The organism is Streptomyces sp. NPDC031064, from assembly GCF_055570965.1.
This window is the reverse complement of record NZ_JBVIGF010000005.1, coordinates 285,891-397,204: the sequence shown is the minus strand read 5'-3', so window position 1 is coordinate 397,204 and position 111,314 is coordinate 285,891. Positions and strand designations below refer to the sequence as shown.

At 73.2% G+C, this 111,314-nt stretch carries 104 protein-coding genes (2 of these 104 cut by a window edge); 59 read left to right on the top strand and 45 right to left on the bottom strand.

Annotated features, from left to right (window positions below):
• The 5 genes in view from ACZ46W_RS20645 to ACZ46W_RS20625 are tightly spaced (each overlapping or abutting the next) and all read right to left on the bottom strand, a layout consistent with a single transcriptional unit that may run on beyond the window.
• Positions 1–514, bottom strand: the beginning of a protein-coding gene (locus tag ACZ46W_RS20645; RefSeq protein ID WP_468339462.1) for a cytochrome P450. Its footprint begins 704 nt before the window's first position; 514 of the gene's 1,218 nt are visible here — the first part of the coding sequence; the start codon lies at positions 512–514; its stop codon lies off the left edge, out of view.
• Positions 511–1,110 (bottom strand): GTP-binding protein, encoded by a 600-nt coding sequence (locus ACZ46W_RS20640; protein ID WP_468339460.1) that lies wholly within the window; start codon positions 1,108–1,110, stop codon positions 511–513. Before ACZ46W_RS20640 ends, ACZ46W_RS20645 begins: the two co-directional genes overlap by 4 nt.
• Entirely contained in the window at positions 1,091–1,459 is a 369-nt protein-coding gene (locus ACZ46W_RS20635) for a DUF742 domain-containing protein (RefSeq protein ID WP_468339458.1), read from the bottom strand. The genes ACZ46W_RS20640 and ACZ46W_RS20635 overlap by 20 nt, the downstream gene beginning before the upstream one ends.
• Positions 1,456–1,869 (bottom strand): roadblock/LC7 domain-containing protein, encoded by a 414-nt coding sequence (locus ACZ46W_RS20630; RefSeq protein WP_468339456.1) that lies wholly within the window; start codon positions 1,867–1,869, stop codon positions 1,456–1,458. Before ACZ46W_RS20630 ends, ACZ46W_RS20635 begins: the two co-directional genes overlap by 4 nt.
• Positions 1,866–3,209 carry a sensor histidine kinase gene (locus tag ACZ46W_RS20625; RefSeq protein ID WP_468339454.1) on the bottom strand — a complete coding sequence of 448 codons (1,344 nt, stop codon included), beginning with the start codon at positions 3,207–3,209 and terminating at the stop codon, positions 1,866–1,868. The genes ACZ46W_RS20630 and ACZ46W_RS20625 overlap by 4 nt, the downstream gene beginning before the upstream one ends.
• Positions 3,210–3,381: 172 nt before the next feature.
• On the opposite strand from ACZ46W_RS20625, the gene ACZ46W_RS20620 reads away from it, so the two are divergent.
• The 10 genes from ACZ46W_RS20620 (at position 3,382) to ACZ46W_RS20575 (ending at position 17,311) form a co-directional block, all read left to right on the top strand.
• On the top strand, positions 3,382–6,177 hold the full coding sequence (locus ACZ46W_RS20620) for an FAD-binding and (Fe-S)-binding domain-containing protein (protein ID WP_468339452.1): 2,796 nt from the start codon (positions 3,382–3,384) through the stop codon (positions 6,175–6,177).
• 108 nt (positions 6,178–6,285) lie between these two features.
• A complete protein-coding gene (locus tag ACZ46W_RS20615) occupies positions 6,286–7,236 on the top strand; it encodes an EamA family transporter (protein WP_468339450.1) in 951 nt (316 codons plus the stop codon).
• A 78-nt stretch (positions 7,237–7,314) separates the two neighbouring features.
• Entirely contained in the window at positions 7,315–8,103 is a 789-nt protein-coding gene (locus ACZ46W_RS20610) for a TIGR03084 family metal-binding protein (protein ID WP_468339448.1), read from the top strand.
• Positions 8,100–9,773 carry an acyclic terpene utilization AtuA family protein gene (locus ACZ46W_RS20605; RefSeq protein WP_468339446.1) on the top strand — a complete coding sequence of 558 codons (1,674 nt, stop codon included), beginning with the start codon at positions 8,100–8,102 and terminating at the stop codon, positions 9,771–9,773. The genes ACZ46W_RS20610 and ACZ46W_RS20605 overlap by 4 nt, the downstream gene beginning before the upstream one ends.
• Positions 9,770–11,368 carry an acyl-CoA carboxylase subunit beta gene (locus tag ACZ46W_RS20600; protein WP_468339444.1) on the top strand — a complete coding sequence of 533 codons (1,599 nt, stop codon included), beginning with the start codon at positions 9,770–9,772 and terminating at the stop codon, positions 11,366–11,368. The genes ACZ46W_RS20605 and ACZ46W_RS20600 overlap by 4 nt, the downstream gene beginning before the upstream one ends.
• 7 nt (positions 11,369–11,375) lie before the next feature.
• A complete protein-coding gene (locus ACZ46W_RS20595; protein WP_468339442.1) occupies positions 11,376–13,277 on the top strand; it encodes an acetyl/propionyl/methylcrotonyl-CoA carboxylase subunit alpha in 1,902 nt (633 codons plus the stop codon).
• On the top strand, positions 13,274–14,407 hold the full coding sequence (locus ACZ46W_RS20590) for an acyl-CoA dehydrogenase family protein (protein WP_468339440.1): 1,134 nt from the start codon (positions 13,274–13,276) through the stop codon (positions 14,405–14,407). The genes ACZ46W_RS20595 and ACZ46W_RS20590 overlap by 4 nt, the downstream gene beginning before the upstream one ends.
• Positions 14,408–14,418: 11 nt before the next feature.
• Positions 14,419–15,996, top strand: coding sequence for a 4-coumarate--CoA ligase family protein (locus tag ACZ46W_RS20585; protein WP_468339438.1), 1,578 nt, complete (start codon positions 14,419–14,421; stop codon positions 15,994–15,996).
• Positions 15,993–16,730 carry an enoyl-CoA hydratase family protein gene (locus ACZ46W_RS20580; RefSeq protein WP_468339436.1) on the top strand — a complete coding sequence of 246 codons (738 nt, stop codon included), beginning with the start codon at positions 15,993–15,995 and terminating at the stop codon, positions 16,728–16,730. The genes ACZ46W_RS20585 and ACZ46W_RS20580 overlap by 4 nt, the downstream gene beginning before the upstream one ends.
• Positions 16,718–17,311 (top strand): TetR/AcrR family transcriptional regulator, encoded by a 594-nt coding sequence (locus ACZ46W_RS20575; protein ID WP_468339434.1) that lies wholly within the window; start codon positions 16,718–16,720, stop codon positions 17,309–17,311. Before ACZ46W_RS20580 ends, ACZ46W_RS20575 begins: the two co-directional genes overlap by 13 nt.
• Positions 17,312–17,375: 64 nt before the next feature.
• On the opposite strand, the gene ACZ46W_RS20570 is transcribed toward ACZ46W_RS20575, so the two are convergent.
• The gene (locus ACZ46W_RS20570) at positions 17,376–18,476 is read right to left on the bottom strand and encodes a citrate synthase 2 (protein ID WP_468339432.1); all 1,101 of its coding nucleotides are present in this window, start codon (positions 18,474–18,476) and stop codon (positions 17,376–17,378) included.
• A 218-nt stretch (positions 18,477–18,694) separates the two neighbouring features.
• Here ACZ46W_RS20570 and pdxH point away from each other — a divergent pair, with 218 nt between their 5' ends.
• On the top strand, positions 18,695–19,372 hold the full coding sequence (gene pdxH / locus ACZ46W_RS20565; RefSeq protein WP_468339430.1) for a pyridoxamine 5'-phosphate oxidase: 678 nt from the start codon (positions 18,695–18,697) through the stop codon (positions 19,370–19,372).
• 3 nt (positions 19,373–19,375) lie between these two features.
• On the opposite strand, the gene ACZ46W_RS20560 is transcribed toward pdxH, so the two are convergent.
• Positions 19,376–20,254, bottom strand: a complete 879-nt coding sequence (locus ACZ46W_RS20560; protein WP_468339428.1) for a winged helix-turn-helix transcriptional regulator — start codon at positions 20,252–20,254, stop codon at positions 19,376–19,378.
• 109 nt (positions 20,255–20,363) lie between these two features.
• Between ACZ46W_RS20560 and ACZ46W_RS20555 the strand changes: the two genes are divergently transcribed.
• Genes ACZ46W_RS20555 through ACZ46W_RS20545 form a run of 3 tightly spaced genes read left to right on the top strand, consistent with a single transcriptional unit; the run spans position 20,364 to position 23,046 of the window.
• Entirely contained in the window at positions 20,364–21,173 is an 810-nt protein-coding gene (locus tag ACZ46W_RS20555) for an ABC transporter permease (RefSeq protein ID WP_468339426.1), read from the top strand.
• A 2-nt stretch (positions 21,174–21,175) separates the two neighbouring features.
• Complete coding sequence (locus ACZ46W_RS20550; protein WP_468339424.1) at positions 21,176–22,216, top strand: ABC transporter ATP-binding protein; 1,041 nt, start codon at positions 21,176–21,178, stop codon at positions 22,214–22,216.
• Positions 22,213–23,046, top strand: a complete 834-nt coding sequence (locus ACZ46W_RS20545; RefSeq protein WP_468339422.1) for an ABC transporter permease — start codon at positions 22,213–22,215, stop codon at positions 23,044–23,046. The genes ACZ46W_RS20550 and ACZ46W_RS20545 overlap by 4 nt, the downstream gene beginning before the upstream one ends.
• Before the next feature lie 43 nt (positions 23,047–23,089).
• Here the strand turns inward: ACZ46W_RS20545 and ACZ46W_RS20540 are convergent, their stop codons facing one another.
• Positions 23,090–23,434 carry a hypothetical protein gene (locus tag ACZ46W_RS20540; RefSeq protein ID WP_468339420.1) on the bottom strand — a complete coding sequence of 115 codons (345 nt, stop codon included), beginning with the start codon at positions 23,432–23,434 and terminating at the stop codon, positions 23,090–23,092.
• Between the two features lie 438 nt (positions 23,435–23,872).
• Between ACZ46W_RS20540 and ACZ46W_RS20535 the strand changes: the two genes are divergently transcribed.
• Complete coding sequence (locus tag ACZ46W_RS20535) at positions 23,873–25,186, top strand: PAS domain-containing protein (protein ID WP_468339418.1); 1,314 nt, start codon at positions 23,873–23,875, stop codon at positions 25,184–25,186.
• 455 nt (positions 25,187–25,641) lie between these two features.
• Here ACZ46W_RS20535 and ACZ46W_RS20530 read toward each other — a convergent pair whose 3' ends face one another.
• From ACZ46W_RS20530 to ACZ46W_RS20515, 4 genes are read right to left on the bottom strand one after another with little or no spacing between them, the layout of a single operon-like run.
• Positions 25,642–26,841 carry an ABC transporter permease gene (locus ACZ46W_RS20530; RefSeq protein ID WP_468339416.1) on the bottom strand — a complete coding sequence of 400 codons (1,200 nt, stop codon included), beginning with the start codon at positions 26,839–26,841 and terminating at the stop codon, positions 25,642–25,644.
• Positions 26,841–27,518, bottom strand: a complete 678-nt coding sequence (locus ACZ46W_RS20525; RefSeq protein WP_468339415.1) for an ABC transporter ATP-binding protein — start codon at positions 27,516–27,518, stop codon at positions 26,841–26,843. Before ACZ46W_RS20525 ends, ACZ46W_RS20530 begins: the two co-directional genes overlap by 1 nt.
• On the bottom strand, positions 27,515–28,570 hold the full coding sequence (locus ACZ46W_RS20520; protein ID WP_468339413.1) for an efflux RND transporter periplasmic adaptor subunit: 1,056 nt from the start codon (positions 28,568–28,570) through the stop codon (positions 27,515–27,517). The genes ACZ46W_RS20525 and ACZ46W_RS20520 overlap by 4 nt, the downstream gene beginning before the upstream one ends.
• Entirely contained in the window at positions 28,567–29,037 is a 471-nt protein-coding gene (locus tag ACZ46W_RS20515) for a hypothetical protein (protein WP_468339411.1), read from the bottom strand. Before ACZ46W_RS20515 ends, ACZ46W_RS20520 begins: the two co-directional genes overlap by 4 nt.
• A 90-nt stretch (positions 29,038–29,127) precedes the next feature.
• Between ACZ46W_RS20515 and ACZ46W_RS20510 the strand changes: the two genes are divergently transcribed.
• Positions 29,128–29,787, top strand: coding sequence for a response regulator transcription factor (locus ACZ46W_RS20510; protein WP_468339409.1), 660 nt, complete (start codon positions 29,128–29,130; stop codon positions 29,785–29,787).
• Positions 29,784–30,983 (top strand): sensor histidine kinase, encoded by a 1,200-nt coding sequence (locus ACZ46W_RS20505; RefSeq protein ID WP_468339407.1) that lies wholly within the window; start codon positions 29,784–29,786, stop codon positions 30,981–30,983. Before ACZ46W_RS20510 ends, ACZ46W_RS20505 begins: the two co-directional genes overlap by 4 nt.
• Before the next feature lie 9 nt (positions 30,984–30,992).
• On the opposite strand, the gene ACZ46W_RS20500 is transcribed toward ACZ46W_RS20505, so the two are convergent.
• On the bottom strand, positions 30,993–31,748 hold the full coding sequence (locus ACZ46W_RS20500; RefSeq protein ID WP_468339856.1) for an SIS domain-containing protein: 756 nt from the start codon (positions 31,746–31,748) through the stop codon (positions 30,993–30,995).
• Positions 31,749–31,911: 163 nt separating this feature from the next.
• On the opposite strand from ACZ46W_RS20500, the gene ACZ46W_RS20495 reads away from it, so the two are divergent.
• Both ACZ46W_RS20495 and ACZ46W_RS20490 read left to right on the top strand, forming a co-directional pair.
• Positions 31,912–32,604: a metal-dependent transcriptional regulator gene (locus ACZ46W_RS20495; RefSeq protein ID WP_366128851.1), complete on the top strand. Its 693-nt coding sequence runs from the start codon at positions 31,912–31,914 to the stop codon at positions 32,602–32,604.
• A gap of 479 nt (positions 32,605–33,083) precedes the next feature.
• Positions 33,084–33,947: an alpha/beta fold hydrolase gene (locus ACZ46W_RS20490; RefSeq protein WP_468339405.1), complete on the top strand. Its 864-nt coding sequence runs from the start codon at positions 33,084–33,086 to the stop codon at positions 33,945–33,947.
• Here the strand turns inward: ACZ46W_RS20490 and ACZ46W_RS20485 are convergent.
• From ACZ46W_RS20485 to ACZ46W_RS20475, 3 genes are all read right to left on the bottom strand, one after another.
• Entirely contained in the window at positions 33,934–35,526 is a 1,593-nt protein-coding gene (locus ACZ46W_RS20485) for a transporter (RefSeq protein WP_468339403.1), read from the bottom strand. The two genes, ACZ46W_RS20490 and ACZ46W_RS20485, sit on opposite strands and share 14 nt — an antisense overlap.
• Positions 35,523–36,338 carry an ABC transporter ATP-binding protein gene (locus tag ACZ46W_RS20480; protein WP_468339401.1) on the bottom strand — a complete coding sequence of 272 codons (816 nt, stop codon included), beginning with the start codon at positions 36,336–36,338 and terminating at the stop codon, positions 35,523–35,525. Before ACZ46W_RS20480 ends, ACZ46W_RS20485 begins: the two co-directional genes overlap by 4 nt.
• A 93-nt stretch (positions 36,339–36,431) precedes the next feature.
• Positions 36,432–37,127: a bifunctional DNA primase/polymerase gene (locus ACZ46W_RS20475; RefSeq protein ID WP_468339854.1), complete on the bottom strand. Its 696-nt coding sequence runs from the start codon at positions 37,125–37,127 to the stop codon at positions 36,432–36,434.
• Positions 37,128–37,494: 367 nt separating this feature from the next.
• Here ACZ46W_RS20475 and ACZ46W_RS20470 point away from each other — a divergent pair, with 367 nt between their 5' ends.
• The gene (locus ACZ46W_RS20470; protein WP_366128846.1) at positions 37,495–38,877 is read left to right on the top strand and encodes a tetratricopeptide repeat protein; all 1,383 of its coding nucleotides are present in this window, start codon (positions 37,495–37,497) and stop codon (positions 38,875–38,877) included.
• Between the two features lie 172 nt (positions 38,878–39,049).
• The gene (locus tag ACZ46W_RS20465; RefSeq protein WP_468339398.1) at positions 39,050–40,399 is read left to right on the top strand and encodes a hypothetical protein; all 1,350 of its coding nucleotides are present in this window, start codon (positions 39,050–39,052) and stop codon (positions 40,397–40,399) included.
• Between the two features lie 19 nt (positions 40,400–40,418).
• Here the strand turns inward: ACZ46W_RS20465 and ACZ46W_RS20460 are convergent, their stop codons facing one another.
• Positions 40,419–41,690 (bottom strand): ABC transporter substrate-binding protein, encoded by a 1,272-nt coding sequence (locus ACZ46W_RS20460; RefSeq protein ID WP_468339852.1) that lies wholly within the window; start codon positions 41,688–41,690, stop codon positions 40,419–40,421.
• 169 nt (positions 41,691–41,859) lie between these two features.
• Here ACZ46W_RS20460 and ACZ46W_RS20455 point away from each other — a divergent pair, with 169 nt between their 5' ends.
• Both ACZ46W_RS20455 and purU read left to right on the top strand, forming a co-directional pair.
• Complete coding sequence (locus tag ACZ46W_RS20455; RefSeq protein ID WP_366129101.1) at positions 41,860–42,306, top strand: SCO4402 family protein; 447 nt, start codon at positions 41,860–41,862, stop codon at positions 42,304–42,306.
• A 46-nt stretch (positions 42,307–42,352) separates the two neighbouring features.
• Positions 42,353–43,204, top strand: a complete 852-nt coding sequence (purU, locus tag ACZ46W_RS20450; protein ID WP_366128842.1) for a formyltetrahydrofolate deformylase — start codon at positions 42,353–42,355, stop codon at positions 43,202–43,204.
• Between the two features lie 350 nt (positions 43,205–43,554).
• Here purU and ACZ46W_RS20445 read toward each other — a convergent pair whose 3' ends face one another.
• Positions 43,555–44,775: a zf-HC2 domain-containing protein gene (locus ACZ46W_RS20445; RefSeq protein ID WP_468339396.1), complete on the bottom strand. Its 1,221-nt coding sequence runs from the start codon at positions 44,773–44,775 to the stop codon at positions 43,555–43,557.
• Positions 44,772–45,335, bottom strand: a complete 564-nt coding sequence (locus tag ACZ46W_RS20440) for a sigma-70 family RNA polymerase sigma factor (protein WP_366128840.1) — start codon at positions 45,333–45,335, stop codon at positions 44,772–44,774. Before ACZ46W_RS20440 ends, ACZ46W_RS20445 begins: the two co-directional genes overlap by 4 nt.
• Positions 45,336–45,564: 229 nt before the next feature.
• Here ACZ46W_RS20440 and ACZ46W_RS20435 point away from each other — a divergent pair, with 229 nt between their 5' ends.
• Together ACZ46W_RS20435 and ACZ46W_RS20430 are read left to right on the top strand one after the other, a co-directional pair.
• Positions 45,565–45,939, top strand: a complete 375-nt coding sequence (locus tag ACZ46W_RS20435) for an STAS domain-containing protein (protein ID WP_468339394.1) — start codon at positions 45,565–45,567, stop codon at positions 45,937–45,939.
• Between the two features lie 31 nt (positions 45,940–45,970).
• On the top strand, positions 45,971–46,501 hold the full coding sequence (locus ACZ46W_RS20430) for an EF-hand domain-containing protein (protein ID WP_468339392.1): 531 nt from the start codon (positions 45,971–45,973) through the stop codon (positions 46,499–46,501).
• On the opposite strand, the gene ACZ46W_RS20425 is transcribed toward ACZ46W_RS20430, so the two are convergent.
• The gene (locus ACZ46W_RS20425; protein ID WP_468339390.1) at positions 46,486–47,988 is read right to left on the bottom strand and encodes a class I adenylate-forming enzyme family protein; all 1,503 of its coding nucleotides are present in this window, start codon (positions 47,986–47,988) and stop codon (positions 46,486–46,488) included. The two genes, ACZ46W_RS20430 and ACZ46W_RS20425, sit on opposite strands and share 16 nt — an antisense overlap.
• A gap of 133 nt (positions 47,989–48,121) precedes the next feature.
• On the opposite strand from ACZ46W_RS20425, the gene ACZ46W_RS20420 reads away from it, so the two are divergent.
• The 4 genes from ACZ46W_RS20420 to ACZ46W_RS20405 all read left to right on the top strand — a co-directional run bounded on the left by ACZ46W_RS20420 (position 48,122) and on the right by ACZ46W_RS20405 (position 52,235).
• Positions 48,122–49,312: an amidohydrolase family protein gene (locus tag ACZ46W_RS20420; protein WP_468339388.1), complete on the top strand. Its 1,191-nt coding sequence runs from the start codon at positions 48,122–48,124 to the stop codon at positions 49,310–49,312.
• Positions 49,312–50,445, top strand: a complete 1,134-nt coding sequence (locus ACZ46W_RS20415; RefSeq protein WP_468339386.1) for an acyl-CoA dehydrogenase family protein — start codon at positions 49,312–49,314, stop codon at positions 50,443–50,445. Before ACZ46W_RS20420 ends, ACZ46W_RS20415 begins: the two co-directional genes overlap by 1 nt.
• Positions 50,442–51,323, top strand: coding sequence for an acyl-CoA dehydrogenase family protein (locus ACZ46W_RS20410; protein ID WP_468339384.1), 882 nt, complete (start codon positions 50,442–50,444; stop codon positions 51,321–51,323). The genes ACZ46W_RS20415 and ACZ46W_RS20410 overlap by 4 nt, the downstream gene beginning before the upstream one ends.
• A 438-nt stretch (positions 51,324–51,761) precedes the next feature.
• Complete coding sequence (locus tag ACZ46W_RS20405; RefSeq protein WP_468339382.1) at positions 51,762–52,235, top strand: ATP-binding protein; 474 nt, start codon at positions 51,762–51,764, stop codon at positions 52,233–52,235.
• A 254-nt stretch (positions 52,236–52,489) separates the two neighbouring features.
• On the opposite strand, the gene ACZ46W_RS20400 is transcribed toward ACZ46W_RS20405, so the two are convergent.
• Positions 52,490–53,416, bottom strand: a complete 927-nt coding sequence (locus ACZ46W_RS20400; protein WP_468339380.1) for a cyclase family protein — start codon at positions 53,414–53,416, stop codon at positions 52,490–52,492.
• Positions 53,417–53,514: 98 nt separating this feature from the next.
• Here ACZ46W_RS20400 and ACZ46W_RS20395 point away from each other — a divergent pair, with 98 nt between their 5' ends.
• Genes ACZ46W_RS20395 through ACZ46W_RS20385 form a run of 3 tightly spaced genes read left to right on the top strand, consistent with a single transcriptional unit; the run spans position 53,515 to position 56,608 of the window.
• Positions 53,515–54,426, top strand: a complete 912-nt coding sequence (locus tag ACZ46W_RS20395) for an SDR family oxidoreductase (protein WP_468339378.1) — start codon at positions 53,515–53,517, stop codon at positions 54,424–54,426.
• Positions 54,427–54,434: 8 nt separating this feature from the next.
• On the top strand, positions 54,435–55,559 hold the full coding sequence (locus ACZ46W_RS20390; RefSeq protein WP_468339376.1) for an acyl-CoA dehydrogenase family protein: 1,125 nt from the start codon (positions 54,435–54,437) through the stop codon (positions 55,557–55,559).
• Complete coding sequence (locus ACZ46W_RS20385) at positions 55,556–56,608, top strand: alcohol dehydrogenase catalytic domain-containing protein (RefSeq protein WP_468339374.1); 1,053 nt, start codon at positions 55,556–55,558, stop codon at positions 56,606–56,608. Before ACZ46W_RS20390 ends, ACZ46W_RS20385 begins: the two co-directional genes overlap by 4 nt.
• 13 nt (positions 56,609–56,621) lie before the next feature.
• On the opposite strand, the gene ACZ46W_RS20380 is transcribed toward ACZ46W_RS20385, so the two are convergent.
• Positions 56,622–57,617 carry a GlxA family transcriptional regulator gene (locus ACZ46W_RS20380; RefSeq protein ID WP_468339372.1) on the bottom strand — a complete coding sequence of 332 codons (996 nt, stop codon included), beginning with the start codon at positions 57,615–57,617 and terminating at the stop codon, positions 56,622–56,624.
• Positions 57,618–57,676: 59 nt separating this feature from the next.
• Between ACZ46W_RS20380 and ACZ46W_RS20375 the strand changes: the two genes are divergently transcribed.
• The gene (locus ACZ46W_RS20375; protein WP_468339370.1) at positions 57,677–58,996 is read left to right on the top strand and encodes an MFS transporter; all 1,320 of its coding nucleotides are present in this window, start codon (positions 57,677–57,679) and stop codon (positions 58,994–58,996) included.
• Here the strand turns inward: ACZ46W_RS20375 and ACZ46W_RS20370 are convergent.
• From ACZ46W_RS20370 to ACZ46W_RS20355, 4 genes are all read right to left on the bottom strand, one after another.
• Complete coding sequence (locus ACZ46W_RS20370) at positions 58,986–59,570, bottom strand: flavin reductase family protein (RefSeq protein ID WP_468339850.1); 585 nt, start codon at positions 59,568–59,570, stop codon at positions 58,986–58,988. The two genes, ACZ46W_RS20375 and ACZ46W_RS20370, sit on opposite strands and share 11 nt — an antisense overlap.
• A gap of 19 nt (positions 59,571–59,589) precedes the next feature.
• Positions 59,590–60,423 carry an enoyl-CoA hydratase/isomerase family protein gene (locus ACZ46W_RS20365; protein WP_468339368.1) on the bottom strand — a complete coding sequence of 278 codons (834 nt, stop codon included), beginning with the start codon at positions 60,421–60,423 and terminating at the stop codon, positions 59,590–59,592.
• Positions 60,414–62,636 (bottom strand): acetate--CoA ligase family protein, encoded by a 2,223-nt coding sequence (locus ACZ46W_RS20360; RefSeq protein WP_468339366.1) that lies wholly within the window; start codon positions 62,634–62,636, stop codon positions 60,414–60,416. The genes ACZ46W_RS20365 and ACZ46W_RS20360 overlap by 10 nt, the downstream gene beginning before the upstream one ends.
• Before the next feature lie 91 nt (positions 62,637–62,727).
• Positions 62,728–63,273: a hypothetical protein gene (locus ACZ46W_RS20355; RefSeq protein WP_468339364.1), complete on the bottom strand. Its 546-nt coding sequence runs from the start codon at positions 63,271–63,273 to the stop codon at positions 62,728–62,730.
• Between the two features lie 117 nt (positions 63,274–63,390).
• Between ACZ46W_RS20355 and ACZ46W_RS20350 the strand changes: the two genes are divergently transcribed.
• Together ACZ46W_RS20350 and ACZ46W_RS20345 are read left to right on the top strand one after the other, a co-directional pair.
• Positions 63,391–63,846 (top strand): DoxX family protein, encoded by a 456-nt coding sequence (locus tag ACZ46W_RS20350; protein WP_468339362.1) that lies wholly within the window; start codon positions 63,391–63,393, stop codon positions 63,844–63,846.
• A complete protein-coding gene (locus ACZ46W_RS20345; protein ID WP_468339360.1) occupies positions 63,843–64,259 on the top strand; it encodes a Zn-ribbon domain-containing OB-fold protein in 417 nt (138 codons plus the stop codon). The genes ACZ46W_RS20350 and ACZ46W_RS20345 overlap by 4 nt, the downstream gene beginning before the upstream one ends.
• Here the strand turns inward: ACZ46W_RS20345 and ACZ46W_RS20340 are convergent.
• Positions 64,225–64,635, bottom strand: coding sequence for a hypothetical protein (locus ACZ46W_RS20340; RefSeq protein WP_468339358.1), 411 nt, complete (start codon positions 64,633–64,635; stop codon positions 64,225–64,227). The genes ACZ46W_RS20345 and ACZ46W_RS20340 overlap by 35 nt on opposite strands.
• A 123-nt stretch (positions 64,636–64,758) precedes the next feature.
• Here ACZ46W_RS20340 and ACZ46W_RS20335 point away from each other — a divergent pair, with 123 nt between their 5' ends.
• A complete protein-coding gene (locus tag ACZ46W_RS20335) occupies positions 64,759–65,535 on the top strand; it encodes a helix-turn-helix domain-containing protein (protein ID WP_468339356.1) in 777 nt (258 codons plus the stop codon).
• Positions 65,532–65,774: a DUF397 domain-containing protein gene (locus ACZ46W_RS20330; RefSeq protein ID WP_468339354.1), complete on the top strand. Its 243-nt coding sequence runs from the start codon at positions 65,532–65,534 to the stop codon at positions 65,772–65,774. Before ACZ46W_RS20335 ends, ACZ46W_RS20330 begins: the two co-directional genes overlap by 4 nt.
• A gap of 9 nt (positions 65,775–65,783) precedes the next feature.
• Here ACZ46W_RS20330 and ACZ46W_RS20325 read toward each other — a convergent pair whose 3' ends face one another.
• From ACZ46W_RS20325 to ACZ46W_RS20305, 5 genes are all read right to left on the bottom strand, one after another.
• A complete protein-coding gene (locus tag ACZ46W_RS20325) occupies positions 65,784–66,449 on the bottom strand; it encodes a hypothetical protein (protein ID WP_468339352.1) in 666 nt (221 codons plus the stop codon).
• A gap of 44 nt (positions 66,450–66,493) precedes the next feature.
• Entirely contained in the window at positions 66,494–66,817 is a 324-nt protein-coding gene (locus tag ACZ46W_RS20320) for a hypothetical protein (protein ID WP_468339350.1), read from the bottom strand.
• 180 nt (positions 66,818–66,997) lie between these two features.
• Positions 66,998–67,186 (bottom strand): hypothetical protein, encoded by a 189-nt coding sequence (locus ACZ46W_RS20315; RefSeq protein ID WP_468339348.1) that lies wholly within the window; start codon positions 67,184–67,186, stop codon positions 66,998–67,000.
• A 78-nt stretch (positions 67,187–67,264) separates the two neighbouring features.
• Complete coding sequence (locus tag ACZ46W_RS20310) at positions 67,265–67,927, bottom strand: GOLPH3/VPS74 family protein (RefSeq protein WP_468339346.1); 663 nt, start codon at positions 67,925–67,927, stop codon at positions 67,265–67,267.
• A 98-nt stretch (positions 67,928–68,025) separates the two neighbouring features.
• Positions 68,026–68,877, bottom strand: a complete 852-nt coding sequence (locus tag ACZ46W_RS20305; protein WP_468339344.1) for a helix-turn-helix domain-containing protein — start codon at positions 68,875–68,877, stop codon at positions 68,026–68,028.
• Positions 68,878–69,010: 133 nt separating this feature from the next.
• On the opposite strand from ACZ46W_RS20305, the gene ACZ46W_RS20300 reads away from it, so the two are divergent.
• The 3 genes from ACZ46W_RS20300 (at position 69,011) to ACZ46W_RS20290 (ending at position 70,936) form a co-directional block, all read left to right on the top strand.
• Entirely contained in the window at positions 69,011–69,619 is a 609-nt protein-coding gene (locus ACZ46W_RS20300) for an NADPH-dependent FMN reductase (RefSeq protein WP_468339342.1), read from the top strand.
• Between the two features lie 100 nt (positions 69,620–69,719).
• Complete coding sequence (locus ACZ46W_RS20295; protein WP_468339340.1) at positions 69,720–70,160, top strand: hypothetical protein; 441 nt, start codon at positions 69,720–69,722, stop codon at positions 70,158–70,160.
• Between the two features lie 53 nt (positions 70,161–70,213).
• Entirely contained in the window at positions 70,214–70,936 is a 723-nt protein-coding gene (locus ACZ46W_RS20290; RefSeq protein WP_468339338.1) for a hypothetical protein, read from the top strand.
• A 5-nt stretch (positions 70,937–70,941) separates the two neighbouring features.
• Here ACZ46W_RS20290 and ACZ46W_RS20285 read toward each other — a convergent pair whose 3' ends face one another.
• On the bottom strand, positions 70,942–71,595 hold the full coding sequence (locus ACZ46W_RS20285) for a pyridoxine/pyridoxamine 5'-phosphate oxidase (protein ID WP_468339336.1): 654 nt from the start codon (positions 71,593–71,595) through the stop codon (positions 70,942–70,944).
• A 7-nt stretch (positions 71,596–71,602) separates the two neighbouring features.
• On the bottom strand, positions 71,603–72,736 hold the full coding sequence (locus ACZ46W_RS20280; RefSeq protein ID WP_468339334.1) for a thiolase C-terminal domain-containing protein: 1,134 nt from the start codon (positions 72,734–72,736) through the stop codon (positions 71,603–71,605).
• Between the two features lie 85 nt (positions 72,737–72,821).
• Between ACZ46W_RS20280 and ACZ46W_RS20275 the strand changes: the two genes are divergently transcribed.
• On the top strand, positions 72,822–73,985 hold the full coding sequence (locus ACZ46W_RS20275) for an acyl-CoA dehydrogenase family protein (protein WP_468339332.1): 1,164 nt from the start codon (positions 72,822–72,824) through the stop codon (positions 73,983–73,985).
• Complete coding sequence (locus ACZ46W_RS20270; protein ID WP_468339330.1) at positions 73,982–74,470, top strand: nitroreductase family deazaflavin-dependent oxidoreductase; 489 nt, start codon at positions 73,982–73,984, stop codon at positions 74,468–74,470. The genes ACZ46W_RS20275 and ACZ46W_RS20270 overlap by 4 nt, the downstream gene beginning before the upstream one ends.
• Positions 74,471–74,550: 80 nt before the next feature.
• Here the strand turns inward: ACZ46W_RS20270 and ACZ46W_RS20265 are convergent, their stop codons facing one another.
• A complete protein-coding gene (locus tag ACZ46W_RS20265) occupies positions 74,551–75,198 on the bottom strand; it encodes a TetR family transcriptional regulator (protein WP_468339328.1) in 648 nt (215 codons plus the stop codon).
• Positions 75,199–75,587: 389 nt separating this feature from the next.
• Between ACZ46W_RS20265 and kbpA the strand changes: the two genes are divergently transcribed.
• Positions 75,588–76,370, top strand: a complete 783-nt coding sequence (kbpA, locus tag ACZ46W_RS20260; RefSeq protein WP_468339326.1) for an AfsK-binding protein KbpA — start codon at positions 75,588–75,590, stop codon at positions 76,368–76,370.
• Between the two features lie 138 nt (positions 76,371–76,508).
• Positions 76,509–78,944: a protein serine/threonine kinase AfsK gene (gene afsK / locus ACZ46W_RS20255; protein ID WP_468339324.1), complete on the top strand. Its 2,436-nt coding sequence runs from the start codon at positions 76,509–76,511 to the stop codon at positions 78,942–78,944.
• 504 nt (positions 78,945–79,448) lie between these two features.
• Here the strand turns inward: afsK and ACZ46W_RS20250 are convergent.
• On the bottom strand, positions 79,449–80,072 hold the full coding sequence (locus tag ACZ46W_RS20250) for a hypothetical protein (RefSeq protein ID WP_468339322.1): 624 nt from the start codon (positions 80,070–80,072) through the stop codon (positions 79,449–79,451).
• 137 nt (positions 80,073–80,209) lie between these two features.
• Here ACZ46W_RS20250 and ACZ46W_RS20245 point away from each other — a divergent pair, with 137 nt between their 5' ends.
• Positions 80,210–80,722 (top strand): hypothetical protein, encoded by a 513-nt coding sequence (locus ACZ46W_RS20245; protein WP_468339320.1) that lies wholly within the window; start codon positions 80,210–80,212, stop codon positions 80,720–80,722.
• A 2-nt stretch (positions 80,723–80,724) separates the two neighbouring features.
• On the opposite strand, the gene ACZ46W_RS20240 is transcribed toward ACZ46W_RS20245, so the two are convergent.
• From ACZ46W_RS20240 to ACZ46W_RS20230, 3 genes are read right to left on the bottom strand one after another with little or no spacing between them, the layout of a single operon-like run.
• The gene (locus ACZ46W_RS20240; RefSeq protein ID WP_468339318.1) at positions 80,725–81,495 is read right to left on the bottom strand and encodes an enoyl-CoA hydratase/isomerase family protein; all 771 of its coding nucleotides are present in this window, start codon (positions 81,493–81,495) and stop codon (positions 80,725–80,727) included.
• Positions 81,492–81,911, bottom strand: coding sequence for a Zn-ribbon domain-containing OB-fold protein (locus tag ACZ46W_RS20235; RefSeq protein WP_468339316.1), 420 nt, complete (start codon positions 81,909–81,911; stop codon positions 81,492–81,494). The genes ACZ46W_RS20240 and ACZ46W_RS20235 overlap by 4 nt, the downstream gene beginning before the upstream one ends.
• 1 nt (position 81,912) lies before the next feature.
• Positions 81,913–83,067, bottom strand: a complete 1,155-nt coding sequence (locus tag ACZ46W_RS20230) for a lipid-transfer protein (protein WP_468339314.1) — start codon at positions 83,065–83,067, stop codon at positions 81,913–81,915.
• Positions 83,068–83,121: 54 nt separating this feature from the next.
• Between ACZ46W_RS20230 and ACZ46W_RS20225 the strand changes: the two genes are divergently transcribed.
• Complete coding sequence (locus ACZ46W_RS20225; protein WP_468339312.1) at positions 83,122–84,681, top strand: FadD3 family acyl-CoA ligase; 1,560 nt, start codon at positions 83,122–83,124, stop codon at positions 84,679–84,681.
• 186 nt (positions 84,682–84,867) lie between these two features.
• Here ACZ46W_RS20225 and ACZ46W_RS20220 read toward each other — a convergent pair whose 3' ends face one another.
• Both ACZ46W_RS20220 and afsR read right to left on the bottom strand, forming a co-directional pair.
• Entirely contained in the window at positions 84,868–85,101 is a 234-nt protein-coding gene (locus tag ACZ46W_RS20220; protein WP_366128799.1) for a sigma-like protein, read from the bottom strand.
• Positions 85,102–85,275: 174 nt separating this feature from the next.
• Positions 85,276–88,317: an SARP-family global regulator AfsR gene (gene afsR, locus ACZ46W_RS20215; RefSeq protein ID WP_468339310.1), complete on the bottom strand. Its 3,042-nt coding sequence runs from the start codon at positions 88,315–88,317 to the stop codon at positions 85,276–85,278.
• Between the two features lie 143 nt (positions 88,318–88,460).
• Here afsR and ACZ46W_RS20210 point away from each other — a divergent pair, with 143 nt between their 5' ends.
• The 9 genes from ACZ46W_RS20210 (at position 88,461) to ACZ46W_RS20170 (ending at position 99,001) form a co-directional block, all read left to right on the top strand.
• Positions 88,461–89,678, top strand: coding sequence for an amidohydrolase family protein (locus tag ACZ46W_RS20210; protein ID WP_468339308.1), 1,218 nt, complete (start codon positions 88,461–88,463; stop codon positions 89,676–89,678).
• Between the two features lie 52 nt (positions 89,679–89,730).
• Positions 89,731–90,150, top strand: a complete 420-nt coding sequence (locus ACZ46W_RS20205; RefSeq protein ID WP_468339306.1) for a PaaI family thioesterase — start codon at positions 89,731–89,733, stop codon at positions 90,148–90,150.
• Positions 90,151–90,244: 94 nt separating this feature from the next.
• Complete coding sequence (locus tag ACZ46W_RS20200) at positions 90,245–91,150, top strand: LLM class F420-dependent oxidoreductase (protein WP_468339848.1); 906 nt, start codon at positions 90,245–90,247, stop codon at positions 91,148–91,150.
• 10 nt (positions 91,151–91,160) lie between these two features.
• Positions 91,161–91,922 (top strand): SDR family NAD(P)-dependent oxidoreductase, encoded by a 762-nt coding sequence (locus ACZ46W_RS20195; protein WP_468339304.1) that lies wholly within the window; start codon positions 91,161–91,163, stop codon positions 91,920–91,922.
• A gap of 103 nt (positions 91,923–92,025) precedes the next feature.
• Positions 92,026–93,156, top strand: a complete 1,131-nt coding sequence (locus ACZ46W_RS20190) for an LLM class flavin-dependent oxidoreductase (protein ID WP_468339302.1) — start codon at positions 92,026–92,028, stop codon at positions 93,154–93,156.
• Positions 93,157–93,639: 483 nt separating this feature from the next.
• Entirely contained in the window at positions 93,640–95,370 is a 1,731-nt protein-coding gene (locus ACZ46W_RS20185) for an N-acyl-D-amino-acid deacylase family protein (RefSeq protein ID WP_468339300.1), read from the top strand.
• On the top strand, positions 95,367–96,812 hold the full coding sequence (locus ACZ46W_RS20180; RefSeq protein ID WP_468339298.1) for an aldehyde dehydrogenase family protein: 1,446 nt from the start codon (positions 95,367–95,369) through the stop codon (positions 96,810–96,812). Before ACZ46W_RS20185 ends, ACZ46W_RS20180 begins: the two co-directional genes overlap by 4 nt.
• Positions 96,813–97,027: 215 nt before the next feature.
• The gene (locus ACZ46W_RS20175; protein ID WP_468339296.1) at positions 97,028–98,581 is read left to right on the top strand and encodes an APC family permease; all 1,554 of its coding nucleotides are present in this window, start codon (positions 97,028–97,030) and stop codon (positions 98,579–98,581) included.
• A gap of 102 nt (positions 98,582–98,683) precedes the next feature.
• Positions 98,684–99,001 carry a cupin domain-containing protein gene (locus tag ACZ46W_RS20170; RefSeq protein ID WP_126884967.1) on the top strand — a complete coding sequence of 106 codons (318 nt, stop codon included), beginning with the start codon at positions 98,684–98,686 and terminating at the stop codon, positions 98,999–99,001.
• 20 nt (positions 99,002–99,021) lie between these two features.
• Here ACZ46W_RS20170 and ACZ46W_RS20165 read toward each other — a convergent pair whose 3' ends face one another.
• The 3 genes from ACZ46W_RS20165 to ACZ46W_RS20155 are packed head-to-tail and all read right to left on the bottom strand — an operon-like array spanning position 99,022 to position 101,627.
• Positions 99,022–99,351, bottom strand: a complete 330-nt coding sequence (locus ACZ46W_RS20165) for a putative quinol monooxygenase (RefSeq protein ID WP_468339293.1) — start codon at positions 99,349–99,351, stop codon at positions 99,022–99,024.
• 37 nt (positions 99,352–99,388) lie between these two features.
• The gene (locus ACZ46W_RS20160) at positions 99,389–100,156 is read right to left on the bottom strand and encodes an IclR family transcriptional regulator (RefSeq protein WP_468339291.1); all 768 of its coding nucleotides are present in this window, start codon (positions 100,154–100,156) and stop codon (positions 99,389–99,391) included.
• Positions 100,157–100,166: 10 nt separating this feature from the next.
• On the bottom strand, positions 100,167–101,627 hold the full coding sequence (locus tag ACZ46W_RS20155) for a CehA/McbA family metallohydrolase (RefSeq protein WP_468339289.1): 1,461 nt from the start codon (positions 101,625–101,627) through the stop codon (positions 100,167–100,169).
• 91 nt (positions 101,628–101,718) lie between these two features.
• Between ACZ46W_RS20155 and ACZ46W_RS20150 the strand changes: the two genes are divergently transcribed.
• The 4 genes from ACZ46W_RS20150 (at position 101,719) to ACZ46W_RS20135 (ending at position 110,045) form a co-directional block, all read left to right on the top strand.
• Entirely contained in the window at positions 101,719–102,546 is an 828-nt protein-coding gene (locus ACZ46W_RS20150; RefSeq protein ID WP_468339287.1) for a TIGR03619 family F420-dependent LLM class oxidoreductase, read from the top strand.
• Between the two features lie 27 nt (positions 102,547–102,573).
• Positions 102,574–105,156 carry a bifunctional FO biosynthesis protein CofGH gene (locus ACZ46W_RS20145; RefSeq protein ID WP_468339285.1) on the top strand — a complete coding sequence of 861 codons (2,583 nt, stop codon included), beginning with the start codon at positions 102,574–102,576 and terminating at the stop codon, positions 105,154–105,156.
• Between the two features lie 4 nt (positions 105,157–105,160).
• A complete protein-coding gene (locus ACZ46W_RS20140; protein ID WP_468339283.1) occupies positions 105,161–108,781 on the top strand; it encodes a tetratricopeptide repeat protein in 3,621 nt (1,206 codons plus the stop codon).
• Positions 108,782–108,923: 142 nt separating this feature from the next.
• On the top strand, positions 108,924–110,045 hold the full coding sequence (locus tag ACZ46W_RS20135; RefSeq protein WP_468339281.1) for an ADP-ribosylglycohydrolase family protein: 1,122 nt from the start codon (positions 108,924–108,926) through the stop codon (positions 110,043–110,045).
• On the opposite strand, the gene ACZ46W_RS20130 is transcribed toward ACZ46W_RS20135, so the two are convergent.
• On the bottom strand, positions 110,030–111,314 hold the 3' portion of the coding sequence (locus ACZ46W_RS20130) for a sodium:solute symporter family protein (RefSeq protein ID WP_468339279.1). The gene runs 227 nt beyond the window's last position; the window shows 1,285 of its 1,512 coding nt (coding positions 228–1,512); the start codon falls outside the window, past its right edge — the gene reads right to left on this strand; its stop codon occupies positions 110,030–110,032. The genes ACZ46W_RS20135 and ACZ46W_RS20130 overlap by 16 nt on opposite strands.

Below are 111,314 nucleotides of genomic sequence, written 5' to 3'. Positions count from 1 at the left end.
TGAGCGCGGTGACCAGCCCGGGGCCCTGCTCGTCGGGCACGCCGTAGATCTTCACCAGCACGCGGACCGGCAGCAGCATGGCGTACTGGGCGACCAGCTCCGCCTCGCCCGCGCCGCAGAACGCGTCGATGAGCCCGTCCGCGTACCCCTCGGCGTACCGGCGCAGGGTGAAGGGGTCGACGGACTCCAGCGCGTCGCCGATCATCGCGGCGCGCTCGCGGTGCCGCTCGCCGACCGTGTAGAGGATGGACGGCTGCTTGCGGCCGATCATGGGCAGGAGCGGCCAGTCGCCGGGGATGCGGTCCCACTGGTTCCACAGCTCCGAGTCACGGCTGAAGAGCACCGGGTCGCTGGTGACCTGGTGCAGTTCCCGGTAGTCGAGCACCAGCCAGGCCGGGACTTCCCCGTCGAGCACGACCGGGGCGACGGCTCCGTGCTCGCGCCTCATCTCCCGGTACAGCTCGGCGGGTTCGGCCTGGAACCGGGGCCCGGACAGGGGCACGGGGGCGGTCATGTTCTGGTCTCCCGTTGGGCGTGCATGCGTTGGAGGTGGGTGACGAGGGTGATCAGCACGTACTTGCTGGACGAGCGGTCGCGGGCGTCGCACTCCACCAGCGGTACGTCGTCGGCCAGGTCGAGCGCCTCGCGGATCTCCCGCTCGGTGTGGGCCGGGCCGCCGAAGTCGTTGCAGGCGACGATGAACGGCATGCCGTGGTGCTCCAGGCGGTCGATCGCGTACCAGGAGTCGGCGAGGCGGCGGGTGTCGACGAGGACGACCGCGCCGAGGGTGCCGGAGAAGAGGCGGTCCCACAGGAACCAGAAGCGTTCCTGGCCCGGGGCGCCGAAGAGGTACAGGACGTTGTGCGCGTCGAGTGTGATGCGGCCGAAGTCGAAGGCGACGGTGGTGGACGTCTTGGTGTGGACCTGGGCGACGTCGTCGACGGCCTCGCCCGCGCTGGTCATCGTCTCCTCGGTGTTGAGGGGACGGATCTCGCTGACGGAGCGCACGAGGGTGGTCTTGCCGACACCGAAACCGCCGACGATCACGATCTTGAGACCGTTGTCGGCGGTGCTGGTGAGCGGTGTCCGTTCAGAGGTTGCGGAGTCCAACGAGCACCTGCTCCAGGATGTCGGGGTCGGGAAGGCGGTACGTGGAGCCCTGGCCGGCCGTGCGGGGGTGGCGGGCGCTGATCCGGCCCGTGCCGAGCAGGTCGGTCAGCAGGATGCGCACGATGCCGATGGGCAGGGCCAGTTCGGCCGCCACCTCGACGACGGCCGTGGGGCGCCGGCACGTCCGCAGGATCGCGGCGTGCTCGGACTGCATGCCGGGCACCGGCTCCGACTCCGCCACCACGAGGGTGACGAGGTCGAACGGGGCGTCCGGCGCGGACCGGGTACGGCCACCGGTGATGGTGTACAGCCGGTCCGGGGACTCGTCCCGGTGGCTGCCGGGGCTCACGGTGTGCGGGGCTCGGCGTGCAGGTGCTCGCCGAGCTGCTCGACGAGCTCGCTCATGTTGTGCCCGACGAGGCCGACGTCGGAGTCCTCGGCGGCGACCACCGCGAGGTGGGCGCCCTGCCCGGCCTCGACGATCAGCAGGATGCCGCCGTAGAACTCCGCCATCGCGGACCGTACGCCGCCGGTCCCGTCGCCGAACTCGACGGACGCGCCGTGCGACAGGCTCTGGATGCCCGCCGCTATGGCGGCCAGTTGGTCGGCCTGGTCGACGGAGAGCTCCGGCGTACGGCACAGCTTGAGGCCGTCCCGGGACAGCACGAGCGCGTGGCGTGCGCCGGGCGTGCGCCGGAGCAGGCTCTCCAGGAGCCAGGTGAGCTTGTCGTCGGTGGTGGTGCCGGTGCCGGTGGTCATCGGGGGGTGCCTTCCGTGGTGGTGCGTACCGCTTGGCGGAAGCTGCTGAATCGGGCCGCCGACCGGGTCCGGGAGGCGGTGTCGGAGCTTTCGGCGGGGGTGGTGGGAGTGCCTTCGGGGTGGGCGGCCGCGAGGGTCTGGCCCCGGCGGCGCTTGGGGAGCCGGGTGGGGGCGGGGTCCCCGGCGCTGGTGAACGGCGAGGCGGGACGCTCCCGGTGGCGGTCCTGGTGGCGCTCCTGGTGGCGCTCCTGGGTGGTGCGGGGTGCGGGTGCGGGTGGAGCCTCGGGGAGCGGGCGGACCTCGGCGCGCGGGCGGGTGATCAGCTCGTGCGGGATCATCATCAGCGCGCCGGTGCCGCCCCGGGCCGAGGGGCGGAACGACACGGTCAGCCCGTGCTTGCGGGCCAGGCGGCCGACGACGGCGAGGCCGAGGCGGGTGCCGGACAGGCCGGTCAGGTCGGTGCCCTCGGCGGTGACGGCCCGCTCGGCGCGGCGCAGTTGGACGTCGCTCATGACCAGGCCGCTGTCCTCCACGGTGACGACGAGCCCGGCCGGGACCTCCTCGACGTACACGTGGACCTCGGCGGTGGGCGGCGAGAAGTTCGCGGCGTTGTCGAGGAGTTCGGCGAGCGCGTGCATGACGCCTTCGGCGGCGTGGCCGGCGATCGCGGCGTCGCTGGTGGTGTGGAGCCGTACGCGCTGGTAGCCGCCGATGCGGCTCATCGCGCCGCGCAGGATGGACTCCATCACGATCGGCTTCGCCCAGCGGCGGCCGGAGCGGGCGCCGGTGAGGACGGCGATGGAGTCGGCGAGGCGGCCGGCCTGGGCGGTGCGGTGGTCGAGGTGGAGGAGGTCGGTGAGGACGTCCTCGTCGGTGTGCCGGTGCTCCATCTCGCGGAGGTCGGCGAGCATGCTGGTGGCCAGGGCCTGCATGCGCCCGGCGGCGTTGGCGCAGGCGGCCACGGCGGCGGCGCGGCCGGTCTCGCTGCGGGCGGCTTCGGCGCGGGCACGTTCCGCTTCGGCACGGGCCTGGGTGACCGCGCGTTCCGCTTCGGCGCGGGCCTGGGTGACCGCGCGTTCCGCTTCGGCACGGGCCTCGGCGGCGGCGCGTTCCGCTTCCGTTCTGGCGCCGGCCGTGCGGCGGGCCGTGCCGAGGGCGTACGCGGCGGTGGTGATCGCGGCGGTCAGCAGCACGGCGGCCGTGGCCGAGCCCCACGCCAGCGGAGCCCGTACGGAGCCGGGCGCGGCGGCCACCGCCCCCGCGCACAGGAGGCCGGTGACGGCCGCCGAGATCAGCAGGGTCGGCGCGACCGGCCTGAGTGACCGGAGGGAGGGGCGCAAATCGTCAGTCCTCTGGGCGTGGTGGGGGCATCTGGAGCCGTCAATTCCCGAGCAATTCCGGGTCACTATAAGAGAATTGACGATCACTTTGGGAAGTTTCTTGCGCGCTTTCTTGCGGAGGTCTCGGCGAGGGACCGGAGGTCACCGGCCCCGTCGGGGGCATGCTGGCCGCATGGGTGATCAGCGGCAGTCAGAGATCGCACGGGCGCTGCGCACCGCCGTGCGGGGCGAGGTGGACTTCGGCACGGCGGCCCGGGCGCTGCACACCATGGACGCGTCCAACTACCGCCGCGTCCCCGTCGGGGTCGTGGCCCCGCGCGACGCGGCCGACGTGGCAGCCGTACTGGAGGTGTGCCGGGAGCACGGCGTGCCGGTCGTGCCGCGCGGGGCGGGCACCTCGATCGCCGGGCAGGCGACCGGCACGGGCGTCGTGCTCGACCTCACCCGGCACATGCGGGACATCGTGTCGGTGGACCCCGAGGCGCGGACGGCCGTGGTCCGGCCCGGCGTGGTGCTGGACCGGCTGCGTGACGCGGCGCGCCCGTACGGGCTGACCTTCGGGCCCGATCCGTCCACGCACAGCCGCTGCACGCTCGGCGGGATGATCGGCAACAACGCGTGCGGGTCGCACTCGGTGGCGTGGGGGACGACCGCCGACAACGTCGTGGGCCTGTCGGTCGTGACGTACGGCGGCACCGAACGGCGCCTGGGGCGGCACGGCGAGGGCGCCCCCGACGGGCTGGCAGACCTGGTCGGCCGGCACCTGGCGGCCATCCGCACCGGCTTCCCGCCCGGCCTGCCCCGCCGCATCTCCGGCTACGCCCTGGACGCCCTCCTCCCCGAGCGCGGCACCGACCTCGCCCGCGCCTTCTGCGGCAGCGAGGGCACCCTGGGCGTGCTGACCGAGGCGACCGTACGGCTGGTCGAGTCGCCGGCCGCCCGCGCCCTCGCCGTCCTCGGGTACGCCGACGAGAGCGCGGCCGCCGAGGCGGCGCCCGGCCTCCTCCCGCACGCCCCGCTCACCGTCGAGGGCATGGCCGAGGACCTGGTGCGCGACCCGGCCGCCCGCACCACCCTGCCCCGGGGCGGCGCCTGGCTGTTCGCCGAGACCGGCGGTGCGACGCCCGCCGAGGCGCGCGCCCACGCCGAGGCCCTGCTGCGCGCCGCCGACGCCCTGGACGGCACCGTCGTCACCGACCCGGCCGCCCAGCGGGCCCTGTGGCGGGTCCGGGAGGACGCCGCCGGAACCGCCACGCGCACCGCCGACGGCGCCGAGGCCTGGCCCGGCTGGGAGGACTGCGCGGTCCCGCCCGCCCGCCTGGGCGCGTACCTCCGTGACTTCCGCGCCCTGCTCGCCGCGCACGGGCTGCGCGGCACGCCCTACGGCCACTTCGGCGACGGCTGCATCCACGTCCGTATCGACTTCGACCTCGTGTCGAAGGCGGGAGTGGGCCGCTTCCGGCGGTTCTCCGAGGACGTCGCCGACCTCGTCGTCGCCCACGGCGGCTCACTGTCCGGCGAACACGGCGACGGGCAGGCCCGGGCCGAGCTGCTGCCGAAGATGTACGGGAACGAGCTGGTCGCCCTCTTCGGCCGGTTCAAGGACCTGTGGGACCCGGACGGGGGCATGAACCCCGGCATGCTCGCCCGGCCCGCCCGCCTGGACGAGAACCTCCGCTTCGACGTGCTGCCGCGCGAGCGGGTGGACGTCGCCTTCGGCTACCCGCACGACGGCGGCGACTTCGCGACCGCCGTACGGCGCTGCGTCGGTGTCGCCAAGTGCCGGGTGGACGGCCCCGGCCAGGGCCCCGGCGTGATGTGCCCGTCCTTCCGGGCCACGGGGGAGGAGCGGCACTCCACGCGCGGCCGGGCCCGGCTGCTGCACGAGATGCTGGCGGGCGAGGTGGTGACGGAGGGGTGGCGGTCACCGGAGGTGCGGGACGCGCTGGACCTGTGCCTCTCGTGCAAGGGCTGCCGCAGCGACTGCCCGGTCGGGGTCGACATGGCCACGTACAAGGCGGAGTTCCTGCACCACCACTACGCGGGGCGGCCGCGTCCCGCCGCCCACTACGCGATGGGCCGCCTGCCGCAGTGGCTGCGCCTGGCGGCCCCCTTCGCCCGGGTCCTCAACGCCGCCGCACGGGTGCGCCCGCTCGCGGCGGCGGCCAAGCGGGTGGCGGGCATCGCGCCGGAGCGGGACATCCCGGAGCTGGCGCCGCGGACGTTCCGCGCCTGGTTCGCGCGGCGGGGCCCGGCGGCGGGGGCGGGCGACCTGCTCCTGTGGCCCGACACGTTCACCGACCACCTGTCCCCGTCCGTGGGTCGCGCGGCCGTCACGGTCCTGGAGGCGGCGGGCCTCCGCCCGGCCCTGCCTCCCGCGCGGGTGTGCTGCGGCCTCACGTACGTCTCCACCGGCCAGCTCGACCACGCCCGAACCGTCATGCGCCGCACGCTCGACGTCATGGAGCCCTTCACCAACGTGCCCTTGGTCGTCCTCGAACCGAGCTGCGCCGCCGCCCTGAAGACCGACCTGCCCGAGCTGCTCCCCGACGACCCCCGCGCCCGCCGCCTGGCCGGCTCCGTGCGCACCTTCGCCCAGGCCCTGGAGGAGTACGCCCCCGACTGGCAGCCCCCGCGCCTGGACCGCCCGGCCGCCGGCCAGACCCACTGCCACCAGCACGCCGTCCTCGGTGACGCCGCCGAACGCCGCCTCCGCGCCCGCGCGGGCCTGACCGGCGACCTGAGCGGCGGCTGTTGCGGCCTGGCCGGCAACTTCGGCTTCGAACGCGGCCACCACGACGTCTCGGTCGCCTGCGCCGAGGACCAGCTCCTCCCCGCTGTCCGCGCCGCCGCCCCCGGCACCGAACTCCTCGCGGACGGCTTCTCCTGCCGCACCCAGTTGGCCCAGCTCGCCGGCCGCCGCGCCAGGCACCTGGCGGAGGTGCTGGCGGAGGGGCTCGACGGCTAGGGGCGGCGCTTACCGTGGGTGGGTGGGCTTCCGGCGGCCGGTGCAGTACCTTGGTCTGGAAGTTCAATCCAATGTACTCACGAAGAGGAAGAAGTCGAGGTTACCCCGGTGAACGACACCGCACGTCCGGACGCGTCGGTCGTGGACGCATCCGCCGTCGCGCTCCCCGAGGCGTCCGCCGCGCATCCCCAGGAGGGCGTGAGGCGGCGCGGGTCGCTCGGGCCGGTCGCGCTGGTGGTGGCCGGCGGGTTGTCCGTGCAGTTCGGGGCCGCCGTCGCCGTGCTGCTCATGCCGCGCGCCGGGGCGGTCGGGGTCGTCACGTTGCGGCTGGTGCTGGCCGCCCTGGTGCTGCTGGCGCTGTGCCGGCCGAAGGTGCGCGGTTACACGCGGGCGGACTGGGGGACGGTCGTCGCCTTCGGTGCCGTCATGGCCGCGATGAACGTCCTCTTCTACCAGGCCGCCGACCGCATCCCGCTGGGTGCCGCCGTGACCCTGGAGGTGCTCGGGCCGCTCGCCCTGTCGGTGGTCGTCTCGCGGCGGCTGGTCAACGTCGTGTGGGCCGGGCTCGCGCTGGCCGGCGTGGTGCTGCTGAGCGGGGGCGGGTTCGACCGGCTGGACCCCGTGGGCGCGGCGTTCGCGCTGTCGGCGGGCGCGATGTGGGCGGCGTACATCGTCTTCAGCGCCCGCACCGGGCGGCGCTTCCCGCAGGCCGACGGGCTGGCGCTGGCGATGGCCGTCGGCGCGGTGCTCACCCTGCCGCTGGGCATCGCCGAGGCCGGGTCCAGGCTGCTGGTGCCCTCCACGATCGGGCTCGGCCTCGCCGTCGCCCTGCTGTCGTCGGTCCTGCCGTACACCCTCGAACTGCTCGCGCTGCGCCGCCTGCCCGCCCCCACCTTCGCCATCCTGATGAGCCTGGAGCCCGCCATCGCGGCCACGGCCGGGTTCCTCATCCTGCGCCAAGCGCTTTCCGTCACCGACGCGTTGGCGATCGCGCTGGTCATCGCGGCGAGCATGGGAGCGGTGCGGTCGCAGACGACGAAGCGGACGGCAGAAAAGTAAAGCAAGCATGCTTGCTTGTTTCCTCGGGCGCTGCCATGCTCCGGGGCACGCACTGCCGTGTCCCGGAGGGAGCGCACCGTGTCGGATGCCCTGCTGGCCGATCTGCGAGACGAGAGCGAGGAGGTCGACCGGCTCGTCGCGGGCCTGAGACCGGACGGCTGGGCCACGCCCACCCCCGCGCCCCGCTGGACCGTCGCGCACCAGATCGCCCACCTGGCCTGGACCGACGACGCGGCCCTGCTCGCCATCACGGACGCGGACCGGTTCGCCGCGCACGTCGAAGAGGCACTCAAGGCGCCCGAGACCTTCGTCGACGACGGCGCGGAGGCGGGCGCCGCCGCCCCGCCGGGGGAGCTCCTGGCCCGTTGGAGGGACGGCCGGGAACGGCTCCTGACCGCCCTGCACGCCGCCCCCGCGGGCGCCCGCTTCCCCTGGTACGGGCCGCCCATGAGCGCGGCGTCCATGGCGACCGCCCGCCTGATGGAGACCTGGGCACACGGCCAGGACATCGCCGACGCCCTCGGTGCCGTACGCGCGCCGACCGCCCGCCTCCGGCACGTCGCCTGGATCGGCGTACGGGCCCGGGACTACGCCTACGCGGTGCGAGGGCTGCCCGTCCCGGGTGAGCCCTTCCGCGTGGAGCTCACCGCTCCGGACGGCTCCGGCGTGTGGGCCTACGGCCCGGAGAACGCGGCGCAGCGCGTCACCGGCCCCGCCCTCGACTTCTGCCTCCTGGTCACCCAGCGCGCCCACCGCGCCGACCTCGCCGTACGCGCCGAGGGCGCCGACGCCGACCGGTGGCTCGACATCGCGCAGGCCTTCGCCGGACCGGCGGGCCCCGGCCGGGCGCCTGGGAGGACGGCATGAGCGTGCTGCGGATCGGGAACGCCTCCGGCTTCTACGGCGACCGCTTCGACGCCGTGCGCGAGATGCTCACCGGCGGCGAACTGGACGTCCTGACCGGCGACTACCTCGCCGAGCTGACCATGCTCATCCTCGGCCGGGACCGCCTGAAGGACCCGGGGCTCGGCTACGCCAAGACCTTCCTGCGCCAGATGGAGGAGGGCCTCGGGCTCGCCCACGAGCGCGGAGTGAAGATCGTGACCAACGCCGGCGGGCTCAACCCCGCCGGTCTCGCCGACGCGCTGCGCGCCCTCGCGGACCGCCTCGGACTCCCCGAGGTGCGCGTCGCCCACGTCGAGGGCGACCAGCTCCCGGTGCCGCAAGGGGCGCTGACGGCCAACGCGTACCTGGGCGGTGGCGGCATCACGGCGTGCCTGCGCGGCGGGGCGGACGTGGTGGTCACCGGGCGGGTCACGGACGCGGCGCTGGTCAGCGGGCCGGCGGCGTGGTGGTTCGGGTGGGGCCCGGAGGAGTACGACAGGCTGGCGGGGGCCGTGGTCGCCGGGCACGTCCTGGAGTGCGGGACGCAGGCGACGGGCGGCAACTACGCCTTCTTCGCCCGGCACGACGTCCGGCGGCCCGGATTCCCGGTCGCCGAGCTGCACGAGGACGGCAGCTCCGTCATCACCAAGCAGGACGGCACGGGCGGAGTCGTGGACCCCGGCACGGTCACCGCGCAGCTCCTGTACGAGACGGCCGGCGCCCGGTACGCGGGACCCGACGTCACCGCACGGCTCGACACCGTGACCCTGACGGCGGACGGGCCGGACCGGGTGCGGATCACGGGCGTACGGGGCGAGGCGCCGCCCCCGGCGCTGAAGGCCGGGCTGAACCGGCTCGGCGGCTGGCGCAACGAGGTCGTGTTCGTCCTGACGGGGCTCGACATCGAGGCCAAGGCGCGGCTGGTGCGCGAACAGTGGGAGAGCTCCCTTGCCGTGAAGCCCGCCGAGGTGCGGTGGGAACTGGCCCGCACCGACCGGCCGGACGCCGACACCGAGGAGACCGCCAGCGCCCTGCTGCGGCTGGTCGTCCGGGACGCCGACCCCGACGCGGTGGGCCGGGCCGTGAGCGGCGCGGCCATCGAGCTGGCCTTGGCGAGCTACCCGGGCTTCCACGTCACGGCCCCGCCCGGAAAGGGCGCGCCCTACGGGGTGTTCGAGGCGGTGTACGTCGATCCCGGCACCGTCACGCACACCGCCGTACTCCCGGACGGCGAGCGGGAGGTGATCCCGGCGGCGGTGCGGACGAGGGCGCTGGAGCCCGTCCCCGAGCCCCCGCTTCCCGAGCCCCTCCCGGACGGTCCGGTACGCCGCGTCCCGCTCGGGCTGGTCGCCGGGGCGAGGAGCGGCGACAAGGGCGGCGACGCCAACATCGGGGTGTGGGCGCCCACGGACGAGACATGGCGCTGGCTCGCCCACACCCTCAGCGTCGACCGGCTGCGCGAACTCCTCCCGGAAACCGGACCGCTGGACGTCGTACGGCACGTCCTGCCGAACCTCCGCGCGCTGAACTTCACCGTCACCGGCCTGCTCGGCGAAGGCGTCGCCGCCCAGGCCAGGTTCGACCCCCAGGCCAAGGCGCTGGGCGAATGGCTGCGCGCCCGCCACCTCGACATACCGGAGGCCCTCCTGTGACCGTCCTCCCCTCGGCCCTCGACACCACCGGGCCCGACTACGCCGCCCACCGCGAGGCCATGCTCGCCAAGCTCGCCGAGCTGGCGGCCGAGCACGCGAAAACGCTGAAAGGCGGCGGCGAGAAGTACGTCGAGCGGCACCGGAAGCGCGGCAAGCTGCTGGCCCGCGAACGCATCGAGCTGCTCCTCGACCCCGACGCGCCGTTCCTGGAGCTGTCCCCGCTCGCCGCCTGGGGCAGCGACTACCCCGTGGGCGCGTCGATCGTCACCGGCATCGGTGTCGTCGAGGGCGTCGAGTGCCTGATCACCGCCAACGACCCGACCGTACGCGGTGGCGCGTCCAACCCGTGGACCCTGAAGAAGGCGCTGCGGGCCAACGAGATCGCGTACGCCAACCGCCTCCCCTGCATCGCCCTCGTCGAGTCCGGCGGCGCGGACCTGCCCTCCCAGAAGGAGATCTTCATCCCCGGCGGGGCGCTGTTCCGCGACATCACCCGGCTGTCCGCCGCCGGGATACCCACCATCGCCGTGGTCTTCGGCAACTCGACCGCGGGGGGCGCCTATGTGCCGGGCATGTCCGACCACACCGTGATGATCAAGGAGCGGTCGAAGGTCTTCCTGGGCGGCCCGCCGCTGGTGAGGATGGCCACCGGCGAGGAGAGCGACGACGAGTCGCTCGGCGGTGCCGAGATGCACGCGCGCGTGTCGGGGCTCGCCGACCACTACGCGGTGGACGAGGCCGACGCCGTCCGCCAGGCCCGCCGGATCGTCGCGCGCCTCAACCACCGCAAGGCGCACCCCGATCCGGGGCCCGCCGAGCCCCCGAAGTACGACCCGGAGGAGCTCCTCGGGATCGTGCCGGGGGATCTGAGGACCCCCTTCGACCCGCGCGAGGTCATCGCCCGGATCGTCGACGCCTCGGACTTCGACGAGTTCAAGCCGCTGTACGGGCCGTCGCTGGTGACGGGCTGGGCGTCCCTGCACGGCTATCCGGTCGGGATCCTCGCCAACGCCCAAGGGGTGCTGTTCTCCGCCGAGTCGCAGAAGGCGGCGCAGTTCATCCAGCTCGCCAACCAGCGGGACGTCCCGCTGCTCTTCCTGCACAACACCACCGGCTACATGGTCGGCAAGGAGTACGAGCAGGGCGGCATCATCAAGCACGGCGCGATGATGATCAACGCGGTGAGCAACTCCCGCGTCCCGCACCTGTCCGTGCTCATGGGCGCGTCGTACGGCGCCGGGCACTACGGCATGTGCGGGCGCGCCTACGACCCCCGCTTCCTGTTCGCCTGGCCCAGCGCCAAGTCCGCCGTCATGGGCCCGCAGCAGCTCGCCGGCGTCCTGTCGATCGTCGCCCGCGCGTCCGCCGCCGCCAAGGGGCAGCCCTACGACGACGAGGGCGACGCCGCGCTGCGCGCCATGGTGGAGCAGCAGATCGAGTCCGAGTCCCTGCCGATGTTCCTGTCGGGGCGGCTGTACGACGACGGGGTCATCGACCCGCGCGACACCCGTACCGTCCTCGGCCTGTGCCTGTCGGCGATCCACACCGCCCCGGTCGAAGGCGCGCGCGGCGGCTTCGGCGTCTTCCGGATGTGAGGCCCTGATGATCACTTCAGTTCTGGTGGCGAACCGCGCCGAGATCGCCTGCCGCGTCTTCCGCACGTGCCGCTCGCTCGGCATCGACACGGTCGCGGTGTACGCGGACCCGGACGCGGGCGCGCTGCACGTGCGGGAGGCCGACGCGGCGGTACGGCTGCCGGGCGCGGCGCCCTCGGACACGTACCTGCGCGGCGACCTGATCGTGCGGGCCGCGCTCGCGGCGGGCGCGGACGCGGTGCACCCGGGGTACGGGTTCCTGTCCGAGAACGCCGACTTCGCGCGGGCCGTCATCGACGCGGGCCTGGTCTGGATCGGCCCGCCGCCGAAGGCCATCGAGGCGATGGCGTCCAAGACGCGCGCCAAGGAGCTGATGGGCGCGGCGGGCGTGCCGCTCCTCGCGCCCGTCGACCCCGCGACGGCCACCGACGCGGACCTGCCGCTGCTGCTCAAGGCGGCGGCGGGCGGCGGCGGCCGGGGCATGCGGGTCGTCCGGGACCTCGCCGCCCTGCCGGGCGAGCTGGCGGCGGCGGCCGCCGAGGCGCGGTCGGCGTTCGGGGACGGCGAGGTGTTCGCGGAGCCGTACGTCGAGCGCGGCCGGCACGTCGAGGTCCAGGTCCTCGCCGACGCGCACGGCACGGTGTGGGCGCTGGGCACCCGGGACTGCTCGCTCCAGCGGCGCCACCAGAAGGTCATCGAGGAGGCCCCGGCACCCGGCCTGGGCCCGGCCCTGCGCGAGACCCTGCACGCCTCGGCGGTGGCCGCCGCGCGGGCGGTGGGGTACGTCGGCGCGGGCACGGTCGAGTTCCTGGTCGCGGGCGACCGGGCGTACTTCCTGGAGATGAACACCCGCCTCCAGGTCGAACACCCGGTCACGGAGGCGGTGTTCGGGCTCGACCTGGTGGCGTCGCAGCTCCAGGTCGCCGAGGGCGCCCCGCTGCCGCCCGAGCCCCCGGCCGCCTCCGGCCATGCCGTGGAGGCCCGCCTGTACGCGGAGGACCCGGCCAGGGACTGGGCCCCGCAGTCGGGCGTCCTGCACGCGCTGGACCTCCCCGCCGGCCCCGGGCTGCGCGTCGACGCCGGGTACGCCGCCGGGGACACCGTGGGCGTCCACTACGACGCCATGCTGGCCAAGGTGATCGCCCACGCGCCCACCCGGGAGGAGGCGGTCCGGCGACTGGCCCACGCGCTGGCGCGGGCCCGGGTGCACGGGCCGGTCACCAACCGGGACCTGCTCACCCGGTCGTTGCGGCACCCGGACTTCGTGGCGGGGCGCGTCGACACCGGGTTCTACGAGCGCAACCTCGCCGGGCTGACCGCGCCCGCGCCGGGCGAGGAGTACGCGGCCGTCGCCGCCGCCCTCGCGGCCGCCGCGCGCCGCTCCGGGCGCTTCGGCGGCGCCTTCCGCAACGTACCGTCGCAGCCGCAGACCGTCCGCTACGGCGACCACGAGGTGCGCTACCTGCCCACGCGGGGAGGCGGGTTCACCGTCGAGTCCCACCCGCACGCACGCGTGGTGGACGTTTCGCCCGGGTGCGTGAGCCTCGAAGTGGACGGTGTCGTACGGCGCTGGGCGGTGGCCGACCACGGCGACGGCGTCGTCCATGTGAACGGCCACCGGCTGACCGTCCACCCCCGGTTCACCGACCCGGCCGAGCGCACCGCGCCCGGTTCGCTGCTCGCGCCCATGCCCGGCACCGTCGTCCGGGTCGCCGACGTCGCGGCCGGCGCCCGCGTCGAGGCGGGGCAGCCGCTCGTCTGGCTGGAGGCGATGAAGATGGAGCACAGGATCACCGCTCCCGCCTCCGGCACGCTCACCGCGCTCCACGCCGCCCCCGGCCGCCAGGTCGAGGTCGGAGCCCTGCTCGCCGTCGTAGAAGAGTCGTCCGAAGAGGAGACCGAGCAATGAGCACCGTCATCGAGACCGAAGAGCACACCGCCCTCCGATCCGCCGTCGCCGCCCTCGGCCGCCGCCACGGGCGCGAGCACGACCGCGAGGCCCTGTGGGCGGAGGCGGGCAAGCTCGGCTACCTGGGGGTGAACCTCCCCGAGGAGTACGGCGGCGGGGGCGGCGGCATGGCCGAGCTGTCCATCGTCCTCGAAGAGCTGGGCGCGGCGGGCTGCCCGCTGCTCATGATGGTCGTCTCGCCCGCCATCTGCGGCACGGTCATCGCCCGCTTCGGCACCGACGAGCAGAAGCGGCGCTGGCTGCCGGGCCTGGCCGACGGCACCCGCACCATGGCGTTCGGCATCACCGAGCCCGACGCGGGCTCCAACTCCCACCGGATCACCACCACCGCCCGCCGGGACGGCGACAACTGGGTGCTGACCGGCCGGAAGGTGTTCATCTCCGGCGTCGACATCGCCGACGCGACCCTCATCGTGGGACGGACCGAGGACGCCCGCACCGGGAAGCTCAAGCCCTGCCTGTTCGTCGTCCCGCGCGACGCCCCCGGCTTCGGGCGGCGGCAGATCGACATGGAACTGAACGCCCACGAGAAGCAGTTCGAGCTGACCCTCGACGACGTGCGCCTCCCGGCCGACGCCCTCGTGGGCGACGAGGACGCGGGGCTCCTCCAGCTCTTCGCCGGGCTCAACCCCGAGCGCGTCATGACCGCCGCCTTCTCCCTGGGCATGGGCCGGTACGCGCTGGCCAGGGCCGTCGAGTACGCCAAGGACCGGCAGGTGTGGAAGGCCCCCATCGGTGCCCACCAGGCCATCGCCCACCCCCTCGCCCAGGTCCACATCGAGCTGGAGCTGGCCCGCCTGATGATGCGGAAGGCCGCCCTCCTCTACGACGCGGGCGACGACACCGGGGCCGGCGAGGCCGCCAACATGGCCAAGTACGCCGCCGCCGAGGCATGCGTGAGGGCCGTCGACAGTGCCGTCCACACCCTCGGCGGCAACGGCCTCACCCGCGAGTTCGGGCTCGCCTCGCTCATCACCGCCTCGCGAGTGGCACGCATCGCTCCGGTAAGCCGGGAAATGATTCTGAACTACGTGTCCCACCAGACCCTGGGTCTCCCGAAGTCGTACTGACAGGAGCCGTGATGGTGTTCCACAGCGAGTACGCGGACGTCCCGACCGTTTCCCTCCCCATCCACGACGCGGTACTGGCCCGTTCGGCCGCCGCGTACGCCGACGAGGCCGCCCTCGTCGACGGGGCGGGCGACCTGACCCTCACGTACGGCCGGCTCGACACCTACCACCGGCGGGTCGCCGCCGCGCTCGCCGAGGCGGGGGTGCGCAAGGGCGACGTCCTGGCGCTGCACAGCCCCAACACGGTCGCCTACCCGGTCGTCTTCTACGCGGCGACCCGCGCCGGAGCGGCCGTCACCACCGTCCACCCGCTGTCCACCGCCGAGGAGTTCGCCAAGCAGCTACGCGACTCCTCCGCCCGCTGGATCGTCACCGTCTCCCCGCTGCTCGCCACCGCCCGCCGGGCCGCCGAACTGGCGGGCGGTGTCACGGAGGTCCTGGTGTGCGACGAGGCCGAGGGCCACCGCTCGATCCTCGACATGCTGGGCTCGACCGCCCCCGAACCGGACGTCGCCATCGACCCCGACGAGGACATCGCCGCCCTGCCGTACTCCTCCGGCACCACCGGCGTCCCCAAGGGCGTCATGCTCACGCACCGCTCCATCGCCACCAACCTGGCGCAGCTCGAACCCCTGATCCCGATGCGCCCGGGGGACCGGGTCCTCGCCGTCCTGCCGTTCTTCCACATATACGGGCTGACCGCGCTGATGAACGCCCCGCTGCGGCAGGGCGCCACCGTCGTCGTCCTGCCCCGCTTCGAGCTCGACCAGTTCCTCGCGGCCATCGAGAAGCACCGCATCAACGCCCTGTACGTGGCCCCGCCGATCGTCCTGGCGCTCGCCAAGCACCCGGCGGTCGCGCGCTACGACCTGTCGTCGCTGGAGTACGTCGTCAGCGCCGCCGCCCCGCTCGACGCGCGCCTCGCCGAGGCGTGCTCGGCCCGCCTGGGTCTGCCGCCGGTGCGGCAGGCGTACGGGATGACGGAGCTGTCGCCCGCCACGCACGTCGTCCCACTGGACGCGCCCAGCCCCCCACCCGGCGCGGTCGGCAAGCTCCTGCCGGGCACCGAGATGCGGATCCTGTCCCTGGACGACCCGGCCAAGGACGCCGCCCCCGGTGAGGAGGGCGAGATCGCCGTACGGGGGCCGCAGGTGATGAAGGGGTACCTGGGCCGCCCGGACGCCACCGCCGCGATGATCGACGCCGACGGGTGGGTGCACACCGGGGACATAGGCCGGGTCGACGAGGAGGGGTGGCTGTTCGTCGTCGACCGGGTCAAGGAACTGATCAAGTACAAGGGCTTCCAGGTCGCCCCGGCCGAGCTGGAGGCGCTGCTGCTCACCCACGAGGGCGTCGCGGACGCGGCGGTGATCGGCGTGTACGACGAGGACGGCAACGAGGTCCCCAAGGCGTACGTCGTCCGTCAGCCCGACGCGACCGGGCTGACGGGCGACGACATCATCGCCTTCGTGGCGGGGAAGGTCGCCCCGTACAAGAAGATCCGGCGCGTCGAGTTCATCGACGGCGTGCCGAGGGCGGCGTCGGGGAAGATCCTCCGGCGCGAACTGAGGGAGCGAGAGGGCGCATGACGAGTCTCGTCACCACCGCGCACGAGCGGGGCATCACGACCCTGACGCTGGATTCTCCGGACAACCGCAACGCCCTGTCGGCGCGGCTCGTCGGCGAGCTGGCCGCCGCGCTGGAGGGCTGCGGCAAGGACCCGGCGGTACGGGCGGTGGTGCTCACGCACACCGGGTCCACGTTCAGCGCGGGCGCCGACCTGAAGGCGCCGCCCAGCCCGTACACCTTCGTGGCGCTGCTGCGGGCGATCGTGGAGCTGCCCAAGCCGGTGGTGGCGCGGGTGCGGGGGCACGTGCGGGCCGGGGGGCTGGGGCTGCTCGGGGCGTGCGACATCGTGGCGGCGGGGACGGGCTCGGACTTCGCGCTCACGGAGGTGCGGATCGGGGTGGCGCCGTCGGTGATCTCCCTGTCCCTGCTGCCGCGTCTCGACGCGCGGGCCGCCACCCGCTACTACCTCACCGGTGAGCGGTTCGACGCGGCCGAGGCGGCCCGGATCGGGCTGGCGACGGTCGTCGGGGACGACGTGGACGCGGTCCTCGCCCCCGTGCTGGACGGGCTGCGCCGGGCGTCGCCGCAGGGGCTGGCGGAGGCCAAGAGGCTCGTCACGGCTAGGGTGCTGGAGATGTTCGAGCGCGACGCGGAGGACCTCGTACAGCGCTCGGCCTCGCTCTTCGCCTCGGCGGAGGCACGCGAGGGAATGACGGCCTTCCTCGAACGACGGGACCCCGTATGGGTGTTGTGACCTCCTCGGCTCCCAAGGCGCCGAAGCAGGACCGCAGCCGGGCCACCCGGCAGCGGCTCCTCGCGGCGGCCGTGGCGTGCCTCGCGGAACACGGCTGGGCGGGCTCGACGGTCTCCGTCGTCGCCGAACGCGCCGGTGTCTCGCGGGGCGCGGCACAGCACCACTTCCCGACCCGGGAGGACCTGTTCACGGCGGCGGTCGAGTACGTCGCCGAGGAACGCTCCCAGGCGCTGCGCGCCCTGCCCGTGCAGGACCGCGCGGCGGTCGTCGCCGCCCTGGTCGACCTCTACACCGGCCCGCTGTTCCGGGCGGCCCTGCACCTGTGGGTGGCCGCCTCCAACGAGGAGCAACTGCGGCCCCGGGTGACCGAGCTGGAGGCGCGGGTCGGCCGCGAGACCCACCGCATCGCGGTGGAGCTGCTCGGCGCCGACGAGTCCCGGCCGGGCGTGCGCGAGACGGTCCAGGGCCTGCTGGACATGGCGCGCGGCCTGGGCCTGGCCAACCTGCTCACGGACGACACCGCGCGCCGCGAGCGGGTGGTGGCGCAGTGGGCGGCGCTGCTGGACGACGTGCTGGGGTGAGCCCGGGGTACGGGAACGGCGCCGCACCCGTGCAGGGTGCGGCGCCGTTCCCGTGGGTGCGGGGTCAGCCGGCGATGTCCTCGTACCCGGCGATCTCGCGCGGGCTGCGCGCGCCAGGGCCCACGTAGCGGGCCGAGGGGCGGACCAGGCGGCCGGTGCGCTTCTGCTCCAGGATGTGCGCCGACCAGCCGGCCGTGCGGGCGCAGGTGAACATGGACGTGAACATGTGCGCCGGGACCTCCGCGAAGTCCAGCACGATCGCCGCCCAGAACTCGACGTTCGTCGCCAGGACGCGGTCCGGGCGCCGGTTGTGCAGCTCCTCCAGGGCGGCCTTCTCCAGCGCCTCGGCGACCTCGAAGCGCGGCGCGCCCAGCTCCTTGGCGGTGCGGCGCAGCACGCGGGCACGAGGGTCCTCGGCGCGGTAGACGCGGTGGCCGAAGCCCATCAGGCGCTCGCCCTTGTCGAGGGCCTGGCGGACGTAGGCGCCGGCGTCACCGGTGCGCTCGATCTCCTCGATCATGCCCAGCACGCGGGAGGGCGCCCCGCCGTGCAGCGGCCCGGACATGGCGCCCACGGCGCCCGACAGCGCGGCGGCCACGTCGGCGCCCGTGGAGGCGATGACGCGGGCGGTGAAGGTGGAGGCGTTCATGCCGTGCTCGGCGGCGGACGTCCAGTAGGCGTCCACGGCCTTGACGTGCTTGGGGTCCGGCTCGCCGCGCCAGCGGATCATGAAGCGCTCGACGACCGACTGCGCCTTGTCGATCTCGCTCTGCGGGACCATCGGCAGGCCCTGGCCGCGCGCCGACTGGGCGACGTAGGACAGCGCCATGACGGCGGCGCGCGCGAGGTCGTCGCGGGCCTGCTCCTCGTCGATGTCGAGCAGCGGCCGCAGCCCCCACACGGGCGCCAGCATGGCCAGCGCCGACTGCACGTCCACGCGGATGTCGCCGGAGTGCACCGGGATGGGGAACGGCTCGGCGGGCGGCAGGCCGGGGTTGAACGCCCCGTCGACCAGCAGGCCCCAGACGTTGCCGAAGGAGACCTGACCGACCAGGTCCTCGATGTCGACGCCGCGGTACCGGAGCGCGCCGCCCTCCTTGTCCGGTTCGGCGATCTCCGTCTCGAACGCGACGACTCCTTCGAGTCCGGGTACGAAGTCGGACATCAGGCGGCTCCTCGTCAGGTGAGTCTTCCAGTGGTGCGGTGATGCCCCGTACGGCGGGTGGTCATCCGGCACCGTCGTGGGGAGGGAACAGTGACCCAGCGCATGAGTCTGTCGGGTTCCTCCGATGCGGGGAAGCGTGACATCCGGCACACTCCGCCGAACCGGTCAGGGAGGATTAATGGCACGCGGTGCCGGGCAGACTGGGGTGCTACGGCAGGATGGGCCTTGTGACAGACGCTCTCGACCCAGCAGCTCTCGATCCCGCCGCCATGCGCGAGCAGTACCGCACCGCCGAGTTCTTGGAGGCGGACCTCGCGCCCGGGCCGATGGACCAGTTCGCGCGCTGGTTCGAGGAGGCCGTCGACAGTGACGCCATCGTCGAGCCCAACGCCATGATCGTCTCGACGGCCACGCCCGAGGGCCGGCCGTCGGCACGCACGGTGCTGCTGAAGCACTACGACGAGCGAGGGTTCGTCTTCTTCACCAATTACGGCTCCCGCAAGGGCGCGGAGCTGGAGACCAACCCGTACGTCTCGCTCCTCTTCCCCTGGCACCCGGTCGCCCGCCAGGTCCTCGTCACCGGCACCGCGTCCCGCGTCGGGCGCGACGAGACGGCCGCGTACTTCCGCACCCGCCCGCACGGCTCCCAGCTCGGTGCCTGGGCCAGCGAGCAGTCGTCGGTGATCGCCTCGCGGGCGGAGCTGCTGGCCCGGTACGAGGAGCTGGCGGCGCGCTACCCGGAGGGCGAGCAGGTGCCGGTGCCGCCGCACTGGGGCGGCTTCCGGATCGCACCCGAGACGGTCGAGTTCTGGCAGGGCCACGAGAACCGGCTGCACGACCGGCTCCGGTACGTCCGGGACGGCGAGGGCTGGCGGGTCGAGCGGCTGTCGCCCTGACGGTCACGCGGCGACGCGGCGGGCCTCGGCCAGGGCCGTCGCCACGGCCGCCGGGATGTCCGTCACCGGGTACTGCACGTGGCGTACGGCACGCTCCCGGTCCAGTACCAGCACCGCCCGCTTCAGCCGCAGACCCTGCCCGGCCCGGAACGTCGGCAGCCGCAGCGCCGCCGACAGCCGGCTGTCCATGTCGGACAGCAGCGGGAAGGGGATGTCCTCGGCGGCGGCGAAGGCCCGCTGCTCGTCCGGGCGCTGCGTGCTGACCCCGCGCACCGCGAGCCCGGCCGCCGTGAAGTCGCCGTACGCGTCGCGGAAGAGCCGGTTCTCCAGGGTGCAGCCGACCGTGCCGGGGATCTCCGACCAGCCGTCCGGCAGCGGGCTCGGGCGCCCGGTCGCCGGGTAGGCGAAGAGCACGGTGGCGCCCGCGCGGTCGTCCACCGGGTCGAGTTCACCACCGGTGTGCGCGGGGAGCGTCAGCCGGGGCAGCCGGGTGCCCGGCAGGGCCAGTACGCGCCGCGCCTCGGCGCTGTCCTCGTCGGCGGACGCGGTCAGGGTGCCGTCGCCGAGCAGCCAGCGGTCGGCCCAGTCCTGCATGGCGACCAGGACGGGCAGCAGGGCGCGCCCGGCGGCGGTGAGCCGGTACTCGTGGCGCACGGGCGCCCGCTGGTAGGGGACCTTCTCCAGGACGCCGCTGTCGACGAGGTGGTTCAGCCGCTCGGTGAGGACCTTCCGCGAGATGCCCAGCTCGTGCTGCAACTCGTCGAAACGGTGCCGGCCGCGCGCGGTCTCCCGTACCAGCAGCAGGCTCCACCAGTCGCCGACCACGGCGGCGGCGTGCGCGACGGCACAGGCGGCGTCGCGCTCGGGCACTGCTCTGTTCATGGCGTCCTCTCTCTCGACGGGCTCCATCTTGCGCCACCGAGTGAGTTCCCGATAGAAACTTACGCGACTGGAGTTTCGAATGGGAACTGACTCGGGGGAGGAACCGGCCGTGCCCATTGCCCGGGCTACCGCCTGGCGCACCTGGCAGATGACCAGACGCGCCTATCCATGGACCTACGCCGTCGGCACCGTGCTGCCCGCCGCGCTCACCATCTCGCTCGCGTACCTCGGCTACCACGCCATCGGCGGCGGCCACGTCGGCGACGACTTCACCGCCGCCAGCGGCGCCGGACCCGCCGCGTACCTCGCCTACATCGCGGTCGGCGCGACCGCCTTCCAGTTCACCGTCCGCCTCATCCTGTGGTCCGCGAAGGCGCTCATCACCGAACAGCGCCAGGGCACCCTCGGCGCACTGCTGATCGCCCCGGCGGCCCGGCTGCCCTACCTGCTGGGCTTCACCGGCTTCGCGGTGCTCAGCAGCCTCGTCGAGTTCCTCGCTCTCGGCGCCGTCATCGGCCTGCTCGGCATCACGATCCCGGTCGCCTCGCCGCTCGGCGCGCTCGCCGGGGCGCTCGCCCTCATCGCCGCCGTATTCGCCCTCTCGGTGGGGCTCGGCGGGCTGATGATCGCGGCGGGCGAGGCGCACATCTCCCAGAACACCGTCTTCATCGTGCTCGGCCTGCTGTGCGGCTTCACCTTTCCCCGCGCCTACCTCCCGGAGCCCGCCCAGTGGCTCGCCGAGGCGCTCCCCACCACCGCCGCCATGGACGTCCTGCACGGCTCCCTCACCGGCGGCCACACCCTCGCCGACCTCGCACCCCGCCTCCTCACCTGCCTCGCGCTCACCGCCGCCTACCTGCTCGCCGGGGTGCGGTACCTGCCGCGCGCCGAGGCCCGCGCCGTCGAAAGGACGTACTGACGATGAAGGGCATCGAGGTCCGCGCGCTGCGCAAGGACTTCCCCGTACGCGACAAGGGCCTCTTCCGCCCTCGTACGCTCAAGACCGCCGTCGACGGGCTCGACCTCGACATCCCGCCCGGCCGCATCACCGGCCTCCTCGGCCTCAACGGCGCCGGCAAGACCACCACCATCAAGACCCTCGCGACGCTCCTGCGCCCCACCTCCGGCACCGTGACGGTCGACGGCCTCGACACGGTCGCCGACGCCCGCGCCGTACGCCGCCGGATCAACCTCATCGCGGGCGGCGAGCGCATGGTCTACACCCGTATGACGGGCCGGGAGAACCTCTGGTACTTCGGCCAGCTCTACGACGTGCCGAAGGCCGAGCTGCGCACCCGCATCGGCGAACTCCTCGCCCTCGTCGGCCTCACCGACGCCGCCGACACCATGGTCGAGCGGTACTCGCGCGGCATGACGCAGCGCCTGGCCATCGCCCGTGGCCTGATCAACCGTCCCGCCTACCTGCTCCTCGACGAGCCCACGCTCGGCCTCGACGCTCCCATCGCCCGCGACCTCCGCCGTGTCGTCGCCGACCTCGCCGCCGACGGCACCGGAGTGCTCCTCACCTCCCACTACCTGGCCGAGGTCGAGGAACTCTGCTCCCACGTCTACGTCATCTCGGCCGGCCGCCACCTCGCCGAGGGCAGCCCGGCGCGGCTCAAGGCCGCGACCGGCAGCCACCGGACGGTACGCGTCACGGTCACCAACCCCACGCCCCGTACCGCCGCGGCCGTCGCCCCCTTCGGGGCCGTCGCGGAACGGCGGCCCGACGGCACGGAGCTGATCACCCTGCGCCACCCCGACGACATCGCCGGCCCGCTCGCGGCGGCCATCGTCGGGGCGGGCGGCTCCATCGGGGGCCTGGAGATCGCCGAGGCGAGCCTGGAGGACGCGATCCTGACGCTCGCCGCGGGCGCCGGGGCCGGGGCCGGGAACGCGGACGTCGGGAACGCGGGCGCCGGGGCCGTGGGCGCCGGGACCGCGGCGGGGGGTCCGGCATGACCGGCGCCTTCCGTCACGCCCCGCGCGTCTTCGCGGCCGAGGCGCTCAAGCAGCACCGCCGCCTCTTCGGCCAGCCCCTCGTCGTGTTCTCCATGCTCGTCTGGCCGGTGCTGCAACTCGCCACCACCTACTACACGTTGCGCCCCGTCGCCACCGCGTCGCCGGCCGCCGCGAACTGGCCGCTCGCCACCGACCCCGAGCGGCTCCTGGCCTTCCTCGCGACCGGCACCCTCGCGTACGCCTTCTTCTTCTCGCTCGTCCAGTCCGCCTGGCACCTGTCCTTCGAGCGCACCACCGGAACCCTGGAGCTGCTCTTCCTCAGCCCCGCCGGACGCCTCACCCTCATGCTCGCCAACGGCACCGGCGCCCTCCTCCAGAACGCCTGGCTCCTCACCTGCTTCACCGTCGCCGCCCTTGCCGGCTTCGGCACCCTGTCCGTCGCCGCCTGGTGGATGTACGGGGTGGTGTTCCTGGCCCTGCTGGTCCCGGCCGTGGCGTGGGGGGCGTTCCTCAACAGCCTGCTGGTCTTCTCCCGGGATTCGGCGTTCCTCTACACGATCCTCGACGAGCCCCTCTGGTTCGTCTCCGCCGTCCGCCTGCCCAACTTCGCCCTCCCCGTGGCCGTCCAACTCGTCGGCGCCGTCTTCCCCCTGACGGGCAGCCTGCTCGCGGTGCGCGGCGCGCTGCTCGAAGCCGGGACGCTCACCGAGCTGGCTCCTGCCCTGACGGGCCTGGCCGCCCTCAGCGCGTTCCTGCTGTGCGCCGCGGCCCTGATCCTCCGCGCGGGCGAGGCGCGCTCGCAGCGGACGGGGCGGCTGGGGCTGGCGTGACGGTGAGCTGCTGGCGTGACGTGAGCTGCTGGCGTGACGTGAGCTACGAGAAGTCGACGGCCGCGAGCAGCGGTCCGGCCACGGCCAGCGCGTACTGCACGACCACCGCCACGCTCCGCACCCTGTGGCCGACCGCGTCACGGGGCAGGCACAGCGCCCAGAGCCCCACCAGGCCGGACAGGCCCAGCGACCACATGGCCACCTCGATCAGCGGGCCGGAGGCGCCGTCGCCCGTGTAGGCCTGGTTCAGCACGATGACGAGGGTGCCGATGAACGTGACCGCGAGCAGCAGCAGTCCGATCCCGGCGAACACGCGCACGGCGCGCGTGCTGGGCGCGAAGGGGTCGGTGGCCGGAGGGGCGGTGCGGGGCGAGTCGGTGGCGTTCATGCCGCCATTCTGTGCGCCGGCCGGTGGGCCGGACATCGTGGCGGGTACTCAGACGGGTACTCGGAACGGTGGGTCCGGATACTCACAGCAGAAACCCGCGGGCTCTGGCTCTCCTGACGGAGAGGCCGGCCGGATGTGCCGGCGAACCCGCGGGTCGGTGACTGCTTGGGATTGCGGCAGGAGGCCTGCCGACGTTGCACAGAGTGCGACAACAGGCCTCAGCCCGCAGTCACCTCACGCATCCGAAAAGAAACCACTTCCGGATCACCTCCTTTCTTCGTGTGCCCCACACCCTAGGAACGGCCCCGGCGTCCCACAACCGGTTTTTTCGAGCCGGGCGATTTCCGGGAACCGGCTGTGTTCTGAGTCACGTTCCAGTTGAATGACCGGGCGTGCACGTGCACGCACGCGAGTACACGTCCTGCAGGGGGTGCCGGGATGAGTGCGTCCAGGAGCGAGACCGAGGGGCGGGCCGCGACCGGGGCGGATCTGCTCGCCGCGCTGCTCGACGGGATGGACGCCGCGCTGTGCGCTTTCGACGCCGACGGGGTGCTCACCCACTGGAACCGGGAAGCCGAGCGGATCCTCGGGTGGAGCGCCGAGGAGGCCGTCGGACGGCCCGGGTTCGCCGGGTGGGCCGTGCGCAGCGCGGACGCCGACGACGTACACCGGCGGCTGATGGCCGTCATGGACGCGCCCGGCCGCCAGGTCCACGAGTTCGCCCTCCTCCGCAAGGACGGCGGGCGGGTGCTCGTGCGGACGCAGTCGGCCGGGGTGCGGGGCGCGGACGGCCGGCCGGCCGGGGTGTACTGCGCGTTCAGCGAGGTGCACGCCCAGATCGACCTGGAGCGGTCCATCGCGCTGAGCGAGGCGCTGTTCGAGGACGCCTCCTGGGGCGTGGTGCTGGTGGACGTGGACCTCCGCCCCACCGTCGTGAACGCACACGCCGCGCGGGCGCTCGGCGCCGGGCGTACGACGCTGCTCGGGCGGCCGCTCGGCGAAGTCGTCGTGCAGGGCGTGGAGGAGCTGGAGGGCGCCCTGCACCACGTCCTGGCGGAGGGCGCGCCCAAGGCGCCGGTCGAGCTGTGGGTGACGCTGCGGACACCGGAGGGCGAGCGGCGGCGCTGCTGGCGCAGCGGCTTCCTGCGGCTGGCGTCACCGCTCGCGGAGGAACCGGTGCCGCTGGGTGTCGGCTGGCTGTTCCAGGACGTGACGGACGCGAGGCTGAAGGAACAGGAAGCCGACCGGCTGCGGTTCCGGTCCAGTCAGCTCCACCGGGCGGGCAGCGCGGCCGCCGAATGCGAGGACCCGATGGAGGCGGCGGCGACCTACCTGGACTTCGCGCTGGCCGGCTTCGCCGACCACGCGCTGGTGGACCTGTTCCAGGGCGACCGGCTCGTGCGGGCCGCCGCCTCCCCGACCGGGGCGCCCGGCCCGGTGGCCCGCCTCGCGGGCGGCGGCATCCCGGTGCGGTACGCGGCCGGGCACCCGGCGTTGCAGGCGGTGGACCGGACGGGGCCGGTGCGGGCGAGCGCCACGTCGGACTCCTGGGCGACGGACCGCCACTGGCCCCCGGACGCGGCGCACGCCCTGTGCACGGTGCTCCGCAGCCGCGGCCGCACGCTCGGCGTCCTCACCTTCCTCCGGTCCGGCCCCCGCCCCGCCTTCGAACGCCCGGACGCCATCTACGCCCAGACCGTCGCGGTCCGCGTCGCCTCGGCGGTGGACCTGGCCTCCACGCTGGACGCTTAACGGGCGCGGTGGCCCCGGCGACCCCGGGTCGGGTAGCGGTCCCGCTTCCGCCGTTCAGCGTTCCCTCCCGGTGGTGGGCAGTCGTTCCGCAGGGCTCGCCCCCCGTTGTGGGCAGTCGTCGTCCCGCAGGGCTCGCCCCCCGTTGTGGGCAGTCGTCCCGCAGGGCGATGGGGGTCCCCCCTGCTCGAGCGAAGCCGAGAGCTTGGGGGAGGGTGGGCACAACGGGACAGGGGCGGTGCCCGGCCCCGGTGACCCCGGGTGCGGGCCCGGTGGGTCGGGCGGCCACCCCCGGTGGGTGGGGGCGGGGCCCCTCCGGGCTCACCTCCTCGAGGCCGGCGGCCTTGGGCGCCACCCAAGGGAGCCCGGCCTTTGCCGCCAACCTCTGCGGGGGCGACCCTGCACGGCCCCGCCCCGGCCGTCGTCCGTCGGACGGTACGGGTCGCTCCCGGCGCCCCCTACGCCGCGTGCAGCGCCAGCGTCGGTGACAGGCGGGACGCCCGCACCGCCGGGTACAGCCCGGCCACCGTGCCGATCAGCAGCGTCGCGCCGAAGCCGCCGCCCACCGCCCAGGGCGGGACGACCCACGGCAGGCCGCCGGAGGTGGCGTACGCGCCGGTGGCCGCCGCGCCGAGGGCCACGCCCGCCAGGCCGCCGAGGCCCGAGAGCATCAGCGACTCGGTGACGAACTGGACGCGGATCTGGCCCCGGGTCGCGCCCAGCGAGCGGCGCAGCCCGATCTCGTGGCGCCGTTCGAGCACCGAGATGATCATGGTGTTGGCCACCCCCACCCCGCCGACCAGCAACGCGATGCCGCCCAGCCCGAGCAGCAGCGTCGAGAAGGCGCCCTCCGTCGCGGCCTTGGCGCGCAGTGCGGAGGAGGGGTCGGTGACCCGGACGTTCTGCGGGTTGCGCGGGTCGACCGTGGCGGCGAGGACAGCCCGGACGTCCCGTACCGACGCGTCCGTGGACCGCTCGTACACCGACGTGGGGTGGCCGTCGAAGCCGAGGAGCCGTTCGGCGGCCGCCCACCCCAGAAGGGCGGAGCGTTCGATCTCGGGGGCAAGCGGCAGGGGGTCGAGGATGCCGACGACCGTGAAGTACCGGTCGCCGATCCACACCTGACGCCCCGGCTCGGTGATCCCGAGCCGCTCGGCGGCGACGTGGCCGAGGACCACCGACGGGTAGCGGCCGTTGGCGGCGTTCAGCCAGGTGCCGTGGCCTACCCGGCCGCGCACCACCTTGAGCAGGTCCTCCGTGGCGGCCCGGACGGTGATGCCGCCCGTTTCCTCCTCGGGGATCTTCTCCGAGCGGCGCACGGAGTGCTTCACGTCGCCGGTCGCGCCCACCTGCTGGACGCCGTCGATGCGGCCGACCATGCCGGGGGCGTCCTTGGGCAGTTGGACGTCCTGCCCGGCGAACAGCGACTCGCCGGGCGTCGCCACCAGCATGTTGGTGCCGAGCGCGTCGAGCTGCCGCATCAACTGCGCCTTGCTGGACGCGGAGATGCCCACCACCGCGATCATGGTGGCGATCCCGATCGCGATGCCGAGCGCGGACAGCACGATCCGCACCGGCCGGCTGCGCAGCCCGGCGGCACCGACGTGCAGGACGTCACGGGGGCCGAGGCGGGCGGCTTTCAGTTTCGTACGGGACATCAGGCTGTCACCCCGTCGGCGACGATCCGGCCGTCGCGGATGCGCACCTGACGGGGCAGGCGTGTGGCGATCTCCTGGTCGTGAGTGATCACCGCGATGGTGGCGCCCTCCTCGTTCAAGTTCCGCAGCAGCTCCATCACCGCCTCGCCGGACGCCGTGTCCAGCGCTCCGGTCGGCTCGTCCGCCAGCAGCAGGTCGGGGCGGCCGACGACCGCGCGGGCGATGGCGACCCGCTGCTTCTGGCCGCCGGACAGTTCGTGCGGCCGGTGCCCGCGGCGGTCGGCCAGCCCCACGCGGGCGAGTGCCTCGGCGGCCAGGGCGCGGCGCCGGGCGCGCGGCAGGCCGGAGTAGAGGAGCCCTTCGGCGACGTTGTCCTGGGCGCTGACGCCCGGCACCAGGTGGAAGGCCTGGAAGACGAACCCGATGTGCCGGGCGCGCAGCGCCGACAGACGGCGGTCGGACAGGGCGGCCACGTCGTGGCCGGCGATCTCCACGCGCCCCGCCGTCGGCCGGTCCAGGGTGCCGACGATGTGCAGCAGCGTGGACTTGCCGGACCCGGACGGGCCCACGATCCCGACCAGCTCGCCCTGCTCGATGGCCAGGTCGACGCCGTCGAGCGCGGTGACGCCGCCCGCGTACTCCTTGGTGACGCCGGTCAGGCGTACGACCGTGCTCATACGGACGGCACCCCGACCTTCATGCCCTCGCGCAGCCCGCCTCCGCTGACCTCGACCCGGCCTTCGGAGAACATGCCCAGCTCCACCTTCACGTCCCGGCTGCGGCCCTTCTCGACCACTTCGACGCCGAAACCGCCTCCGGGGAGGGCGAGGAGCGCGTTGACGGGGACGGAGAGGACGTGTCGGCGGGTCTCACCGGTGAGCTTGACGGTGACCGGTGACTGGTCGAACGCCTTGACCTTGGACGGGTCGTCGAACGACACCGTGATGTCGATCTTCGGGGTCTTGTCCTGCGGGTCGTCGCCCGCCTTGGCGGTCTTGCCGACACCCGTCACCTTCCCGGGCGCGCTGGTGCCGTCGGGCAGTTCGACGGTCACCCTGGTGCCGGTTTTTGCCAGGGACCCGTCGGAGACCGGGAGCTGGAACCGTACGACGCGTTCGGCGCCGGTCACGGTGAGGACCGGCTTTCCCGGGCCGACCGGGTCGCCGGGCGCCGCGCCGGTCTCCTTCACCCGGACCGAACCGGACGCGAAGGCGATCTGGTCGGGCCCTATGCGGCCGGTCTGCTTCAGGTCGTGGGACTCCTGCCACCGCTTGACGGCGGCGGCGGTGCCCTCGGTGTACTCCTCGTCGACGGCGAGGCCGGAGCCGTACCCGAGGTCGCGGAGGTTCTCCTCCAGGTCCCGGACGTCCCTGCCCTCGTCGCCGGGCTTCAGCGTCCGGTACATCGGCCCGCCGCCGTGCATCAGCCGGACGGGCCGCCCGTCGACCTCGTACAGCCGCTCGTCGCGCTCGACGGTGGAACCGGCGCCCGCGATCCAGGTGAGGGTGCCGGACGGTCCGGCGTTGACGCGGCGCTCCTTGGCATAGCCCAGGGTGCCGGTCTGCTGACTGGTGTCGGTGAGGTCGCCGCGTTCGACGGTGGCGGTGGCGGGTGGGGTGTCCTTGGGGGTGGTCTGCTGTTCGGGAGCGCTGTACGCGGTCACGGCGGCCCCGCCGCCCGCCGCCAGGACGATGACGGCGAGCGCGACGGCGAGTCGGCGGCGGGTCACCGGGTCTCGCCCCCGCAGACCTTCATCGCCTTGTCGAACTTGTCCTTCTCCGGGCCGGCCGTCGGCATCGGCAGCGCCTGCTGCATCGACCCGTCGAACTTCGGGTCGGGCATGTTGACCCCGTTTTCACGCATACAGCGCGCGTACTTGAGCGCCTTGTCCTTGTCGGCCTGGGTGATCTCCCCGGAGCCGGCGGCGCCGCCCTTGCCGCGGCACGCCTTGAAGGCCTTCTCCATCTGTTCCTTGGTGAGGTCGCCGCCGATCGTGATGCCCCGCTCGTCCTGTCCCGGCTTGGGCTCGGGCACGTCCAGGCCCTGTTCGCGCAGGCACTTGCGGTACTCCAGGGCCTGGTCGGCCTTCTTGCCCTCGCCGCTGACGTCCTCGGTCTTGGTCCCGCTGTCCGTGCCCGAGCAGGCGGCGGCGAGCAGGGCGAGGGCGGCGATGGCCGTGCAGTGTCGGATTCTCATGGCTGTGGAGGGTGCCCGGGACGGGTGTTTCGCCGCTGCCAAGGGATTCGTTAACACCGACGAAAGGTGCCCGTGGGTTACACAGGACGCATGCGCGTACTGGTGGTGGAGGACGAGGAGTTCCTCGCGGAGATGATCGCCGAGGGGCTGCGCCGTGACGCGCTCGCCGTCGATGTCGCGTCGGACGGCCTGGAGGCACTGCGGAAGCTCCAGTTCGGGGCGTACGACGTGCTCGTCCTCGACCGGGACCTGCCGGGCCTGCACGGTGACGACGTGTGCCGCCGGGTGGTGCAGCAGGGGCTGCTGACCCGGATCCTGATGCTGACCGCTTCGGGCACGGTACGGGACCGGGTGGACGGTCTGGGCCTGGGCGCCGACGACTACCTGACCAAGCCCTTCGCGTACGACGAGCTCCTCGCGCGCGTGCTCGCCCTCGGCCGCCGGGCACGGCCCGCCCTGCCGCCCGTCCTGGAGCGGGCCGGCATCGTGCTGGACACGGCACGGCGCCAGGCCAGCCGCGACGGACGGCACCTGCACCTGTCGCGCAAGGAGTTCGCCGTCCTGGAGGCCCTGCTGCGCGCGGACGGGGCGGTCGTCAGCGGCGAGGACCTGATCGAGCAGGTGTGGGAGGAGCACACCAGCTACCGCACCAACGCGGTCCGGGTCGCCCTGAGCAAGCTGCGCGCCAAGCTCGGTCAGCCGCCCGTGGTGGAGACGGTCCCGGGCGCGGGCTACCGGATCGGCTCATGAGCCCCTTCGCGGGCGGTGAACGGGTGCGGCTCACCGCCCTGTACGGCGGGCTGCTGGTGCTGGCGGGGGCGCTGCTCACGGGCGTGGTCTACCTGCTGGTGCGGCAGGGGCTGTACAGCTCGATCAGTACGGCGGTGACGACGGCCGTCCCGGCCTCCACGTTCGCCCCCTCCACGCCGGCGCCGTTGCGCTCGGCCGTCCCGGCCAGTCCCATGCCGACGCCCGCGCCGTCGGACCTGGCCGTACGCGGCTACGCGGTCACCCGGCAGCTCAGCGACGCCGCCGAGGACGCAGCGCTGAGCCGGCTGCTGACCGTGTCGCTGCTGGTGCTGGTGGCGTACGCGGTGGTGTCGGTGGCCGTGGCGTGGTGGATGGCGGGGCGGGTGCTGCGGCCGGTCGCGGTGATCACGGAGACGGCACGGCGGCTGTCCGGCGAGAACATGCACGAAAGGATCGGGCTCGCGGGGCCGCCGGGGGAGCTGAAGCGCCTCGCGGACACCTTCGACGGGATGCTGGAACGGATGGAGCAGCTCGTCGGGGCCCAGCAGCGGTTCGCGGCGAACGCGGCGCACGAGCTGCGCACCCCGGTGGCGGTGCAGCGGGCGGCGGCGGAGATCGGCCTGGCGGGCGAGCCGGACGCGGAGCGGGTGGCCCGCATCCGTACGAAACTGATCGGCGTCGCGGACGACAGCGAGCGGATCATCGACGGGCTGTTGCTGCTGGCCGCGTCCGACCAGGGCCTGTCGGGCGACGTCGCGCCGGTCGCCGTCCATGAGGTCGCCCGGGCGGCCGTGGACGCCCTCGCGGCGGAGGCCGCCGAGCGGGAGGTGACGGTCACGGTCTCGGCGGAGCCGCTGACGGTCGAGGGCGACGCGGTCCTGCTGGACCGGCTGGTGCACAACCTCGTGGCGAACGGCATCCGGCACAACCGGGCGGGTGGCCGCGTGGAGGTGCGGACGGGACGGTCGGGGATCGAGGTGTCCAACACGGGCCCGGTGGTCCCGCCGGAGACGGTCCCGCTGCTCTTCGAGCCGTTCCGCCGTCTGACGGAACGCCGTCACGCCCCGGGGGAGGGCGCCGGGCTCGGCCTGTCGATCGTGACGTCCATCGCCCGCGCGCACGGCGCGTCGGCCACCGCCACGGCGAACCCGGCGCCGGAGGGCGGCCTGACGGTGCGGGTCACCTGGTCCGGGTGACGGATGGTCCTAGTGGCGGAAGAAGATCCGGTCCGCGTACTCGTTCATCACACGGCCGTTCCACTCGTGGCCGCCGTCGACGTTGCCGGAGCGCAGCAGTGGCGGCTCGATGCCGCGCGCCACCAGGGCCTCGGTCGCGGCCGCCATCACCGCCTGCATGACGGCGCTGGTGACGACCGTGGACGCCGGTGCGAAGGGGGCCTCCACGCCCTCGTGGGTGAGCTCCGCGTCCCCCACGGCGATCTTGGAGTCCAGCACGATGTCGCAGTGGTCCTTGAGGAAGGTGCCGGACACGTGCCGGGACTTGGTCTCCTCCGCGTACGCCACCGACGTCACCCCGATGACCTTCAGACCCAGCGCGCGGGCGTTCATCGCCATCTCGACGGGCAGGGCGTTGCGGCCGGACAGCGAGACGATGATCAGTACGTCGCCGGCCCGGGCGGGCGAGGAGTCCAGGACCGCGCCGGCGAGACCGTCCACCCGCTCCAGGGCCGAGCCGAGCGTCGCGGGCATCACGTCGACGCCGACGACGCCCGGTACGGCGAGCAGGTTCACCAGCGCGAGCCCGCCGGCCCGGTAGACCACGTCCTGGGCCGCGAGGGAGGAGTGGCCCGCCCCGAACGCGAACAGCCGGCCGCCGTCGGCGACCGTGTCGGCGATGGCCGCGCCGGCGGCGGCGATGTTCCTCGCCTCCTCGTTGCGCACCCGCTGGAGCAGGCCGATCGCGGCGTCGAAGAATCGACCGGCCAGCTTGCTCTCGCCGATGGCGTCAGGCATCGTCGGGCCCCTTCTCTCCGTGTCGCGGATCACGTTGCGGTCTGGACCATTGCTCTGTCAATACCGGGCTTGTCCACAGGGCGGCACGGTTGTCGGCGCGATGCGCAAGAATTGAGTCAGGGCCAGCGCACGAATCTTTCGAGGGGCACGTATGTCCGGACTGATCGACACCACGGAGATGTATCTCCGCACCATCCTCGAGCTCGAAGAGGAAGGTGTGGTGCCCATGCGCGCCCGCATCGCCGAGCGGCTGGACCAGAGCGGGCCGACCGTCAGCCAGACGGTCGCGCGGATGGAGCGGGACGGTCTGGTGACCGTCGCGGGCGACCGGCACCTGGAGCTGACCGACGAGGGCCGCCGCCTGGCCACCCGCGTGATGCGCAAGCACCGGCTGGCCGAGTGCCTGCTGGTCGACGTGATCGGCCTGGAGTGGGAGCAGGTCCACGCCGAGGCGTGCCGCTGGGAGCACGTGATGAGCGAGGCGGTGGAGCGCCGCGTGCTGGAGCTGCTGCGGCACCCGACGGAGTCGCCGTACGGGAACCCGATCCCGGGCCTGGAGGAGCTGGGCGAGAAGGCGGAGGCCGAGGCGTTCCTCGACGAGGGCATGGTGTCGCTGGCCGAGCTCGACGCGGGCACGGAGGGCAAGACCGTGGTGGTGCGCCGGATCGGCGAGCCCATCCAGACGGACGCCCAGCTCATGTACACCCTCCGCCGCGCGGGCGTCCAGCCCGGCTCGGTGGTCAGCGTCACCGAGTCCCCGGGCGGCGTCCTGGTCGGCAGCAGCGGCGAAGCCGCGGAACTGGGCGCCGACGTCGCCGCCCACGTCTTCGTCGCCAAGCGCTGACGGTCCGCCGGGCGGGGCCCGGCCGCCCGTGGGCGTGCGGCTGCCTTCGCGGACGCACGCCCGACCGCTTGTGGGCATTCGTGCCGCAGGGCGGTGGGGGCCCGGGGCGGAGCCCCGGAAACGGGCGGAACGGCAGCGGGGGCGCGCGGCGCGTGCCAGTCTTGGCGTCGGGCAGACCTGAGCGCGCGGGGAGGGGAGCCGGCTTGACGCGGCCGTCAGACATGGAGAGCCCCGGCGCCCATCGGCGCCGGGGCCTCACCTCCCCTGTGTCGACCCGGAGCCCCGAGCTCTCAGGGTCGTCCCCCTCGGACCGTTTTCCCCGAGCGGCCCGCCTCCCGATGAAGATCTCCCCTCGGCGGCGGCCGTCAATCCTTGAGCCGGGTCACTCGAACGAGCGGTGTTGCGAGCGAGAGCCCCGTTTTCGAATGCAGGTTCGATAGTCTGGCTGCGCATGTGAACAGAAGGGGGTGTCAGGACACATGGTGCGACGCATCGACCTGACCGGAGCCGACGGCTTACGCCTCGCCGCCTGGGAGTTCGCCGACCCGCCCAAGGGCCGGGCGTCCGGCGACGAGGTGCCTGGGGTGCTCCTCCTCCACGGCCTGATGGGCCGGGCCTCGCACTGGGCCTCGACCGCGCGCTGGCTCACCGAGCGGTACCGGGCCGTCGCGCTCGACCAGCGTGGGCACGGGCGCAGCGACAAGCCCGCCGAGGGCCCCTTCACGCGGGAGGCGTACGTGGCCGACGCCGCCGCCGCGGTGGAACAGCTCGGGATCGGTCCCGCGATCCTCATCGGCCACTCCATGGGCGCCCTGACCGCCTGGCAGCTCGCCGCCGAGCGCCCCGACCTCGTGCGGGCGCTCGTCATCTGCGACATGCGGGCCTCCGCCCTGGGTGCCGCGTCCCAACGGGAGTGGCAGGAGTGGTTCCGCTCCTGGCCGCTGCCCTTCGCCACGCTCGCCGACGTACGGAAGTGGTTCGGCGAGGACGACCCCCGGGTGGAGCGCCCCAACCCGGCGCGCGGCGAGTTCTTCGCCGAGGTCATGGCCGAGGGCGCCGACGGCTGGCGCCCCCTGTTCTCCCGCCGCCAGATGCTGACCTCCCGCGAGACCTGGGTCTACGACGCCCACTGGGAATCGCTGGCCCAGGTCCGCTGCCCCACCCTCGTCGTCCGTGGCCTCGATGGCGAACTGGGCCGTGCGGAGGCCCAGGAGATGGTCCGCGTCCTGCCCCACGGGCGGTACGCCGAGGTACCGGACGCCGGCCACCTCGTCCACTACGACCGGCCGGACGGCTGGCGCGCCGCCATCACGCCCTTCCTGGAGGACGTCAGCCCTTGCTGACCGCCGTCAGGATCTCCGGCAGCCGGTCCGCCGTGCGCGGCGCGGCGAGGCGGAGGCCCGCCCAGGTCAGCAGCGTGCCCCAGCCGGCGCCCAGGGCGAGGAGGAAGAGCCGTGCCGCCATGTCGGCTCCGGTCGCGTTCAGCCACACCGTGAGGGCGATCAGCGGGGCGCACAGCAGCGCCGCCGCGACCATGCCGCCCAGGATGGAGATCCACGCCAGCCCCGCCTGACCCGGCGCCACGTTCTTGAAGCCGCTGTCCTGCGGGATCGAGTACGGGAAGCGGGCCGAGGCCACCGCGCCCGTGCCCAGCATCGCGCCCAGCACCCCGAACGACAGGCCCAGCGCGTCGGGCAGCACCCGCCAGTCGCCGAGCACGCCCGCTGTCAGGGCGGTCACGAGGACCACGTACGGAAGGGTGATCAGGGCGAGTGCCAGCGCCCGCGCCCGCAGCTCCTCGTAGGCGTCCCGCGCCGAGGAGATCGTCATCGCGACCATCCAGAAGGCCGAGGTGTCCTGGCCGAACTGGTTGTACATCAGGATGCCGAGCATGCCCGCCGCGAAGCACGCGAAGTACACCGATCCCGTGCCCTGCAAGGCGTTGAACAGCGGCACGATCAGGCCGATCGCCAGCGATGTCACCCACGCGGCCTTGGTCTTCGGGTCACGCGCCACATAGCGCAGACTCCGCTGCATCACCGTGCCCGCACGCCCCTCGGGCCACAGGCGGCCGACGGGCCCGGTGGAGGCCGCCGCCTCGCGGCGGGACGGGCGCGAGGCCGCCGCCAGTGTCGACCCGTCCGGGGCCGTCATCAGCTTCTCCAGGCTGCGCCGCCACGCGAACAGCAGCGCCGCGAGGGCCGCCACCGACAGCAGGAGCCCGGCCACCGCCTCCCCGTAGGCTCCCTCGCCCGCCGAGTCGACCGCGGCGAGCGCCGACGCGGGCGGCACCCACCGCACCACCTCCGCCGCCGGGTCCAGCGCCGACAGGCCGCCCGCCCGGCCGAGCCGCTGCGCGCCGAAGTTGACGAACTGGATGCCCACCGCGATCACCAGACCGCTCAGCACCGCCAGGTCCCGGCCCTTGCGGGACGTCAGCAGCCGGACGTTCCCCGCCGCGACCGCCCGCGCCAGCGCCACGCACACCAACAGCACCAGCGGCACGGCCACCACCGCGACCGCCACCGCGAACGCCCCGCGCGCCAGCGCGAGAGCCGAACCGACCGCCAGACACAGCGTGAACAGCGGACCGATACCCACCAGCGACGACACCAACAGCGCCCGCACCAGCGGCCCCGGACGCAGCGGCAGCATCACCAGCCGCGTCGGATCGAGCGTCTCGTCACCGCTCGGGAAGAACAGCGGCATCACCGCCCACCCCAGCGCCACGAGTCCCGTCAGCAACACCACCACGGTCGCCGCGTGCTCACTGCCCCGCAGCAGCACCAGCCCCAGCAACTGCCCCGCCGCGAACAGCAGCGCGAGCACGGCGGAGGTGACGTACGCCGCCGTACGCCCCGCCGACTGCCGCAGCCCATTGCGCAACAGGGACAGCTTGAGCCGTACGAAGACGGAGATCACCGCGCACCGCCCAGCCAGTCCAGCGACTCGCCCGTGTCGCGCCCGTGCGCGCCCACCAGCTCCAGGAACGCCGCCTGCAACGACGGCGCACCGCCTCGCACCTCCGCCAGCGTGCCGTGCGCCCGGATCCGGCCGGCCGCCATCACCGCGACCCAGTCGCACAGCGACTCCACCAGCTCCATCACATGGCTGGAGAAGACGACCGTCGCGCCGGATGAGGTGTACCGCTCCAGGACGCCGCGGATCGTCTGGGCCGACACCGGGTCGACGCCTTCGAACGGCTCGTCGAGGAAGAGCACTTCGGGGTTGTGCAGCAGGGCCGCGGCGAGACCGATCTTCTTGCGCATGCCCGTCGAGTAGTCGACGACCAGTTTGTGCTGGGCGCCCGCCAGGTCGAGCACGTCCAGCAGTTGCGCGGCCCGCTTGTCGACCTCGGCACCGGGCAGCCCCCGCAGCCGCCCGGTGTACGCGAGGAGCTCCCGCCCCGACAGCCGCTCGAACAGCCGCAGCCCCTCCGGCAGGACCCCGATGCGGGCCTTCACCTCCGCCGGGTCGCGCCACACGTCGTGCCCCACCACCTCGACCCGCCCCTGGTCGGGCCGCAGCAGCCCCGTCACCATCGACAGGGTCGTCGTCTTGCCCGCCCCGTTCGGGCCCACGAGCCCGATGAACCGGCCCGCCGGGAGCGTCAGATCGATCCCGGCGACGGCGATCTGCTCGCCGAACCGCTTCCACAGCCCCTCGACACGAACGGCGGGCGGCGCCGCTCCCGGCGCTCCACCCGCCACGTCATCGACCGTCCCGTCCGGCATGGTCACTGCCTTCCGTCGTCCCCGTCGTTACGGGAACCACCCTACGGACGGGCCGGGGCGCACGCAGGGGCAGAATCCGGCAGTCTGCGCTGCTCAGCCTTGCCGGGCCCGCGCCGCGGCGGCCTCCCTGGCGGTGGCGGCCTCCCGGGCGCACGCGTACGCCAGCGGGCAGATCAGCTCCTCGATGTCCGGCAGCCACCGGTTCGCCGGCGTGGGGCGGCGCGCCCACTGCACCGCGCCGTGGCCGCCCACCCGGGTCGGCGGCGCCGCGACGTAGTGGCCCTCGCCCCGCGCCACCAGGTCGATGCCGCTCGGCGACCAGCCCAGTTTGCGCACCAGGTCCGGCACCTTGGCGGCGGCGCCCGGCAGGACGAAGAACATCATCCGGCGGTCGGGGGTGCAGGTGACCGGGCCGAGCGTCAGGTCCATCCGCTCCATCCGCGCCAGCGCCAGGAAGCCCGCCGCCTCCGGCACGTCCAGCGCGTCGAACGTGCGGCCCGTCGGCAGCAGGATCGATGCCTTCGGCTGCTTCCCCCACAGGCGGCGCGCCACCACCGCGCTGCCCGTCGCCTGGGTCGCCCAGTCCGGCCGGGCGGGGTGCGCACCCGCCGCGGGACACGCGGTGTCGCCGCACGAGCACCGCTCCATGCCGTCGACCGCCTCCAGCCAGGTGCCGGGGAACACGTCCCAGTGCCGCTCTTCCGCGTACCGCACGGCGCTGTCCAGCAACTGCTCGCCTCGCTGCTTGGGGATCTGTGCGGCTTCCGTGACTCCGATGGTCTCTTCCACGGTCAGCACAACTACCGGCCCCACCCGGGGTTACGGGGCGCGGGACGGGAGGCCGAGGCGCATCGATTCGGCATCCGGGGCGCATGGATGCACGGACGGGGGCGCGCATGGGGACCGGGAGCGGTGGCCGGGTAGCCACAGTCGGGGGAGGTGACCGGTCTACCGATATCGCATGACGTATCAGACTTCATCGGTCTTCATGGCACCAAGGGGGACCACACGTTCATCCATGCACTTCCGTAACTGTCCGTGCCCTTCTTGGTGCTTCATCGGTTTCGTCAGTATTCGCAGGTCAACTTCTGCATTCTCCGTATATCAGCCGGGCAGTGATCAGCGAGACTGATCACCGCGGCAACAGGGGGTAGTCATGGCAGCGAGGCCGCTCGTCGCCCGTCAGCCGAACGAACGGTTGCAGGCTCTCATCCAGGAAGCAGGGTGCTCCAACGCCGGGCTCGCCCGCCGCGTCAACATGGTCGGGCAGGAGCGCGGGCTCGACCTGCGGTACGACAAGACGTCGGTGGCGCGCTGGCTGCGTGGCCAGCAGCCGCGCGGACGGGCCCCAGGGATCATCGCCGAGGCGCTCGGCCGCAAGCTGGGGCGTACGGTCACGATCGACGAGATCGGCATGGCCAACGGCAAGAACCTGGCCTCCGGGGTGGGGCTCCAGTTCTCCCCGACCGTGCTCGGGGCCATCGAGCAGGTCTGCGAGCTGTGGCGCAGCGACGTGGGGCGGCGGGACTTCCTGTCCGGTTCGACGGTGGCCGCCTCCGCGCTCGTCGAGCCCAGCCGGGACTGGCTGATCACGGCCGCCGACCCGCAGGTGGCGCGGCAGGCCGGCGCCCGGGTCGGGATGGCGGACGTCGAGGCGGTACGGGCGATGACGGCCGCGCTGGTCGAGCTGGACCACCGGTTCGGCAGCGGCCATGTGCGGCCCGTGGTGGTGCACTACCTGAACAGCGTCGTGTCCGGGTTGCTGTCCGGCTCGTACCGGGACACCGTCGGCCGTCAACTCTTCGCCGCCGTCGCCCGCCTGACGGAGCTGGCCGGGTACATGGCGGTGGACACCGGGCAACCGGGGCTGGCGCAGCGGTACTACATCCAGGCGCTGCGGCTCGCGCAGGCGGCCGGTGACCGGGGGTACGGCGGGTACGTACTGGCCGCGTCCATGAGCCACTTGGCGGCGCAGCTCGGCAACCCGCGCGAGATCGCCCAGTTGGCGCGGGCCGCTCAGGAAGGGGCGCGGGGGCATGTGCCGCCGAGGGCGGAGGCGATGTTCCTGGCGGCCGAGGCGCGGGGGCACGCCCTGCTCGGTGACGCGCACGTGTGCCAGGAGGTGGCGGCCCGGGCGGTGGCCGCGATGGACCGGGCGGACCCGGAGGCGGGTGACGACCCGGCGTGGATCGCCCACTTCGACCGGGCGTACCTCGCCGACGAACTGGCCCACTGCTACCGCGACCTGGGCCGGCCCGAGGAGGCGGCGCGGGCGGCGACCGAGTCGCTGGAGGGCCACCCCGAGGCGCGGGCGCGGCGGCGGGCGATCGGCCTGGTGCTGCTGGCCACGGCGCAGGTCCAGCAGCGCGAGGTGGAGGCCGCCTGCCACACGGGCACGCGCGCGGCCGAACTGCTCGGCACGCTGCGTTCGTCGAGGGGGGCGGAATACCTGGACGACCTGCAACAGCGCCTGGAGCCGTACGCGAACGAGCCGGCAGTCCGTGAATTCGGCGCCCGGCTGGAGCTCCAGGCCGCCTGACGCGGCTTCCGGGCACCGGGGTCTCGGTGACTTCCGTATCGGCGTCTTCGGTATCAGCGTCTTCGGGAAGGTTCTTGTTACGGCCGCCACACACGTGTGCGCGGGCTCTGCGTCACCCGGTAGCGTGAGCCGACGCTTCCGTAGGTTTACAGGTTTACACGTAGGAGTCCCGGTGACGCAGAGCGGACAGGGTCAGGAGCCGCACCTTCCCGCGGCGCGGCCCGCGCACGAAGGTGTCGTGCTGCCCGCCGAGGGCAGTGAGACCTGGGGCGCGGCGGGCGCCGGGCCGGCCGGGGGCCAGCCGTGGGGCGGCCCCTGGGGACCGCCGGGCGGCCACCAGCAGCCCCTCCCGCCGCAGCAGCCGCAACCGCAGCCCGGTGCGTACCAGCAGCAGCACCAGCACCAGCACCAGCAGCAGCCCCAGCCGCCGCAGCAGGACGCGTACGGGACCGTCGCCCAGCCGCTGCCGCCCGAGGTCACCCCGGGCGCCGGTGACGCGGACGCCACGCAGTACCTGCCGCCGGTCGCCACGCCGGGCGCCGGGCCGATGCCCATGCCGATGCCGCTGCCCCCGGAGAACCCGGCCGAGTCGACGCAGTTCCTCGGCACCCGCCCGGCGGGCCACGACGCGGACGCCACGCAGTACATACCGCCCGTCCCGCCCCAGCCGTCCGGCGCGCCCTACGGGATACGCCCGGGGGCGCCCGGCGACCGGCAGCCCCCGGCCGAGTTCGACAGCCTGTTCCGCGACGACGCGGCCGCGACGCAGCACATGCCCCCGTACGGGGCGGCGCCCCAGGCTCCGCGTCGGCAGCACCAGCCCCAGCCGCCCCAGCAGTACCAGCCCCAGCAGCCCTACCAGGAGCCGTACCGGGAGCCGGCGGCGCCCCGGCGGTCGTCGAAGCTGCCCCTGATCGCCGCCGTCGTCGTCGGCTGCGCCGTCCTCGGGCTCGGCGCCGGTGCCCTGCTCAGCGGGGGCGACGACGACAAGAAGGGCCCGTCGGACAAGACCGACGTCGCCGCCGCCAGCTCGCCCACCCCGGGCGGCTCCCAGGCCGCGCCCGACCCGGCCAGGACGCAGGCGGAGGCCCTCGACAAGCTCCTCGCGGACAGCAACAACAGCCGCGACACGGTGATCCGTTCGGTCGAGAACATCAAGAAGTGCCAGAACCTCGACCAGGCGGCCACGGATCTGCGCGGCGCCGCCGGGCAGCGCCGCCAACTGGTGACCCGGCTCCAGGGCCTGGCCGTTGACCGACTGCCCAACCACGCCGCGCTGACCACCGCGCTGACCGAGGCCTGGCAGGCGTCCGCCTCCGCCGACGACCACTACGCGGCCTGGGCCGCCGAGGTGAAGGGCAAGAAGGGCTGCAAGGGCGGCAAGGCGCGCAGCACGGGGCATTTCGAGCAGGGCAACAAGGGCAGCGGTGACGCGACGACCGCGAAGAGGAAGGCGGCCCCCATCTGGAACGGCATCGCGGGCACGTACGGTCTGACCCCGCGCCAGCCGAACCAGCTCTGAGCGGCCGGACTCCGGACCGCTAGAGGGCGGAGGCCTTGCGGAGCGTCGGGCCGACGTCGACGAACCCGTCCTTCTGCGCCACCAGTCGTCCCTTGCGTACGACCTGGAAGGTGACCTGGTGGTTCACGATCCGCGGCAGGTCCGGCGTACCGAGCATGTCCTCGTAGCGCCAGCGCAGCGGCGGCGTCAGGCCGCCGGTGTCGACCCGCACGCCGCGGTCGAGCGCCTGCCCGATCCGGCCGGAGGTGACCTCGTCGTCGCCGAGGGACTCGACGACCGCCGTCAGGACGTTGTACGCGATCCAGGTCGTCTGGACGCCCGCGTCCGCCGGGTCGATCCGGTTGTCGCCGAAGGCGTGCTCGCGGATCACCCGCTTCATCGCGTCCCAGCGCTCGTCGCCCGCCTCCGGGTACCAGCCGGTGATGTAGGCGCCCTCGAAGGGGCCGTTGGCGCCGCCGGTGCGGTCCACGAGCGGCTGGTCGACGCTGCCGAGGACCGAGGAGACCTTGACCTCCCGGCCGTCGGGCGGGAGCCGGCGGAAGGAGTCGAAGAAGTTCGCGGTGTGCTCGCCGAGCGCGGCGGTGACACAACCGCCCTCGTCGCCGACCCGCTTGCGGGACTGCCGGGCCTCCTCGGTGTACTCGCCGGCGTCGTCGGCGGCCGGGATGTCCACGGCGGTGCGGTGGTGGCCCTGGGCGAGGCCCGAGTTGAGGATGAGCGGCAGGTCGGCGCCGGTGATGGAGTCGGGCCGGACGAGGGAGACGCGGTCGCACGCGTCCGCGAGCTGGATGCCGTTGCCGGCGAGCAGCGCGGCCTGGCCGCCGTTGACCGGGTAGGAGACGGGGCTGCGGAACTCGTCGTCGGTGAGGCCGTAGCCGCCGATGTAAGGGATGCCGGCGGCCTCCAGCGGCGGCATGAAGGCGCGGCCGTTGCGGCTGTACGAGCCGACGACGGCCACCACGCCCTCCTGGACCGCGCGCCGGGCGCAGGCGGCCGCGGCCGTCGGCTCGTTGCCCGCGTTGCAGGTGAGCACGCGCAGCTCGCGGCCGTTGATGCCGCCTCTGGCGTTGATCCACCGGGCGTACGCCTGCCCCATGGCGGGCATCCCGGGCATATTGGTCGCGCGGGTGTTCTCGGGCGCCCACGTCATGACGGTGAGAGGGTCCCTGGAGCCCCCCGTGGCCCCAGGGAGCACCCCGCACCCGGCCAGGAGGCACGCCGAGCCGATTGCCGCCGCGGTCCTGATGAGGGAGAGGGTGGAGGAAGAGCGTCGCCTGCCGTTACCGGTCATGGTCATGCACAATTCCGCCCCATGGGTAACGCGGGAGTGAGGCCGGTTCAACGCTCGGTGACGCCGAGGTGAATTACGGGGGCCGGTCCTCGGCGCGTTCGGGGGAACGTACGATCGAAACGTGTCAGCTTCCGTGAACTCTTCCCGTCGCGGCCGTCGCTCCTCCACCATGGGCGGCATGCCGCTCAACGACATGCCGTGGTGGCGCTGGCGCGCCAACGTGCGCTCGGCGCTGCACATGCTCTCCGACCCCGTCTTCCACCAGGAGTGCTGGCTGGCCGGCCTCGACGGGTACGGGGACGTCACCGACGCCGTGTACCGGCTGGTCGAGGACACCTGGCTGGACAACTGGTCCGCCGAGAAGTACGTCGGCACCATATTCCGGGACTCGGGCGAGGCCGCGCTGGTCGACGTCGCGGTGCTGCGGGTGCTGCGGATCATGCACCAGGTGGGGCCGGACGCCCCGGTCTCCGCCTACATGGGGCACCACGGCTGGCCGGAGGCGGTACGGGCGGCCCGTGACGCGCACGTACGGCTGGCCGTCAACGACGGCGAGGACCCGGACGCGCCGCCGCGGTCGCTGGACGTGCTGCGGATCATGACCAGGTCCGCCTGACGGACCGCCGTCCGGGGGCGTCGCCCGGATGTGGCATCCTGCCAGGATGACCGACCAGTACGTCCTCACGCTCTCCTGCCCGGACAAACAGGGCATCGTGCACGCCGTTTCGAGTTACCTCTTCATCACCGGCTGCAACATCGAGGACAGTCAGCAGTTCGGAGACCGGGACACCGGCCTGTTCTTCATGCGGGTCCACTTCTCGGCCGAGGCGCCGGTGACGGTGGAGAAGCTGCGCGCGAGCTTCGCGGCGGTCGGGGACTCCTTCGCGATGGACTGGCAGATCCACCGCGCCGACGAGCGCATGCGGGTCGTGCTGATGGTGTCGAAGTTCGGTCACTGCCTGAACGACCTGCTGTTCCGTACGCGGATCGGCGCGCTGCCGGTCGAGATCGTGGCGGTGGTCTCCAACCACACCGACTTCGCCGAGCTGGTCGCGTCGTACGACATTCCGTTCCACCACATTCCGGTCACCAAGGACACCAAGCCGCAGGCGGAGGCCGAGCTGCTGGAGCTGGTGCGCGCGGAGAACGTCGAGCTGGTGGTGCTGGCCCGGTACATGCAGGTCCTGTCGGACGACCTGTGCAAGCAGCTCAGCGGCCGGATCATCAACATCCACCACTCGTTCCTGCCGAGCTTCAAGGGCGCCAAGCCCTACCACCAGGCGCACGCGCGCGGCGTGAAGCTGATCGGCGCGACGGCCCACTACGTGACGGCCGACCTCGACGAGGGCCCGATCATCGAGCAGGAGGTCGAGCGGGTGGGCCACGACGTCACGCCGGAGCAGCTCGTCGCGATCGGGCGGGACGTGGAGTGCCAGGCGCTGGCGCGGGCGGTGAAGTGGCACGCGGAGCGCCGCATCCTCCTGAACGGCCGCCGCACCGTCGTCTTCGCGTAGGCCTCCGCCCGCGGTACGTGGCCCACGGCTGGGCACCGCCCTGGGAGCGCCCACGCAAGGTCACCGCCCCGGTGCGCAGCCCGCGGCCGGGCGCCGCCCCGGTCCCGTTGTGCCCACCCGTCCCGCCCTGCGGGACGACTGCCCACAACGGAGGCGGGTGTGTGCCCTGTGGGGCCACTGCCCGCAACGGGGCCGTGCGGGCGCAGCCCGCGCTGGGCGCGGCGCAGCCCGCGGCCCCTTCCCTCGCGGCGCGAAGCTGCCGCGCTGGGGGTGTGGGGGCGTGGCCCCCACGTACAACCAACCTCCCCCCGCCACGGGGCGGGGGGAGCCGGAGGCGGCGGCCCCGGCGGCTACAGGCGGCTGAGCGAGGCCGCGGCGAGGAGGACGTCGCGGATGGCTTCGCGGTCGCCGTCTTGGCCGGCGGCGGCTTCGTCGGGGGTGATGTGGCCCGCGACCAACTGGCAGAACTCGACGGCGTCCAGGGCGACCTGGGCGACCTTGCGGTCGGGGGAGCCGATCGCGGCGGGGGAGTCGAGGGCGATGTACCAGTCGCCGCCGCCGGAGCCCTCGACCTCCAGGTGGAGCGAGCGGCCGGGGGCGCCGGCCGTCACGAGGTGGCGGGCCGGGGCGGCGAGCCCCGCGCGGCGGCGCTCGGCGAGGGCGGCCGGCAGTAACCGGGCCGCCAGGTCGATCATGCCGTGCAGGTGGGTGGCGCTGGGCGGCTCGTACGGGTAGTCGACGGCGGTCGCGATGTCGTCCGCGTGCACCCAGCACTCGAAGGCCCGGTCGAGCAGCGCGTCGCGCAGCGGCAGGGAGAAGTCGCCGTACGACACGGACAGTTCCGCCACGCCGCGCCCCGCGAAGGAGACCGTGCGGATCAGGGTGTGCGCCTGGTCGCGCCACGGCTCGCGGACCGCTCTGGTGGGCGGGTGGTGGGCACCCTGCCAGTACGCCTCGGTCCGCTCGGCCGGCGTCTTCGCCGACAGCGAGTCGTCCAGGCCGATCGCCGTCGCGACGAGGCTGTCGACCGCCTGGAGGTGGCTGATCACCCCCGCCACGGTGGTGCGGCGGCTGACGGACCGGTCGCGCTGGAACCACCTGAGCCGCACCGGCGCGTGCCACTCGGAGTCGCCGATGTCCCGCAGCAGCGCGTCGAGCCGGGCGGTCTCCGCGTCGTACGGCCCGGCCCAGTCGGGCACCGGGATACGCGCCGGGCGGCGGCCCAGGCAGTTCTCCAGCACCCGGGAGCGCAGCAGCGGGTCCAGGTCGAGGTCCCGCTCGTGGTGCAGCAGGCCGACCGCGTCACGCAGCCGCAGGGCCTCCTCCGCACAGGGCGCGCACTCGGTCAGGTGCTCCTCGACGGCGACCGTCTCCTCGGGCGAGCAGGCGGACAGCGCCCACGCGCCGAGCAGCGACTGGAGGACCTTGTGCGGCAGGGGCGGCGCCGCCACCTCGGGCGCGGGCAGGGCCTCGCAGTTGTCGGCGGCCCGCCTCGGGGACGGTATGCGCGGCACGCCGCCCACCTCCTCGTGGCCGTCGCCGTGGCCGTCGCCGTCCAGCGGCCCGGTCATAGCGCCCGTCCGTCCAGTGGCCGGGTGTTGGCGGTGGACAGCAGTTGGAGCCCGAGCCGCAGCCGGCGCCGTGCCTCGTCCTCGGTCACGCCGAGGTCTGCGGCGGTCTGGCGGTAGTCACGGCGCTGGAAATAGGCCAGCTCCAGCGCGGCGCGCAGCGGCGCCGGCATGGACTGGACGATGAAGTCGGCACGGGCCGACACGGCCGCGCGGCGCACCTTCTGCTCCAGCTCCTCGGTGGAGCCGCCGCCCCGCTCCGCGTACGCCTTGGCCTCCGCCTGGCGCAGCCGGTGCACGGCCTGGCGGCGGGTCAGCTTCGCTATCCAGGAGCGCATGGAGCCCTCGCGCCTTGGGTCGTACGCGTCCGGGTTCTCCCACACGTAGCCGAACACCTCGCGGGTGACCTGGTCCGCGGCCGACTCGTCGTCGAGGACGCGGTGCGCGGTGTTGTGCACGAGGGAGGCGAAGCGGTCGTACAGCTCACCGAGCGCGGCCGCCTCGCCGCGCGCCAGCCGCTGCTGCATCTTGCGGTCCCAGCGCGGTGGTGTGTCCTTCGCCATAGGGAGCCCTCCCGACCCGACTCCTCTCGAATGTAATGGGCCGTACCGACAACGCGCCCCTCTTTGTGGCAAGTGCGTCCCGCGCCGGTCCGGGATGGTAAGGAAACCGTCACTGTGCGTGGATCGTGTTTCATGGGAGAACCACGGGGCAGCAGGGGCGCAAAGGAAGCACTGCTTCCGGTTCATGTTCCCGTTCATTTTCCCGGTCGGATCGGCGAAGGGTAGGCGCGTGACGCTCACGGTGGACGAAGCCGAGCACGGCGCCTGGACCGTGCTCAGCGTCCAGGGCGAACTGGACCTGGTCTCCTCACCCGTTGTCCGCAGACGCGTGCACGACGCGGTCGCCGAGGGCAGACGTGACGTCGTCCTCGACCTGTCCCAGGTGCTGTTCTGCGACTCCAGCGGCGTCGGCGTGCTGATCGCCTCGCGCCGGCTGCTGCACTCCTGCCGGGGCCGGCTGCGGCTGATACTGCCCGCTCAGGGGGCCGTCGACGGTTCGCACGTCAACCGGGTCCTGGCGGCCCTCGGCGTACGGCGCCTGTTCTCGGTGTACGCGGACGTGGCCTCGGCCACCGGCGAACAGGACGAACAGTTGTCCGCGTGACGGCGACCCCGTCGCGTCGTACCCTCCCGGCATGGACGCAGAGGAGTTGTACCAGCGCCGGATCGCCTCACGGTTCGCCGCGTTCGACCAGGACGGCAACGGCCATATCTCCCGCGAGGACTTCACGACGGCGGCCGGCAGGCTGCTGGAGGAGTTCGGCATCTCGTTCCGTTCGGACAAGGGCCAGGCGCTGGCCGGTGGCGCGGAGGCCTTCTGGCAGGGCCTGGCCGGTATCGCCGACGTGGACGGTGACCAGCGGGTGACCCGGGCGGAGTTCGTGAGCGGCGCGGTGAAGCGGCTGCGGGACAACCCCGACCGGTTCGCCGAGATCGCCCGCCCCTTCGTCAGGGCCCTGCTCGCCGTGGCCGACCAGGACGGTGACGGCAAGGCCGGCACGGCGGAGCTGGAGCGTGCCCTGCGGGTGCTGGGCGTCGAGCCGCACGCGGCGGCGCTCGCGGCCGAGTCGATGGACCTGGACCGCAGCGGGCTGGTCGACGAGGAGGAGGCCGTCACGGCCTTCGCCCGGTACTTCATGACCCAGGAGCCTCACGCCTCCGAGTAGCGTTCGCGCAGTTTGTACTTGAGCACCTTGCGCAGCGTGTCGTTGCGCGGCAGGGCGTCCACGACCTCAAGCCGCTCCGGCAGTTTGTGCACCGCCAGGCCCTCGCCGCGCAGGAACGCGGTGAGGGCCTCCAGCGTGAGCGCGCCGGTGGCCTCGACGACCGCGCACACCAGCTCGCCGCGCTCCTGGTCCGGCAGGCCGACGACGGCCGCGTCCCGTACCGAGGGGTGCCGGTGCAGCAGGTCCTCGATCTCCTTGGCCGAAATGTTCTCGCCCTTACGGATGATGATGTCCTTGACACGTCCGGTGAGCACCAAGTGGCCGGATTCCGTGAGGTACCCGAGGTCCCCGGTGCGCAGGAAGCCGTCGGAGTCGAACGCCTCGGCGGTCTGCGCCGGGTCCAGGTAGCCCCGGCACACCGCCTCGCCGCGCAGCCGGACCTCGCCGTCGACGATCCGTATCTCCATGCCTTCCGGGGGCCGGCCCTCGGTGTGGGCGAGGTTGTCGTCGGTGTCGTCCGGGGAGCCCATCGTGATCATCGGGACCTCGGTCATGCCGTAGCCGTGGGTGAGGCGGCAGCCCATCTCCCGTACGACGTCGTGGTACAGCTCCGGAGGCTTGGGCGCGCCGCCGCCCGCGAGGAGCCGGAGGGTGGGGATGAGCTTTTGGCCGGGCTGCTTGCGCTGCTCGGCGAGGAACATGGCGTAGAAGGCGGTGGAGCCACCGGCCGTGGTCACGCCGTGCGCCCGGTAGGTCTCCAGGGCCTCGGGCAGGGCGAACGTCTCGAAGAGGACGGCCGGGAACCCGTACAGCAGGAGCATGACGAGGTAGTCGAGGCCGCCGATGTGGGCGAAGGGGAAGGCGATCGACCCGACGTCGTCGGGCGTCAGGCGCAGCGCGTGGGCGAGGCAGGAGCCGCCCGCGATCAGTGAACGGTCGGTGTGCAGGACGCCTTTGGGGTCGGATGTCGTGCCGGACGTCCAGTAGATCCACCGCACGTCCGCCCCCGAGGCGGGCGGCGGCACGGGCAGGCCGGCGGGGTCGGCGTCGGGGAGGGTGTCGTACGCCTCGAAGACGCCGCGCGCGCCGAGGCGGTGCGCCATGGCGGTGTGGTCGAAGCCGCGCCACCGGCCCGGTACGGCGAGGAAGTCGGCCTTGGACTCGCGCAGCGCGAAGCCCACCTCCCGGTCCCGGTAGAACGGGATGACCGGGGACTGGACGGCGCCGAGACGGGCCAGGGCGACGGTGAGGACGACCGTCTCGACACGGGTGGGCAACTGCCAGGCGACGACCGTGCCGGGCCGGACGCCCATGTCCCACAGCCCGGCCGCCGTCCGTTCGGCGCGGTCGCGCAGGGCGCCGAAGGTCAGGCGCCGGTCGCCCTGGAGGAGGGCGGGGCGGTCCGGGGTGAGGCGGGCGCGGCGGTCGGCGAGCTCCCACAGGGTGGGCGAGGCGCCCAGGGCGTGTGCGGTGTCGGTGTCCGGCACGGTGCGCTCCTCCGTTGCTGACGGTTAGTCAGATCAGTGCGGTGAGCGTAGGGCGGTGTGCCTTGTCGGTCCAGGGGTGCGGGGCTAGCCTGCGAGCGACAGAGCTGACGGAGCGTCAGAAAACGGAGGCGTCATGACGGAACTGCCTCGGATCATCAGCGTCGACGACCATGTCATCGAACCGGCGCACCTCTTCGAGACCTGGCTCCCGGCCAAGTACCGCGACCGCGGGCCCAAGCCGCTGACCACCGGGATCGGCGAGCTGGAGTACGTGGGCGGGAAGTACCGGATCACCATGGACCCGGACGGGCCGCCGGCCGACTGGTGGATCTACGAGGACCTGAAGTTCCCGTACAAGCGCAACATCGCCGCCGTCGGCTTCGACCGCGACGACATGACCCTCGAAGGCATCACCCGGGCCGAGATGCGGCGCGGCTGCTGGGACCCGAAGGCGCGCCTCGAGGACATGGACCTCAACCACGTCGAGGCCTCGCTCTGCTTCCCCACCTTCCCCCGCTTCTGCGGGCAGACCTTCGCCGAGGCCGAGGACAAGGAGGTGGCCCTGGCCTGCGTCCGCGCCTACAACGACTGGATGGTGGAGGAGTGGTGCGGCGACAGCGGCGGACGGCTCATCCCGCTGTGCCTGATCCCGCTGTGGGACATCGGCCTCGCGGTCGCCGAGGTCCGGCGCAACGCCGCCCGGGGCGTACGGGCGGTCACCTTCAGCGAGATCCCCACCTACCTCGGCCTGCCGTCGATCCACTCCGGGTACTGGGACCCCTTCTTCGCCGTCTGTGAGGAGACCGGGACGGTCGTCAACATGCACATCGGGTCCTCCTCGCAGATGCCGGCGGCCTCCCCCGACGCCCCGCCCGCCGTACAGGCGTCGCTGTCCTTCAACAACGCCATGGCGTCGATGACGGACTTCCTCTTCTCCGGCGTCCTCGTGAGGTTCCCGGCGCTGAAGCTCGCCTACAGCGAGGGGCAGATGGGCTGGATCCCCTACGCCCTGGAGAGGGCCGACGACGTGTGGGAGGAGCACCGCGCCTGGGGCGGGGTGCGCGACCTGATCCCCGAGCCGCCGTCCACGTACTACTACCGGCAGATCTTCTGCTGCTTCTTCCGCGACAAGCACGGCATCGCGTCCCTGGACGTGGTCGGCCGTGACAACGCCACCTTCGAGACCGACTACCCGCACGTCGACTCCACCTTCCCGCACACCAAGGAGGTCGCCCTCGACCACGTCAAGGGCCTGGACGAGGAGACGACGTACAAGCTGATGCGCGGCAACGCCATCCGGATGCTCGGCCTGGACCTCGTCTGATGGACCTGGCCCACACGGAGGAGGAAGAGCGCTTCCGGGCGCGGCTGCGGGAGTGGCTCACGGCCGTGCTGCCCGGCCTGCCGCCGAAGCCCGACCCCGCCGACTGGCCGGCCCGCCGCGCCTACGACACCGCCTGGCAGCGCATGCTGTACGACGCCGGTTACGGCGACCTGCACTGGGCGGCCGCCCCAGCACTGCGGCTGGTCTTCCTGGAGGAGACCGAGCTGGCCGGCGCGCCCTACGTGGGCGCCAACTTCGTCGGCCTGCTGCACGCGGGCCCCACCATCGCCGCCGAGGGCACGGCCGAGCAGCGCGAGCGGTGGCTGCCGCCCATCCTGAAGGGCGACCACGTGTGGTGCCAGGGCTTCAGTGAACCCGGCGCGGGCTCGGACCTCGCCTCCCTGCGCACGCGCGCGTGGCGGGACGGCGACCACTACGTGGTCAGCGGGCAGAAGATCTGGACCTCCCACGCCGAGGTCGCCGACTGGTGCGAACTGCTGGTGCGCACCGACCCCGAGGCCCCCAGGCACCGGGGCATCACCTGGCTGGCCATGCCCATGGACGCCCCCGGCGTCACCGTGCGGCCGCTGCGCACGCTCGCCGGGACGGCCGAGTTCGCCGAGCTGTTCCTGGACGAGGTCCGCGTGCCCGTCGCCCACCGGGTGGGCGCGGAGAACGACGGCTGGCGGGTCACCATGGTCACCCTGTCGTACGAGCGCGGCACGGCGTTCGCCGGAGAGGTGGTCGCCTGCCGCCGGGTCCTGGGCGAACTGGCGCGCGAGGCCCGCCGCAACGGCCGTTGGGACGACCCCGTGCTGCGGCGCCGCCTGGGGCGGCTGGGCGCCGAGTTCCGCGCCCTGTGGCGGCTCGTCCAGTGGAACGTGAGCGAGGCGGAGGCGACCGGCACGGTGCCCGGGGCGGGCGGTTCGGTGTTCAAGCTGCGGTACTCGCACGCGCGCCAGGAGCTGTACGACGCGGCGGCCGAGGTGCTGGGCGCGGACGCCCTGGACCTGGACCGGGAGTGGGCCCGTGACCGGCTGTCGTCGCTCTCGTACACCATCGCCGCCGGGACCTCGCAGATCCAGCGCTCCATCCTCGCCGAGCGCGTCCTCGGCCTGCCGAAGGGACGATGACGGTGGATTTCCGGCTCGACGACGACCAGCGGGCGCTGCGGCGGGGCGTGCGGGAGCTGCTGGAGGGACGGTTCGGACGCGACGCGCTGCGGACGGCCGTGGACACGGGCGTGCTGGACCGGAAGCTGTGGCGGGAGCTGGGCGCGGCCGGGTTCTTCGCGCTGCGGCTGCCGGAGGAGGACGGCGGGGCCGGGCTGGGGCTGGTGGAGGCGGTGCTCGCCTTCGAGGAGGCCGGGCGGGTGCTGCTGCCCGGGCCGCTGGTCGCCACGCACCTGGCGGCGGGGCACGTGGAGGGCGCGGCGGAGGGCGAGGCGGTCGTCACCGCCGTGGACGGGACGCTGGTGGAGTGGCTGGACGCCGCCGACGCCGTACGGGGAGGTGAGGTGCGCGGCGCCCGGCCCGTCCGGTCGGCCGACCCGCTGACGCCGCTGCACCGGGTGCCGGCGGGCGCCGCGCCCGCCGACCCGGTGGCGGTGCTGCTCACCGCCGCCGAACAGCTCGGCAGCGCGGGGCGTACGACGGAGATGGCGGCGCGGTACGCGCGCGAGCGCGAACAGTTCGGCCGCCCCATCGGCGCCTTCCAGGCGGTGGCCCACCTGTGCGCGGGGATGCTGGAGCGCGTGGAGGCGGCGCGCGTGGCGGTGTACGCGGCCGCCGTCACCGCCGACCCGGTGGACGTCGCCGCCGCCAAGCTGCTGGCGGACGAGGCGGCCGTGCGCGGCGCCCGGGACTGCCTCCAGGTGTACGGCGGGATGGGCTTCACCTGGGAGGCCGATGTGCACCTGCACCTGAAGCGGGCGTGGGTGCGGTCCCGGCGGTGGACGGGGACGGCTGAGGCGGAGGAGGCGTGTGCGGCCGCGCTGTGCGACGGAGGGTGAGGCGTTCCCTCGGGCTCACCTCAAGGGTGAGACGGTCACGCAGCGTTGATATCGGGTTGTTGCCTTGCGAGTACTCGTCACGGCCTGGAGTCGGCGCCCGCCTCCGGTACGCTCCGGGGAATGCGAGTGGTTCAGAGGCTGGGACGCCCCGGTGTTGCCCGTGCGGCAGCTCCGCGCCCGGGAATGCCCGCCGCTCGTACCCCTTGTCGTACCCCTCGGTGGCGCGGTGCGCCCCCCTGTTCGACTAGCCGCAACGTGCGTCGCACAGTATGCACCACGCGTACTCCTTCGCGCTGGAATATGCCCGAAGCGCTTGTTGCGGTGACTGTACGTCAACCATGCTGTCCCACAAGGAAATCACATTCAGTGACGACTGTTACTGCTGTGGTCACTGTGAGACGCGAGGCGATGTGTCCGCCGGTTCGGATGGTGTGAGCGGTGCAGGTGCTTCAGGTGCAGTTGGAGATCGGCCCCGATCCAGCAGAGGTCGGTCGTGCCCGGAGATGGGCGCGATCGCGGCTCGCCGGTTCCGGGATAGGGGAGGACGAGCCGCTGGCCGAGACGCTGGTGCTGCTCATTTCGGAACTCGTCACCAACGCCGTGGTGCACACCGGCTGTCCGGCCGTGCTGCGGATGCTCTTCGGTGCGGGCGCGGCCGAGGCGGGGACGGTACGGGTGGAGGTCGCCGATGCCAGCGCCCGCCCGCCGCGCCCCCGTCACGCCGACGGTGACGACACCAACGGGCGGGGCCTGGAGCTGGTCGACGGGCTGGCCGACCGGTGGGGGTGGCAGCGGGAGGGTGCCGGCAAGAGCATCTGGTGCGAGGTGGACCGGGGCGCACCTGTTGTGACGGGGGTGGTGCGTGAGCCGGGAGCATATGCGCCGTCGTGCGCTGTCACAAATGGTGCATAACGGACGTATCTCTGAATAGGTGTTGACGGGTCGTATCCGTCTGATCACCCTTGGAGCAGCGATTCGTGGCGAGGGGACGCCGAGGGCTTGACGCCCTCGGCGAGTACGGGTCGCGGCTCGGCGGCGGCTCCTGTTCAGGGCCCTCGGGGTGAGCCCGCCGGAGCCGGGTGGCGGCCGCCGTGCCGTGCTCGGGGTGCGCATGCGTGCGCCGCCACCCAAGGATCGCCCGGCTCACGGGGTGCCCGGCCGATCCGTCACAGAACCGCCACCGGGGCCACCGGGGTTCCCGTGGCGCCCACGAAGGGCTCGGGCATCGCGGAGAGCAGGAACGCGTACCGGCGCTCCTGTGCACAGGCTGTGGACAGTTCCTCCAGGTTCCAGTTCTGGCCCTGGAGCATCCCCATCTCCACCAGGTGCAGCGCGTGCACCGGCAGCCAAAGGTCCTCGATCTCGGGCGGGAAGATCTCGAAGGTGAGCGTGTCGTTCGCGACCGCCGCCACGTCCCGGGCGTGGAACCACTCGGGCGTCCGCACCGACAGGCCCGGCGACGGGTACCCGTACGCCTGCCGGTCGCCCGCCAGGTAGACCTGGACCTGCCCCGTCCGTACGAGCACGATGTCGCCCGCCCGGACGCTCACCCCGCCGAACTCCGCCGCCTCGTCCAGGTCCTCCGGCGTCACCGCGTGGTCGCCCGGCAGTCGTTCGACGCCCTTGGCGCGGGCCACGTCCAGCAGGACCCCGCGCGAGACGACGTACCGCGCCTTGTCGATGCCGCTGAACTCGCTGCGCCCGTGCGGGGTGATCGAGGAGGCGGGCCGGCCGTTGTAGATCCGGCCCGAGTGCGAGACGTGTGTGAGGGCGTCCCAGTGGGTGCCCGCCTGGAGCCCGAGCGTCACGGCGTCGTCGCTGGTCGCGACCGTGCCGGGGCCGAACAGCTCCTGGTTGATCTGCACCATGGCGTGCAGTGGGTTGACCCGGCCCGGGATGAGGCCCGTCTGGACGCCGTCCTGGCGCAGCTCCAGCGCCAGCGGCACGCGCAGTCCGGTCCGTACGGCCCGGGCGGCCTCCCGGACGACGTCGTCGGTGATCAGGTTCAGCGTTCCCCGCTCGTCGTCCTCGCCCCAGCGGCCCCAGTTGTTGACGCGCTTGGCGATCTCGTGGAACGCGGCCGGCAGTGACATGGGGCCCTCCCAGGGGTTGTGCGCGCATATCTGACGGACCGTAGAATCTAACGATCCGTCAGATAAGGCGGAAGTGGTGGCGCCGGAGGGAGCCGGGCATGGGGAACTTCTTGGCAGGCAAGGCCGTCGTGGTGACCGGCGCCGGGCGGGGCATCGGACGGGCCGTCGCCCTCGCCTGTGCCGCCGAGGGCGCCAAGGTCGTCGTCAACGACTACGGCGTGTCCATCGAGGGCGCCGAACCCACCTCCGAGGTCGCGGCGGCCGTCGTCAAGGAGATCGTCGCGGCGGGCGGCGAGGCCGTCGCCGTCGCGGACGACATCTCCACCATGGCGGGCGGGCAGCGCGTCGTGGACACCGCGCTCGCCCGGTACGGCCGGATCGACGGGGCCGTGTGCGTCGCGGGCATCCTCCGCGAACGGATGCTCTTCAACATGTCGGAGGAGGAGTGGGACCCCGTCATCGCCACCCACCTCAAGGGCACCTTCACCGTCTTCCGGGCCGCGTCCGCCGTGATGCGGAAGCAGGGTGCCGGGACGCTGATCGGCTTCACCAGCGGCAACCACCAGGGCTCGGTCTCCCAGGCCAACTACTCCGCCGCCAAGGGGGGCATCATCTCGCTCGTCCGCAGCGCCGCCCTCGGCCTGCACAAGTACGGCGTCACGGCCAACGCCGTCGCGCCCGTCGCCCGTACCCGGATGTCGGCGAACGTCCCCATGGAGCTCAAGGAGATCGGCGACCCCGAGGACGTCGCCGCGCTCGTCGTCTACCTGCTCTCCGACCGGGCCCGCGCCGAGAGGATCACCGGGCAGGTCTACACGATCGCCGGACCCAAGATCGCGGTCTGGGCGCAGCCGCGCGAGCTGCGGGCCGCGTACGGGCAGGAGCCCTGGACGCCCGAGCGGATCGCCGACGTCCTGCCCGGCACGGTCGGCACCGACCCCATGCCGCTGCTGGAGCGGCTGGAGGAGATGGCCAGGGCGGCGGCCGCCAAGTCCCGCCCGAACGCGTAGGGGCGGTCATGGACTTCGCGTTCGGGGCGGAGGACGAGGACTTCCGGGCCGTCGCCCGGGAGTGGCTCGCGGCACACCCCAGGGGTGGGGGCGGCCGCGCCTGGGAACGGCAGCTCGGCGCGGGCGGCTGGATCGGGCTCGGGTGGGAGGCGGAGGGCTACGGCAACCGGCGCGCCACGCTCACCCAGCAGGTCGTGTGGGCGGAGGAGTACGCGCGCGTGGGGGCGCCCGGCCGGGTGGGCCACATCGGCGAGAAGCTCCTCGCGCCGACGCTGATCGCCTACGGGGACCAGCGGCAGAAGGACCGGTACCTGCCCGCCATCGCGCGGGGCGAGGAACTGTGGTGCCAGGGCTACAGCGAGCCCGGCGCCGGATCGGACCTCGCGGGGCTGCGGACGCGCGCCGAGCGGGACGGGAACGTGTACCGGGTCAGCGGGCAGAAGATCTGGACCTCGCTCGCGCGGGACGCCGACTGGTGCTTCGTCCTGGCCCGGACGGAGGCCGGTTCCCGCCGCCACCACGGGCTGTCCTTCCTGCTGGTGCCCATGGACCAGCCCGGCCGGATCGAGGTGCGGCCGATCCGGCAGATGACCGGGACCAGTGAGTTCAACGAGGTCTTCTTCGACGGGGCGGAGGCCTCCGACGTGGTGGGCCGGGAAGGGGACGGCTGGCGGGTCGCCATGGGGCTGCTGGCGGTGGAGCGGGGAGTGTCGACGCTCGTCCAGCAGATCGGGTTCGAGGCGGAGCTGGGGCGGGTGCTGCGGCTGGCCGTGGACAGTGGCGCGGTCGCCGACCCCGTACTGCGGGACGCCCTCGTACGGCAGTGGGCCGAGCTGCGGGTGATGCGGTGGAACGCGCTGCGGACGCTGAGTTCGCCCGACGCGGGGGCGCCGAGCGTGGCCAAGCTGCTGTGGGGCCGGTGGCACCAGCGGCTCGGCGAGCTGGCGATGCGGGTGCGGGGCGCGGCGGGCGCGACCGGGCCGGGGGAGTGGTCGCCGGGCGCGTACGAACTCGACGACCTCCAGCACATGTTCCTGTTCAGCCGGGCCGACACCATCTACGGCGGCTCGGACGAGATCCAGCGCGACATCATCGCCGAGCGGGTGCTCGGCCTGCCGAAGGGGTCGTCATGAGAGGTGTTCTCTTCGACGGTGAGCGGGCGCGGGTCGTCGACGACCTCGTCGTACGGGACCCGGGGCCGGGCGAGGTGCTGGTCGGCATCGCGGCGGCGGGGCTGTGCCACAGCGACCTGTCGGTGATCGACGGGACGATCCCGTTCCCGGTGCCGGTGGTGCTCGGGCACGAGGGCGCGGGGGTCGTGGAGGCGGTCGGGGCGGGGGTGAGCCATGTGGCGCCAGGCGACCATGTGGCGCTGTCGACGCTGGCCAACTGCGGGACGTGCGCCGACTGCGACCGGGGGCGGCCGACGATGTGCCGGCGGGCGATCGGCCGGCCGGGGACGCCGTTCACGCGGGAGGGGCGGCCGGTGTACCAGTTCGCCTCCAACTCGGCCTTCGCGCGGCGGACGGTGGTCAAGGCGGTCCAGGCGGTACGGATACCGGAGGACGTTCCGCTGCGGTCGGCCGCGCTCATCGGCTGCGCGGTCCTCACCGGCGTCGGGGCCGTCCTCAACCGCGCCAAGGTCGGGCACGGCGACAGCGTCGTCGTCATCGGTACCGGCGGCGTCGGCCTCAACGTGCTCCAAGGCGCGCGGCTCGCGGGCGCCTCCGTGATCGTCGCGGTCGACGTGCGCGCGGACAAGGAGGCGGCGGCGCGGCGGTTCGGGGCGACCCACTTCCTGGGCGACGTGGACGCCGTGCGCGAGGTGCTGCCGGGCGGCGCGGACCACGTCTTCGAGTGCGTGGGCCACACCGGCCTCGTACGGCGGGCCGTCGACCTGCTCGACCGGCACGGGCAGGCCGTCCTGCTCGGCATGACGTCGCCGGACGCCGAGGCGGCGTTCCCGCCCGCCGCGATGTTCCTCGACAAGTCGATCCTCGGCTGCCGCTACGGCAGTTCCCGGCCGCAGCACGACATCCCGCTGTACGCCGACCTCTACCGGCGGGGCGAGCTGCTGCTCGATGAGCTGGTGACCGAGACGTACCCGGTCGAGGACTTCGCCAAGGCGGCGGACGACGCCCGGCACGGCCGGGTGGCGCGCGCGGTGCTCGAATTCCGGTGAACCGGACAGGGGCCTAGGCGCCGCCGGCATCCGCGCGGGTGGCGCGGAAGGTACGGCGGTAGACGGTGGGCGGGACGCCGAGCGCGGCCTGGAGGTGCTGGCGCATCGACTGGGCGGTGCCGAAGCCGGCGTCGCGGGCGACCTGGTCGACCGGCAGGTCCGTGGACTCCAGCAGGTGCCGGGCCCGCTCCACCCGCTGCTGGGTGAGCCACTGGCCGGGGCTGATGCCCACCTCCTCGCGGAAGCGGCGCGTGAACGTCCGGACGCTCATCGCCTCCTGCCGCGCCATGTCCCGGAGCTGGATCGGCTCGTGGAGGCGCTCCAGGGCCCAGGCGCGGGCCGTGGTGGTGGTCGCGAACTGCGGGTCCGGGACGGGCCGGTGGACGAACTGCGCCTGGCCGCCGTCCCGGTGGGGCGGTACGACGGTGCGCCGCGCGACCTCGTTGGCGACGGCCGCCCCGTGGTCGCGGCGCACGATGTGCAGGCACAGGTCGACGCCGGCGGCGACCCCGGCGGAGGTGAGGACGTCGCCGTCGTCGATGAACAGGACGTCCGCGTCGACCCTGATCGACGGGAACAGCCGCTGGAAGTGCTCGGCGGAGGCCCAGTGGGTCGTCGCGGGCCGCCCGTCGAGGAAACCGGCGGCGGCCAGCACGTACCCGCCGGTGCAGATGGACACCAGCCGGGTGCCGGGCCGGATGTGGGCGAGCGCGGCGGCCAGTTCGTCGGTGAGCCTGCCCTCCGCGTAGACCGGCCCGAGTTCGTAGGAGGCCGGGACGACGACCGTGTCGGCGGTGGCGAGGGCCTCGGGTCCGTGGTCGACGGAGATGAGGAAGTCCGCGTCGGTTGGGACCGGCCCCGCGGCCACGCCACACGTGACGATCTCGTACAGCGGGCGCCCCTCGGAGTCCTTGGCGCGGCCGAAGATGCGGTGCGGTATCCCCAGTTCAAAGGGGAGGAGCCCGGCGAGGGCGAGGACGACGACGCGGTGCGGGACGGTCCGGCTCATGGCCCGATCCTAGCGAAGGGTGTCATCCGGGCCACTGGTACGGTGCCGGGCCGCTCGCGATGCTGTCCGACGTGACCCAGACAACCCCTGCCCCCACCCCGGCCGCCTCGCCGGTCGCCCCGCCGCCCCGCCCCCGTACGCCCCGCGTCCACCGCGCCTGGTTCGTCGCCGCCGTCACGTTCGTGACGATCATCGGCGCGGCGGCCTTCGTCTCGCTGCCGGGACTGCTGATCGAGCCGCTGCACGGCGAGTTCGACTGGTCGCGCGGCACGATCGGCTTCGCCGTCTCGGTCAACCTCGCGCTGTACGGCCTGACGGCGCCGTTCGCCGCCGCCCTGATGGACCGGTTCGGCATCCGGCGCGTCGTGGCCCTGGCGCTGACGGTCATCGCCACCGGCTCGCTGCTCACCGTGTGGATGACGGCCGCCTGGCAGCTCGTCCTGTACTGGGGCGTCCTCGTCGGCCTCGGCGGCGGTTCCATGGCGCTGGCCTTCGCGGCGACGGTCACCAACCGGTGGTTCACCGCCCGGCGCGGCCTGGTGACCGGCATCCTCACCGCCGCGGGCGCCTCCGGCCAGCTCGTCTTCCTGCCGCTGCTGTCCTGGCTCGTCACGCACCACGGCTGGCGCCCGGCCGCCGTCACGGTCGCCCTGTCCGCGCTCGCCGTGGTGCCGTTCGTCTGGCTGCTGCTGCGCGACCACCCGGCGGACGTGGGGCTCAAGCCCTACGGCTCCGCCGACTTCGTACCCAAGCCGGCCCCCGTGCCGGGCGCGGCGCGGCGCGCCGTGACGGTGCTGCTCTCCGCGGCCCGCATCGGCCCCTTCTGGCTGCTCGCCGGCACCTTCGCCATCTGCGGCGCGTCCACCAACGGCCTGGTCAAGACCCACTTCGTGCCCGCCGCGCACGACCACGGCATGCCGATGACGGCCGCCGCGTCGCTCCTCGCGGTGATCGGGGTCTTCGACGTCGTCGGCACCATCGCGTCCGGCTGGTTCACCGACCGCTTCGAGGCCCGGCGGCTGCTCGCCGTGTACTACGCGCTGCGCGGCGTCTCGCTGCTCTTCCTGCCGATGCTGCTGGCGCCGGCCGTGCACCCGCCGATGATCTTCTTCATCGTCTTCTACGGACTCGACTGGGTCGCCACGGTGCCCCCGACGATCGCCCTGTGCCGCGAGCACTACGGGGACGACTCGGCGATCGTCTTCGGCTGGGTGCTCGCCTCCCACCAGGTGGGCGCGGCGGCGGTCGCCTTCGCGGGCGGCGTGGCGCGGGACGTCTTCGGCTCGTACGACGTCGTCTGGTACGCCTCGGGAGCCCTGTGCGCGGCGGCCGCCCTGATGGCCCTGGTGATCCGGCGACGGCAGCCGGTCACTGCCTGAAGCGGCCGAACCTGCCCCGGTGGAACAGCAGCGGGTCGCCGTCCTCCGCGGCGCCCAGCGCCTCCACGCGGCCCACCACGATCAGGTGGTCGCCGCCCGTGTGGACGGCGTGGACCACGCAGTCCACCCAGGCGGGGGCGCCCGTCAGCCGGGGTGAGCCCGTCGCCGGTGCCGCCTCGTACGCGACACCGGCGAACTTGTCGGCCCCCGTGGCCGCGCTCACCGCGAACGCCCGGCACAGGTCCGCCTGGTCCGCGCCCAGGACGTTCACGCAGAAGGCGCCGGCCCGGGCGATACGGGGCCAGGTGGACGACGTACGCGCCACCATGAAGGCGACCAGGGGCGGGTCCAGCGACAGGGACGCGAAGGACTGGCAGGCGAAGCCGGCGGGGCCCCGCTCGTCGTACGCCGCGACGACGGTGACCCCCGACGCGAAGTGGCCGAGGACGCGCCGGAACTCGGCCGGGTCGACGAGCAGCCGCTCGTCGTCCCGCACGGCCCGCAGCGGGCGGTAGGGGTCGGAGGCCGTGGGGGCTCCCACCGACCGGAGATAACGGACGGCGGTCGCGGCCATCCCGGCGTGTCCCATCACGTCAATTCCCCCTGAAGTCGGGCGTCCGGCGCGCCACGAAGCCCGCCACGCCCTCGTTCGCGTCGTGCGTCGTCATGGTGATCTCCTGCGCCGCGGCCTCGGCGGCGAACGCGGTGGCGCGGTCGGCGTCCAGCGAGGCGTTGACCAACTGCTTGGTCAGGGCGAGGGCGCGCGTCGGACCGGTGGCGAGACGTTCCGCCCAGGCCCGGGCCGTCTTCTCCAGCTCCTCGTCGGGCACGACCCGGTTGACCAGGCCGATCCGCTCGGCGTCCCGCGCCGCGACCGCGTCACCGAAGAACATCAGCTCCTTCGCGCGCTGCGGCCCGACCAGGCGGGGCAGCAGATACGCCCCGCCGCCGTCCGGGACCAGACCCCGGCGCACGAACACCTCGATGAACCGCGCCGATTCGGCCGCCAGCACCAGGTCGCAGGCGAACGCCAGGTGCGCGCCGATCCCGGCGGCCGTGCCGTTCACGGCCGCGATCACCGGCTTCTCGCAGTCCAGTACGGCGGCGATCAGGCGCTGCGCCCCGAGCCGGACGGTCCGCGCCACGTCGCCCGCGACCCGCTCCCGGCCCGTGGCCCCCGTGGCGCGCAGATCGGCCCCGGCGCAGAAGCCCCTGCCCGTGGCGGTGAGGACGACGGCCCGTACGCCGGGGTCGGCGGACGCGTCGGCGAGCAGCGCGATGATCCGGTCGCGCTGGCCGGGCGCGAGGGCGTTCATCGCCTCGGGGCGGTTGAGGGTGATCCACGAGACGCCGTCCTCGGTGGCGTGGAGCACCGGCCCGGTCACAGGCCCGGTCTCCGGTCCGGTCGCAGGCCCGGTCACCGGCACACCGCCAACGCGTCCAGCGCCACCGCGCCCTGCCCGCGCTCCAGCACCATCAGCGGGTTGATGTCCAGCTCCGCCAGCCCGTCGCCCAGTTCCAGCGCCATCCGCTGCACCCGCAGCACGACCTCCACGAGCGCGTCCACGTCCCTCGGTGGCCCGCCCCGTACGCCGTCCAGCAGGGCCCGGCCGCGCAGTTCGCCGAGCATGGCCCGCGCCTGGTCCTCCCCGAAGGGCGGCACGCGCACGGCCGTGTCCCGCAACACCTCCACCAGGACGCCGCCGAGCCCCACGGTGACGGTGGGGCCGAACAGCTCGTCGTGCGTCACGCCCACCACCATCTCGACGCCCGGGTCGACCATCTGGCAGACCAGGATGCCGTCCGGCTCGGCCCCTTCGCAGCGGGCGATGTCGGTCAGCTCGCGGTACGTGTCGCGGACCTGGCTCGCGGACGTCAGCCCGAGCCGGACCAGGCCGAGTTCCGTCTTGTGGGCGAGCTGCGGGGCGGACGCCTTCATCACCACCGGATACCCCACCAGGCTCGCCGCCCGCACGGCCGCCGCCGCGCTGGTCACGAGCTGCTCGCGCGGTACGCGGATGCCGTACGCCCGAAGGAGCTGCTTGGCCGCGTGCTCGCTCAGACGGTGGCCCGGGCGCAGCAGGGCCTGCGCCTTGCGGTACGAGGGGGACGGCGTGCGCGGCGCCTCGTCGAAGGGGGAGCGGTAGGCCCGGGTGAACCGGTGGTGGTCCAGGTAGGCCTTGACGGCGGTGACGCAGTTGCCGAACGTGCGGAAGGTGGCGACGCGCGAGGAGCCGAGGAGCGTCTCGCGGTAGGCGGCCTCGGTGCCGACGGGGGAGCCCCACACCACACAGATCAGCTTGTCCGTCCGCTCCGCCGCGTCCACCAGGTCCTGGGCGAGCTTGTCGCTCATGGGCGGGAAGGGGCCGGTGATCGGGCAGATCAGGACGCCGACGTCCGGGTCCTCCAGGATCGCTTCGATGATCTTCCGGCCGCGCCAGTCGCCGACCGGGTGGCCGCCGTTGTCGACGGGGTTGGCGACGTTCAGGTAGTCGGGTATCCACTGGTGGAGCTCGTCCTGCTTCTCCCGGGACAGGGCCGGCAGTCGCAGCCCGGCCGCCGTGGCGAGGTCCGCGAAGTGGGCGCCCGTGCCGCCGGAGATCGAATAGACCACGACGCCGTCGGCGACCGGCCGGCGGGCCCGGGCGAGCAGGGTGGCGGTGTCCTGGAGTTCGTCGAGGGCGTCGACCCTGATCACGCCGAACTGCCGCATGGCCGCGTCCACCACCTGGTCCGCGCCGGTGAGCTTGCCCGTGTGGGACGCGGCCGTCCGGGAACCGGCCGGGGTGCGGCCGACCTTCACGGCGACGACGGGCACGCCGCGCCGGGCCGCGCGGTCGGCGGCGAGCAGGAAGGAGCGGCCGTCCTTGATGCCCTCCAGGTAGCAGGCGACGGCCCCGACCTCGGGGCGCTCGGCGAAGTAGGAGAGGAAGTCGGCGGCCTCCAGGTCGGCCTCGTTGCCGGTGGGCGCCCAGTGGGAGAGGCGTACGCCCAGCTCCTGCAACGCGTACAGCGGGCGGCCCTGGTGGCCGGACTGGGTGATCAGGGCGATGGCGGGGCCGTCGAGGTCGTCGCGGAACTCCTCGAAGGCGTTCAGGTTGGTGTTGGGGCCGAGCAGCCGTACCCCGGAGCGTTCGGCGGCGGCCGCGAGCCGCGCCTGGGCGGCGGCGCCCGCCGGGCCGGTCTCGGCGAACCCGGAGGCGAAGGCCACGGCGAACTTGGCCTTCGCCGCGCCGAGTTCCTCGACGACCGGCAGCGGGTCCGCGACCAGGAGCACGGCGACGTCGACGGGTTCGGGCAGGTCGGCGACGGAGGGTACGCAGCCGAGGCCGAAGACCGAACGGCGGCCCGGGTGCACGGGGTACAGGCGGGCGCCGACCCGCTCGGCCCAGCGGAGGAGCTGCCTGGTGACCCCGGTGTTGGGGCGGCCCTCGGTGTCGGACGCCCCGACGACGGCGACCGACCCGGGCCGGAACAGTGGGTCCAGGTCCGGGACGGGGGCGTGCAGTGGGCGGCCGCCGACGTCCAGGTCGCCCTCGGCGGCGGCGGTGCCGTGGACGGCCGCGCCGGTGGTCCGCCCGCAGGCCACCACACGGGCGCGGAGGTCGGTGGTGAGGGTGCCGTGGGTCGATCCAAGCATCGTTCCGCCGCTCCTGCTCGTCGGAGGCTTTAGCTGACGCTCTGTCAGATTAGCGAACTGACGCTCAGTCAGGAACAGCCGCGCACGGACCTCATTCCGCTTCGATCTTCTGCCAGGTCCGTGGCCAGTTGCCCGGCGGCGGCGGAGGCCCCGCGATGCCGAGGTCCCGCCGGGCGCGGGCGTAGAAGGCGTCACGTGCCAGGCTCACCCGCTGTACGGCCTCCGCCCATCCGGCAGGGTCGTCCCGCAGTCCGCGCGCGTACAGCTCCACGTTCCAGACGGCTTCGTGCCATGCGCGTGCCGCCGCGATGGTTTCGGCGTCCCCGACGAGCAGGACCGACTCCCACTCCGCCGCCCGCCGTGACTCCGCCTCCGCGAGCTGGGGCAGCCCCTCCTCGGGTCGCAGTGGGTCCGTGACGTGTTCAAGGCCCCGGTATGCGCCGATGCGCTGGGCGATGCGTATCTGTGCCTTCAGGGTGTTCGCGTAGCTCGCGTACGTGTGGAACCTCTGCTCGTCCCAGCGTTCGGCCCTCGCCCGCCGCCAGCGGCTGCGCTCCGTGAGGCTCGCCGCCAGGTAGGAGCCGACCGCCCCTATGACGACGCCGATCAGAGCCGGAGCCTGATCCCAGAAAGCCATCCATTCCCCCTTGTTTCAGCGCGTGCCGGTCCAGAGCACCATGCCGGGCCCCCTTGCGTACCGTCCACGGAACCGCTGAACTGACGTACCGTCAGCTTTGGCGAAGGGTGGTCCGGAATGCAGACCGTCTGGCTCAGCGGCGCCGAATGGCTCGCCGTCCTCCGCATCGGCCTCGGGCTGTGGTGGCTGGAGAGCTGGCGCCACAAGGACAAGAAGGGCTGGTTCGAACGCGGCACGGGCATCGCCTGGGCCGCGGACGTCGCCGGCAAGCATCGCTGGGCGGCGGTACGCACCGGCTTCGACAAGGTCGTCGCGCCCAGGCCCGGGCTGATGGCGTACGTCGTGGTCTACGCCGAACTCGCCCTCGGTCTGGGTCTCGTCACCGGCTTCCTCACCCCGGTCGCCCTGGTCGGGGGGCTCCTCCTCAACCTGCTGTACTTCACGCTCATGATCCATGACTGGGCCGAGCAGGGGCAGAACGCCATGATGGCGCTCATCTCGCTCGTGGCTCTGTTCGCCGTGTCGTGGCAGACCTGGTCCCTCGACCACGCGATCGGCTGGCTCGGCGCATGAGCGCCGCCGACCCCGGCATCGACGCCTTCACCCGCCCCTACTGGGACGCCGCCGCCGAGGGCCGCCTGCTCGTGCGCAGGTGCGGCGCCTGCGGGCGGGCCCACCACTACCCCCGCGAGTTCTGCCCGCACTGCTGGAGCGATGACGTCACCTGGGAGCGGGCGAGCGGCCGGGCCACCCTCTACACGTGGTCCGTCGTCCACCGCAACGACCTGCCGCCGTTCGGCGACCGCACCCCCTACACGGCCGCCGTCGTCGACCTCGCCGAAGGCCCGCGCATGATGACCCAGGTCGTGGACTGCCCGGAGGCGAACCTGCGGATCGGCATGGAGCTGACGGTCGCCTTCCGCGCGGAGGGCGACGTCGCGGTGCCGGTCTTCACTCCCGGGGCGCCACGCACAACTGCGCCGTGACCACCTCGTGGAGCAGCTCCGGGTCGACGAACTCGCCCTCGGCGGGCGGACCGCACCGCCACGACAGCGGGTACGTGTTGCCGTGCGCAGCCGGGATGCCCACGTACTGGTCCCGTGCGCAGGGCCCGAAACAGGCCGCGCCCGGTGGCCACGCGTACTCCTTGCTGCTCCCGGGCGGGATCAGGAAGTACGTCCACCGTCCGCCCGCGACCTCCCGCACGACGGGACCGGGCCGCCCGTCGCTGACGTCGCCGAGGTGGTGCAGCACGGCCTCGCCCCGGACGCCGCGCACGCGGATCGCGTCGAAGTGGATTCCGGCCAGGTGCAGTTGCAGTCCGGACGCGGGAACCCAATCGGGGAGTTTGTTGCTCGTCATGGCTACGAGGATCGGGGCGGTTGCGTAGCGTGACCAGGGGGACACGATCCACTTCGGGGCGGTGTGGGAAGGACGGTGACGGTTGTGGGATCGAGTGGTGAGCCCTCGCCGGCGCGGAGGCACGTGGGCGAGCTGGTCAAGAAGTTCCGCGCCATGGCGGACCTGACGCAGAAGGACCTCGCGGACCGGCTGCTGATGTCGGAGTCGCTGGTCGGCGCGTACGAACGGGCGGAACGCATCCCGACGACGGCGTTCCTCGTCGACGCGGACGCGGCGCTGGGCGCGCAGGGGGTGCTCAGGTCGTGCGTGGAGCTGATGGAGGAGGAGAAGTACTCGCCGAAGTTCCTGAACTGGAAGCGGACGGAGGCGGACGCGGCGAGCATCAGCGCGTACGAGTGCATGGTCGTGCCGGGGTTGTTGCAGACCCCGGCGTACGTGCGGGCGCTGTACGAGACGCGGGTGCCGATGTACGAGCCGGACGAGATCGACCGGCACGTGCAGGCGAGGCTGGAGCGGCAGGAAGTGCTGGACCGCAGGCCCAAGGCGATCGTCAGCTACGTGGTCGAGGAATCGGTGTTCCAGCGGCCCATCGGTGGGGAGTCGGTGCTCAAGGAGCAGCTCCTGCATGTGCTGGAGTCGGTCCGGGTCAGGAACCACCTGACGGTACAGGTGATGCCGACGCAGCGGTCGGTGCACGCGGGGCTGATGGGGCCGATGAAGCTACTGAGCACCCGAGAAGGACGCAATCTGGGGTACACGGAGGCGCACGGCGGGGATACGTTGATCTCGAAACCCGAAGAGGTCAACCGGCTCAACGACCTCTTCGGCGCGCTGCGGGCCCAGGCGCTGACGCCCTGGGAGTCCGTGGAACTGATCGAGAGGATGGCGGCGAAGCTATGACCCCCGGCCTGGTCTGGTTCAAGAGCAGTTACAGCGGCAACGAGGGCGGCGAGTGCGTCGAAGTCGCCTACGACTGGCGCAAGTCCAGCTACAGCACCAACGAGGGCGGCGCGTGCGTCGAGGTCGCCGCCTGCCCGCACGCCGTGCACGTACGCGACTCCAAGCTCGCCGATGGCCCCACCTTCGCGGTGGGGGCCGACGCGTGGGCGGCGTTCGTCGCGGACGCGGCCGGCCGCTGACGGCGGGCGTCAGCCGCAGTCGCGGACCGGGCAGAGGTCGACGCGGCTGACGCCCGGCAGTTGCTCGATCTCCCGCTTCAGGGTCGCCCGCCGCTCTTCGGGGAGGTCGTCGGGGAAGCGGACGTCCAGGTAGTGGGCGTCATCGTTCGCGGTGCCCGTCACGCTGGTCGCGCCGAACCGCTTCAGGTGTGCGTCGTGGGCGCCGAGCCCCTCGTAGAAGGTGTCCGGATCGGTCACCGCCCGGTAGGTGTGGGGTTCCGCCATGGCGGGGGCGACGTGCATGTGCCAGACGAACAGGGCGGTGGCGGTGAGGAGCCCCGCCATCACCAGTCCGCCCGCCACGCCCATGACCTTCGCGGTGACCGGTCGCTTGCGGGGGTCGGCGAAGGCGGCCAGCAGCAGCAACAGGGCGGACGGCCAGAAGACGAACATGCCGGCCAGGAAGCCCAGGAGTCCCCACGCCAGGAGGAACAGCGCCGTGATCGCACAGGCGCGGGTGAAGGCCGTGGGGCGGCGCGGCAGGAAGAGGGGGACCGCGACGGGCAGGGCCGTCAGGATGTGCAGCGGGAAGAGGTAGCTGGTCAGCGTGAACAGAAGGCCCGGCAGGGTGGCGATCACCGCACCCGCAACGAGGGCGCGCCGCAGCCCGTGCACGCGCCTGGTCTCTGTCCCCATGAGCACCCCCTTGTGTTGAACACGTTCAACTGAACGTGTTCAACCTACCCCACGACCGCTCGGCGTTCGAGGTCCGGGTATCCCCAGTCGAGGGTGAGCTTCGCCTCCGGTGCGACCTCGTCGACGGCGAACTTCACATAGCTCTCGAACTCGGGCTGCCAGAGGTGGAACCGTGTGATGCTCAGCGGGAAGTCGGTCTCCCCAGACACGAAGACCGTCCCGTCCTCGTCCCAGGCGACACCCAGGTTCACCTGGTCCTGGATGCGCTCGTCCTCCATGACCTCGTCCAGCGAGCGCACCACCTCGCGTGCCTGGGCCTCGTCCTTCAGGGCGGTGACGGCGAGGGTGAATGTGATGTTGACGGACATGGCTGAAGCGTACGAGGCGACTCGGAGCGCCACGGTGGCGGTCGGTGGCCACGGGTGGCAGCGGAGAAGTGGTGCTGCTGCTCGCACTGGGCCTGGTGCTGGGCTGGCGGTGGTTCCACCTGGCCGCCTTCTTGGTGATCAGCCGGGCGGCGTCGGACCACTTCTTCTCCGACAGCTTGTTCATGATGGCCGAGGTGGCGCCGCCGAGGCCGCCGCGGCGGCACGCAGCTTGGACGACGCCTTGGGGTTGGGCGCGGCAGCCGCACGCTGCTCGGCGATCTGCGCCTCCACAGCGTCGGCGAACTCCTTGCCGAACTTCGCCTCGGCGGCAGCGCGGTTGAAAGTGCCGTCGGCGGCCGTGCCCTGCACGGTGGCGTTGGCCGTGCTGACACCACTGAAGGTGACAGCGAAGATCTGAGGTTTCCGCCGGACGGCGAGGTGTTGAGGTCAGAGCATCACGCTGGTCGTGGTGGCCACCGTGATCGCCACCATCGCGGCCTGCATGTTCCGGATCGCCTCACGCACTCCGTCGCCCGCCCACTGGCCGTCGGCGATCTCCGCCATGCGGGACTGCACCTGCTTGCGCGGCAGTTCGGGGAACGCCAGCCGGTGCAGTTTGGCGGCGTGCAGCAGGGCGATCAGCCCGCCGGTGCGGCCGTCGGGCTCCGCACCGTGCACGACCACCGACGCCAGCCGCTCGCGCAGCTCGCGCTCGACCGAGCCGTCCGCCTCCGGGTAGCGGCGCACCGGGAAGAGGCCGAGCACCCGGCTCGCCTCCTCGACGACGAGGCCGCGCTCGCACAGGCTCGCCACGGTCGCGTTCACCGCCTTCGACTGGTCCTTGGTCAGCCAGTCGGCCACCTTGCGCCTGCTCTTGCGCCGCGTCCACTCGCCGAGCTGCGCCAGGCGCCCGTCGAGCAGCGCGTTTCCGGTGGGCGTCGGGTCGGTCACCTCCAGGCGGCCGTCGGTCACCGACACCCGCCCGGCCATGGCCAGCTCCAGCAGGATGCCGCCCGCCACGGCCCAGCCGGCCGACGAACGCTCCTTCGCGGCCCCCGACTCGTCGTCCAGCGACAGCAGCGCGATCTCCTCGCCCAGCGTGACGGCCATGGTCATCCCCCTTGATCGTTCCGGTCATACGTGTCGACGCGGAAACGACCCCGCGGGGTTGCGCCCCGGTCAGCCCCACATGGATTGCCGGCGGCCCGTCAGGCCGACACCGCGCGCAGGGCGCCCGGGCGGCGGCCGGTGAGGGTGTCGAGGGCGGAGGCGGTGGCCTCGTCGGCGGGGAGGTGGACGACCAGCCGCTGTTCGTCGTCGGCGGGGAGGCCCAGCGTCTCGTACGCCAGGCGCAGCGGCCCGGCCTCCGGGTGCGTGAGGCGCGTGACGCCGGTCGCCCTCGGGAGGCCCGGCAGCGTCCGTACCCGGTCGGTGAACTCCGCCCCGGCCGTCACGGTGAGCTCGTCGGCGAGCGCGGCCACGTGGGGATCGGCGCGGAAGGGTCCCTCCTTCAGGGCGGCGACCTGCTCGTCGGCGACCCGGTCCCAGTCGGGGAACGCGGCGCGCGCCCGCTCGTCGCCGAAGACGAACCGGGCGAGGTTCGGCGGGGCGCCGTCCAGGATGCCGACGGGCCGGGCGAGCCGGTCGTACCCGTCCGTCCAGGCGAGCAGGTCGCCGATCCGGTTCAGCAGCACCGCCGGGGCCGGCTCCAGGCGGTCCAGCAGCGCCCGCACGGTCGGCCGCACCGTCAGCGCCGGTGCCGCCGCCCCCGTGCACAGCCCCCCGCCCACGCTCTTGGTCAGGCGGTGCAGGTGGACCCGTTCGCTCGCCGTCAGCCGCAGCGCGTCCGCCAGCGCGGCCACGACCTGCGGCGACGGGTGCCGGTCGCGGCCCTGCTCCAGGCGCGTCACGTACTCGACGCTCACCCCGGCCAGCGTGGCCAGCTCCGCCCGCCGCAGACCCGGGGTGCGGCGGCGCGGTCCGGCGGGCAGGCCCACCTCGGCGGGTGTGACCGCCTCGCGGCGCGTGCGCAGGAACAGCCCCAGTTCGTTGTCGCTCACCCGGCCGACGCTAGCAGCGGGTACGCCCGCTGATCGTGGCCCTGCCACTACCAGTCTCGGCCCGGCCTTCCTGGCCACCGTCCACCCCGGCAGGTTGGAGCACGTGAAACCCGAGTCCGACAAGGAGTCCACCATGTCCTCCACCTCCCAGCCCCTCCGTCTCGCGATCGTCATCGGCAGCGTCCGGGACGGCCGCTTCGGCCCGGTCGTCACCCGGTGGTTCGCCGAACAGGCCGAGCTGCACGGCCGGTTCGACGTCGACGTCATCGACCTGGCCGACATCGACCTGCCGCTCGCCCTGCCCGCCGTGCCCCCGGCCGTGGAACCGGACCTGCCGCGCCCGGCCGGCATGGCGCACCTCACTCGCAGACTGGCGGAGGCGGAAGCCGTCGTGGTCGTCACGCCCGACTACAACCGGAGCTTCCCCGCGTCCCTCAAGGCGGCCATCGACTGGCACTACACCGAGTGGGAGGCCAAGCCCATCGGCTTCGTCGGCTACAGCGGTGCCAGCGGCGGCCTGCTCGCCATCGAACAGCTCAGGCAGGTCTTCGGCGAACTGCACGCCCACACCGTCCGCGACTACGTCAGCTTCCCCCGCTACTACCTGCTCTTCGACGAGGACGGAAACCTCAAGGACCCCCAGGAGCACGCGGCCGCCGCGAAGGCGATGCTCGACCAGCTCGACTGGTGGGGATCGGCCCTCCGTTACGCCCGCCGCGCCCACCCGTACGCCACGCGGTAGGCCCCCACCATCACCAGTGCGCCTGCCTCTCAATTCGCCCCGCCCGGACGTGTGTTGAGCCCTACGATGCGGTGAGGGAGCGGGGTGGAGGGGGAGAAGGATGCTCGCAGAGGGTGTCGCGGCGCTTGCAGCGGCCTTCGGGGTCGCCGTGGTGCAGGCCGTCGGTACGGACGCGTGGACGGCGTTCCGGGACCGGGCGGCGCGGGTGGTCGGCGCGGGGAACGGCGAGGCGGCGCGGGTCGAGCTGGAGCGGCTCGACCGGACCGCCGCCGCCCTCGACGGAGCGGACGGCGGCGAGCTGGAGCGGGTCCGGCTGCGCCAGGAGGGCGCCTGGCAGGACCACGTCGAAAGGGTGCTGGAAGCGCTGCCCGCCCATGCCCGCGCGGAGGCGGTCGCCCAGCTCCGGGTGCTGATCGAGGACCAGGAGCGGCGGGCCCGGGCGGAGGGCGGCGGGCTGTCCGGGAACACCTTCCACGGCCCCACCGCCGTACAGACCGGGCAGCACAACCGGCAGACCAACTACTTCGGGCGTGAGGCGTGAGCGGCCCCGGCCTCGGACCCGGAGCGGGCCCCGGCCCGGGACCCGGACCCGGCGTGAGCGGTGCCTCCGGGAACGCGTATCAGGGCTCCACGGCGGCACAGGGCGGCCAGTACAACACCCAGATCAACCATTACGCCCCGCCGCGCGGCGGCAAGGGCTGGGTGATCGTCGCGGCCACCGCCGTCGCCCTCGTGGTGATCAGTGGCGCGGTGATGGCCTGGCTCGAGCTCGCCGACCGGGACGGCTCGGACGGCACACGGAACGGCTCGCCCCAACGGCAGGTCGTGACACCGGAGGCCACGCCCACCCCGACGAGCCAGGTGGCCGCCCCGGCCCCGTCGGAGGAGCCCCTCCCGGACTCGGAGCCGCCACCGACCGCGTCGCCCGGCCCGGAAGCCGTCCGGTGGCAGGGCGACCTGAGGATCGCGGCACGGGGGCCACAGCTCGACGGCGACCCGCCGCAGATGGCCGACTACGACAAGGACGTCGCCCTCATGGCGCTCGGCCCGCCGTACATCCTGTACTCGGACAGCGTGTTCAACCCGACGAACCTGGCGGTGTGGGACGGCCCGGGGGTACCGGACCGGCGCGCGTGCTTCGAGCGCGTCTCCACGCAGGGCATGAACCAGGTCGAAGTGGAGAAGGGCACGGTGCTCTGCGTGAGGACCGGCGGCGGGCGCGTCGCACGGCTCACGGTCACCTCGGTGAGCGCGGACTACAACCAGGGGGTGCTGGCCCGGACGACGGTGTGGTCCGAGGTCTCCCGGGTGAACTGAGCCGGTCACGGCCAGAGCAGCTCCCGCACCCAGCCTCCATCCCGGCGGCGGTACCGCAGCCGGATGTGGCGGCGGGCGGCGTCGCCCTGGAAGAACTCGACCTCGTACGGGTCGACGACGTACAGCGTCCAGGTCTTCACGTCCGCGTCGGGCTCGGCCCGCGCCCGGGCCCAGGCGGCCTCGCTCGCCGCCGCCAGGGCGTCCAGGGAGTCCAGCGCCTCGCTCTGCCGGCCCACCAGCGCGGCGGCCAGGGCGCCCGTCGAGCGGGCGTGCAGGTCGGCGTACGCCTCCTCGGGCGTGCCGGTCGTCACGTGGCCCCGGACGCGTACCTGGCGGCCCTGCACCGGCCAGTAGAAGCCGAGCGCCGCGTGCGGGGCGGCGGCCAGTTGGCGCCCCTTGGTGCTGGTGGTGTGCGTCGTGAAGTGCCAGCCGCGCTCGTCGGCGTCGTGCAGCATGACCGTCCGCACGTCGGGCCGGCCCTCCGCGTCGACGGTGGCCAGCGACATGGTGTGCGGCTCCGCCTGCCCGGCCTGTGCCGCCGCCACGAACCAGTCGTGGAAGAGCGGCAGGGGACCTGCGGGCGCGGAGCCGGGGTCGAAGGCGGGCAGGTCGGTGTCCCATACGCGCAGGGACCGCAGGGCGTCGTGGAAGTCGGTCATGGGGACATCATGCGCGCCCCAGGACCACCGTCCCCGACGAGCAGAACCAGCCGCCGGTGCCCGACACCACCCCGAGGCGGGCGTCCGGGACCTGGCGGCCGGGCGCCTCGCCGCGCAGTTGGCGGGCCGCCTCCACCAGGAGGAACAGGCCGCGCATGCCGGGGTGGCAGGCGGACAGGCCGCCGCCGTCGGTGTTGACGGGCAGGGTGCCGTGCCGGACGTACGGGCCGCCCTCGCCCTTGGCGCAGAAGCCGAGGTCCTCCAGGGTCACCAGGGTCATGTAGGTGAAGGCGTCGTAGATCTGGGCGAAGTCCATGTCGGCGGGCGTGAGGCCCGCGCGTTCGAAGGCGAGCCGGCCGCTCACCGCCGCCGGTGACACCGTGAAGTCGGCCCACTCCGACATGGTGGTGTGCGAGACGTGCTCGCCGGTGCCCAGGATCCACACCGGGACCTTCGCCGTGTCGGGTACGTACTCCTCCGCCGCCAGCAGCACGGCGCAGCCGCCGTCGCTGCGGATGCAGCAGTGCAGCTTGGTGAAGGGGTCGGCGATGACCGGTCCGGCGAGGACGTCGTCCACCGTGATCGGGTCGCGGAACATCGCCTCCGGGTTGAGCGCGGCGTTCGCGCGCGCCTGGACGGCGACCTCGGCGAGCTGCTCCAGGGTCGTGCCGTACTCGTGCATGTGGCGGCGGGCCGCCATGGCGTACTTGGCGACGAGGGTGTGCCCGTACGGCACTTCGAACTGGAGCGGGCCCCGGGCGCCGAAGGAGAGGTTCGCCGTGCGGCGGCCGGCCTTGATGTCGGCGCGGGCGGTGGAGCCGTAGACGAGGAGGACGGCGTTGGCGTGGCCCGCCGCGATGGCGTCCGCCGCGTGCGCGGCCATGACCTCCCAGGTGGCGCCGCCCACGGCGGTGGAGTCCACCCACCGGGGCCGCAGCCCCAGGTACTCGGCGACCTCGACCGGGGCCAGTGTGCCCAGCCCGGCCGAGGCGAGCCCGTCCACGACGGACCGGTCGAGCCCCGAGTCGGCGAGCGCCCGCCGGGCGGCCTGGGCGTGCAGCGCGTAGGGGGTGGCCGTGTCGACGCGGCCGCAGTCCGAGAGTGATACGCCCACGATGGCGACGGAACGACGACGAGGCATAAAGCTGACGGTACATCAGATAACGGCTATGGGCATCGGTGGCGGACCGGCCTAATATGACGATCCGTCAGAAATGGAGGGCCCCATGGACGCCGCCTTCACCGCCGAACAGGACGAGATCCGCCGCACTCTCCGCGAACTGCTCGCCAAGCACTGCGCGACCGAGCAGGTCCGCGCCGCCACCGGCACCGACGCCGGACACGACCCGCACCTGTGGGCGCTGCTCGCACGGCGGCTCGGGCTGCCGGGGCTCGCGCTGAGCGAGGCGTACGGAGGCGTCGGCTGCACCACCACCGAACTGGCCCTCGCCGGCGAGGAGATCGGCCGCGTCCTGGCCCCCTCGCCGCTCCTGGCCACCGCCGTGCTCGCCGCCCCGCTGATCGCCCGGCTCGGTACCGAGGCGCAGCGGACGGCACTGCTGCCGCGCATCGCGGACGGTTCGCTGACCGCCACGCTCGCCGCCGCGCCCCTGCCCCACGTCCTCGCCCTGACCGGCGACAACCGGGCCGGTGAGTGGGCCGGGGGCGGGCGGGCCGGCGGCGTCCAGGCCCGGAGGGCCGGGGACGGGACGTGGACGCTGTACGGGGAGGTGGGGCAGGTCCTGGACGGGCACAGCGCCGGCCTGCTGCTGGTCGCCGCGCACACGGGCGGCTACCCCGCCGCCCGGACGCTGCTCTTCCTCGTACGGGGGAGGCCGGCCGGCCTGACGCGCGTACGGCTGACGTCGCTGGACGAGACGCGGCCGCTCGCCCGCGTCGAACTACGCGAGGTGGAAGCCGAGTTGCTGGGCGCGGACGAGGGCTTGGCGGATGTGCCGGACGCGCTCGCGGCGACCGGGCGCGAGGCGGCCGCCGTGCTCGCCGCGGAGGCCGTCGGGGCGGCGGCCCACATGCTGGAGCGGACCGTGGAGTACGTACGGGCGCGGGAGCAGTTCGGGCGGGCGATCGGGTCGTTCCAGGCGGTCAAGCACCGGCTGGCCGACCTGTACGTGCGGGTGCAGGCGGCGCGCTCGGCGGCGTACTACGCGGCCTGGGACCCGGCCGCCGGGGGCCTGGCGCTCGCCCAGTGCCTGGAGGCGCTGGGCACCGTCGCCGCCGAGGGCGTCCAGCTCCACGGCGGCATCGGCTTCACCTGGGAACACGAGGCCCACCTGTACGTCAAACGGGCGACCGCCGACGAGCTCCTCTTCGGCCCCGTCCACCGGCTGCGCGGCCACGCGGCCGAAGCGGCGGGGGTGCTCGCCCGGTGACCGGGCCGTCACCGGCCCGGCGGCTGGTCCAGTGGGTCTCCTCGACCCGTACGTTCGCGAGGCTCGCCCCGCACGTCGTCCCCGCACTCGACCGGGCGGTCCACCGGCTGACCGGCGGAAGGGTGCTGCCCAGCGCCCGGATGCTGCCGGGGCTGGTGCTCGTCTCGCGCGGTGCCCGCTCGGGCCTGGAGCGCCGCACCCCGCTGGCCTGCGTGCCGGAGGGCCCGGCGGCGGCCACCTGGCTCCTGGTCGGCTCCAACTTCGGCCGCCCCGCGCACCCGGCCTGGACGGCCAACCTGCTGGCCCACCCGGACGTGGAGGTCCACTGGCGCGGCCGGACGGTTCCCGTCCACGCCCGGCTGCTGAAGGGCGAGGACCGCGAGGTGGCGTGGGCGAAGGCGCTGCGCTTCTGGCCGCCGTACGCCACGTACCAGGCCAGGGTCGACCGCGAGATCCGCCTCTTCCGCCTCACGAGGAGGGGGTGACGGGGCCGGATACGGGAACGCCGACGGCGGTCGAGGAGAAGGACCGCCGTCGGCGCGACAGGACGTGTGGGAGTGGGGTGCTACTTCGTCGGCTTCTTGCTCGTGATGCCGAGGTGGACCAACAGTGCGAGGTTGGGCTTGAGTTCGGCCTGCTTGACGCCCCAGGTGGTGAAGCCCTTCTGGTGTGAGGCGACCGCCGCGAGCATCGCGACCAGGGAGCCTGCCATCGCGGCCGGGTTGACGTCCTTGTCGACCTTGTTCTTGGCCTGGAGCTCCTTGACCGCGTCGGTAAGGGAGTTGGTGACCGAGTTCAGGATCTTCATGCGGATCTTGTAGAACCGCTTGTCGCCCTCGGCCGCGCCGAGGTCGACCACGCGGAGGATGGCGTCGTTCTTGCGCCAGAAGTCGAGGAAGCCCTCGACCAGTTCCTCCGCTGCCTGCCAGGCGGCTTTGCCGACCCAGGTGCGTCCGGAGACCAGTTCGGTCAACCCGGCGCCCTCCTTGGCCATTTCTTCCGCGATTTCGAGGACCGCGCCCTCGACGTCCGGGAAGTACTGGTAGAACGTCGCCGGGGAAGTGCCCGCCTTCCGGGCCACGTCGATGACTTTGACGTCCCGGTACGGCGAGGAGCTGAGCATCTCGCTGAGGCAGTCGAGCAGCTTCTGCCGCGTCGCCTGTCCGCGTCGACCGGCCACGCGGCCGTCGACGGTGCGTACTTGTCCTGTCATGCCGTCAGCTTACCGAGGGGTGATCCGCGCGCGATTCGGCCGACTGCAAATGGGGTGACGCCCCTCGGTGACGGCCCCCGGCCGGGCATCGGGGCGGGCATCCGTGCGGGCGGCCGCGCGGGCCCGGGCAGTCCTGGCCGGCGGGGGCGCCGGCGGCCGCGGAGCGGTTTTCGGCCACCTGGGAGCCGTGCACTGCCCCGATAGGATTATTAACAGCCTGTGGAAAACTTCGGTGGACAACCCATGCAAGCGCTGGGCCGGACGTCGCCCGTATCCCGACAATTGCGCACGCGTTCGATTCTTCTTCCCTGCGGCGGACGCCCGGCGCCCTTAGCGTGACTGTGACGGGCACCACACGCCCCGCCCGTACACGGAAAGGGATCAGGTCCATGGCCGCAGTCACAGAGGGCACGCCGTGCTGGGTGGATGCGATGCTCCCCGACCTCGAAGCCGGCAAGCGGTTCTACGGTGAGCTCTTCGGCTGGACGTTCGACGAGGGCGACGAGGCGTACGGCAACTACACCAACGCCTACAGCGACGGGAAGCGCGTCGCCGGCCTCGCGCCCAAGCGGGACGGCCGGATGCCCACCGTCTGGGGCGTCTACTTCGCCACTCCCGACGCCGTCGCCACCACCCGCAGGATCCGGGAGGCGGGCGGCCAGATGGTGATGGACCCCATGCCGATCGGCTCCTTCGGCACCATGGCCCAGGCCGCCGACCCGGGCGGGGCCGTCTTCGGCCTGTGGGAGGCGGGCGAGCACACCGGCTTCGAGAAACAGGGCGAACCGGGGTCCTTCTGCTGGACCGAGGTCTATACGAGGGACAAGGACGCCGTGGACGCCTTCTACGAGACCGTCTTCGGCTTCCAGGTGCGCGACCTCGACGACGCCTCCATCGACTTCCGGGTCTGGTCGCCCGCCGGTACGCAGGCGAGTGACGAGACGGCCATCGGTGGGCGCAGCGTGATCACCGACGCCTTCCCGGCCGCCATGCCCGCCCACTTCCTCACCTACTTCGCGGTCGAGGACTGCGACGACACGGCCGCGCTCGCCACCCGCCTCGGCGGCCGCGTCACCGAGGAGCCCTTCGACACGCCGTACGGCAGGATCGCCCTGATCGCCGACAACCAGGGTGCCGTCTTCGCCGTCCTGGCCGAGCCGAAGGCCGCCTGAGGACCCCGGTGAGGGTGTCCGGATCGGGGTGAGACACCCCGATCCGCCCCCGGGTTCGCAACCACCGCCCCGGACAGGAACAATCAGGGGGCGACTGGGGCCGTACTTTCATGGCCCCTACGGGGAGGTGGCAGGCAAGTGGAACAGCTCACGCAGCACGACCCGAGACGGATCGGCCCCTTCGAGGTGCTGGGCCGGCTCGGTGCCGGAGGCATGGGCCTGGTCTATCTCGCGCGATCGGCGTCCGGGCGGCGCGTGGCGATCAAGACGGTTCGGACCGAGCTCGCCGAGGACCAGTTGTTCCGCGTCCGCTTCACGCGCGAGGTGGAGGCCGCACGGGCGGTGTCCGGCTTCTACACGGCGGCCGTGGTGGACGCCGATCCGCGGGCGGCGGTGCCGTGGCTGGCGACCGCGTACGTCCCGGCGCCCTCGCTCGAGGAAATAGTGAATGAGTGCGGGCCCCTGCCGGCCCAGGCGGTGCGCTGGCTCGCCGCCGGTATCGCCGAGGCGCTCCAGTCCATCCACGGCGCCGGGCTGGTCCACCGCGACCTGAAGCCGTCCAACGTGCTCGTCGTGGAGGACGGGCCGCGCGTCATCGACTTCGGCATCGCGTCCGGCGTCTCCAACACCCGGCTGACGATGACCAACGTCGCCGTGGGCACGCCCGCGTACATGTCACCCGAGCAGGCGAAGGACTCCCGCAGCGTGACCGGCGCGAGTGACGTCTTCTCGCTCGGCTCCACGCTGGTCTTCGCCGCCACCGGGCACGCCCCCTTCCACGGGGCGAACCCGGTGGAGACCGTCTTCATGCTGCTGCGCGAGGGCCCCGACCTGGAGGGCCTGCCGGACGAGCTGCGGCCGCTGATCGAGTCCTGTATGCAGATGGAGGCGGGGCTGCGGCCCTCGCCGGCGGACCTCCAGGCCCAGCTCGCGCCGCACCTGTTCTCCGGCAGCGACGACAGCGGTACGGCGTCGGCGTGGCTGCCCTCCCGGGCCACCGCGATGATCGAGGCCCGCCGGGGCGGCCGCCCCAGCACCCCGCCACCCCCGGCGACGCCGCCGTCCGCCCCCGCCCCCGCCCCCGCCCCGGTGCCCGGTCCCGGGCCGGGCAGCGAGTGGGACGCTTCCCGGCGCGGCGGCAACGGTGACCCCCGTACGGGGCATGCGGCGCCCGCCGCGCCCGCGGCTCCTGTACGGCTGCCCGGCGCCCCCTTGCCCATCGGCCCCGGGCCGCGCGTCGCCGACACGCGCGCCGGGGTCGCGGTCGACGCCGGGCCGGCCACCGGCTGGATCCGCCGCCCCGCGGGGAGTCCCGCGGGCTCCGACCCGGCACCGGCTCCCGCCCCGGCGCACCCGCCGCACCCGGGGGCGCCGCCCGCCGGGCCGCCCGCCGGGGCCTCCGCCGGGGCCTCCGCCGCGCCGGAGCCCGCAGGCCCCGGGCACTGGCGGCCGTGGCGGTTCCGGATGTCCAACGACGTGTGGGGCACCCCGGTCGTCTCGGGCGACCTGCTCTACGTCACGTCCTTCGAGGTCCACGCCCTGGACGTCGGCACCGGTCGGCGCCAGTTCAAGACCCGGGACGTCGCCTGGACGATGGCCGTGGCCGGTGGCCGTATCCACGCCTCCGACGGCCCGTCGCTGTACGCGCTGGACGCGCTCGACGGCAGCGAGCGGTGGCGGCTCCAGACCGACGCCTGGGCGTACTCCCTCAAGGTCGACCGGGGCACCGTCGTCACCGGCACGCGCGGCGGCGGCGTCCAGGGGTGGGAGGCCTCCAACGGCGAGAAGCTGTGGGAGATCACCGGCGCCCAGACCGACTTCGAGACCCCGGACGCCGGGCCCGCCCTGTTCGACGACACCGTGTACGTCTGGCGGGACGCCCGGCTCCAGGCCCTCGACGCGCGCACCGGCACGGAACGCTGGTCGTACCCGATCGGCGACGCCGCCTCCTGCGGCGGCGTGCCCGTGCGCGTCGCCCCGGCGGAGGACGGCTACGTGTACGTCTCCGCCGGCACCCGGGTGCTGTCCATCGACATCATGTCCGGCCACGTCCGGTGGCACTTCGAGGCCCCGGCGGTCTTCCTCTCGCCGCCCGCCTTCGCGCCCGGCCCGGCCGTCACGGGCGGCGGGGTGTACCTCGCGGACTACCTCGGCACGGTGTACGCGCTGGACGCCACGACCGGCAAGGACCGCTGGCGCATCGCCACCGAGTCCCGCCATTCGAGCGAGCCCGTCCTCGTCGCCGACGGCAACATCCACGTCGGCAGCGGTAGCGCGGTCTACACCCTGGACGCGGTGACCGGCACCCCGAAGTGGCGCTTCCCGGCTGGCGGCCCGATCATCGGTGCCCCCGTCGTCGCGGACGGCCGGCTGCACTTCGGCTCGGCCGACCACGTGCTGTACACGCTGGACGCGAGCGGCGGTCAACTGCGCTGGAAGCTCACCACGGGCGGTGAGATCACCGGCTCCCTCGTCGCCCGGGCGGGCGTGGTCTACGCGTGCAGCAAGGACCGCTGCGTCTACGCACTGGACGCGATAAAGGGCACGGCAACGGGCCGCAGCGGCGCGCGCTGACCCGGGGCGGATCCCGGCTGAGCGCGCCCCGGGGCGCCGTTGCGGGCAGTCGCCCCGCCGGGGCGCGGCTCCCCCCTGTGGTGGGCAGTCGTCCCGCCGGGGCGCGGCTTCCCCTGTGGTGGGCAGTCGTCCCGCCGGGGCGCGGCTTCCCCCCGTTGTGGGCAGTCGTCCCGCAGGGCGATGGGGGTCCCCCCTGCTCGAGCGAAGCCGAGAGCTTGGGGGAGGGTGGGCACAACGGGACAGGGGCGGTGCCCTTGACCGGTGCCCCCGGGGGCGGTGCCTGTTCCCGGTGACCACGGGTGCGGGTCGGTGGCCGGGGCGGCCACCGCCGGTGGGTGGGGGCGGGGCCCCTCCGGGCTCGCCTCCTCGAGGCCGGCGGCCTGGGGTGCCAGGGCAAGGGAGCCCACGCCTCGCCGCCAACCTCTGCGGGGGCGACCCTGCACGGCCCCGCCCGGCCGGACGCCGGGTGCGGGCGGGCAACGGTTACGCACGGCCCGGGGGCCGTCAGCCGCGGTGCGGGGGGCCCGGGCGTTCGGGGCCGCCCGGCCAGGGGCCCGGTTCGTCGCCCGGGCGGTCCACGGGCCGGGTGTCGTCGTAGCGGGGGTACTCGGCCGTCGGTGCGTCGCCCGCGTACGGCTCCTCGTGGCCACGCCGGTGGAGCCCGTGCCCGCGCCCCCAGCCGCCCCGCAAGGCCGGCTCGTCGGGTTCACGCGCCCGTGCCCGCCCGCTCATCAGCACGGCGGCCAGTAGCAGGAGCACCCCGCCGCCCACGGCGAGGGCGACGCCCGGGCCGAGGCCCGAGCCGTCGGACTCCACGCTGAGACTGCCGACGGCCTGCCCCTGGCGGACCATCCACAGGATGGTGAAGGCCAGCACGATCAGCCCGGCGAGGGCGGTCAGCAGCCGGGACCGCAGCACCAGTCCCACGAGCGTCACCAGCGCGGCGAAGGCCAGCGGCAGCAGGATCGAGGTCTCCAGATCCGCCTTCGTCGGGCTGATGCCGCTGAAGAGGTCGGCGACGCGGTAGTCGCGTCCGGGACGGCCGTCGTACCAGGCACGGAAGGGGCTCCAGACGGCGGCCGTCGCTCCGGCGAGAGCGAGGACGGAGCCGATGACGTTACGGACCATCGTCGGCCTCCCAGGGGTCGGCTCTCGATCACGACGCTACGCCGCCCGGGGACGGGGCGCCACACGGCGCTGCTAGGGTGACGTGTGCCCGTCAAGATCGGGCTCCCACTCACTCACACTTTCAACGGGGGTTGAACGTGAAGCTCCGCCATGTCCGTGCCATTGCCGTCTTCGGCGTCGCGCTCGTCGCACTCACCGGAGCCCGTGGCTCCGGCGGCGGTTGCAGCAGCAACAGCGGCAGCAGCAGCCACAGCTCCGACTCCGGCAGCAGCACCACTGGTGGCAGCCACGACAACGACGGTTCCAGCAGCAGCTCGGGCGGCGTCTCCGTCCCCGGTGGTTCCGGCGGCGACAAGGCCGCGCGCGACATCAAGATCGACGACTGCCGGATGGACGACGCGGGCAAGAACCTCGTCGCCCGGCTCACCGTCACCAACAGCGGCGCGCTGGACTACACGTACAACATCACCATGAAGTTCCGTGGCGACGCCGCCTCCGGCGCGACCACCGTGCGTGCCAACGTCACCGGGCTGACCGTCAAGGCCGGTGCCTCGCAGGTCGCCGAGGCGACGACGGCGTACACCGGCACGGGCAACGGCAGCGAGTACAAGGAGTGCGTCGTCGACAGCGCGACGAAGACCGCGCTCTGACGTCACCGGAGGCGGTACGCCCCGTCCCTGCCCCGCCCCTCGAACAGCGCCGCCTGCCGGTCCGCCGGCAGGTTGCCGAGCGCGATCAGGTGCGGGGCCTGGGCGAGCGCGTGGGCCCTGGCCGCCTCCCGCGCGGCCCACACCGCCCGTACCGTGCCCTGCACGGCCTCGGTGGGGTACGCGGCGATGACGGCCGCCGCCCGTCGGGCGGCGAGCAGCGCGCCGCCCGGTTCGGTCAGCTCGGAGACCAGGCCCGTCTCGTAGGCCCGCCGCGCCGACACCCGTTCGGCCGTACCCATCAGGGACATGCGGGCGACCTCCCCGTACGGCATGCGTTGCGCCATGAGGACCGCCTCGTACGCGCTGACCATGCCGTACGCCGTATGGGGGTCGAAGAAGGTCGCCTCGCGCGAGGCGACGACGAACTCGCACTCGCCGAGCAGGTAGAACGCCCCGCCGCAGGCCATCCCCTCCACGGCCGCGATCACGGGCTTCCACAGGTCGTTGGCCTTGGGGCCGATGGTGAGGAGCGGGTCGTCGATGCTGTACGGGGAGGGCGGCTGCGGTACGTCCACGGTCCGGTCGACGCCGGTGCAGAACGCCTTCCCGCCCGCGCCGGTGAGCACGATGCTCCGAACGCCCTCGTCGTACCGAAGGTCCCGCCAGAGGGCGGTGAGCCGGTGCGCCATGGTGAGGTCGATGGCGTTGTGCCTGGCGGGGCGGTCGAGGGTGACGACAGCGACGCCCTGGTCCGTTTCGACGGTGGCGGTCATGACCGTTCCAGGAGCCAGCGGGGCATGCCGTCGGCTCCGAACACCACGCGGACCGGCGCGCCGATGCGCAGCCGGGCCGGGTCGACCGAGTCGATGGGCGCGCCGGGCGCGGCGACGACGTTGCCGACGAGCCGGATGCGCGGGGCGTCGGCGAGCTCGACGACGGCGACGTTGTAGCGGGGCGCGAGGGCGGCGTACGCGGTCAGGAGGGGCGGGTGGGGGACGACGTACGACCAGATGCGGCCGCGCCCGCTCATCGGGCGCCACTCGCTGTCGAACGACTGGCAGTGCGGGCAGCAGGGGCGGGGCGGGAAGCGCAGCTCGCCGCAGCGGGCGCAGCCCTGGACGCGCAGCTCGCCCCGGGCGGCGTACTCCCAGAAGGGGGCGCCGTCCTCGTCGACGACGGGTTCGAGCATCTCAACTCCTGAGGAGGAGGGCGGAGGTGGGGACGCCTTCGCCGGCGGTGACCAGGCAGGTGCGGGCGCCTGGGACTTGGGCGGTGCTGGTGCCGCGCAGTTGCTTGACGCCCTCGGTGATGAGGTTGAAGCCGTGGACGTACGCCTCGCTGAGCCCGCCGCCGCCGGTGTTGAGCGGTAGTCGGCCGCCGGTCTCCAGCGCGCCTCCTTCGGTGAAGACGGCCCCTTCGCCGCGTGCGCAGAAGCCGTATCCCTCCAGGGAGAGGGGGATGAGGGGGGTGAACGCGTCGTAGATCTGGGCGACGTCGATGTCCTGGGGGCCGAAGTCGGCCTGCTTCCACAGGTGACGGGCGGCGGTCCAGGCGGGGCCGGTGAGGGGGTCGTCGTTCCAGTAGTTGACCATGCCGTGGTGCTGGGCGGGCAGGCCCTGGGCGGCGGCGTGGACGTACACGGGGGTGCGGCGGCAGTCGCGGGCGCGCCCGGCGGAGACGACGACGCAGGCGAGGGCCCCGTCGGTCTCCAGGCAGTTGTCGAAGAGGCAGAGCGGCTCGCTGATCCAGCGGGAGGTCATGTACATCTCGCGGGTCAGGGGGCGCTCGTACATGATCGCGGCAGGGTTCTGGTTGGCGCGGTTGCGGCAGGCGAGGGCGACGTTGAAGAGGTGGTCGCGGGTGGCGCCGTACTCGTGCATGTAGCGGCGGGCGAGCATGCCGATCTCGTCGGCGGGGCGGAGCAGGCCGTACGGGCGGGTCCACTGGGCGGGGGTGGGCAGTTGGGCGTGGGTGTTGGTCCAGGGGCGGGGGCCGGAGCCGCGTTTGCGTGACCGCCAGGCGACGCCGACGGTGGCCTGGCCGGTGGCGATGGCGGCGGCGAGGTGGGCGACGGTGGCGCACGATCCGCCGCCGCCGTATCCGGCTTTGGAGAAGAACGTCACGTCGCCAGCGCCGATGGACTTGGCGACCTCGACCTCGTCGGTCTCCTCCATGGTGTACGAGGCGAAGGCGTCGACCTCGGCGGGCGCGATGCCGGCGTCGTCGAGGGCGGCCAGGATGGCGCGGCACGCCAACGTCTTCTCGGTTTCGGGGAGTTGCTTGGCGAACCGGGTCTGTCCGATCCCGACGATGGCCGTCGCGTCCTTGAGTCCTCCACCTGTCATGGCTGTGACGGTAGCGCTAATCTGACGGATAGTCAGCTACAGGGAGGGTGCGAGATGCGCGGACGACGCGGCGACCTGGAATGGGGCACGATCCCGGGGCTGGTGCGGTCGGCGGCCGAGCGGTACGGGCCCCGGGAGGCGGTCGTGGAGGGCCGCACGCGGGTGTCGTACGCCGAGCTGGGCGAGCGCGTCGAGCGGGCGGCCGCCGCGTGCATGGCGGCGGGCGTGGAGCCGGGCGACCGGGTCGCGGTGTGGGCGCCCAACACCCTCGACTGGATCGTCTCCGCCCTCGGCGCGGTGACGGCGGGCGCCGTGCTGGTGCCGCTGAACACCCGCTTCAAGGGGGCGGAGGCGGCGTACGTCCTGGAGCGCAGCCGCACCAAACTGCTCTTCATCACCGGGACGTTCCTGGGCACGTCGTACGTGGCGTCCCTGCGGCGGACCGGCGTCGTGCTGCCGGACCTGGAGCAGGTGGTGGTCCTGGCGGACAGCGCGCCGGAGGACTTCCGTACGTGGAAGGACTTCCTGGCGGGCGGGGACGCGATCTCCTCGCAGGAGGTCCGCGCACGCGCGGACCGCCTGGAGGGGAACCGCCCCTCGGACATCATCTTCACGTCCGGGACGACGGGCCGCCCCAAGGGCGCGGTGATCACCCACGCGCAGACGCTGCGCTGCTACGAGACGTGGGCGGACCTGGCGGGGCTGGTGGAGGGCGACCGCTACCTGATCGTGAACCCGTTCTTCCACACCTTCGGCTACAAGGCGGGGATCATCGCGTGCCTGATGCGGGGAGCGGTGATGGTGCCGCAGCCGGTGTTCGGCGTGGACACGGTGCTGGCCAATGTCGCGGCGGAACGCGTCTCGGTCCTGCCGGGCCCGCCCACGCTCCTCCAGTCCCTGCTCGACCACCCGGCCCGGCCGGCGCACGACCTGTCCTCGCTGCGGCTGGTGGTGACGGGCGCGGCGGTGGTGCCGTTGCGGCTGGTGGAGCGGCTGCGCACCGAGCTGGGGGTGGGCACCGTCCTCACGGCGTACGGCCTCTCCGAGGCGAGCGGCATCGTCACCATGTGCCGCCGGGGCGACCCGCCCGGGACGATCGCCACCACCTCGGGCCGCCCCATCCCCGGCACGGAGGTCCGCGTCGACGCCTCGGGCGAGGTCCTGGTGCGCGGCCACAACGTGATGAGCGGCTACTTCGAGGACCCGGCCGGCACGGCGGCGGCCATCGACGCGGACGGCTGGCTGCACACCGGCGACGTGGGCGTCCTGGACGAGGCGGGGAACCTGCGCATCACCGACCGCCTCAAGGACATGTTCATCGTGGGCGGCTTCAACGCCTACCCCGCCGAGATCGAGCAGCTCCTCGCCGCCCACCCCGAGCTCGTCGACGTCGCCGTCGTCGGCATCCCCGACCCCCGCCTCGGCGAGGTCGCCAAGGCCTTCGCGGTCCGCCGCCCCGGCTCCACCCTCACGGCCGACGACCTGATCGCCTGGGCGAGGCGGGAGATGGCGAACTACAAGGTGCCCCGGAAGGTGGAGTTCCTGGCCGAGCTGCCGCGCAACGCGAGCGGCAAGGTGGTGAAGGGGGAACTGCGGGCACGGTCGGCGGGCTGAGCGCCCCCCGGACACGGCGAAGGGGGCGGACCCGGCTCAGGTCCGCCCCCTTCGTGGAGCGTGCCGCACCTCGCGAAGGGTGGGGCTTCGTGGTGGCGGCAGGTGCGGCCGACCGCGGAGTGCCGCGGCCGCGGCGGCTCCCCCTCCGCGCCGCCGCGGCCGCACCCCGTTGCGAAGGACGCTCGGTCAGCTCGCCGGAGGCGCGGGCGTGTGGTGGTCGCCCAGCGTCGTGATGGTGTCCTGGGCCGGCGGGGCCGGCGTGTGGTGGTCGCCCATGGTGGTGATGGTGTCCTGGGCGGGCGGGGCCGGCGTGTGGTGGTCGCCCATGGTGGTGATGGTGTCCTGGGCGGGCGGGGCCGGCGTGTGGTGGTCGCCCAGCGTGGTGACGTTGTCGAGCTTCTTCTTCGCGGACTCGCTCATGCTTCTGTCCCCCGTTAGGTGCTGGTATCCGTTTGGTGCCTTCTGACCGGCGGCTCCCCCGAGGGTCGCCGGGCAGAAGGCTAGTGGACCCGCGTGCCCCCCGACGCGGCGGATCGACTGCAATGGAGCATGCCGGGTGGGCATAAACAATCGATGAACGCCCTGCTCGCGGCCTCAGGCCGCCGTCAGCGGCGACAGGAGCCCCCGGACCTCCTCCGCCTCCGCCGTCGCGCCCGACTGCTCGTGCAGGGCCAGCGCCTCGCGCCAGCAGGCACGCGCACGGCCCGACTGCCCGAGGCGGTCCAGCGCCTTGCCCAGCGTGATCAGGACGTTGCCGCGGATGCGGTCACCGCCGATGCAGCCGATCGCGAGCGCCTGCTCCGCGTGCTGGGCGGCCCGGGTGGGGTGCTGGGCGGACAGGTGCGTCTGCGCGATGCGGAAGTGCGTCGTCCCCGCCCACAGGCGCTGGCGGTTCATCTCGAACCGGTGCAGCGCCTCCGCCAGTTGCTCCAGCGCTTCGGCATGGCGGCGGGCGTGGGTGAGGGCGACCCCCAGCGCGTACTGGGCGTTGGCGAGGCGCAGGGTGTGCCCTATCCGCTCGTACAGCTCGACGCCCTGCTCGGCGAGCGAAATGGCCTGCGACACGCGCCCCATGGACAGGTGGATCCGTGAGAGGTTGCACAGGGCGCTCGCCTCACCGGGGCGGTTGTCGTCCGCGTGGGAACCCTCCATGGCCTTGAAGAGATGCCTCTCGGCGTCCTCGTAGCGGCCCTGGTTGAAGGCGATGATTCCCCGGTCGTTGTCGGCCCAGTAGACGGGGGCGGCGTCCCCGGCCGCCGTCGCCAGCCGCGCGGCCTGTTCGGCTTCCCGGTCCGCCTCCTCGTACCGGCCCGCCACCAGGTGGACGTTGGTCATGGAGGTCCGCGCGCGCCCCTCGATACGGGCGTCGCCCGAGGCGCGGGCGGCGTCGAGGGCGGACAGCGCGGCCGACTCGTACAGCTTGGAGTTCGCGCCGGACTCCGCCAGGTCCTGGGCGGCCCACAGCAGGTCCACCGCCGTGCGCAGCCGCGGGCCCTTCGCCGCCTGCCGCGCGCACGCCAGGAGGCAGTTCGCCTCCGTGTACAGCCAGTCCAGCGCCGCCTGGCGGTCGGTGAAGGTGAGGCCCTCGTACGTCGTCGGCTCCAGGTGGGCCACCAGGCGGTCGCCGGGGCGTTCCATGGCGAAGACGTGGGCCGCGGTGGCGAGGTAGAAGTCCAGGAGGCGGGAGAGGGCCAGTTCGCGTTCCGCCGGGGGCTGTTCGTCGCGGTCGGCGCATGCACGCGCGTAGAGGCGGACCAGGTCGTGGAAGCGGTAGCGGCCGGGGGCGGCGGATTCCAGGAGGGAGGTGTCGACCAGCGCCTCCAGGAGGTCCTCGGCGTCATGGAGGGGGAGGTCCAGGACGGCCGCCGCGGCGGCGAGGGAGATGTCGGGCCCGTCGGCCAGGCCCAGGAGGCGGAACGCGCGGGCCTGGGCGGGTTCGAGCTGGCCGTAGCCGAGTTCGAAGGTGGCCTTGACGGCGAGGTCGCCCGCCTGGAGCTCGTCGAGGCGGCGGCGTTCGTCGGCCAGCTTGGCCGCGAGGACCGACACCGTCCAGGTGCGGCGCGCCGCCAGGCGGGAGGCGGCGATGCGGATCGCGAGCGGGAGGAAGCCGCACGCGGCCACCACGTCCAGGGCCGCCTCGCGCTCCGCCTGGACCCGTTCGGCGCCCACGATCTTGGTGAAGAGCTGGAGGGCCTCCTCCGGGGACATCACGTCCAGGTCCACCAGGTGCGCACCGGCCAGGTCGACCATCCGGACGCGGCTGGTGACGAGGGCCGCGCAGCCCTCCGTGCCGGGCAGCAGGGGCCGCACCTGGGCGGCGTCCCGGGCGTTGTCGAGCAGGACCAGCACCCGCCGCCCGGCGAGCGTCGACCGGTAGAGCGCGGCACGCTCGTCGAGGGTGTCGGGGATGGCCGAGTCGTGGGTGCCCAGCGCGCGGAGGAAGGCGCCGAGCACGGTCTCCGGCTCCGCCGCCCGGGCCCCGGCGCCCTGGAGGTCGACGTACAACTGCCCGTCGGGGAAGCGCGGGCGCGCGGCGTGCGCGACGTGCACCGCGAGCGTGGTCTTGCCGACGCCGCCGATGCCCGCGAGCGCCGACACGGCCATCACCGAGCCGTCGGCCGTGACCAGCCGGTCGCCCAGCTCCCGTACGAACGCCGCCCGTCCGGTGAAGTCCGGCACCGTGGCCGGCAACTGCGCCGGCCGTGACACGGCCGGGGCGGGCGACGGCTCCTCCACCGGGCGGGCCAGCTCCGCGTCCGCCTGGAGGATGCGCTGCTGGAGCCGCGCCAGTTCCGGACGCGGGTCGACACCCAGCTCGTCGGCGAGGAGCCGGCGCGTGTCGGCGTACACGGCGAGCGCCTCCGCCTGCCGTCCGCTGCGGTACAGCGCCAGCATCAGCAGCTCCCGCAGCCGTTCGCGCAGCGGGTGCGCGGCGGTCAGGGCGGTCAGTTCCGACACCGCCTCCGCGTGGTGCCCGCACTCCAGGTCCAGGTCCAGCCGGGTCTCCAGCAGCGACAGCCGCCATTCCGCCAGGCGGGCGCGCTGCGTCTCGGCGTACGGACCGGGGACGTTCGCGAGGGGCTCGCCGTCCCACAGGCCCAGCGACTTGTCGATCAGCATCCGCGCCTGGTTCCGGTCACCCGCCGCGCGTGACTTCTCCGCCTCGGCGGCCAGCTCCTGCGCGACGTTCAGGTCGAGGGCGTCGGCGCGGCCCCGGATGGCGTACCCGCCCGACTCGCTGACCAGCACGCCCGGCGGGAGGACCTTGCGCAGCCGTGAGGCGTACGTCCGGACCGCCGCGAGGGCCTGCGAGGGCGGTTCGTCGCCCCAGATCGCGTCGATCAGCTCGGCGGCGGTCGCCGTGCGCCCGTCGCGCAGCAGCAGCGCGGCGAGCAGGGCCCGCTGCTGGGGCGACCCGGACGGCAGGGCCTCGCCGTCCCGCCAGGCACGTACCGGGCCGAGCACGCCGAAGCGCAGGTCGCCGCACACGCCGCCCTGCGGGCCGTCGCGCCGGTCGCGCGCGTGCGTGTCGCCGTGCGGGCCGTCGCGCCGGTCGCGCGCGTCGCCGCCCCGCTCGGCGGGACCCGGCTGCGGAGCGCGCTGCTCCGGCACTCGCGGCCCGTCTTCACGGTCCATAGCTCCCCCTGCCCGTACCGCTGGTTTCGCCCCCGACAGTCTGCCTTGTCGATGGCGTTTGCGTCAGCAGTGGGTGACGCTCTGCACAAGCTCCCCCCACCGAATAGCTGACGGGTCGTCAGTTCGGCGCTACCGTGCTACGCATGGAGACCTTCCCGAAGATCATCTCGGTGGACGACCACACGGTGGAGCCGCCCCACGTCTGGCAGGACCGGCTCCCGTCGAAGTACCGCGACACCGGCCCGCGCATCCTCCGGGCGCCCTTGAAGGAGATGACCTTCCTGGGCGGGAAATTCGCCCCGGTGATGGGCGAGAAGGGCGACGAAGGGCCCGTCGGGGACTGGTGGGTGTACGAGGACCTCCACCGCCCGCTCACCCGTCTCGACACCGCCGTCGGCTACGACCGTGACGAGATACGGCTCGAAGTCATCACGTACGAGCAGATGCGTCCCGGTTCGTACAGCGTCCCCGACCGGCTCGCCGACATGGACGTCAACCACGTCCAGTCCGCGCTCTGCTTCCCCACCTTCCCGCGCTTCTGCGGCCAGACCTTCACCGAGGCCGCCGACCGTGAACTCGGGCTGCTGTGCGTCCGGGCGTACAACGACTGGATGGTCGAGGAATGGTGCGGCCCCGAGGCCCACGGCCGCCTCATCCCGCTCACCCTGATCCCGCTGTGGGACGCCGAACTGGCCGCCGCCGAGGTGCGCCGGAACGCCGCCCGGGGCGTGCGGGCCGTCGCCTTCTCCGAGATCCCCCCGCACCTGGGGCTGCCGTCCGTCCACACCGACGCCTGGGACCCCTTCCTCGCTGCGTGCGACGAGACGGGCACGGTCATCGCCATGCACATCGGCTCGTCGTCGAGGATGCCGTCCACCTCGGCGGACGCCCCGCCGGCGGTCGGCTCCACCATCACCTTCGCCAACTGCTGCTTCTCGATGACCGACTGGCTGATGAGCGGCAAACTGGAACGCTTCCCGGGCCTGCGGATCATGTACGCCGAGGGCCAGATCGGCTGGATCCCGTACATCCTGGAGCGGGCGGACGTGGTGTGGGAGGAGAACCGCGGCTGGGGCGGCGTCGCCGACAAGGTCCGCCGACCGCCCTCGGAGGTGTTCGCCGAGCACGTGTACGGCTGCTTCTTCGACGACGCCTTCGGGCTGCGGAACCTGGACGCGATCGGCGTCGGCAACGTCCTGTACGAGACGGACTACCCGCACTCCGACTCCACCTGGCCGAAGTCCCGCGAGGTCGGCGAGGCCCAGATGGGCCACCTGGCCCCGGACGTGGTGGAGCGGATCGTGCGCGGCAACGCGATCGACCTGCTGGGCCTGACCGAGGACGGCCTCTGGCGAGGGTGACGGGCCCGGCCGGCCGGGTTTCGCGGACGCGGCACGGCGGCAGCATCCCGGCATGACTCTGACGCTTGCCGAGGCCGACAAGATCCTCGCCGACAACTTCGCACCCTGGGTGCTGGAGCTCGGCCTGTCCGTGGTGGAGACGGGTGAGGCGCACGCCGTGCTGCGGTTGCCGTGGGACGGGCGGCTGGCCCGGGAGGGGGGTGGGCTGTCGGGGCAGGCGCTGATGGCGGCCGCCGACACGGCCACGGTGATCGCGGTGTCCTCGGCGCGCGGGGCGTTCGTGCCCATGACCACGGTGCAGCAGTCCACCAGCTTCATGCGGGCGGTGACCGGCGCCGACGTCCTGGTGGACGCGCGGATCACCAAGCTCGGCAAGCGGATGGCGTTCGCCGAGATCACGATGACCGCGGAGGGCGAGGGGGACGGGGGGCCGGCGGCGCGGGCGTCCACGGTGTACGCGCTGCTGGGGTGAGCACCGCTCTTGTCGTCTGATGGAGCGTCAGGTACGACTGGGGAGTCGCTGACGGTCCATCAGGTATGGGGGTGCGGGCGTGGTCTCGTACGGGATGCAGTTGCCGGTCCAGTCGCAGAGCACCCTCTACGCGGAAACCTGGGAGGCGGACGCCGGTCCCGAGGATCTCGTGGAGATCGCCCGGGCCGCCGACCGGAGCGGGTTCGCGTACATCGCGTGCTGCGATCACGTGGCGATACCCCGGCGGCTGGCCGGGGCGATGAGCACCGTCTGGTACGACCCCGTCGCCACCCTCGCCCACCTCGCCGCCGTCACCCGGCGGGTGCGGCTGCTCAGCCACGTGGCGGTCGTCGGGCTGCGCCATCCGCTCGTGACGGCGAAGGCGTACGCCACGCTCGACCACCTGAGCGGCGGGCGGCTGGTCCTCGGCGTCGGGGCCGGGCACGTGCGGGAGGAGTTCGAGGCCCTGGGGGTCGACTTCGAGCGGCGGGGCGCCGTGCTGGACGAGGTGATCGACGCGCTGAGGGCGGCGCTGGGGGCGGAGGAGTTCCCGGCCTTCCGTGGCGAGCGGTTCGCCTTCGAGGGGCTCGGGCAACGGCCACGTCCCGCACAGGAGCGGGTGCCCCTCTGGGTGGGCGGATCGTCGCCGGCCGCCGTGCGCCGCGCCGCGCTCAAGGGCGACGGATGGCTGCCGCAGGGCGACCCACGCGACCGGCTGCCCGCGCAGATCGGGAAGCTGCGGCGGCTTCGCGAGGAGGCCGGGATCGAGCAGCCGGTCGTCATCGGCGCGATCACCGAGGCGCTGTACGTCGGCGACGCCCCCTGGGACGTGGGGCGGCGCACCCTCAGCGGCAAGCCGGACGCGCTCGCCGAGTCGCTGCGGGCCTACGGGGCGATGGGCGTGGACCAGATACAGGTGCGGTTCCGGTCCCGGAGCCGTGACGAGCTGATCGACCAGATGGGGGCCTTCGCCGACGGTGTCGCGCCCCTGCTGGGCTGAGGAGGCCGGCATGGGCAAGCTGGACGGGCGTGTCGTGCTCATCACGGGCGCGGCGCGCGGACAGGGTGAGCAGGAGGCCCGGCTCTTCGTGGCGGAGGGCGCCAGGGTCGTGCTGGGGGACGTACTGGACGGGGAAGGGGCCGCGCTCGCCAGGGAACTGGGGGAGGAGCGGGCGCTGTACGTCCACCTGGACGTGGGGCGGGAGGACGACTGGGGCCGGGCGGTCGAGGCCGGGAGGGGCGCCTTCGGCAGGATCGACGGGCTGGTCAACAACGCGGGCGTGCTGCGCTTCAACGAACTCGTTTCCACGCCGCTGGAGGAGTTCATGGACGTGGTCCGGGTCAACCAGGTCGGGTGCTTCCTGGGGATACGGACCGTGGCGCCCGAGATCGAGGCGGCGGGGGGCGGCACGATCGTCAACACCGCCTCGTACACCGCCCTGACGGGCATGGCGTACGTCGGTGCCTACGCCGCCAGCAAGCACGCCGTCCTCGGGCTGACCCGGGTCGCGGCGGTGGAGCTGGGCGGCAAGGGCATCCGGGTCAACGCCGTCTGCCCGGGCGCGGTGGACACCCCCATGTCCAACCCCGAGGGCGCGGATCCCGCCACGCTGGACGAGCTGTACCGCAAGCTCGTGCCGCTGGGTCGGGTCGGGCGGCCGCAGGAGGTCGCGGCGCTGGCGCTCTTCCTGAGCTGCGACGACTCCGCGTACGTCACCGGGCAGCCCTTCGTGATCGACGGAGGGTGGCTGGCGGGGGTGAATCTCTTCTAGGTCTCTGATGACCCGTCAGGTATTGACGGTGCGGGTGGGCGGTGGAACAGTCGGGCTTCTGGAACTGACGGTCCGTCAGAAATAGCGTAGGGACGGTGACCCCTTGGAATTCGGGCTCTTTGTACAGGGATACGTACCGGCCAAGCGGGCACAGGCCGACCCCCAGGCCGAGCACAAGGCGCTGATGGAGGAGACGGAGTACGTCATCCAGGCGGACAAGTCCGGGTTCAAGTACGCCTGGGCCTCCGAGCACCACTTCCTGGAGGAGTACTCGCACCTGTCGGCCAACGACGTGTACCTGGGCTATCTGGCGCACGCGACCGAGCGGATACATCTCGGATCGGGGATCTTCAACCCGCTCGCACCCGTCAACCACCCCGTGAAGGTCGCCGAGAAGGTCGCCATGCTCGACCACCTCTCGGGCGGACGCTTCGAGTTCGGCTCCGGGCGCGGGGCCGGGTCCCACGAGATCCTCGGGTTCCTGCCGGGCATCACCGACATGAACCACACCAAGGAGATCTGGGAGGAGACCATCGCCGAGTTCCCCAAGATGTGGCTCCAGGACGAGTACGAGGGCTTCCAGGGCAAGCACTGGTCCCTGCCGCCGCGCAAGGTCCTGCCCAAGCCGTACGGGGCCGGCCACCCGGCCATGTGGTACGCGGCCGGCTCACCGTCCTCGTACGCCATGGCGGGCCGGAAGGGGCTGGGCGTGCTCGGCTTCAGCGTGCAGAAGGTCTCCGACATGGAGTGGGTCGTCGACTCGTACAAGACGGCGGTGAAGGACGCGGAGCCGGTCGGGGCGTACGTCAACGACAACGTGATGGTGACGTCGACGGCGATCTGCGCGGAGACGCACGCCAAGGCGGTCGAGATCGCGGTGTCGGGGGGCCTGAACTACCTCCAGTCGCTGCTGTTCCGGTACCACGACACGTTCCCCCGGCCGGAAGGCATCCCGGAGTGGCCGGAGCTGCTGCCGGAGTACACGGAGGAGATCATCGAGCTGCTGATCGCGGAGGAGCTGATGATCTGCGGCGACCCGGAGGAGGTGCTGCGGCAGTGCCGGCGGTGGGAGCGGGCCGGCGCCGACCAACTGTCGTTCGGGCTGCCGATCGGGGTGTCGTACGAGGACACGATGACCACGATCCGGCTGATCGGGGAGCACGTGATCCCCCACATCGACACGGACCCGGTCCACCGCACGACGCGCTTCCGCGAGGCCTCGGCCACCGCCTAGCCGTCGGGCCGCGTCCGTTGGTGGGGGTGCGCCCCGGCTCGGGGGGGCACCTGCCCGTTTGTGGGCATTCGTGCCGCAGGGCGATGGGGGTCCCCCCTGCTCGAGCGAAGCCGAGAGCTTGGGGGAGGGTGGGCACAAACGGTCCGCAGACGAACGGTGCACCCCGGTGGGGTGCGGCCACCCCCGGTGGGTGGGGCGGGGCCCCTCCGGGCTCACCTCCTCGAGGCCGGCGGCCTTGGGCGCCAGTCAAGGGAGCCCGCCCTTTGCCGCCGGCCTCTGCGGGGGCGACCCTGCACGGCCCCTCCGGCCGGACGCCGGGTGCGGACGGGTGCGACCGGGCTCGGGGCGGAGCCCCGGTAGACGCGGGCGGTGGCATCCCGGGCCGCCGGCCCGTACCGCCCCGGCCGTGGGGCGCCGTGGCCGCGGCCGGTCACGGCGGCCCCGGCCGGGGCACACACGCGACGCAGCGAATAAGGGGACGTCATGCTCGACCATCTGATCAAGGGCGCCGACCTCGTCGACGGCACCGGGGCGCCCGTCCGCAAGGCCGACGTCGGGATACGGGACGGGCGCATCGCGGTCGTCGCGGCGGCGGGGTCCGTCACCGAGGGCGCCAGGAGCAGTGAGGACGCCGACGGGCTCGTCCTCGCGCCCGGGTTCGTCGACCCGCACACGCACTACGACGCCCAGTTGTTCTGGGACCCGTACGCCACGCCCTCCATGAATCACGGGGTGACCACCGTGGTGGGCGGCAACTGCGGGTTCACGCTGGCGCCGCTGCGGCCCGAGGACGCCGACTACACACGGCGCATGATGTCCAAGGTGGAGGGCATGGCGCTGGCCGCCCTGGAAGAGGGCGTCGACTGGAGCTGGCGCGGCTTCGGGGAGTACCTGGACGCGCTGGAGGGGCGCGTCGCCGTGAACGCCGGGTTCATGGTGGGGCACTGCGCCCTTCGGCGGTACGTGATGGGGGCGGACGCCATCGGAGGCACGCCCGCCCCGGGGCAGCTCGACACCATGGTGCGGCTGCTGCACGAGGCCATGGACGCCGGGGCCTGGGGCCTGTCCACCACGCAGTCGTCCACGCATTCGGACGGCGACGGCGCCCCCGTGGCGTCGCGCCACGCCGGGCCCGAGGAGCTGCTGGCGCTGTCGAGGGCCGTGGGCGAGCACGAGGGCACGCAGATCGAGGCGATCGTGGCCGGGTGCCTGGACCAGTTCGCGGACGCGGAGATCGACCTGCTGGTGGAGATGAGCGTCGCCGCGGGGCGGCCGCTGAACTGGAACGTCCTGACCATCGACGCGGCCGTTCCCGAGCGGGTGCCCCGGCAGCTCCTGGCCAGTGAGCGGGCGCGGAAGGCGGGCGGGCGGGTCGTCGCGCTGACGATGCCGATCCTCACGCCGATGAACATGTCGCTGGGGTCCTTCTGCGCGCTCAATCTGATTCCGGGGTGGGGCGATGTGCTGGGGCTCCCCGTGGACGAGCGGATCGCCCGGCTGCGGGACCCGGGGGTGCGGGCGGAGATGCTGCGGCGCGCCGACTCCAGGGAGGCCGGGGTGTTCCGGCGCCTCGCCGACTTCGGGCGGTACGTCATCGGCGACACGTACAGCCCGGAGAACGAGGGGCTGACCGGGAGGGTGGTGCGGGACGTCGCGGCGGAGCGGGGGCAGGATCCGTTCGCGTGCCTGGTCGAGATCTGCGCGGCCGACCGGCTGCGCACGGTGCTGTGGCCCATGCCGCCCGACAACGACCCCGCCTCCTGGGCGCTGCGCCGCGAGACGTGGGAGCACGAGGACGTGCTGCTCGGCGGCTCGGACGCGGGGGCGCACCTGGACCGGATGTGCGGGGCGCCGTACACGACGAGGTTCATCGGTGACTGCCTGCGGGGGCGGAAGCTCGTCGGGCTGGAGCGGGCGGTGCGCATGGTGAGCGATGACCCGGCCCGGCTCTTCGGGCTGCGGGAGCGGGGCAGGGTGGCGGAGGGCTACCACGCGGACCTGGTGCTGTTCGATCCGGAGCGGATCGACGCCGGGCCGGCGACGCTCGTGCACGACCTGCCGGGCGACAGCCCGCGGCTGGACTCGCGGGCGGTGGGGATCGTGTCCGTGCGGATCAACGGTGTGGAGACCGTGCGGGAGGACCGGGTCACGGGTGCGGTGCCGGGCAGGGTGCTGCGGTCGGGGCGGGACACGAGGACGGTGCCGACGCGGTGAGGCTGTTCATCGGGGGCGAGTGGGTCGAGCCCGAGTGCGGGCACTACGAGGTGGTCAACCCCGCCACGGAGGAGGTCGTCGGCCTCGCCCCGGAGGCGAGCCGGCGCCAGGTGCACGAGGCGGCCGCGGCGGCGAAGGAGGCCTTCGGGCGCTGGTCACGCACGCGGCCGGAGGAGCGGGCGGCCGTGCTGGACCGGGCCGCCGACGTCATGGCCCGGGACGCGGAGGAGCACGCCCGGCTGGCGCGGGCGGAGAGCGGGGCGACGGCCGCCACGGCGCGGGCGATGCAGGTCGCGGTGGGGATCGCGCGGTTCCGCCGGTACGCGAAGGGCGCCCTGGAACCGGTGGAGCAGCCGCTGCCGCCGCAGATCAGCGGGGCGGGCCCGATGGGTCCGGCGTCGGTTCTCGGGGCGGTCGCGGTGCGCCGCCCCGTCGGTGTGGTCACGTGCGTCACCTCGTACAACAACCCGTGGGCCAACCCCGCCGGGAAGATCGCGCCGGCGCTCGCCATGGGCAACACCGTGGTGGTGAAGCCGGCGCCGCAGGATCCGCTGTCGGTGTACGCGATGGCCCGGGCGCTGGAGGAGGCGGGGGTGCCGCCCGGGGTGGTCAACGTGGTCACGGGGTCGGGAGCCGGGACGGGGGAGGCGGCGGTCGACTCGCCGGACGTGGACATGGTGAGTTTCACCGGGTCGACGGCGGTGGGGCGGCGGATCGGCGAGGTGTGCGGGCGCGAGCTGAAGCGGCAGCTCATGGAGCTGGGCGGCAAGGGCGCGGCGCTGGTGTTCGACGACGCCGACCTGGGCGCGGCCGTCCGGGGCATCGGCAGCACGTTCTCCTTCTACAGCGGCCAGATCTGCACGGCTCCCACGCGCGTGCTGGCGCAGCGCGGGGTGTACGAGCGGTTGGTGGAGGGGCTGGCCGGTTACGCGGGGCGGCTGGCGGTGGGGGACCCGGCCGATCCGGGGACGGTGGTGGGGCCGGTCATCTCGGCCGCCCACCGCGACCGGGTGGAGGGGTATGTGGAGCTGGGGCGCGAGGAGGGCGCCCGGGTCGTCGTGGGCGGGACGAGGCCCGCGTACGACAGGGGCTTCTTCGTGGCCCCGGCCCTGCTGGCCGACTGCACCCACGAGATGCGGGTCGTGCGGGAGGAGGTCTTCGGCCCGGTCGTGGTGGTCGTGCCGTTCGACGACGAGGAGGAGGGCGTCGCGCTGGCCAACGACAGCGACTACGGCCTGATCGACTACGTCTGGTCGGGGGATGTGGCCCGCGCCTTCCGTGTGGCGGCCCGGTTGCGGGCCGGCGGGGTGGGCGTGAACACGGTCGGCCGGAACATGGAGGCGCCCTTCGGAGGCTTCAACAAGAGCGGTGTGGGCCGGGATTGCGGGTCCTACGCGCTGCACGCGTACAGCGAGCTGCAAGCGGTCGTGTGGCCTGGCTGAAAACAGCTCGGGAAAATTTAGAAACCGGCAAATCGGACACGGTTGCGGTTCCCGTATATCGAACCGTGTAGTTTTCACCTACCAATCGGTCTGTGACGGGTGGGGGTGATCTTGATTTCTTTGCCGAGGGGCGGTTCCCTCCCTGGCAATGCAAGGAAAAGATCGCGGAGCGCCTTGTTCCGGATGTGGAAACCGCAGCACCTAACGTCCTCTGCATGACTCAGGTAGATGCGCGGCCCCAGGCCGGAGACACGGTAATGAGCGGCTCCGAAGGGGGCGTACGCAAGAAGGGACTCGGCGACAACTCCGTCGGGCTCATGGGTGGTGCCGTCATCGGTGTGTCCACCGTCGCTCCCGTCTACTGCCTCACGGCCACACTCGGCCCCACGGTCAGTGAGGTCGGGCTGCAGATGCCGGCGATCTTCCTCGCCGGGTTCCTCCCGATGCTCCTGGTGGCCTTCGCCTACCGCGAGCTCAACCGGGCCGTGCCCGACTGCGGCACCTCCTTCACCTGGTCGGTGAAGGCCTTCGGCCCCCGCGTCGGATGGATGTGCGGCTGGGGCCTGCTCGTGGCCACCATCGTGGTGCTCTCCAACCTGGCGGGCGTCGCGACCTCCTACTTCTACCTGCTCCTCGGTGAGGTCACCGGCAGCGAGTGGGTAGCGGGCCTCGACGGCAACAAGGCCGCGCACATCGCCACGACGCTGGCCTTCATCGCGGTCGCCACGGCGATCAGCTACCGGGGCATCACCGCCACCAAGTGGGTCCAGTACGCCCTGGTCGGCCTCCAGCTCACCGTTCTGGCGATCTTCGCCTTCATGGCGATCACCAAGGCCGACGAGGTCGCCGGGTCGCTGGACTTCTCCTGGTCCTGGATGAACCCGTTCGGCGTCGAGTCCCTCGCCGCCTTCACCGCGGGCCTGTCCCTGTCGATCTTCATCTACTGGGGCTGGGACGCCTGCCTGTCCATCAACGAGGAGAGCACCGGCAGCGCCCGGACGCCCGGCCGCGCCGCCATGCTGGCCATGGTCGTGATCGTCTCCTCGTACCTGATGATCGCCATCGCCTCCCAGATGTACGCGGGCGTCGGCGACAAGGGCACCGGCCTCGGCAACCCCGACACCGCGGACAACGTGTTCGCCGTCCTCGCGGAGCCGGTCATGGGCTCCGGCCTCGGCGTCCTGCTCTTCCTCGCCGTCGTCGCCTCCGCCGCCGCGAGCCTCCAGACCACCTTCATCCCGGTCGCGCGCACCGCCCTGGCCATGAGCACCTACCAGGCCATGCCGGCCTCCTTCGCCAAGGTCCACCCGCGCTTCAAGACCCCCGGCCGCGCCACCGTCATCGCGGGTGTCGCCACCGGTGTCTTCTACGCCGTGATGTCGCTGGTCAGCGAGAACGTCCTGATCGACACCATCTACGCGCTCGGCCTGATGATCTGCTTCTACTACGCGATCACCGCCTTCGCCTGCGTCTGGTTCTTCCGCAACGACCTGCGCCGCTCGGTACGCGACCTGCTCGTCAAGGGCATCCTCCCGGGCCTCGGCGGCGTGATGCTCACCGCCGTGTTCGGCCAGACGCTGTACGACATCTGGGACCCGGCCTACGGCAGCGGTTCCTCGGTCTTCGGCGTGGGCTCGGTCTTCGTGATCGGCGTGGGCCTGCTGCTCCTCGGTGTGGTGATCATGCTGGTGATGCAGCGCCGCAGCCCGGCGTTCTTCCGCGGCGAGGTCCTCACCAAGGAGACCCCGGCACTGGTCGTGGAGGACTGACGCACCACCTCACCTGAGCCGGAAGGGGCGGACACCGTGGGACGGCACGGTGCCCGCCCCTTCCGTATGCGTACGTTCCGGCAGCGGGGCAAGGTGGACGGTATGTATGACCTCAACGCCATCGCAGAGGAACACCTCGTCGCCGCCCACGCCGACGAGCACGGCCGCAGCGCGAACCTGATCCTCCGGGACCCGCCGCTGCGGCAGAGCGTCATCGCGCTCACCGCCGGCACCTCGCTCGACGAGCACAACACCCCGCCCGCCGCGTCCCTCCAGGTGCTGCGGGGCGTGGTGAAGGTGACGGCCCAGTCCGGCGACACGGAGCTGACCATGGGCGCCCTCTACCTGCTGCCGCCGGAGCGGCACGGGGTGACGGCGGTGACGGACGCGGCGGTGCTGCTCACCGCCGTCAACGACTGAGCCCGGTCCCGGGCGCGGTCTCAGGCGCGGGGACTCAGCTCCGCCATGGCGTTCCAGCCGCTCTGACCGGGCAGCTCCACGTTGATGATCTCCGGCGTCGAAGCGATGGCGCCGGCCATCGCCTCCAGGCCGGCCGTGAAGTGGTCCGACCGGACGTGCGCCGCGCCCGCCTCCGCGTCCGCGAACGCCTCCAGCAGGACGAACCGGTTCGGGTCCTCGACGTCGCGCGACCAGTCGAAGAAGAGGTTGCCGGGCTCGGCGCGGGTGGCCCGGGTGAAGTCGTCGACCAGCGTGAGCCACTGGTCGCTGTGCTCGGGGCGGACGGTGAACCGGACGGCGATGAAGATCATGCCGCTACGGTGCTCCGCTCGCCGACCCCCGTCCAGCTCACGCGCCCACGATTCCGGCACCGCCGGAAAACGCGCGCACCGAGCCGGCCACCGCCGCCCGCACCTGCCCGTGCCGCTGACGGAACTCCGCCGTGGGCAGCGACACCGACAGCGCGTGCAGCGCCCCCTCGCGGCGACCCGGCACGACCATCGCCACACACGTGTACGCCGGGTCCGCCTCCCCCACCGACACCGCGAACCCCTGCCCCCGCACCCGGGCCAGCTCCGCCTCGAACCGCTCCGCCGACGTGATCGTCCGGTCGGTGAACCGGGCCATCCCGTGCTCGGCCAGGTACCGCCGCCGCACCCCCCGCTCCACCCCCGCCAGCAGCGCCTTCCCGTGCGCCGTGGCGTGCGCCCGCACCTCGGGCCCCGGCACGAAGGGGTGCGCCGGGTCGGTGACGGGCACCGTGCTGTCGACCACGGTGATCCGCCCGTCCCGGTACGCCGTGAAGTACGCCTCCGCCCCGCTCTCCCGCCGCAGCCGCGCCAGCACCTCCCCGACCCCGGGCCGGGCCCCCACGTGCCGCTGGAACGCCCGGTTCATCGCCGCCACCCGCGGCCCGGGCGCGAACCCGCCGCCCTCGGACCTGACCAGGTGCCCGCGCGCGGTCAGCGGCCCCAGCAGGTGGTACACGGTCGACAACGAGCACCCCAGCCGCCGCGCCAGCGCCTTCGCCCCGACGGGCCCGTCCGCGTCGGCCACGATGTCGAGGATCTCCAGCGCACGGTCGACGGACCGGGGGCCGGGAGTCGTGCTGCTCATGGAGACGAGCCTACGTGCCGTCCCCCAGGAACACCGGGTTCGTGAACGCCGCCAGCGCCCCCGGCAGGCCCGGGACCGTCGCCGGGTGGCGGACCTCCGCGCGGACGTACGCGGCGTACGCGGGCGTCGTCGTCCACTCGACCGTGCCCGCACCGGAGGCGGGGAGGGGCACCGTGTGCAGGACGCCCTGGTCGGTGACGAAGCGGGCCGTGCAGCCCGGGGCGCCCGTGACGTCGAGGCGGACCGTGACCGGGGCGCCGGGGGGCACCGGGAGCCGGTCACCGATGCCCGCGTGGGCGCCGCGGCCGCCGGTGGCGGAGAAGGCGAGGGACACGGCGGCCGACTCGGCGACGTAACTGCGCCCCGCGCGGAGGCCCGCCAGGATCGCCTCGCGGGTCAGGTCGTCGGCCAGGACGACCGTCTGCGGCTCGCCCACCTTCTGCGGCTCGCGGTGCGCGTCGCTGCTGCCCATCGCCGGGGTCCAGCGGCGCCCGGCGACCAGCGTGCTGTCCCAGTCGGCCAGGGTGACCTCGTCGTCCGGGGTGTACGGGCCGTTCCACACCTCCACCACGTCCGCGTCGGCGAAGCCGAACTTCCAGTTGCAGCCGACGCACGTGGCGTGCGGGTGCGCCGGGACGACCAGGCCGCCGGCCCGGCGGATCGCGCGGGCGTAGTGCCCGAATCGGTTGTCACGGGCCCGGTAGCGCCAGTCGACGAACGTGCCCGGGTCGGTGCCGACGGCGACGACGTGACCGTTGCGCGTGGTGACCTCCTCGCCGGTGAGGACCAGCAGGTCGTCGCCCCACAGGCCCTCCCACGCCCGGTGCGCGGCGTGCGTGTTGTGCTCGGAGGTGTTGATGAAGTCCAGCCCGGCGGCCCGCGCGGCGGCCGCGATCCCGGCGGGGGTGCGCCGCCCGTCGGAGTACACCGAGTGCAGGTGGCAGTCGCCCCGGTACCAGGCCCGGCCGCGCCCCCTGGCGCGCTGCGGCGGGTACACGGGCGCGGGCGTACGGCCGGAGGGCCCGTACGTGAGGCGGACCGTCACCGTGTACGCCAGGCCCCCGGGGGCGACCGTGTACGGGCCGAGCGCGATGTGCCAGGTGCCCGCGCGGACGGGCCCCGGGAGGTAGCCGGGGGTGGCGTCGTCGGCACGGACGAAGAACTCGGTGCGGGCACCGCCCGACCAGCCCCGGAAGCCGCGCCCGCCCAGCTCGGTGCCGCGCTCGTCGAAGACGCCGATGTCCAGGGCGTTGCCCTGCGTCCCGGGCGGCACGGCGGGCCGCTCGTACGCGTACGACACCCGGATCTCCCGCACTCCGCGCGGTACCTCGACCGGCACGTACACGTAGTCGGGCGAGCCGGGCGGCAGGGTGCCGCGCAGCACCTGCTCGGTCTGCCCGGGGCCGAAGCTCAGGCCGGGCGCCGCGAAGACCCCCGCCGCGCCCGTCACGAATCCGCGTCTGCCCATCATGGGTACCACCCTCCTCGCGCCTGGTGAACTCCCCGCCAATCACAGGCGACGGTCTCGGAATTCACCGCGGGACGCCATACCTTGAGCCCTTATGCGGATCGCGACGACGATTTTCCTCACGGACCAGACCATCACCCCGGTGCGGCTCGCGCGCGAGCTGGAGCAGCGCGGCTTCGCGGGCCTGTACCTGCCGGAGCACACCCACATCCCCGTCGAACGCACCAGCCCCTACCCGGCGGGCGGCGACCTGCCGCCCGAGTACGGCCGCACCCTGGACCCGTTCATCGCGCTCGGCCAGGCCGCCGCCGTCACCGAGCGCCTCGGGCTCGGCACCGGCGTCACGCTCGTCGCCCAGCACGACCCCATCGACCTGGCCAAGCAGGTCGCCACCCTCGACCACCTCTCGGGCGGCCGGTTCACCCTCGGCGTCGGCTACGGCTGGAACCGGGAGGAGGCGGAGGACCACGGCGTCCTCTGGCGCACCCGCCGCGGCCGCACCCGCGACCGGATGGCCCTGATGCGAGCCCTGTGGGCCGCCGAACCCACCGCGTACGAGGGCGAGACCGCGTCCGTGCGCGCCTCCTACGCGTGGCCCAAGCCCGCCGGAGGCGCCCCCCGCACCCTGATCGGCGGCGCGGCAGGGCCCAAGCTCTTCGCGCACATCGCCGAATACGCCGACGGCTGGCTGCCCATCGGCGGCCGCGGCCTCACCGAGACGCTCCCGGTGCTGCGCCAGACCTGGGAGAAGGCGGGCCGTGACCCGGAGGCCCTCCAGGTCGTCCCCTACGCCGTCCACCCGACGGAGGGCAAGCTCGCCCACTTCGCCGACCTCGGCATCACCGAGACCGTCGTCCAACTCCCGCCGGGTGACGAGGCCGAAGTGCTGCGGAAGCTCGACGAGTACGCGCGGTACGTGTAGAACCCCCGCACTCGTATGCTCGGGTCCATGACGGATGACCAGGCCGGACGCCCCACCCCCAACGCCATGCGACGTGCCCTGAAGCGGGCCAGGGACGGCGTGGCGCTTGATGTGACGGAGGCCGCCGTCCTGTTGCGGGCCCGGGGCGCGGACCTGGAGGACCTGGCCGCGTCGGCGGCGCGGGTGCGGGACGCCGGGCTGGCGGCGGCGGGGCGGGCCGGGGTCATCACGTACTCGAAGAGCGTGTTCGTCCCGCTGACCCGGCTGTGCCGCGACAAGTGCCACTACTGCACCTTCGCGACCGTGCCCGGCAAACTGCGGCGCGCCGGGCACGGGATGTACATGTCGCCCGACGAGGTGCTGGACATCGCGCGCCGGGGCGCCGAACTGGGGTGCAAGGAAGCCCTGATCACGCTCGGCGACAAGCCCGAGGACCGCTGGCCCGAGGCGCGCGAGTGGCTGGACGCGCACGGCTACGACGACACCATCGCCTACGTACGCGCCATGGCCATCCGCATCCTGGAGGAGACCGGGCTGCTGCCCCACCTCAACCCGGGCGTCATGTCGTGGACCGACTTCCAGCGCCTCAAGCCGGTGGCGCCGTCGATGGGGATGATGCTGGAGACCACGGCGACCCGGCTGTGGTCCGAACCGGGTGGCCCGCACCACGGCTCGCCCGACAAGGAACCGGCCGTGCGGCTGCGGGTGCTGGAGGACGCGGGCCGGTCATCGGTGCCGTTCACCAGCGGGCTGCTCATCGGGATCGGCGAGACGTACGAGGAGCGGGCGGAGTCGCTGTTCGCGCTGCGGCGCGTGTCGAGGGCGTACCACGGCATCCAGGAGCTGATCATCCAGAACTTCCGCGCCAAGCCGGACACGGCGATGCGCGGCATGCCGGACGCCGAACTGGACGACCTGGTGGCGACGGTGGCGGTCGCCCGGCACATCATGGGACCGTCGGCGTGTTTGCAGGCTCCGCCGAACCTGGTCGACGGTGAGTACGGGCGGCTCATCGGGGCGGGCATCGACGACTGGGGCGGGGTGTCGCCGGTCACCATCGACCACGTCAACCCGGAGCGGCCCTGGCCGCAGATCGACGCGCTCGCCGAGAGGTCGGCGGCCGAGGGCTTCCGCCTGCGTGAACGTCTCTGCGTGTACCCCGAGTTCGTCACGCGCGGCGAGCCCTGGCTCGACCCGCGCCTGCTGCCGCACGTCCGCGCGCTCGCCGACCCGGAGACGGGCCTTGCGAACCCGGACGCGGAGGTGCGCGGCCTGCCGTGGCAGGAGCCCGACGAGGGGTTCACCGCGTCGGGCCGCACCGACCTGCACCGCACCATCGACACGGACGGCCGCACCGGCGACCGGCGCGACGACTTCGACGAGGTGTACGGCGACTGGGAGGCGCTGCGGGAGGCGGCGGCGCCCGGGATGGTGCCGCAGCGCATCGACACGGACGTCCGGGCAGCTCTGAGGCAGGCCGCCGACGACCCGACCCGGCTCACCGACGACCAGGCCCTCGCCCTGCTCCACGCGGACGGGCCCGCGCTGGACGCGCTGTGCCGGGTCGCGGACGACATCCGGAAGTCGGCCGTGGGCGACGACGTCACCTACATCGTCACCCGCAACATCAACTTCACCAACGTCTGCTACACCGGCTGCCGCTTCTGCGCCTTCGCCCAGCGCCGCACGGACGCCGACGCCTACACCCTGTCGCTGGACCAGGTCGCCGACCGCGCCCAGCAGGCGTGGGACGTCGGCGCGGTCGAGGTGTGCATGCAGGGCGGCATCCACCCGGACCTGCCGGGCACGGCGTACTTCGACATCGCCCGGGCCGTGAAGGACCGCGTCCCCGGCATACACGTCCACGCCTTCTCACCCATGGAGGTCGTCAACGGCGCCACCCGCACCGGCATGTCGATCCGCGAGTGGCTGACCGCCGCGAAGGAAGCCGGTCTGGACTCCATCCCGGGCACGGCCGCGGAGATCCTCGACGACGAGGTGCGCTGGGTCCTGACCAAGGGCAAGCTCCCCACGGCCACCTGGATCGAAGTGGTGAAAACCGCCCATGAGCTGGGCATCCGGTCCTCGTCGACCATGATGTACGGGCACGTCGACCAGCCCCGCCACTGGCTCGGCCACTTCCGCACCCTGGCCCGCGTCCAGCAGGAGACCGGTGGCTTCACCGAGTTCGTCACCCTCCCCTTCATCCACACCAACGCCCCCGTGTACCTCGCCGGCATCGCCCGCCCCGGCCCCACGGCCCGCGACAACCGCGCCGTCACCGCCATGGCCCGCGTCCTGCTCCACCCGCACATCCCCAACATCCAGACGAGCTGGGTCAAACTCGGCACCGACGGCGCCGCCGAGATGCTCCGCTCCGGCGCCAACGACCTCGGCGGCACGCTCATGGAGGAGACCATCTCCCGCATGGCGGGCTCCTCCTACGGCTCCTACAAGTCCGTCCAGGACCTCATCTCCATCGCCGACTCCGCCGGCCGCCCGGCCCGCCCCCGCACGACCCTCTACGGCGAGGTCCCGGAGGAGCGGCAGCGGGCGGCGCGGGCGTCCGACGGGCACCTGCCGGAACTGCTGCCGGTGCTGCCAGACTGATTCCATGAGGACCGGTGCGGGGGATGCGCGGCCATCGATGCAGGCACTGCTGCAACGGCGCAAGCGTGCCGGGTTCGTGGGGCGGCGCGACGAACTGGCCGTCTACCGGGAGAACTTCGACATCCCAGTGGACGACGACCGGCACCGGTTCGTGTTCCACGTCCGGGGCATCGCCGGGGTCGGCAAGACCACGCTCGTCCGGGAGTGGCAGGACCTCGCCCGCGGGCGCGGCGCCCTCACCGCGTACGTCGACGAAGGCGTCAACAGCGTTCCCGAGGCGCTTGCGGAGATCAGCGCGTGCTGCGCCCAGCAGGGGCACCCGCTCAAGGCGCTGGACCGGCAGCTCGCCACCTACCGGCAGCGGCGGTACGAGGCGGAAGCGGCGTCGGCCGCTGTGACCGGTCCCGAGCAGCAGGACGCCGCCGCGGCGCCGAGCGCGAGTGGCATGGCCATCGCCCAGGCCGGGCTGATCGGCGTGGGCATGCTGCCCGTCGTCGGTGCCTTCACCGGGGCGGTCGACCCCGCCCGGGTCGCCCAGGGAACCGACCGGCTGCGGGCAGTGCTCAGCGCGCGCTTCCGCAACCAGGACGACGTCCAGCTCGTCCTCGACCCGCTCCAGGCGCTCACGCCCGTCCTGGTCGCCGAGCTGGACCGGGTGGCGGCCGAGGTCCCCTGGGTGGCGCTGTTCTTCGACACCTACGAACGCACCGCGCCGTTCCTCGACACCTGGCTGCGCGACCTGATCACCACCGAGGACCGGTACGGGGCGCTGCCGCCCAACGTGGTCCTCACCCTCGCCGGACAGACCCGGCTCGATCCGGCCTGCTGGTCCGACCACGCCGAGTTCATCGGCGACATCCCGCTCGAACCCTTCACCGAACCGGAGAGCCGGCAACTGCTCGCCGTCAAAGGAGTGGTGGACGAGACGGTCGTCCAGGACGTGCTGCGCCTCGCCGGCGGCCTCCCGGTCCTCGTGTCGACCCTCGCCGAGAAGCCCGGAGAGGTGCACGCCCCGAGCGCCGACGCGGTCGACCGCTTCCTCAAGTGGGAAACGGACCCTGTCCGCCGGGCCGCCGCCCTGGCGTGCGCCCTGCCGCGCCGGTTGAACGAGGACGTGTTCGCGGCGGCGACCGAGGAATCCGCCGATCTCTTCGGGTGGCTGCGTTCGCTGCCGTTCGTGTCCGAGCGGGAGGGCCACTCCCGCTACCACGACGTCGTACGTGGTCCGATGCTCCGCCTCCAGCGCTTACGGTCACCACGCCGCTGGAGCGCCGAGCACACCCGCCTCGCGGAGGTCTTCTCCGGCTGGGCGGAGGCGTCCGCCGGCGACGTACCGGCGGACGAGCTCTGGAGCCGGGAGACCTGGCGCGCGCCGCGCCTGGAGGAGCTGTACCACCGGCTGTGTGCCCAGCCGGTCACGGCGCTGCCCGGCATGCTGCGGGCGGGCGTGGACGTGTGCGAGGAGCAGGACCCCGCGACGGCCCGCCGCTGGGCCCGGGTCCTCGCCGACGCGGGTGAGGACACCGACTCGGCGGAGCTGCGTGCCTGGGGGCGGGACGCCCTGGCCGCCCTGGACGGCGAGGAACGGCCCGTAGGGCTGCTGGGTCTGCTGCTGGCACGGGCCGGGTTCGGCCGGGAGGACCAGGTGGCGGCGCTGGTCGTCCGGGGCATGCACCACCGGCACGACGGCGACCACGCGAAGGCGGTCGGCGACTACGAGCGGGCGCTGGCCCTGGACCCGGACTGCGCGCGGGCGCACTACGGGCTGGGCCTGGTGCAGCGGACCGAAGGCGACTACGCGGGAGCGCTGGCCCGCCTCGACCGTGCCGACGGTCTCGCACCCGGCACGGCGTGGATCCTGGAGTCGCGGGGCGATGTCCACCGGCTGCTGGGGCAGCACCAGAAGGCCGTGGCGGACTGCGACCACGCGCTGGAACTCCGGCCGGACTCCGCCTGGGCGCTGGCCACCCGGGGTATGGCCAAGTACCTCATGGAGCGCGACCGCGAGGCCCTTGCCGACCTGGACCGCGCCATCGAGCTGGAACCGGAGTACTGGTGGGCGCTGCTGAGGCGCTCGGAGGTGCGCTCGCACCTGGGGGACGAGGACGGGGCGCTGGCCGACCTGTACCGGGCCGAGGAGATCGAACCGGACCGGGCGTGGGTCATCGGTGAACGCGCCCGCCTCCACTGGCGGTGCGGCCGCCACGAGCAGGCACTCGCCGACTTCGACCGGGCCCTGGAAATGGACCCCGAATACGCGTGGGCCCGTGCGAGCCGGGCGCTGGTGTGGGAGTCGATGGGGAGGCTGGAGGAGGCGCTGGCGGACCTCGACCGGGCCGTGGAGCTCAAGCCCGCCTACACCTGGGCCCTGACACAGCGGGCGGACGTCCACCGTCGCCTCGGCGACGGGGAGGCCGAACGCGCGGATCTGGACCGGGCCGTACTGAGCGGTGACAACCCGGCGCTGGCGTTCGCGATGCGCGGTGCCGGGCACCGGCTGGCGCGGAGGTACGAAGAGGCCGTCGCCGACTTCGGCCGGGCCGTCGGGTTCGACCCCGACTACGGGTGGGCCATCGGCGTGCGCGGGGTGACGTACCGGGCCATGGAGCGGCTGCCCGAGGCGCTGGCGGACCTGGAGCGGGCCGCGCTCCTCCTGCCGGACACGCCCTGGGTGCTGGCCGAGCGGGAAGCCGTATACCGGGAGCTGCGGGTGATCGGCAGGGACGCCTCGCCGGTCGACGAGATCACCGCGAGCGTGCCCGGTGACGTGGGGTCCTGGATCCGTCGGGCCTCGGCCCGGGCGGTGTGCGGACGGTTCGAGGACGCGCTGGCGGACTTCGACCAGGCGCTGGCCCTGGACCCGGGGCACGGGTGGGCGCGGGTGAGCAGGGCCTGGCTCCGCGGGCGGCTCGGCGACGGGCGGGGGCAGTTCGCGGATCTGGACGAGGTGGTCGCCTCCAAGCGGAACCACGGCTGGGCTCTCGGTCAGCGGGCGGTGGCGCTGCGGTCGGCCGGTCGGCCCCTGCGTGCCCTGGCCGACCTGGATCGGCTCGCCGCGATGGGCTTCGATCCTTCCTGGACCCGTGGCCGCCGGGCCGCTGCCCTGCTGTCCCTGGACCGGGCCGAGGAGGCACTGGCGGTGCTGGAGGAGCTGCCGCCGGGTGACCGGGACGGCGAGCTGCTACTCCTCGCGAAGGCCCTGCGGCGCCTTGGCCGTTTCGCCGAGGCGCGTGAGGCTGCGGCACGGCTCGCCGAGTTGGCGCCTCCCCTCGGTCTGTTCCACTTGGCGATGGCCGAGAGCCGGATGCGGGGGACTGGGGACGCGGCGGCGCACTGGCGGGCGTACGGGCAACGGTGTGCGGCCGTCGCTCAGCGCGAGCCCCGGGGGCATGAGGTCGGGAAGTCGTGCGTCCTGTCCGCCGCGCTCGGGGACTGGGTGGAGGCCCGGCGCCTCGTGGAGCGGATGCTGTCGTCGCGCCCCGACTGGGGAGAGCTCAAGGAACTGGAAGGGTTCCTGGAGGAGCTGGCAGCCTGCCCGGGCGCCGACGGGGAAGCCCTGGCGCGGCTGCTGGACCCGGTGCGGGCGGCACGTGCCGCGCTGACGCCCGGCGACGACGGAACATGAGTCCCGAAGGATGGGTGCATGCCCAGATCCGTACCTCTTGGGCGTCCGTACCCATAACACTCCGCCCCCTGGGCCCTTCGATTCCTTCGATTACAGTGCTGCGCGCCGGACGAAGGTGGACGGGTGACGGGAGGGACGCGAGGTGAGTGCGGCAGTCGCGGCTGTCTGGGGCCGGGCCGAGCAGCAGGACTTCCGGGCCCGGGTGCGGGGCTGTCTCCTGGGTGCCGCCATCGGGGACGCCCTCGGGGCCGGCGTGTCCGGGTTGTCGGTCGAGGCGATCCGGGCGGCGCACGGGCCCGACGGGCTGGCCGACCTGGCGCCCGCGTACGGGCGGCGGGGGGCCGTGACGTCCGCGACCCAGCTCGCGCTGTTCACCGTGGACGGTCTGATACGCGCCCAGGTGCGCCGCGACACCGGCGCCTGGCACCCGCCCACCGACGTGCACCGCGCCCACCTGCGCTGGGCGGCCACCCAGCGCGACTGGGGCCCCGACGAGCGCCGCAAGGACAACGGCTGGCTGGCCTGCGAGGAGTGGCTGTACACCCGCCGCGACCCCTCGCCCGCCACCCTCACCGGCCTGGGCGACGAGATCCTCGGCACGCTCGACAAGCCGAAGAACCCCGCCGCCCGCGACGCCGGCGCCCTCGTGCGCTCCGCGCCGTACGGGCTGCTCGTCGGGTGGGAGCCGCAGTTGGTGTGCCAGCTCGCCGTCGAGTGCGCCGTCCAGACCCACGGCCACCCCGCCGCCTACTTGTCGGCCGGTGCCTTCGCCGTCGTCGTGCACGGCCTGGCCCGTGGCGAGACCGTCGACGGCTCCGTCCAGCGGGCGCTGGCCCAACTGGCGGCGCGCCCCGGCCACGAGCCGGTCAGCGAAGCGCTGAAGCACGCGCTCGGCGCCGTACGCCAGGGCATTCCCAGCCCGGCCAGGATCGCCTCGCTCGGTGACACCGACGGCGAGCACGCCGAGGACGCCCTGGCCATCGCGGTCTACTGCGCGCTCGTCGGCGAGGACGTCCGCCACGGGCTGCGCCTGGCCGTCAACCACGACGGCCCGTCGGAGACCACCGGCGCCCTCACCGGCGCGCTGCTCGGCACCCTGCACGGCGAGACCGCCCTCCCGCCGGCCTGGCTGGCCGAGCTGGAAGGGCGGCCGACGGTCCTGCAGATCGCGGACGACTTCGCCATGGAGATGACCCAGGGCGCGGCCCTGCACGGCCCGGCCGCCTCCGCGCCGGGCTGGCTGGCCCGCTACCCGAGGGGCTGACGTTCGGGAACCGCTCGGGCAGGGCTGCCGTCGTCGGAGTGGAGCTTGTCGAGCACGGCGTCCCGCTCGGGGGTGTCCTCCGGCTTGATGAAGCCGATGAGGACGTACAGGATCAGCGAGGTCGCCAGCGGCGAGACGATCTGGATCTGGAGCTCCATGCCGTCGAGCCCGTAGTTCGTCAGCCAGAACGCGAACAGCCCGGCCGCCCACGACACCAGCGCGGCCGTCGGCCCGGACCTGCGGAACGAGCGCAGCAGACCGAGCATGAACGGGATCGCGATCGGGCCCATCAGACCGGCCACCCACTTGATGACGACGGTGATGATGTCCTTGAAGGTGGGGGAGTTGACCTGGGTGGCGATCGCCATCGACAGGGCGAGGAAGGCGACGGTCGACCAGCGGGCGGCCAGCAGCCCGGCCCGGTGCGACCAGCCCCGCGCCGCCTTGCTCATGGCCGGGGCGATGTCCCGGGTGAAGACGGCCGCGATGGCGTTGGCGTCGGAGGAGCACATGGCCATGGTGTGGGAGAAGAACCCGACGATGACCAGTCCCAGCAGCCCGTGTGGCAGGAGCTGTTCGGTCATCAGCGCGTACGCGTCGGACGCGTCCGGCTTCTCGGGCTTCACCAGCAGCGGCGCGCACCACATGGGGAAGAAGAGGACGAGCGGCCAGACGAACCACAAGGCCGCCGACAGCCGTCCGGAGCGGGTGGCCTCCCGGGCGCTGGGCGTGGCCATGTAGCGCTGGGCCTGGTTCCACATGCCGCCGCTGTACTCGAAGGTCTTGATGAAGAGGTAGGCGAGCAGGAAGGTCAGCGTGTACGGGCCCGCGGTCGGCGCCGTGTGCCCCTGCATCTCGGGGCGGTCCCACACGGTCCACAGGGCGCTGACCCCGCCCAGCTCCGCCATGACGGCGACGAGCATGGCGATGCCCGCGAAGAACTGGATGATGAACTGGCCCAGTTCGGTCAGGGCGTCGGCCCACAGCCCGCCGACCGTGCAGTAGATGCCGGTGATGACGCCGGTGATGAGGATGCCCTGGTTGAGCGAGATGCCGGTGAAGACGGACAGCAGCGTGGCGATGGCGGCCCACTTGGCGCCCACGTCGACGATCTTGAGCAGCACGCCGGACCAGGCGAGTGCCTGCTGGGTGGGCAGGTTGTAGCGGTTCTTGAGGTATTCGAGCGGCGAGGCCACATGGAGGCGGGAGCGCAGCCGGTTGAGCCGGGGCGCGAAGAGGTGGGCGCCGATGGCGATGGGGAAGGACCAG

Coding starts and splice junctions, on each gene's coding strand:
- ACZ46W_RS20440 (WP_366128840.1), bottom strand. CDS start 45,335: ATGGCGAAGGACACACCACCGCGCTGGGACCGCAAGATGCAGCAGCGG.
- ACZ46W_RS20235 (WP_468339316.1), bottom strand. CDS start 81,911: ATGCTCGAACCCGTCGTCGACGAGGACGGCGCCCCCTTCTGGGAGTAC.
- ACZ46W_RS20455 (WP_366129101.1), top strand. CDS start 41,860: ATGGGCGGCATGCCGCTCAACGACATGCCGTGGTGGCGCTGGCGCGCC.
- ACZ46W_RS20155 (WP_468339289.1), bottom strand. CDS start 101,627: ATGATGGGCAGACGCGGATTCGTGACGGGCGCGGCGGGGGTCTTCGCG.
- ACZ46W_RS20195 (WP_468339304.1), top strand. CDS start 91,161: ATGGGCAAGCTGGACGGGCGTGTCGTGCTCATCACGGGCGCGGCGCGC.
- ACZ46W_RS20230 (WP_468339314.1), bottom strand. CDS start 83,067: ATGACAGGTGGAGGACTCAAGGACGCGACGGCCATCGTCGGGATCGGA.
- ACZ46W_RS20540 (WP_468339420.1), bottom strand. CDS start 23,434: ATGAACGCCACCGACTCGCCCCGCACCGCCCCTCCGGCCACCGACCCC.
- ACZ46W_RS20375 (WP_468339370.1), top strand. CDS start 57,677: ATGCTGTCCGACGTGACCCAGACAACCCCTGCCCCCACCCCGGCCGCC.
- ACZ46W_RS20535 (WP_468339418.1), top strand. CDS start 23,873: ATGAGTGCGTCCAGGAGCGAGACCGAGGGGCGGGCCGCGACCGGGGCG.
- ACZ46W_RS20490 (WP_468339405.1), top strand. CDS start 33,084: ATGGTGCGACGCATCGACCTGACCGGAGCCGACGGCTTACGCCTCGCC.
- ACZ46W_RS20415 (WP_468339386.1), top strand. CDS start 49,312: ATGGACCTGGCCCACACGGAGGAGGAAGAGCGCTTCCGGGCGCGGCTG.
- ACZ46W_RS20175 (WP_468339296.1), top strand. CDS start 97,028: ATGACTCAGGTAGATGCGCGGCCCCAGGCCGGAGACACGGTAATGAGC.
- ACZ46W_RS20165 (WP_468339293.1), bottom strand. CDS start 99,351: ATGATCTTCATCGCCGTCCGGTTCACCGTCCGCCCCGAGCACAGCGAC.
- kbpA (WP_468339326.1), top strand. CDS start 75,588: ATGGCCGCAGTCACAGAGGGCACGCCGTGCTGGGTGGATGCGATGCTC.
- ACZ46W_RS20400 (WP_468339380.1), bottom strand. CDS start 53,416: ATGTCACTGCCGGCCGCGTTCCACGAGATCGCCAAGCGCGTCAACAAC.
- ACZ46W_RS20275 (WP_468339332.1), top strand. CDS start 72,822: ATGGACGCCGCCTTCACCGCCGAACAGGACGAGATCCGCCGCACTCTC.
- ACZ46W_RS20265 (WP_468339328.1), bottom strand. CDS start 75,198: ATGACAGGACAAGTACGCACCGTCGACGGCCGCGTGGCCGGTCGACGC.
- ACZ46W_RS20460 (WP_468339852.1), bottom strand. CDS start 41,690: ATGACCGGTAACGGCAGGCGACGCTCTTCCTCCACCCTCTCCCTCATC.
- ACZ46W_RS20355 (WP_468339364.1), bottom strand. CDS start 63,273: ATGGCTTTCTGGGATCAGGCTCCGGCTCTGATCGGCGTCGTCATAGGG.
- ACZ46W_RS20280 (WP_468339334.1), bottom strand. CDS start 72,736: ATGCCTCGTCGTCGTTCCGTCGCCATCGTGGGCGTATCACTCTCGGAC.
- ACZ46W_RS20605 (WP_468339446.1), top strand. CDS start 8,100: ATGAGCGTGCTGCGGATCGGGAACGCCTCCGGCTTCTACGGCGACCGC.
- ACZ46W_RS20630 (WP_468339456.1), bottom strand. CDS start 1,869: ATGACCACCGGCACCGGCACCACCACCGACGACAAGCTCACCTGGCTC.
- ACZ46W_RS20560 (WP_468339428.1), bottom strand. CDS start 20,254: ATGAACAGAGCAGTGCCCGAGCGCGACGCCGCCTGTGCCGTCGCGCAC.
- ACZ46W_RS20445 (WP_468339396.1), bottom strand. CDS start 44,775: ATGACCGGGCCGCTGGACGGCGACGGCCACGGCGACGGCCACGAGGAG.
- ACZ46W_RS20515 (WP_468339411.1), bottom strand. CDS start 29,037: ATGAGAATCCGACACTGCACGGCCATCGCCGCCCTCGCCCTGCTCGCC.
- pdxH (WP_468339430.1), top strand. CDS start 18,695: ATGGGCCTTGTGACAGACGCTCTCGACCCAGCAGCTCTCGATCCCGCC.
- ACZ46W_RS20545 (WP_468339422.1), top strand. CDS start 22,213: ATGACCGGCGCCTTCCGTCACGCCCCGCGCGTCTTCGCGGCCGAGGCG.
- ACZ46W_RS20145 (WP_468339285.1), top strand. CDS start 102,574: ATGACGGATGACCAGGCCGGACGCCCCACCCCCAACGCCATGCGACGT.
- ACZ46W_RS20395 (WP_468339378.1), top strand. CDS start 53,515: ATGGGGAACTTCTTGGCAGGCAAGGCCGTCGTGGTGACCGGCGCCGGG.
- ACZ46W_RS20350 (WP_468339362.1), top strand. CDS start 63,391: ATGCAGACCGTCTGGCTCAGCGGCGCCGAATGGCTCGCCGTCCTCCGC.
- ACZ46W_RS20285 (WP_468339336.1), bottom strand. CDS start 71,595: ATGACCGACTTCCACGACGCCCTGCGGTCCCTGCGCGTATGGGACACC.
- ACZ46W_RS20250 (WP_468339322.1), bottom strand. CDS start 80,072: ATGGTCCGTAACGTCATCGGCTCCGTCCTCGCTCTCGCCGGAGCGACG.
- ACZ46W_RS20340 (WP_468339358.1), bottom strand. CDS start 64,635: ATGACGAGCAACAAACTCCCCGATTGGGTTCCCGCGTCCGGACTGCAA.
- afsR (WP_468339310.1), bottom strand. CDS start 88,317: ATGGACCGTGAAGACGGGCCGCGAGTGCCGGAGCAGCGCGCTCCGCAG.
- ACZ46W_RS20220 (WP_366128799.1), bottom strand. CDS start 85,101: ATGAGCGAGTCCGCGAAGAAGAAGCTCGACAACGTCACCACGCTGGGC.
- ACZ46W_RS20150 (WP_468339287.1), top strand. CDS start 101,719: ATGCGGATCGCGACGACGATTTTCCTCACGGACCAGACCATCACCCCG.
- ACZ46W_RS20530 (WP_468339416.1), bottom strand. CDS start 26,841: ATGTCCCGTACGAAACTGAAAGCCGCCCGCCTCGGCCCCCGTGACGTC.
- ACZ46W_RS20575 (WP_468339434.1), top strand. CDS start 16,718: ATGGGTGTTGTGACCTCCTCGGCTCCCAAGGCGCCGAAGCAGGACCGC.
- ACZ46W_RS20595 (WP_468339442.1), top strand. CDS start 11,376: ATGATCACTTCAGTTCTGGTGGCGAACCGCGCCGAGATCGCCTGCCGC.
- ACZ46W_RS20225 (WP_468339312.1), top strand. CDS start 83,122: ATGCGCGGACGACGCGGCGACCTGGAATGGGGCACGATCCCGGGGCTG.
- ACZ46W_RS20325 (WP_468339352.1), bottom strand. CDS start 66,449: ATGGGGACAGAGACCAGGCGCGTGCACGGGCTGCGGCGCGCCCTCGTT.
- ACZ46W_RS20320 (WP_468339350.1), bottom strand. CDS start 66,817: ATGTCCGTCAACATCACATTCACCCTCGCCGTCACCGCCCTGAAGGAC.
- ACZ46W_RS20470 (WP_366128846.1), top strand. CDS start 37,495: ATGGCAGCGAGGCCGCTCGTCGCCCGTCAGCCGAACGAACGGTTGCAG.
- ACZ46W_RS20330 (WP_468339354.1), top strand. CDS start 65,532: ATGACCCCCGGCCTGGTCTGGTTCAAGAGCAGTTACAGCGGCAACGAG.
- ACZ46W_RS20160 (WP_468339291.1), bottom strand. CDS start 100,156: ATGAGCAGCACGACTCCCGGCCCCCGGTCCGTCGACCGTGCGCTGGAG.
- ACZ46W_RS20410 (WP_468339384.1), top strand. CDS start 50,442: ATGACGGTGGATTTCCGGCTCGACGACGACCAGCGGGCGCTGCGGCGG.
- ACZ46W_RS20345 (WP_468339360.1), top strand. CDS start 63,843: ATGAGCGCCGCCGACCCCGGCATCGACGCCTTCACCCGCCCCTACTGG.
- ACZ46W_RS20510 (WP_468339409.1), top strand. CDS start 29,128: ATGCGCGTACTGGTGGTGGAGGACGAGGAGTTCCTCGCGGAGATGATC.
- ACZ46W_RS20585 (WP_468339438.1), top strand. CDS start 14,419: ATGGTGTTCCACAGCGAGTACGCGGACGTCCCGACCGTTTCCCTCCCC.
- ACZ46W_RS20295 (WP_468339340.1), top strand. CDS start 69,720: ATGCTCGCAGAGGGTGTCGCGGCGCTTGCAGCGGCCTTCGGGGTCGCC.
- ACZ46W_RS20200 (WP_468339848.1), top strand. CDS start 90,245: ATGCAGTTGCCGGTCCAGTCGCAGAGCACCCTCTACGCGGAAACCTGG.
- purU (WP_366128842.1), top strand. CDS start 42,353: ATGACCGACCAGTACGTCCTCACGCTCTCCTGCCCGGACAAACAGGGC.
- ACZ46W_RS20620 (WP_468339452.1), top strand. CDS start 3,382: ATGGGTGATCAGCGGCAGTCAGAGATCGCACGGGCGCTGCGCACCGCC.
- ACZ46W_RS20210 (WP_468339308.1), top strand. CDS start 88,461: ATGGAGACCTTCCCGAAGATCATCTCGGTGGACGACCACACGGTGGAG.
- ACZ46W_RS20300 (WP_468339342.1), top strand. CDS start 69,011: ATGTCCTCCACCTCCCAGCCCCTCCGTCTCGCGATCGTCATCGGCAGC.
- ACZ46W_RS20580 (WP_468339436.1), top strand. CDS start 15,993: ATGACGAGTCTCGTCACCACCGCGCACGAGCGGGGCATCACGACCCTG.
- ACZ46W_RS20360 (WP_468339366.1), bottom strand. CDS start 62,636: ATGCTTGGATCGACCCACGGCACCCTCACCACCGACCTCCGCGCCCGT.
- ACZ46W_RS20205 (WP_468339306.1), top strand. CDS start 89,731: ATGACTCTGACGCTTGCCGAGGCCGACAAGATCCTCGCCGACAACTTC.
- ACZ46W_RS20310 (WP_468339346.1), bottom strand. CDS start 67,927: ATGGCCGTCACGCTGGGCGAGGAGATCGCGCTGCTGTCGCTGGACGAC.
- ACZ46W_RS20430 (WP_468339392.1), top strand. CDS start 45,971: ATGGACGCAGAGGAGTTGTACCAGCGCCGGATCGCCTCACGGTTCGCC.
- ACZ46W_RS20525 (WP_468339415.1), bottom strand. CDS start 27,518: ATGAGCACGGTCGTACGCCTGACCGGCGTCACCAAGGAGTACGCGGGC.
- ACZ46W_RS20420 (WP_468339388.1), top strand. CDS start 48,122: ATGACGGAACTGCCTCGGATCATCAGCGTCGACGACCATGTCATCGAA.
- ACZ46W_RS20185 (WP_468339300.1), top strand. CDS start 93,640: ATGCTCGACCATCTGATCAAGGGCGCCGACCTCGTCGACGGCACCGGG.
- ACZ46W_RS20240 (WP_468339318.1), bottom strand. CDS start 81,495: ATGACCGCCACCGTCGAAACGGACCAGGGCGTCGCTGTCGTCACCCTC.
- ACZ46W_RS20590 (WP_468339440.1), top strand. CDS start 13,274: ATGAGCACCGTCATCGAGACCGAAGAGCACACCGCCCTCCGATCCGCC.
- ACZ46W_RS20370 (WP_468339850.1), bottom strand. CDS start 59,570: ATGGCCGCGACCGCCGTCCGTTATCTCCGGTCGGTGGGAGCCCCCACG.
- ACZ46W_RS20480 (WP_468339401.1), bottom strand. CDS start 36,338: ATGCCGGACGGGACGGTCGATGACGTGGCGGGTGGAGCGCCGGGAGCG.
- ACZ46W_RS20140 (WP_468339283.1), top strand. CDS start 105,161: ATGAGGACCGGTGCGGGGGATGCGCGGCCATCGATGCAGGCACTGCTG.
- ACZ46W_RS20380 (WP_468339372.1), bottom strand. CDS start 57,617: ATGAGCCGGACCGTCCCGCACCGCGTCGTCGTCCTCGCCCTCGCCGGG.
- ACZ46W_RS20570 (WP_468339432.1), bottom strand. CDS start 18,476: ATGTCCGACTTCGTACCCGGACTCGAAGGAGTCGTCGCGTTCGAGACG.
- ACZ46W_RS20385 (WP_468339374.1), top strand. CDS start 55,556: ATGAGAGGTGTTCTCTTCGACGGTGAGCGGGCGCGGGTCGTCGACGAC.
- ACZ46W_RS20505 (WP_468339407.1), top strand. CDS start 29,784: ATGAGCCCCTTCGCGGGCGGTGAACGGGTGCGGCTCACCGCCCTGTAC.
- ACZ46W_RS20170 (WP_126884967.1), top strand. CDS start 98,684: ATGTATGACCTCAACGCCATCGCAGAGGAACACCTCGTCGCCGCCCAC.
- ACZ46W_RS20390 (WP_468339376.1), top strand. CDS start 54,435: ATGGACTTCGCGTTCGGGGCGGAGGACGAGGACTTCCGGGCCGTCGCC.
- ACZ46W_RS20550 (WP_468339424.1), top strand. CDS start 21,176: ATGAAGGGCATCGAGGTCCGCGCGCTGCGCAAGGACTTCCCCGTACGC.
- ACZ46W_RS20495 (WP_366128851.1), top strand. CDS start 31,912: ATGTCCGGACTGATCGACACCACGGAGATGTATCTCCGCACCATCCTC.